Source organism: Draconibacterium sediminis (assembly GCF_000949475.1).
GTDB classification, from domain to species: domain Bacteria; phylum Bacteroidota; class Bacteroidia; order Bacteroidales; family Prolixibacteraceae; genus Draconibacterium; species Draconibacterium sediminis.
This window is the reverse complement of record NZ_JRHC01000007.1, coordinates 1-115,343: the sequence shown is the minus strand read 5'-3', so window position 1 is coordinate 115,343 and position 115,343 is coordinate 1. Positions and strand designations below refer to the sequence as shown.

At 41.0% G+C, this 115,343-nt stretch carries 93 protein-coding genes, 2 tRNA genes and 1 riboswitch (1 of these 96 running past the window's edge); of the genes, 35 read left to right on the top strand and 60 right to left on the bottom strand.

What is annotated here, in order from left to right:
* The 3 genes in view from LH29_RS21120 to LH29_RS21110 are tightly spaced (each overlapping or abutting the next) and all read right to left on the bottom strand, a layout consistent with a single transcriptional unit that may run on beyond the window.
* Nucleotides 1-310: the 5' end (the start) of a GTP 3',8-cyclase MoaA gene (locus LH29_RS21120; RefSeq protein ID WP_045033320.1), read on the bottom strand. 491 nt of this gene lie to the left of the window's left edge; only the first 310 of its 801 coding nucleotides appear in the window; its start codon is at nucleotides 308-310; its stop codon lies beyond the left edge, outside the window.
* A complete protein-coding gene (locus LH29_RS21115; protein ID WP_052671153.1) occupies nucleotides 294-1,469 on the bottom strand; it encodes a molybdopterin molybdotransferase MoeA in 1,176 nt (391 codons plus the stop codon). The genes LH29_RS21120 and LH29_RS21115 overlap by 17 nt, the downstream gene beginning before the upstream one ends.
* A complete protein-coding gene (locus LH29_RS21110; protein WP_045033319.1) occupies nucleotides 1,466-2,014 on the bottom strand; it encodes a P-loop NTPase family protein in 549 nt (182 codons plus the stop codon). The genes LH29_RS21115 and LH29_RS21110 overlap by 4 nt, the downstream gene beginning before the upstream one ends.
* 43 nt (nucleotides 2,015-2,057) lie before the next feature.
* Nucleotides 2,058-2,196: riboswitch (molybdenum cofactor riboswitch) on the bottom strand.
* Nucleotides 2,197-2,359: 163 nt separating this feature from the next.
* Between LH29_RS21110 and LH29_RS21105 the strand changes: the two genes are divergently transcribed.
* Nucleotides 2,360-3,853, top strand: coding sequence for a T9SS type A sorting domain-containing protein (locus tag LH29_RS21105; RefSeq protein WP_045033318.1), 1,494 nt, complete (start codon nucleotides 2,360-2,362; stop codon nucleotides 3,851-3,853).
* An 18-nt stretch (nucleotides 3,854-3,871) separates the two neighbouring features.
* Here the strand turns inward: LH29_RS21105 and ccsA are convergent, their stop codons facing one another.
* From ccsA to hisG, 20 genes are all read right to left on the bottom strand, one after another.
* Nucleotides 3,872-6,964, bottom strand: coding sequence for a cytochrome c biogenesis protein CcsA (ccsA, locus tag LH29_RS21100; protein WP_045033317.1), 3,093 nt, complete (start codon nucleotides 6,962-6,964; stop codon nucleotides 3,872-3,874).
* An 88-nt stretch (nucleotides 6,965-7,052) separates the two neighbouring features.
* Nucleotides 7,053-7,559: a multiheme c-type cytochrome gene (locus LH29_RS24130; protein ID WP_052671151.1), complete on the bottom strand. Its 507-nt coding sequence runs from the start codon at nucleotides 7,557-7,559 to the stop codon at nucleotides 7,053-7,055.
* Between the two features lie 74 nt (nucleotides 7,560-7,633).
* Complete coding sequence (locus LH29_RS21090) at nucleotides 7,634-9,136, bottom strand: NapC/NirT family cytochrome c (protein ID WP_045033316.1); 1,503 nt, start codon at nucleotides 9,134-9,136, stop codon at nucleotides 7,634-7,636.
* A gap of 251 nt (nucleotides 9,137-9,387) precedes the next feature.
* Nucleotides 9,388-12,219: a cytochrome c3 family protein gene (locus tag LH29_RS24125; RefSeq protein ID WP_052671150.1), complete on the bottom strand. Its 2,832-nt coding sequence runs from the start codon at nucleotides 12,217-12,219 to the stop codon at nucleotides 9,388-9,390.
* A 162-nt stretch (nucleotides 12,220-12,381) separates the two neighbouring features.
* Nucleotides 12,382-12,999: a cytochrome b/b6 domain-containing protein gene (locus LH29_RS21080; protein WP_045033315.1), complete on the bottom strand. Its 618-nt coding sequence runs from the start codon at nucleotides 12,997-12,999 to the stop codon at nucleotides 12,382-12,384.
* Nucleotides 13,000-13,001: 2 nt separating this feature from the next.
* Entirely contained in the window at nucleotides 13,002-13,940 is a 939-nt protein-coding gene (locus tag LH29_RS21075) for a cytochrome c3 family protein (RefSeq protein ID WP_045033314.1), read from the bottom strand.
* Nucleotides 13,941-14,053: 113 nt separating this feature from the next.
* Nucleotides 14,054-14,947 (bottom strand): DUF5777 family beta-barrel protein, encoded by an 894-nt coding sequence (locus tag LH29_RS21070; RefSeq protein WP_045033313.1) that lies wholly within the window; start codon nucleotides 14,945-14,947, stop codon nucleotides 14,054-14,056.
* An 18-nt stretch (nucleotides 14,948-14,965) separates the two neighbouring features.
* Complete coding sequence (locus tag LH29_RS21065; protein ID WP_045033312.1) at nucleotides 14,966-15,343, bottom strand: hypothetical protein; 378 nt, start codon at nucleotides 15,341-15,343, stop codon at nucleotides 14,966-14,968.
* A gap of 63 nt (nucleotides 15,344-15,406) precedes the next feature.
* Nucleotides 15,407-16,465, bottom strand: coding sequence for a cytochrome c3 family protein (locus LH29_RS21060; RefSeq protein WP_198152540.1), 1,059 nt, complete (start codon nucleotides 16,463-16,465; stop codon nucleotides 15,407-15,409).
* Nucleotides 16,466-16,641: 176 nt separating this feature from the next.
* Complete coding sequence (locus LH29_RS21055) at nucleotides 16,642-17,373, bottom strand: Crp/Fnr family transcriptional regulator (RefSeq protein WP_045033310.1); 732 nt, start codon at nucleotides 17,371-17,373, stop codon at nucleotides 16,642-16,644.
* Between the two features lie 265 nt (nucleotides 17,374-17,638).
* The gene (gene argB / locus LH29_RS21050) at nucleotides 17,639-18,406 is read right to left on the bottom strand and encodes an acetylglutamate kinase (protein WP_082063891.1); all 768 of its coding nucleotides are present in this window, start codon (nucleotides 18,404-18,406) and stop codon (nucleotides 17,639-17,641) included.
* A 93-nt stretch (nucleotides 18,407-18,499) separates the two neighbouring features.
* A complete protein-coding gene (hisH, locus tag LH29_RS21045; RefSeq protein WP_045033308.1) occupies nucleotides 18,500-19,099 on the bottom strand; it encodes an imidazole glycerol phosphate synthase subunit HisH in 600 nt (199 codons plus the stop codon).
* A gap of 12 nt (nucleotides 19,100-19,111) precedes the next feature.
* A complete protein-coding gene (locus tag LH29_RS21040; RefSeq protein ID WP_045033307.1) occupies nucleotides 19,112-19,660 on the bottom strand; it encodes a TlpA family protein disulfide reductase in 549 nt (182 codons plus the stop codon).
* 39 nt (nucleotides 19,661-19,699) lie between these two features.
* Entirely contained in the window at nucleotides 19,700-20,071 is a 372-nt protein-coding gene (locus tag LH29_RS21035; RefSeq protein ID WP_045033306.1) for a four helix bundle protein, read from the bottom strand.
* A gap of 67 nt (nucleotides 20,072-20,138) precedes the next feature.
* Nucleotides 20,139-21,023 (bottom strand): formyltetrahydrofolate deformylase, encoded by an 885-nt coding sequence (purU, locus tag LH29_RS21030; RefSeq protein WP_045033305.1) that lies wholly within the window; start codon nucleotides 21,021-21,023, stop codon nucleotides 20,139-20,141.
* Between the two features lie 44 nt (nucleotides 21,024-21,067).
* Complete coding sequence (gene hisB, locus LH29_RS21025; RefSeq protein ID WP_045033304.1) at nucleotides 21,068-22,189, bottom strand: bifunctional histidinol-phosphatase/imidazoleglycerol-phosphate dehydratase HisB; 1,122 nt, start codon at nucleotides 22,187-22,189, stop codon at nucleotides 21,068-21,070.
* 5 nt (nucleotides 22,190-22,194) lie between these two features.
* The gene (gene hisC, locus LH29_RS21020) at nucleotides 22,195-23,226 is read right to left on the bottom strand and encodes a histidinol-phosphate transaminase (protein ID WP_045033303.1); all 1,032 of its coding nucleotides are present in this window, start codon (nucleotides 23,224-23,226) and stop codon (nucleotides 22,195-22,197) included.
* On the bottom strand, nucleotides 23,213-24,511 hold the full coding sequence (gene hisD, locus LH29_RS21015) for a histidinol dehydrogenase (RefSeq protein ID WP_045033302.1): 1,299 nt from the start codon (nucleotides 24,509-24,511) through the stop codon (nucleotides 23,213-23,215). The genes hisC and hisD overlap by 14 nt, the downstream gene beginning before the upstream one ends.
* Nucleotides 24,508-25,401, bottom strand: a complete 894-nt coding sequence (locus tag LH29_RS21010) for a DMT family transporter (protein WP_045033301.1) — start codon at nucleotides 25,399-25,401, stop codon at nucleotides 24,508-24,510. The genes hisD and LH29_RS21010 overlap by 4 nt, the downstream gene beginning before the upstream one ends.
* 60 nt (nucleotides 25,402-25,461) lie before the next feature.
* Nucleotides 25,462-26,319: an ATP phosphoribosyltransferase gene (gene hisG, locus LH29_RS21005; RefSeq protein ID WP_045033428.1), complete on the bottom strand. Its 858-nt coding sequence runs from the start codon at nucleotides 26,317-26,319 to the stop codon at nucleotides 25,462-25,464.
* A gap of 338 nt (nucleotides 26,320-26,657) precedes the next feature.
* Between hisG and LH29_RS21000 the strand changes: the two genes are divergently transcribed.
* Nucleotides 26,658-27,761 (top strand): glycoside hydrolase family 88/105 protein, encoded by a 1,104-nt coding sequence (locus LH29_RS21000; protein ID WP_045033300.1) that lies wholly within the window; start codon nucleotides 26,658-26,660, stop codon nucleotides 27,759-27,761.
* 74 nt (nucleotides 27,762-27,835) lie between these two features.
* Here LH29_RS21000 and LH29_RS20995 read toward each other — a convergent pair whose 3' ends face one another.
* Together LH29_RS20995 and LH29_RS20990 are read right to left on the bottom strand one after the other, a co-directional pair.
* The gene (locus tag LH29_RS20995; RefSeq protein WP_045033299.1) at nucleotides 27,836-28,207 is read right to left on the bottom strand and encodes a hypothetical protein; all 372 of its coding nucleotides are present in this window, start codon (nucleotides 28,205-28,207) and stop codon (nucleotides 27,836-27,838) included.
* A gap of 123 nt (nucleotides 28,208-28,330) precedes the next feature.
* Nucleotides 28,331-29,158 (bottom strand): LytR/AlgR family response regulator transcription factor, encoded by an 828-nt coding sequence (locus LH29_RS20990; protein ID WP_157493786.1) that lies wholly within the window; start codon nucleotides 29,156-29,158, stop codon nucleotides 28,331-28,333.
* A 171-nt stretch (nucleotides 29,159-29,329) separates the two neighbouring features.
* Between LH29_RS20990 and LH29_RS20985 the strand changes: the two genes are divergently transcribed.
* Entirely contained in the window at nucleotides 29,330-30,442 is a 1,113-nt protein-coding gene (locus LH29_RS20985; RefSeq protein WP_198152539.1) for a 6-bladed beta-propeller, read from the top strand.
* Nucleotide 30,443: 1 nt separating this feature from the next.
* Here LH29_RS20985 and LH29_RS20980 read toward each other — a convergent pair whose 3' ends face one another.
* Both LH29_RS20980 and LH29_RS20975 read right to left on the bottom strand, forming a co-directional pair.
* A complete protein-coding gene (locus LH29_RS20980; protein ID WP_045033296.1) occupies nucleotides 30,444-31,064 on the bottom strand; it encodes an NUDIX hydrolase in 621 nt (206 codons plus the stop codon).
* 55 nt (nucleotides 31,065-31,119) lie between these two features.
* A complete protein-coding gene (locus LH29_RS20975) occupies nucleotides 31,120-31,473 on the bottom strand; it encodes a hypothetical protein (protein WP_045033295.1) in 354 nt (117 codons plus the stop codon).
* A 202-nt stretch (nucleotides 31,474-31,675) separates the two neighbouring features.
* Between LH29_RS20975 and LH29_RS20970 the strand changes: the two genes are divergently transcribed.
* Complete coding sequence (locus LH29_RS20970) at nucleotides 31,676-32,017, top strand: single-stranded DNA-binding protein (RefSeq protein ID WP_045033294.1); 342 nt, start codon at nucleotides 31,676-31,678, stop codon at nucleotides 32,015-32,017.
* An 83-nt stretch (nucleotides 32,018-32,100) separates the two neighbouring features.
* Here LH29_RS20970 and LH29_RS20965 read toward each other — a convergent pair whose 3' ends face one another.
* On the bottom strand, nucleotides 32,101-32,487 hold the full coding sequence (locus LH29_RS20965) for a group I truncated hemoglobin (protein ID WP_045033293.1): 387 nt from the start codon (nucleotides 32,485-32,487) through the stop codon (nucleotides 32,101-32,103).
* Nucleotides 32,488-32,660: 173 nt separating this feature from the next.
* Here LH29_RS20965 and LH29_RS20960 point away from each other — a divergent pair, with 173 nt between their 5' ends.
* Both LH29_RS20960 and LH29_RS20955 read left to right on the top strand, forming a co-directional pair.
* A complete protein-coding gene (locus LH29_RS20960) occupies nucleotides 32,661-33,464 on the top strand; it encodes a DUF5602 domain-containing protein (protein WP_052671148.1) in 804 nt (267 codons plus the stop codon).
* 403 nt (nucleotides 33,465-33,867) lie between these two features.
* Nucleotides 33,868-34,305 carry a hypothetical protein gene (locus LH29_RS20955; RefSeq protein WP_045033292.1) on the top strand — a complete coding sequence of 146 codons (438 nt, stop codon included), beginning with the start codon at nucleotides 33,868-33,870 and terminating at the stop codon, nucleotides 34,303-34,305.
* Nucleotides 34,306-34,343: 38 nt separating this feature from the next.
* Here LH29_RS20955 and LH29_RS20950 read toward each other — a convergent pair whose 3' ends face one another.
* The 9 genes from LH29_RS20950 to LH29_RS24120 form a co-directional block, all read right to left on the bottom strand.
* Nucleotides 34,344-34,679, bottom strand: coding sequence for a hypothetical protein (locus tag LH29_RS20950; protein ID WP_045033291.1), 336 nt, complete (start codon nucleotides 34,677-34,679; stop codon nucleotides 34,344-34,346).
* A 161-nt stretch (nucleotides 34,680-34,840) separates the two neighbouring features.
* On the bottom strand, nucleotides 34,841-36,013 hold the full coding sequence (locus tag LH29_RS20945; RefSeq protein ID WP_157493785.1) for a hypothetical protein: 1,173 nt from the start codon (nucleotides 36,011-36,013) through the stop codon (nucleotides 34,841-34,843).
* Nucleotides 36,014-36,169: 156 nt separating this feature from the next.
* On the bottom strand, nucleotides 36,170-36,832 hold the full coding sequence (locus LH29_RS20940) for a CAP domain-containing protein (RefSeq protein ID WP_157493784.1): 663 nt from the start codon (nucleotides 36,830-36,832) through the stop codon (nucleotides 36,170-36,172).
* Between the two features lie 41 nt (nucleotides 36,833-36,873).
* Nucleotides 36,874-37,557 (bottom strand): ABC transporter ATP-binding protein, encoded by a 684-nt coding sequence (locus LH29_RS20935; RefSeq protein ID WP_045033290.1) that lies wholly within the window; start codon nucleotides 37,555-37,557, stop codon nucleotides 36,874-36,876.
* Between the two features lie 125 nt (nucleotides 37,558-37,682).
* Nucleotides 37,683-38,903 carry an ABC transporter permease gene (locus LH29_RS20930; protein WP_045033289.1) on the bottom strand — a complete coding sequence of 407 codons (1,221 nt, stop codon included), beginning with the start codon at nucleotides 38,901-38,903 and terminating at the stop codon, nucleotides 37,683-37,685.
* Between the two features lie 130 nt (nucleotides 38,904-39,033).
* Entirely contained in the window at nucleotides 39,034-40,254 is a 1,221-nt protein-coding gene (locus LH29_RS20925) for an ABC transporter permease (protein ID WP_045033288.1), read from the bottom strand.
* 90 nt (nucleotides 40,255-40,344) lie between these two features.
* The gene (locus tag LH29_RS20920) at nucleotides 40,345-40,725 is read right to left on the bottom strand and encodes a four helix bundle protein (protein ID WP_045033287.1); all 381 of its coding nucleotides are present in this window, start codon (nucleotides 40,723-40,725) and stop codon (nucleotides 40,345-40,347) included.
* 62 nt (nucleotides 40,726-40,787) lie between these two features.
* Nucleotides 40,788-41,531 carry an outer membrane lipoprotein-sorting protein gene (locus LH29_RS20915; RefSeq protein ID WP_045033286.1) on the bottom strand — a complete coding sequence of 248 codons (744 nt, stop codon included), beginning with the start codon at nucleotides 41,529-41,531 and terminating at the stop codon, nucleotides 40,788-40,790.
* On the bottom strand, nucleotides 41,528-42,130 hold the full coding sequence (locus LH29_RS24120; protein ID WP_052671144.1) for a TetR/AcrR family transcriptional regulator: 603 nt from the start codon (nucleotides 42,128-42,130) through the stop codon (nucleotides 41,528-41,530). The genes LH29_RS20915 and LH29_RS24120 overlap by 4 nt, the downstream gene beginning before the upstream one ends.
* A gap of 284 nt (nucleotides 42,131-42,414) precedes the next feature.
* Between LH29_RS24120 and LH29_RS20905 the strand changes: the two genes are divergently transcribed.
* Entirely contained in the window at nucleotides 42,415-44,187 is a 1,773-nt protein-coding gene (locus LH29_RS20905) for a hypothetical protein (protein ID WP_045033285.1), read from the top strand.
* A gap of 95 nt (nucleotides 44,188-44,282) precedes the next feature.
* Here LH29_RS20905 and LH29_RS20900 read toward each other — a convergent pair whose 3' ends face one another.
* The 6 genes from LH29_RS20900 to LH29_RS20875 all read right to left on the bottom strand — a co-directional run bounded on the left by LH29_RS20900 (nucleotide 44,283) and on the right by LH29_RS20875 (nucleotide 51,062).
* Nucleotides 44,283-45,239, bottom strand: coding sequence for an L-threonylcarbamoyladenylate synthase (locus LH29_RS20900; protein WP_045033284.1), 957 nt, complete (start codon nucleotides 45,237-45,239; stop codon nucleotides 44,283-44,285).
* A 172-nt stretch (nucleotides 45,240-45,411) separates the two neighbouring features.
* Nucleotides 45,412-45,885: an AIR carboxylase family protein gene (locus LH29_RS20895; protein WP_045033283.1), complete on the bottom strand. Its 474-nt coding sequence runs from the start codon at nucleotides 45,883-45,885 to the stop codon at nucleotides 45,412-45,414.
* Nucleotides 45,854-47,815: a DUF4914 family protein gene (locus LH29_RS20890; protein WP_045033282.1), complete on the bottom strand. Its 1,962-nt coding sequence runs from the start codon at nucleotides 47,813-47,815 to the stop codon at nucleotides 45,854-45,856. The genes LH29_RS20895 and LH29_RS20890 overlap by 32 nt, the downstream gene beginning before the upstream one ends.
* 163 nt (nucleotides 47,816-47,978) lie before the next feature.
* Complete coding sequence (locus tag LH29_RS20885) at nucleotides 47,979-48,530, bottom strand: helix-turn-helix domain-containing protein (RefSeq protein ID WP_045033281.1); 552 nt, start codon at nucleotides 48,528-48,530, stop codon at nucleotides 47,979-47,981.
* 281 nt (nucleotides 48,531-48,811) lie between these two features.
* Nucleotides 48,812-49,384 carry a DUF2179 domain-containing protein gene (locus tag LH29_RS20880; protein WP_045033280.1) on the bottom strand — a complete coding sequence of 191 codons (573 nt, stop codon included), beginning with the start codon at nucleotides 49,382-49,384 and terminating at the stop codon, nucleotides 48,812-48,814.
* A gap of 103 nt (nucleotides 49,385-49,487) precedes the next feature.
* Nucleotides 49,488-51,062 carry a peptide chain release factor 3 gene (locus tag LH29_RS20875; RefSeq protein WP_045033279.1) on the bottom strand — a complete coding sequence of 525 codons (1,575 nt, stop codon included), beginning with the start codon at nucleotides 51,060-51,062 and terminating at the stop codon, nucleotides 49,488-49,490.
* A 114-nt stretch (nucleotides 51,063-51,176) separates the two neighbouring features.
* On the opposite strand from LH29_RS20875, the gene LH29_RS20870 reads away from it, so the two are divergent.
* Together LH29_RS20870 and ovoA are read left to right on the top strand one after the other, a co-directional pair.
* Nucleotides 51,177-51,713: a GNAT family N-acetyltransferase gene (locus LH29_RS20870; RefSeq protein WP_052671143.1), complete on the top strand. Its 537-nt coding sequence runs from the start codon at nucleotides 51,177-51,179 to the stop codon at nucleotides 51,711-51,713.
* 112 nt (nucleotides 51,714-51,825) lie between these two features.
* Nucleotides 51,826-53,925: a 5-histidylcysteine sulfoxide synthase gene (gene ovoA / locus LH29_RS20865; RefSeq protein WP_045033278.1), complete on the top strand. Its 2,100-nt coding sequence runs from the start codon at nucleotides 51,826-51,828 to the stop codon at nucleotides 53,923-53,925.
* A 98-nt stretch (nucleotides 53,926-54,023) separates the two neighbouring features.
* Here the strand turns inward: ovoA and LH29_RS20860 are convergent, their stop codons facing one another.
* Nucleotides 54,024-55,142, bottom strand: a complete 1,119-nt coding sequence (locus tag LH29_RS20860; RefSeq protein WP_045033277.1) for a gamma-glutamyl-gamma-aminobutyrate hydrolase family protein — start codon at nucleotides 55,140-55,142, stop codon at nucleotides 54,024-54,026.
* A gap of 170 nt (nucleotides 55,143-55,312) precedes the next feature.
* On the opposite strand from LH29_RS20860, the gene LH29_RS20855 reads away from it, so the two are divergent.
* A complete protein-coding gene (locus LH29_RS20855; RefSeq protein ID WP_045033276.1) occupies nucleotides 55,313-56,131 on the top strand; it encodes a prohibitin family protein in 819 nt (272 codons plus the stop codon).
* A 184-nt stretch (nucleotides 56,132-56,315) separates the two neighbouring features.
* Nucleotides 56,316-56,798, top strand: coding sequence for a PaaI family thioesterase (locus LH29_RS20850; RefSeq protein WP_045033275.1), 483 nt, complete (start codon nucleotides 56,316-56,318; stop codon nucleotides 56,796-56,798).
* Between the two features lie 51 nt (nucleotides 56,799-56,849).
* Here the strand turns inward: LH29_RS20850 and LH29_RS20845 are convergent, their stop codons facing one another.
* A complete protein-coding gene (locus tag LH29_RS20845; RefSeq protein ID WP_157493783.1) occupies nucleotides 56,850-57,023 on the bottom strand; it encodes a hypothetical protein in 174 nt (57 codons plus the stop codon).
* Nucleotides 57,024-57,187: 164 nt separating this feature from the next.
* On the opposite strand from LH29_RS20845, the gene LH29_RS20840 reads away from it, so the two are divergent.
* Together LH29_RS20840 and LH29_RS20835 are read left to right on the top strand one after the other, a co-directional pair.
* Complete coding sequence (locus LH29_RS20840; RefSeq protein ID WP_198152538.1) at nucleotides 57,188-59,095, top strand: OmpA family protein; 1,908 nt, start codon at nucleotides 57,188-57,190, stop codon at nucleotides 59,093-59,095.
* Between the two features lie 72 nt (nucleotides 59,096-59,167).
* Nucleotides 59,168-60,517: an outer membrane protein assembly factor BamB family protein gene (locus tag LH29_RS20835; RefSeq protein ID WP_045033272.1), complete on the top strand. Its 1,350-nt coding sequence runs from the start codon at nucleotides 59,168-59,170 to the stop codon at nucleotides 60,515-60,517.
* 23 nt (nucleotides 60,518-60,540) lie between these two features.
* Here the strand turns inward: LH29_RS20835 and LH29_RS20830 are convergent, their stop codons facing one another.
* The 5 genes from LH29_RS20830 to ilvD all read right to left on the bottom strand — a co-directional run bounded on the left by LH29_RS20830 (nucleotide 60,541) and on the right by ilvD (nucleotide 68,219).
* Nucleotides 60,541-62,625 (bottom strand): TonB-dependent receptor domain-containing protein, encoded by a 2,085-nt coding sequence (locus tag LH29_RS20830; RefSeq protein ID WP_045033271.1) that lies wholly within the window; start codon nucleotides 62,623-62,625, stop codon nucleotides 60,541-60,543.
* Nucleotides 62,626-62,742: 117 nt separating this feature from the next.
* Nucleotides 62,743-63,852 carry a mandelate racemase/muconate lactonizing enzyme family protein gene (locus LH29_RS20825; protein WP_045033270.1) on the bottom strand — a complete coding sequence of 370 codons (1,110 nt, stop codon included), beginning with the start codon at nucleotides 63,850-63,852 and terminating at the stop codon, nucleotides 62,743-62,745.
* A 190-nt stretch (nucleotides 63,853-64,042) separates the two neighbouring features.
* Nucleotides 64,043-64,585, bottom strand: a complete 543-nt coding sequence (gene ilvN / locus LH29_RS20820) for an acetolactate synthase small subunit (protein ID WP_045033422.1) — start codon at nucleotides 64,583-64,585, stop codon at nucleotides 64,043-64,045.
* 33 nt (nucleotides 64,586-64,618) lie between these two features.
* Nucleotides 64,619-66,316 carry a biosynthetic-type acetolactate synthase large subunit gene (gene ilvB / locus LH29_RS20815; protein WP_045033269.1) on the bottom strand — a complete coding sequence of 566 codons (1,698 nt, stop codon included), beginning with the start codon at nucleotides 66,314-66,316 and terminating at the stop codon, nucleotides 64,619-64,621.
* A 73-nt stretch (nucleotides 66,317-66,389) separates the two neighbouring features.
* Nucleotides 66,390-68,219: a dihydroxy-acid dehydratase gene (ilvD, locus tag LH29_RS20810; RefSeq protein WP_045033268.1), complete on the bottom strand. Its 1,830-nt coding sequence runs from the start codon at nucleotides 68,217-68,219 to the stop codon at nucleotides 66,390-66,392.
* Nucleotides 68,220-68,611: 392 nt separating this feature from the next.
* On the opposite strand from ilvD, the gene LH29_RS20805 reads away from it, so the two are divergent.
* Nucleotides 68,612-70,078 (top strand): TolB family protein, encoded by a 1,467-nt coding sequence (locus LH29_RS20805; RefSeq protein ID WP_045033267.1) that lies wholly within the window; start codon nucleotides 68,612-68,614, stop codon nucleotides 70,076-70,078.
* A 10-nt stretch (nucleotides 70,079-70,088) separates the two neighbouring features.
* Nucleotides 70,089-71,849 carry a DUF6057 family protein gene (locus LH29_RS20800; protein WP_045033266.1) on the top strand — a complete coding sequence of 587 codons (1,761 nt, stop codon included), beginning with the start codon at nucleotides 70,089-70,091 and terminating at the stop codon, nucleotides 71,847-71,849.
* Between the two features lie 40 nt (nucleotides 71,850-71,889).
* Here the strand turns inward: LH29_RS20800 and LH29_RS20795 are convergent, their stop codons facing one another.
* The 6 genes from LH29_RS20795 to LH29_RS20770 all read right to left on the bottom strand — a co-directional run bounded on the left by LH29_RS20795 (nucleotide 71,890) and on the right by LH29_RS20770 (nucleotide 82,332).
* Nucleotides 71,890-73,086, bottom strand: a complete 1,197-nt coding sequence (locus tag LH29_RS20795; protein ID WP_045033265.1) for an MFS transporter — start codon at nucleotides 73,084-73,086, stop codon at nucleotides 71,890-71,892.
* 242 nt (nucleotides 73,087-73,328) lie between these two features.
* Nucleotides 73,329-75,287 (bottom strand): RagB/SusD family nutrient uptake outer membrane protein, encoded by a 1,959-nt coding sequence (locus LH29_RS20790; protein ID WP_198152537.1) that lies wholly within the window; start codon nucleotides 75,285-75,287, stop codon nucleotides 73,329-73,331.
* A 30-nt stretch (nucleotides 75,288-75,317) separates the two neighbouring features.
* On the bottom strand, nucleotides 75,318-78,743 hold the full coding sequence (locus LH29_RS20785; RefSeq protein WP_082063887.1) for a TonB-dependent receptor: 3,426 nt from the start codon (nucleotides 78,741-78,743) through the stop codon (nucleotides 75,318-75,320).
* A gap of 85 nt (nucleotides 78,744-78,828) precedes the next feature.
* A complete protein-coding gene (locus LH29_RS20780) occupies nucleotides 78,829-79,842 on the bottom strand; it encodes a FecR family protein (protein WP_045033263.1) in 1,014 nt (337 codons plus the stop codon).
* Nucleotides 79,843-79,968: 126 nt separating this feature from the next.
* A complete protein-coding gene (locus tag LH29_RS20775; RefSeq protein WP_052671140.1) occupies nucleotides 79,969-80,568 on the bottom strand; it encodes an RNA polymerase sigma factor in 600 nt (199 codons plus the stop codon).
* A 114-nt stretch (nucleotides 80,569-80,682) separates the two neighbouring features.
* Nucleotides 80,683-82,332 (bottom strand): alpha-L-fucosidase, encoded by a 1,650-nt coding sequence (locus tag LH29_RS20770; protein WP_045033262.1) that lies wholly within the window; start codon nucleotides 82,330-82,332, stop codon nucleotides 80,683-80,685.
* A gap of 240 nt (nucleotides 82,333-82,572) precedes the next feature.
* Here LH29_RS20770 and LH29_RS20765 point away from each other — a divergent pair, with 240 nt between their 5' ends.
* The 4 genes from LH29_RS20765 (at nucleotide 82,573) to LH29_RS20750 (ending at nucleotide 87,066) form a co-directional block, all read left to right on the top strand.
* The gene (locus LH29_RS20765; RefSeq protein WP_045033261.1) at nucleotides 82,573-83,298 is read left to right on the top strand and encodes a FadR/GntR family transcriptional regulator; all 726 of its coding nucleotides are present in this window, start codon (nucleotides 82,573-82,575) and stop codon (nucleotides 83,296-83,298) included.
* Nucleotides 83,299-83,312: 14 nt separating this feature from the next.
* The gene (locus LH29_RS20760; protein ID WP_045033260.1) at nucleotides 83,313-84,746 is read left to right on the top strand and encodes a transglutaminase-like domain-containing protein; all 1,434 of its coding nucleotides are present in this window, start codon (nucleotides 83,313-83,315) and stop codon (nucleotides 84,744-84,746) included.
* Between the two features lie 100 nt (nucleotides 84,747-84,846).
* Entirely contained in the window at nucleotides 84,847-86,034 is a 1,188-nt protein-coding gene (locus LH29_RS20755) for a C40 family peptidase (protein WP_045033259.1), read from the top strand.
* An 18-nt stretch (nucleotides 86,035-86,052) separates the two neighbouring features.
* Nucleotides 86,053-87,066: a dipeptide epimerase gene (locus tag LH29_RS20750; RefSeq protein ID WP_045033258.1), complete on the top strand. Its 1,014-nt coding sequence runs from the start codon at nucleotides 86,053-86,055 to the stop codon at nucleotides 87,064-87,066.
* A 97-nt stretch (nucleotides 87,067-87,163) separates the two neighbouring features.
* Here the strand turns inward: LH29_RS20750 and murQ are convergent, their stop codons facing one another.
* Nucleotides 87,164-87,976 carry an N-acetylmuramic acid 6-phosphate etherase gene (gene murQ, locus LH29_RS20745; RefSeq protein ID WP_045033257.1) on the bottom strand — a complete coding sequence of 271 codons (813 nt, stop codon included), beginning with the start codon at nucleotides 87,974-87,976 and terminating at the stop codon, nucleotides 87,164-87,166.
* 8 nt (nucleotides 87,977-87,984) lie between these two features.
* Nucleotides 87,985-88,818, bottom strand: a complete 834-nt coding sequence (locus LH29_RS20740) for a hypothetical protein (RefSeq protein WP_045033256.1) — start codon at nucleotides 88,816-88,818, stop codon at nucleotides 87,985-87,987.
* Between the two features lie 122 nt (nucleotides 88,819-88,940).
* Here LH29_RS20740 and LH29_RS20735 point away from each other — a divergent pair, with 122 nt between their 5' ends.
* The 8 genes from LH29_RS20735 (at nucleotide 88,941) to LH29_RS20700 (ending at nucleotide 104,955) form a co-directional block, all read left to right on the top strand.
* Nucleotides 88,941-91,913 carry a golvesin C-terminal-like domain-containing protein gene (locus LH29_RS20735; RefSeq protein ID WP_052671139.1) on the top strand — a complete coding sequence of 991 codons (2,973 nt, stop codon included), beginning with the start codon at nucleotides 88,941-88,943 and terminating at the stop codon, nucleotides 91,911-91,913.
* A 15-nt stretch (nucleotides 91,914-91,928) separates the two neighbouring features.
* Nucleotides 91,929-93,389, top strand: a complete 1,461-nt coding sequence (locus LH29_RS20730; RefSeq protein ID WP_082063885.1) for a glycosyltransferase family 2 protein — start codon at nucleotides 91,929-91,931, stop codon at nucleotides 93,387-93,389.
* A gap of 107 nt (nucleotides 93,390-93,496) precedes the next feature.
* Nucleotides 93,497-94,435, top strand: a complete 939-nt coding sequence (locus LH29_RS20725) for a DUF4922 domain-containing protein (protein ID WP_045033254.1) — start codon at nucleotides 93,497-93,499, stop codon at nucleotides 94,433-94,435.
* Nucleotides 94,432-95,763 carry a SpoIID/LytB domain-containing protein gene (locus tag LH29_RS20720; protein WP_045033253.1) on the top strand — a complete coding sequence of 444 codons (1,332 nt, stop codon included), beginning with the start codon at nucleotides 94,432-94,434 and terminating at the stop codon, nucleotides 95,761-95,763. Before LH29_RS20725 ends, LH29_RS20720 begins: the two co-directional genes overlap by 4 nt.
* A 1-nt stretch (nucleotide 95,764) precedes the next feature.
* Nucleotides 95,765-98,218, top strand: a complete 2,454-nt coding sequence (locus tag LH29_RS20715; protein ID WP_052671138.1) for a glycoside hydrolase family 9 protein — start codon at nucleotides 95,765-95,767, stop codon at nucleotides 98,216-98,218.
* 29 nt (nucleotides 98,219-98,247) lie between these two features.
* Complete coding sequence (locus LH29_RS20710) at nucleotides 98,248-100,089, top strand: MFS transporter (protein ID WP_045033252.1); 1,842 nt, start codon at nucleotides 98,248-98,250, stop codon at nucleotides 100,087-100,089.
* Nucleotides 100,090-100,900: 811 nt separating this feature from the next.
* Complete coding sequence (locus tag LH29_RS20705; protein ID WP_045033251.1) at nucleotides 100,901-102,559, top strand: S41 family peptidase; 1,659 nt, start codon at nucleotides 100,901-100,903, stop codon at nucleotides 102,557-102,559.
* A gap of 173 nt (nucleotides 102,560-102,732) precedes the next feature.
* A complete protein-coding gene (locus tag LH29_RS20700) occupies nucleotides 102,733-104,955 on the top strand; it encodes a tetratricopeptide repeat protein (RefSeq protein ID WP_045033250.1) in 2,223 nt (740 codons plus the stop codon).
* A gap of 111 nt (nucleotides 104,956-105,066) precedes the next feature.
* Here LH29_RS20700 and LH29_RS20695 read toward each other — a convergent pair whose 3' ends face one another.
* Together LH29_RS20695 and LH29_RS20690 are read right to left on the bottom strand one after the other, a co-directional pair.
* Nucleotides 105,067-106,971 carry an AMP-dependent synthetase/ligase gene (locus tag LH29_RS20695; protein WP_045033249.1) on the bottom strand — a complete coding sequence of 635 codons (1,905 nt, stop codon included), beginning with the start codon at nucleotides 106,969-106,971 and terminating at the stop codon, nucleotides 105,067-105,069.
* A 143-nt stretch (nucleotides 106,972-107,114) separates the two neighbouring features.
* Nucleotides 107,115-108,152 carry an aldose epimerase family protein gene (locus LH29_RS20690; RefSeq protein WP_045033248.1) on the bottom strand — a complete coding sequence of 346 codons (1,038 nt, stop codon included), beginning with the start codon at nucleotides 108,150-108,152 and terminating at the stop codon, nucleotides 107,115-107,117.
* A 351-nt stretch (nucleotides 108,153-108,503) separates the two neighbouring features.
* Here LH29_RS20690 and LH29_RS20685 point away from each other — a divergent pair, with 351 nt between their 5' ends.
* From LH29_RS20685 to LH29_RS20650, 8 genes are all read left to right on the top strand, one after another.
* Nucleotides 108,504-109,511 carry a GntR family transcriptional regulator gene (locus LH29_RS20685; RefSeq protein ID WP_045033247.1) on the top strand — a complete coding sequence of 336 codons (1,008 nt, stop codon included), beginning with the start codon at nucleotides 108,504-108,506 and terminating at the stop codon, nucleotides 109,509-109,511.
* Nucleotides 109,512-109,636: 125 nt separating this feature from the next.
* Nucleotides 109,637-110,926 (top strand): galactokinase, encoded by a 1,290-nt coding sequence (locus LH29_RS20680; RefSeq protein WP_045033246.1) that lies wholly within the window; start codon nucleotides 109,637-109,639, stop codon nucleotides 110,924-110,926.
* 172 nt (nucleotides 110,927-111,098) lie between these two features.
* Nucleotides 111,099-112,142: a UDP-glucose--hexose-1-phosphate uridylyltransferase gene (locus LH29_RS20675; RefSeq protein WP_045033245.1), complete on the top strand. Its 1,044-nt coding sequence runs from the start codon at nucleotides 111,099-111,101 to the stop codon at nucleotides 112,140-112,142.
* A gap of 30 nt (nucleotides 112,143-112,172) precedes the next feature.
* Entirely contained in the window at nucleotides 112,173-113,474 is a 1,302-nt protein-coding gene (locus LH29_RS20670; RefSeq protein WP_045033244.1) for an MFS transporter, read from the top strand.
* Nucleotides 113,475-113,642: 168 nt separating this feature from the next.
* Nucleotides 113,643-114,557, top strand: coding sequence for a metallophosphoesterase (locus LH29_RS20665; RefSeq protein WP_045033243.1), 915 nt, complete (start codon nucleotides 113,643-113,645; stop codon nucleotides 114,555-114,557).
* 155 nt (nucleotides 114,558-114,712) lie between these two features.
* Nucleotides 114,713-114,786, top strand: a tRNA-Asp gene (locus LH29_RS20660).
* Nucleotides 114,787-114,827: 41 nt separating this feature from the next.
* A tRNA-Asp gene (locus LH29_RS20655) sits at nucleotides 114,828-114,901 on the top strand.
* Between the two features lie 31 nt (nucleotides 114,902-114,932).
* Nucleotides 114,933-115,181 carry a GIY-YIG nuclease family protein gene (locus LH29_RS20650; protein ID WP_045033242.1) on the top strand — a complete coding sequence of 83 codons (249 nt, stop codon included), beginning with the start codon at nucleotides 114,933-114,935 and terminating at the stop codon, nucleotides 115,179-115,181.
* Nucleotides 115,182-115,343: the final 162 nt, after the last annotated feature.

The window sequence follows — 115,343 nt, the reverse complement described above, 5'->3', positions numbered from 1 at the left end:
CATAACGTGGCAAAAGAACACCATTAGTTGTCATTCCAATATCCTCAATCTCCGGAATGGCTGAAAGCATACTGATTAGCTCCGGAAGATCTTTGCGTACCAATGGTTCGCCTCCGGTAATTCGAAGTTTGCGAATGCCAAGTTTTACACCTGCCTTAACGATGTCGGTAATTTCGTCAAACGAAAGAATATCCTCATGTTTTTTTAAGGGTAAACCTTCGGCAGGCATACAGTATTCGCACCGGAAATTACAGCGGTCGGTTACCGAAATGCGCAGGTAGTTGATATGTCTGTTAAAGCGGTCGTACATATGCAAATTCGTCAGTTTGAATGGTTGAAACACCCAGCGGCACCTCGAGCAAAGCATTCGCAAAAGCCAAAGCATTTATATGCGCCGATCCATGAAACGGAATTTCCGAAATTGCCCCATTTTCATTGATTACAACCGGAATTATTGCCAGTCGATTGGCTCTTTTTCGTTGATAAGTAAAGTTCATCGGGGCTTTGATACGCAATGGTGCGTAGTTGGCTCCGAGTAGTTTGCAGATCACCGGTTTGGCGATCAACTCAAACTGCACGAATGACGAAACCGGATTTCCGGAAAGTCCAAAAACGAACTTGCCATCCTTTTCTGAAAAAGTCATTGGGTTACCCGGCTTAATGCCCGTGTGATCCCAGTATATTTTGAATCCTTGTTCTTTCAATATCTCCGGAATAAAATCGAAATCTCCGACTGATGCTCCGCCTGTAAATACGACAAAATCGCTCGATTCCAGTGCTTTGTTAAAACTTTCCGTGAGCAATTTATAGTCGTCAACCAGCATGAGTTCGGACACAATTTCAAGATTCATTTTCCTGAGCTGGGTTATCACCTGGCTGGAATTACTGTTCCGAATCTGACCTGGTTTTGGCGTTTCAGATGGTGGAACCAACTCACTACCTGTAGCAATTACAGTTACTCTCGGGCGTTTTGAAACTAACATCTCAGCATAACCTGCTCCGGCAAGAACTGCCATTTGCGGCACATTAATCAGCGTTCCTTTTTTTAGCAGTACATCACCTTTTTTATAATCTTCACCCAGGTAACAAATATTCTTTTTTGTTTTCGGATTAGTGCAACGCACCTTGTTTTCAGAAAGTTCCTCAGCATCTTCAACCATAAAAACGCAATCGCATTCAGGCGGAACAGCAGCGCCGGTCATAATTTTTACACACTGGTTTGCACCAATTTTAGCCGATGCAATTTTTCCGGCATTAATTACTTCCAGTACTTCCAATTCATTGGCAATATCTTCAAGTCGGCAAGCGTAACCGTCCATCGCTGATTTATTAAACGGAGGCATATTTAAATCAGCCACTACATCCTCCTGTAATACCCGGTTATATGCATCTTCGAGCTGTACCTTTTCCGTTGGGAAAAACGGTGTAAAATTGCCGATTAGCTGTTGTATTTTTTCGAATTGGTTCATGAAACAAATGAAAATTTATTGTTGATGAGCTGAATTTTAGTGTAATCAAATTTAAGCTTTTCTCCGTCATTATTCACAATTATCGGATTGTGTATCAGGTGATGAGGTTTTCTTACCACAGTTCCGGTTGATTGAATAAAAAAGAACAAACCCGGATTAATAATTTCATGTAAGCCTCCCGACTCGCACACAATGGGTGTTTCGGGTAAAAATGTCGATAGTTTTTCAAAAGCTTCCGGAAGGTACTCCGGCTTGGCCATGACAAAGAAAACCTGTTTTGCGCCGGCTTGTAACATCAGCGAACTGTCTTTTCCGGTAATTTGCTTTTCCTGCAAAATAACGTAGTGTTTATCTTTTATAAGCACATCATTGCCGTTGTGCTCGTGAATATGCGAGGTGATTTTTAGTCCGGTAATGGGAGCTTGTTCGGATAATGCCTCGATTACGCGACAGGCAAAGTAGGTTTTTCCCACATTTCTTCCGTTACCTGCAATCAATAGCAAGTTCGGATAATCGATTTTGGTATCTCTTTGTAATTGTGTCATTTAATATGTTTCAGGGAAGGAGAGGAACTTCATTTCGCCCAATGCAAAATGTGCTCTTTCTCCTTTCCAATTTACCCCGACCTTGCCGGGATGCGGGAGGACAACCTGTTTCCGGGTAATCCCATCGGCCAAAATTCCCTGGTTCACACTTTAGGAAGATTGGCTCGGAGCCGGGACAAATATAGTAAAGAATCTAGATGTGTGGATGTGATTGTTTGAAAAGTGCTGAAAAGCATTTTGTTTTTCGATAAGTATGCGAGGCATTTATCCTGGATAGTTTTAAGTTTTGAAATCCATCAGGAGTAAACGCGATTTAGTATATTTAAACCGTTTAAGATTTATTTTATGGTTCAAAAAACAATAGTACTTCTGATACTAAATTTGGCGGTTTTTATTTTGTATGCACAAGAAATGCAGGATGACTTTGGTAAAGTTGATTCCGCGAGTGTTTATGAATACCGTTTGTCGAAGGATATAATTACCAGCCATATCAAAAATAAAGCAGTAGTTCTGCAAACCAAAGATCATCTTTCAAAAACGAATTTTCTGCATCAGTTCAAATTACCCATCAAAAGTGGAGTTGCGAATTCGGCAGACCTGTGGACTTTAGACAGTATAGTGGTACGTGAAATGAATGAAATATCCGGACAAACAGAGAATGTGAGCCGGCAAACTTTATCCACTTCAAATAACGGACAAACGCTGATCACAAAAGATTATAAATGGAAAAATGACGATGGACACTGGTTGATCAGTAGTGCAAACTATTATTTTTTCGGGAATGAAGGGCGTTTGGATTCTGTGGAATTTCAGGAATACGTAACCATTAACTATCGAATGTTCACCAAAAAGTACTACACATACGAAGGCGGTTTGCTTGAAACAGAATGGAGTAAAGAAAAATTTGATGAATATGATGATTGGGAGAAGGTTTCGCGCCTGCAGTATAGCTATGATTCGTTGAACAGTCTTAAACAGGTGAATACAATGAAATGGGATCAGTTTTATGATCGCTGGTCGACATTTGAAATATTAGAATACAATTATGATTCGCTGGGTAATATTTCTGAGGAGATAGCTTATGATTACGATAGCTACGAAATGGTAAAATCCAAAAAATATGAAATTGTATACGCTTATAATGAGCAAAACCTTTTGTCTGATATGACCGAATATGTTGAAGGGTGGGGAGAAGATAATTTTATTCCAGATCGTAAATTAAGCTATGATTATGATGGATTGATGAACCTAACTACCGAAACACTTTACAGTTGGGATTACGACCTTGATAATTGGTTGGAAGTTACCCGCAAACGGCATTTCCATCAAATTAGTGAAACTCTTGTTCATGAAGTACAGGTTCAAAACTGGGATAATGGGTGGATTGATGCAAACAATACGAAATACTTTTCTGAAAACGCTATTGCTCCTGGTGAGTTGGAAAATCGGGAATTCATTTTGTCGTTTTTACCAATGTTAGTTTACAACACCCAAGTGGTTGATAAACTGGAATCTACTTCTTTTTCAGGAGGAGAATGGCTGGAAAGCGGAGATGTTACCTATCATTTCAGTCAAAGTATTCAGGTAGGCATCAATAATGAAACTCTGGCAGAATTAAAATTATTTCCTAATCCGGCAACAGATTATATCCGGGTTCAAACTCCAGGATTACATCAATTTGAGTGTATCGTCTACGACATTTGGGGAAGAAGTTTGATTCATGAGAATATTAGTGCAGAGATGAAACTGAATGTATCGGATTTAAAACCAGGTTACTATTTGATTGAAATACTTGAATCAGGGAAAAAAATAAGCAAGGGCAAATTTATAAAATACTAATCTGCCCTTGCTTATTTTTTATTCTTCGGAATGTTCTACCTCTTCTACAATCGGATTTGTTTTTTCAGCGAAATAGGCTGAAACAATTACCAGTGCTACAACTGCCACTGCAATATAAACACCTGAAGGTATTGGAGCCGCTTCGCCTTGTGCATACGAATGCAACCCTGACAGGTAATAATTTACTCCAAAATAGGTCATTAACACCGAACTGATACCCAAAACAGCAGCCACACTCATGGCAAAACTACCGCGCATTCCGGGAATGCGGTGCATGTGCGTGATGAATGTATACACTAAAATTGTTACCAGTGCCCAGGTTTCTTTTGGGTCCCAGCCCCAGTAGCGCCCCCAGCTTTCGTTGGCCCAAACGCCACCTAAAAACGAACCGAGTGTAACCATTAACAAGCCAATAATCAATGCAATCTGTATGATGTTAACAAGTTCTTTTACGGTGTGGTTGATTCTGTCGGAATTGCGTTTGTTTCTGAAAATCATTAAAATGAGGTTTAGGAAACCAAGCAATGCACTAATTCCCAAAAACCCGTAACTGGCTGTAATAATTGCTACGTGAACAATTAACCAATACGATTTTAAAACCGGTACCAGGTTGGTAATTTCCGGGCTCATCCAGCTCATTCCGGCCACCATCAGTGTTAATCCGGCCAAAACCGAAGTTAGTGATAATGTAATTTCCGAACGTTTGGCAAAAATCAGACCTCCAAGTGCGGTTGCCCAACTGATAAATACCATCGATTCGTAACCGTTACTCCATGGCGCATGACCAGAGATGTACCAGCGAATTGCCAGTCCTGCAGTTTCGGCCAAAAACAGTACGAGAATAAAGTAAAAGGCAAAACTTTTCAGGAAGCGTAATTTAAAATTCGGATTAAACAGGGTGAGCAATTGTAACATCAGAAGAATGAGCCCTGTAAACATGAAAATTTTGGATAACTTCCCAAAAATGTTCAGGTTATTATACAGTACTTCCATTTTCACTTTTGTTGCCGATGGAATGATCTTCGCTCCAATGGTTTCCTGGTTTTGTTTCAGGTTATTCAGCAATTGGTTGGCTGTTGCCCAATCGCGTTTTTGTACCGATTGAAGATATGACGAAACCGTTTGCCTTGCGAAATCAGCATTTTGGGCAGGAAGTTCCTTTGCTTCGTTAATTGAAACCCATTTATGATTATCATCGTTTGGAACGGGAAATATAGTCAGAAAATCGCCGGTAAAAATGGACATAAGAATATTAACGCGCTCGTCGACATTCATAATTTCTTTGTCGAATTTATTACGGTGGTTACTCTCTTTTGCATAAGCGGCCTGAACATCTGAGCTAAGTATATAACCACCCATTTCGCGTGGTCGAACAATTGAATTAAATGAGGCATATTTCCCTGTAATTCCAATTGTTCGGCGTATTTCGGGATTGGCAACTTTTATAATGGCAATGTTTTTCCATAGCTCAGGGTTTGCCTGCATACCAAGAAAAACTTCGGTTGGCGACATACCTTCCCAGCTTGTTTTTTTAGCCACTTTTCGAAGTATTTCCGACGCCAGTGTAGAAACTGGCTCTACGCGGCCTTTTCTATCCTGAATAAGTAAACTTTCGAACGATTCGGCGTGGTCGCTGTTAAGTGATGCGGGTGTTGCAACTTGTGCCTGTGCGCTAATACTCAACAATACGCCCGTTACCAAAACAGCAAACAGTTTTTTTCGTTTTTCGCGTAGTCGTGCCGATGCTTTCAGCAGGGTTTTGAATCGACTGTTTCGGTTAAACAAAGTTAGCACCATCCCGATGGCCATAATCAGGTAACCAAAATAAGTTACCGATGTTCCTGTTGAGTCGTGGTTTACCGAAAGAATTGTGCCGCGCTCATCCGTATCGTACGACGATTGGAAGAAGCGATATCCTTTGTATTTCAGAATGTTATTCATGAAAATGCGGAATGGCATTTCGGTGCTACCGTCTTTTAAAACCACTTCGCTGGCATATGATGACGGGCTCATTGAACCCGGGTAACGTTCGAGCTGGAAATCGTTAAGCTGAATAGCAAACGGAAGCTTAATTATTCGCGATCCGTATGAAACCGACACAGTCATTCCATCGATGGATGTAGTGAAAAAATCGCCAACTTCTCTTGTTCTTCCATAAACAATCAACTCCTTACTTTCTTCACCAGTTGAAATCGCAGCTTTAAAAGCATCTGGCGGGCTCATTTCCTGTGATGGTTTTTGGTAAACCAATTGAACCGAAGCAGTTGGCAGAAACTGTTTAATGGCAAACGTGAGGTTTTTATACGTATAGGCCTTTTGCGTATCTACCAGTTTTTCAGAACCAGGAGCTATCAACTCACTGTTGTCGCTCATCATTCCTGATACCTGAATGGAATCGTTAGCAGAAACATAAAGGTTACCATCCTTTAAACTCAGTTTAATATCAGTAGTTAAATTGTTGCCGAACCCCAGCGTTAACCCATTTAATGTTTTAGTGTTATCGTTTCTTAGCGTAAAGTCTTTTCGCGATGCACCATTTTCAACCGTAATCAGCGAAACAATGGGTTCACCATTCGGATCGAGAACGACGTTTTCCACCGCCGATGGCATAAATTGCTGATTGCTGATGTGTATTGTTTTTCCTTTAAAATGTATTTTTTCTGAGAAACGGTTGGCGGTGTAGGGCGAGAATTTAACTTCGCTCGATTCTTCTATTGTTTCGGTACCATCAGTAATCTTAACCGTTACAAACGATGCTTCGGAAACGATATAATCCGACGAACTGTTTTCGCGAATATGCATGCTGCCTTCATAACCGTAATAACGGGTAATCATTGCACCTACACCAATAACGATAAAGGAGATATGAAAAAGCAGAATTGTCCATTTTTTCCGTGCAATGAGTTTGTATTTAAAAACACTGCCAACGATGTTAATGCAGAGTATAAACAACAAGATCTCGAACCACCTGGAATTATAAATGAGAATTTTTGCAGTGATGGTACCATAATCGTTTTCGATAAAGGTGGCGTAACCAATTGCTATTGCAAAAATTACCACAAGAATTCCGGTAAAAAACATGGAAAAAAGGAATGAACTTAGCTTCTTCATAATTAGTAGTTGTCTGAATAAAACACTAAAAAAATTCCTTTGTTTGAAAAAACAAAGGAATTTTTCACAAAATAAAAGTTTTTAAAAATTAGTTTGTTGTAGGATCGTCGTGAGCAATTACTTTCACAAATTCAGCATAATTCCATGCTTTTTTTGGAGCCACATGGCCTTCTGGTTTTTCACCAAGGTGACAAGCCTTACAGGTTTCTTCTGTTGGGTCAGTCATTCCTTTTGAAAGTGCCATTTTTTTGTTTTTCATAATTGCAGCCGATTTATAATGACTACCAGGTCCGTGACATGATTCGCACGAAACTCCTTCATCAACTTTAAGACCGGCAAGTAAACCGCTATCTACAGAGCCTGCAGTTGAGTGACATTTTAAACATGTTTCATTGGTTTTGTCGGCACCTTCCAAAGCATCCATTGCTTTTGCGTGTGGGCCTGCCTGCCAAATGTTAAACTGCTCGCCTTTATCGGGCTTGTTATGGCACATTTTACATTTTGCTGCACCAATGTACTTGTAAGTTTGAGCGGTGGCTGCAGTGCTAAATAAGACTGCAAGACCTAAAAGGAAAATTAATTTTTTGAGTTTCATAATCGTGTATTTAAAATTTATATTACTGTTTTCTAAAAAACCTATTATAAGAATAATAAATATTGTGCCAAAATTTAATACAATGCTGTATGACACATTGAGCACATTTCACTTCTCCATGCTTCGGCAACATCTACAGGGTGTTGGAAATCCAGTGCTTCGAAAGCAGTAGAATATTGCATACTATCCGGCGTTCCCTGTGCTATGATATTGTGACACAGCGAACAGTCTTTTGAAATCGTTTTGTTTTCAGTTGTTGCATGGCGGTCGTTGTGGCAACGGTAACATCCGTCCGATTCCATATGACCAATGTTATTTGGATAAGCTTTCCAGTTGGCCTTCATAAACGGAAAAATGTTATTGGAATAATCTTCCTGAATGGCAGCAATTGCCTGATCGATTTCCGCTTTTTTAGTTTCATAAACTTCCGGATAACCACTTTCAAACCAGTCAGTGATCTGGTTTTCAATGGCAATCATTGCCGTGTCTTTTGTAGGATAATCCTGGTAAAGAGCCATCATGGCTGCCAGTTTTATGGCAGGTAGATCGGTTGAAATTTTTCCTTCAGCCATGGATTGATCGATAAAGTTTTGCGGAGCATTGTAATTGTGCGATGGCCTGTTATGGCAATCCAAACAATCCATTACCCTTGTTTCCAACGAATCGAGCTCTGCTTCTGAAACCATACTCATTTCATCGGTGTAAATGTATTCTTCTCCGGTTTTTGTATTGGTGTATTTTACCCACGGAATAATCTGACGTTTTTCATCAAGGGCTTTGTATTCAATTTTCACCTCGGGGCTAATGTGCTGGTGTATACCCTTTATCACTCCCTGAGGAGTTACCTGTGTACTTGTTTTTACCTGCAAATGAACAATATGTTCGGTGTTTTCTTCATCGGTTAAAAATGAATGTTTTACCCTCATTTTATTATCGTAGAATTTCTCCGGCCAGTGGCATTCTTCGCAGGTTTCGCGTGCCGGACGCAGATTGGCAATTGGGGTAGGGATGGGTTGTGGATATTTGTTGGCCAAAACAGAGTATACCTGGTATAAACCCGAAAGTTTACTTTTTACATACCAGCTGGCTCCCGAACCAACGTGGCACTCCACACAGGCAACACGCTCGTGCGACGAACCGTGGTAGGTTACGTATTCCGGCTCCATAACCTCGTGACATAACTTTCCGCAAAATTCTACCGATTCGGTGTAATGAAAAGCTTCGTAACTTCCTACTGACGAAATAATAAGCAGAAAAATTGTTCCAACGATAAAAATTGTGCTGGCATTACGGGTAGCCAAATTATTAAAATCTAAGATTGGCCAGTTTAAACGTTTACCTTCTTTTTCAGCCAAGCGCGCTTTCTTTCGGTAGATTCGCATCCCCAGCGGGATCATGAGTAATCCAACGATCAAAAATACCGGAAGGATGATGAAAATGAATAAACCAATATATTGACCACCAAATCCGAAAGCTACATTCAAAAGAAATAAAGCGAGGATGCTGGCCAGGTTGAAAACAGCTAAAACTGCTCCTGTAATCGATACCCAGTTTCTTATGGAAGACGGTAATTTCATAATTTTTCGTTTATTGGTTTGATGTAAAATCTACTGATCCAAGATTATAATTTTCCTTTAATTATTCAAGGTCAGATACTTATTTATAAATTGTCTATATACGCAATGTTAATTTGAAACTATGTTCTGAACATGAAGTTTTAATATTTCTGTCAGTTTACATATTTCTCATATTTACTGTTTGTTATACTACTAATCCACTAGGGTTAAGTATTAAAAATTGTATTTCATTCTTTTCTTTTTTTTGCCTTTTAATGGAAAATTAAAGAGTAAATTATCAGTATTATCATCATTACACCGGCGAAAAGTGCAGTGAATCCAAAGATTTTTATCGTTCTCATCCTCTCTTTCGTAAACTCTTTTTCAACGCGAACTTCATTTATTTTCCCTGATTTTACCAGTTGCTCATATTCGTGTGGTCGATCTTTTTTGTATTCTTCCTCCAGTACATATCCCGTGAAAATTACAGTATCCATCGGGAAGGATTCGGGGCGCAGGTGTGTATTAAAAAAGTGAATGGTAAAAATAAATCCAACGGCAAGTAAAGCCTCGTCGCTGTGTATAATCTGTGCTACATTAATAAGCCAGCCGGGCAGGAATTTGGTGAAGAATTCGGGGAACCATAGCATTAATCCGGTTGAGCCAATTACAAGCACTCCCCAGAATACGGCGAAGTAGTCGAATTTTTCCCAATAAGTCCATCTTCCATAGTTTGGCCGGGGACCAATTCCTATAAACCATTTAATTGATGCCCAAAAGTCGCGAATGTCTTTCCGGTTAAACATCAGCGAGTTACTGCTGAAAATAAATTTGCTGACTTTTATTCCATGTTTAAACTTAACTTTTAATAGCGCTACCACATGGAATATAAAATATCCGAAAGTGACAAGGGCAGCTGTTCGATGAATAAAACCGGCAATATGGGCACCGCCAATGGCTTCGGCCAAAAACTGGGCCCAGGGCATGTAGGCAAATTTCAAAATCATTCCGGTTAGGGCAAGCAGTATGAAACTTACTATTACAAAAATGTGGGTTATCCTGTTTTTCTTCTGGAAACGCCTGATATACATTTGTTTGCCCAAAGGTTTTGGTTCCTTTCGTTTTTTTATCATGGCACCCAGCGACCGGGGTATCCACAATAAGGTGTGCAGGCCAAAAAAAGCAAACACGCTTAACAGTAATCCGGTCATTGCCCAGAATGTGTAATAGAGCCATGGGAAATTGCTTTTATCGTAGTGAGTGGCATGTGTCAGGTAACCGGTAAATTTCATATTGGCATCGGTATGACATTTCGAGCAGGTGGCAACAATATTTCGTGGACTGATCGTTGATTTTGGATTGTCCATCCGATAGATATTGTGAGCACCATGGCAGTCGGAACAACGTGCAGCCTCCAGGTAACCCAATTGATACACTTTCCCGTGATAGGTTTCCAGGTAAGTTTCGGCTAGTTCCAGGTGGCACTGTCCGCACTGAGAGCTGATTTCCGACATAAATTTGCTTTCATGCACTTCGGAAATATTATGGGCCGAGTGACAGGTTTCGCAGGTAGGGAATTTCAACTCTTCGGTGTTGGCACCAATACCGTGTTCACTTTCAATATACTGGTCGTAAATTCCTTTGTGACAATTTCCACATGTTTTTGCCAGGTTGGCCGGATTTACCGACGATCGTTCATCATCTTCTTTTAACATGAAGTGCGTGGTGTGGCAATCGGTACAAATAGCGGCCGACAACAGTCCTTTTTCCTCCAGACTTTTTCCGTGCACACTTGTTGAATAATCATAATAGGCATCGGTTTCCTTCAGGTTGGTGCCGGCAACTGCCTGACCATTTTCTTTATGGCATTCGCCACAAAGTTTTGGTACTGCAGAGCGGAAAGTAGGCGAATTTTCATTCTCGGAAGGAACAACAAGGTGCGACCCGTGGCAATCGGTACAATAAGGTGCATTCTCATGTTTGGCAAAATAAGCCTCTCCATGGCCGCTTTGGAAATAGATCTCGGATTCCTCTGCATGGCAACTCGAACAATCGACTTTATCCGCAGTTTCACACGGACGGGCAATATTTGCGGTAACATCCGAGTGACATTTTACACAGGTAATATTATTGTGAGCCGAATTAACAAATTCATTTACATCAACATGAAGAGAAACCTGCTTGTCGTCAATTACTTTATGAATATCGGGTTGTTCGTGGCATTTTAAACAGGTTTTATCTGAAATGTTTTCAATAATATTTTTCAACTCAACTTTGTGTGGAGGATGGCAATCGGTGCAAGCCGGAATTGCCCCCGGGCTTTTCTCCCAAAGTTCCTTGTTGATTATTTTTATGTGAACATCTTCAATTCGTGCATGGCATTGCATACAGGTTGCTGCAATATTTTTCTCCGAAATGCTGGAGTTCATGTTGGTGTGGGGGAGAATAAGGTGGTTGCCGTGGCAGTTGTTGCAGGTGGCAGTTACCACCAAACCACTGCTAAATAATCCTTTTCCGTGAATGCCCTGTGTGTAGTTCTCAACAATGTTGTGCTCACCAATATTGTAGGCCCTTGCAACCGGCGCACCTTCACGGTGGCAGGTTCCGCACAAAACCGGAATATTCATTTTATAGGTGCGCGATTGCGGATCGGCTGAGCTCAGTATCCTGTGTGTTCCGTGGCATTCGGCACAGTTGGGCGCATTTCGTGAGCCTTTTTCAAAAGCCATTCCATGAACACCATTCATGAACTTTGTCATGGCTTCGTCATGGCAATCGCCACAATTTACTGGTTGAAGTTTATCGGCATGTGGAAATTCTTCAACGTCAGCATCCGTGTGGCACGAAATACATTCGAGATAACTGTGTACTGAATTTTCGAGAATACCGGCAGGAATATACCTTGAAACTTCCCGACCGTTTACAATGGTAAATAGTTCAGGGTCGTCGTGGCACATGGCACAATCATCATTGGATTGTGCCATCAGTTTAAATCCGGGCATCATAAGCAAACCGACGATTAAAAAGATTTTAACCAGCCCTGAATTTGCTCCGGTGCATACATCGAACAGATTTTTAGTTAAAGTTTTGCTCAAGTACTTCATGCTAAGCCGTCTTTAATATAATTACTAAATCCCTTATCTCAGCCTACCTTGCGAGCCAACCATGCATTATTTGTGTGTCGCTATTTCTGTCCTGTTTTCTTTCTTCGCCCTCTTTCCTGTCGTTTTATTGTTTATTTATGACTTGCTTTTCTCTTGTTAAAATTATACGTGGTGCCAACCGTTTACAATACTTCTGAAATTATCAAGCGGCGACTTGCCAATTGATGCAATGTAAAGGTGAATAATCAGGAATATGGAAATAAAGAATCCCATAGCCGAATGTGTTACGGCAGTGATAAGAACACCGCTGATGTTGTATATTTTATTAAAAATCAGCTCGGGAAACATTAATCCAATACCCGAAACTATTACCAACGGAACAATAATGTACATTACGATTAGGTAAGTATATTTTTGCAACGGATTGAATTTACGTTTTTCCGATAGCGGGTATGGAGCTTTCATTCCATGAAACATTCCCCACGCGTAGTAGTACGCCTGTTTCATTGGGCGTTTCAAAAAATTCTTTGGTTTTACAATGTAAAACTTTTTATTTGAGGTTACCATGTTACCTATTAAAAACAAAAGGTAGTTTAAGGATACTATTACTCCGGCATAATTATGCACGGTAATAATAAGTTTAAAGCTGATAACGGATTCCTCAAAACCCGAGTTCATGCTTATTCCGGTAATGATAAGAAGAATAATACCCAGGGCGTTTATCCCATGCCAAATACGTAACCAAAGTGGGTAGAAGTATATTTTGTTTTCTGAGCTCATTGTTATTTCTTTTTGATGATAATTCTAAATATTACGTGGATGATAATTCCAGCCATAGCTGCGAAAAAGATGATTAAACTAATCGTTCTTAAAATTGGAATCTGGTGCGATCCAATCACGTAATTTTCATTCGAAAGTACACCAAGTGCAGATCCGTCTTCGGCTCTTTCCTGCAGGTTTTGGTATTTGTATAACGATGCTTTTAACAACGAGTTGGCCGAGTGGCATTCGGCACAACGACGCACAGCATCTTCTTTTGCAAGAATGTTGTGCGAAACCATTAAGTCGTCTTCAACCGCAGTATGGCACTCAATACAACGTACATGTTTAAAATGGAGCTCCTGATTTGGCAGCCAGTCGTGAATATCAACAACGGCAGATTTAAGATCGCCGGATACCAGGCTAAAACGTTTCATATCGTTATGACATGATAAACACATGTCGTTACTGTTTTCAACAATCTCAACAATACTGCTACTTGTGCGTGCAGTGGTAGAGTAGTAGTGTTGATCGTGGCATTTTGAACAGGTAAAGTTATCGCCAAAACCCTGACGGTGTATACTCTTGTTAACTTCTTCGTCAATTTTATCAAACTCGTATTTTGCAAACGACTCGTCGCCCCCATGACAATCCAGACATGTCATCATTGGCTCCAGCTTTAACGATGCTGCATGCGGATAGGTAGTGTAGTCGAATGAGTGGCAATCCGTGCAGTCGAAATTCTGATGAACACCTGTACGTAATCTTAAGGTATCGATTATCAGGTACGGATTCATCAGACGTTTCTCCTCCGTATCCATCATGTCGTTATGGAATGAATAGGTTTGCTGGGAGTGACACTTTAAACAATCGTGACTTGCGGGATCGTCGTAAAATTGCCCGAAACTTTTTAACGTGATTGTCAAAAGCATCAGGATTTGTAATGGAATGAAATATTTCATGGGTTAATTCGTGTAAATAGATCTGAAGTATTGCAATAACTTTATGGAATGAAAAATGGTAATATCGCTTTTATCGGATATTACCATCTTTATCATTTATACTTTTTAATCGATTAGAACATCCAGATACGGGTTATGGTAAAACCAAGGGCTAAACCTTTATTGGTCCAGTCATTTTGGTTAAACATCATCATATCCTGTGGTAGAATACCCTGTGCTGTTCCAACATAAATTTGGAATGCGTGGGTAAAGGTAAAGAATTCAACACCAAACGACAGGTTTTCTTTAGCATGAGTATCCCAGGTGTATTGCTCTGAAATATCTTTGATCTTTAGAGGCTTGTCGTAGTTGAAAATAAATGATCCTTGTGGAGAAAATTTAATTTTTCCACTAAAATGAAGCCCAACAACATCATGGTTGTAATCCCAATCTGACATATTATAGTGCGTAAAACTTGCGGCGGCTTGCAATGAAGCCCAATCGCCGAATTTACGCGTTACCATAGCTTGTGAGAAATACGATAATCTGTCGTTCAAATCGATATAATTAGGCATTGTCTGGCCTTTTGTATCTACAGTTTTACCAGTTCCAATCGATTCGGAATTTCTTCCATCAATAGCAACATTACCAAATAAGGTGAACGATATTGGCATACCGCTTGTTTTTTGCTGAAGTACTTTCCACTTCGCATTAAGATCGGTATACATGAATTTTTTGGTAATACCTGCTCCGATTTGAAAATTTTTGACAGGAACATAATTTAGTCCTAATCTTACATTAGAACCCGGAGCATAAATTCCCCACAGATCGGATCTCCCGTTTTCAAGTGTTCCAAATTTGTGTTGAATAACAAATTCCAGTGTTCGTGCATCAGGAATAAAAGATGTTTGTGCATCAATCAGAATACCACTGTTAAAAGCGTAAACCGGATCGGCTGCCTCTTCCTGAGCAAATGAACTGGAAAAAGTAACTCCTAAAATAATTAGAATCAATATGTATTTTTTCATCATTATCAGTTTAGGTTTTTAATTGTTTTTTGCTCCTTGCGTTATCCAGGTTAGCACCAATGCTGCCTCTGACTCCGAATATTTAACGTGGCTTCCTGTTGGGCTTGGTTTGGTATAAATCAAACTTGATGCAGGATCAGAAGTATTAATATAACGGCTGCTGTTGAGCGAACTATAAGCATTTGAAGGAGTGAGATCTGGCATTTGATTACCAGTGGTATGGCATGATGTACACTTTGCAGAGAAAATAGGAGTGATCTCAGCTGAAAACGATACCTCAGGAGCATCGGGATCGGTCGGATCGATTACTTCTTCTTCAACAATCCAATTGTACGCACAGCCACCAAAAATCAATCCTATAAGAAATATTGATAATATAATTTTTAGTGCTTTCATAATATTAAAGTTTGTGAAAAAAAAGACTTCCCGAGAGAAGTCTTTTCACTCTATTTCTTTTAATTAATTAGCTGCCAAAGCGTTTAGTTCAGCTTCCATAGCCTCTATTGAGTTTCTCAATAACGCTTTTACGTATTTAGGATTGTGAACTCCTAAACTGCGGTCTTCTTCTAATCCAACCCAGTTAAAGAAAGCTTGAACCTGAACTGTTGGGAATACTCCTCCATCAGGGTAATCACGTGAGTTGACAGGGTGATAGCCATGCTCATCATCTCCTTCAATAACACCTAAAGCAAGTAACTGGTCGCGAAGTTCAACTAACATTTCGTGTACCTCTGTTTGAACACCACCGTAGTTGTAGTCATCCAAATCTGCATCGTGACATTCGTTACAAGCGGCAACACTAGGAATAAATGAGTGACCACCTTCTTCGTCTGTGAATTCGGCCATATGACAACCTACACAAGAAGCCTGGGTTAAGTGTTTTGAAGAACCTTGTTCAGGATAAGCAACTGATCCGGGAATTTCGGCAAAACCCATACCTGCCACAACATTACCTTGTGCACCGTGGTGAGGACCATAGTGAGAACTTGTTATTTCAAATGAATCAGTTGGAGCAACTGTCATACCGTAACCTGGCTCAGCTCTTCTTGACTGGTGACAGTTGGCACACAGGTTGCTGTTACCACCCAGGTCCATAGTTAATGTATTGTCAAAAACAGGATTAACCGGGGCATACAAACGCAATGCGTAATCTTGTCCTTCAAATGTTTCGTGAAGTCCGTGGCAAGTATTACATTCCCAGGCTGAAGGATTGGAAATATCTCCAAGAACTTCGCCTAAAGTTGCAAACTGAACAAAACCCTCGTGAGAGTGGCATTGTGCACATGATTGACGTCCGCCGGCATAATCAACTGCAATAGCACCTACAGCGTGTGCCGACATCCAGAACTGTCCTTGTTTTGCTTCCATATTAGTTCCTGAGTGGCAAACTAAACAAGTAACTTGTCCGTCAACACCATCAGTACCATCTGTTCCGTCAGCACCGTCAGCACCGCCAGGTCCCATTGGGCCTTCCTTTGTACATGAAGAAAACATGAATGCCAGAATGAATCCTAGCATGAATAATTTTGAGATAGATTTGTAATTCATAACGTAGTATATTAGGTAATTTATATTTGTTATTATACTTTACGATATAAAAGTAGTAGGATAACTATTAAGAAATCTAGGGGGGAGAATGATATAACTGAATGGCTAAATTGATAATAAACAAGCCAATAGTTGATATATGTCAATTATCCGTTTTCACTAATAGAAACTAGTGAACTTTCGTCTAATATGCCTATTGTATTACCCTTGGTATTTATGTATTTGGAATCTTTAAATTGATGAAGTATTCTTACAAAGCTTTCTTTTGTCATGTTTGACATTTCGGCTAATTCCTGCCTCGTAAGCGGCACAGAAAACTCATTGGAATTGAAAATTTCGTTCTTTAAATACAGTAATGTGTCGGCTACCCGGCCCGGCATATATTTTTGTGTATGGTCGACCAGTTTTTTTAGCAGAAAATTATTTTGTTTGGTATGGTTGCGTAGTAATTTAATGGCAAACTCGTTGTTTTTTCCAAAAATGCTGGTCAGGTTCGCCGAGTCGATCATACAACACTTGACTTTAGTTATTGCCGAAACGCTAAAATGCTGAAAGTTTCCGTTAAAAAGACCTCCACCACTGATAAAGTCACCGGCTTTGGCAATACGGACTATTACATTTTTACCGTTCGCACTTTCAACATAAAATTTAGCCAGACCTTCATTAATACATATTACGGAAGTTGAAGCCGTATTTTGCTTGGTAATTGTTTCGCCAACATTATATACAATTTGCCTTTTTTTGTCAATTAGAAAGTCTATTTCTTCCTGGCTGAGGGGTGAAAAGATATTATTTCTATGCTCTTTGATACACGATTTGCAACCTTCTCCATGAAGCTTACCACTTTTGTTACAATTGTCGGTATTTATATGGGTCATTTTAAAGTTTTGGTATTTAGTTAATTATAGTTGTCAGGTTTGTCTTAATGTCATATTCAGCACTGTTCTGTTTTAGAACTTCAACATAGTAAAATATTTCAATATTTAAAAGCGTACATTAATTCTATCATAGATATGAACTAATGTGAAAATTAGTAATTAAAAACGGGAAAGTATGAAAATGTGACGGAAAAACAGGGTAGAATTTTTCTGTTATCCAACAGCTAGGAGTTACCGTAAAAATGGGGGAGAGATGTAAAAAAAATCAGGTGAGCCTCGTACCCCGCCCGGTTGCAATATTTTCGGGGTTGGTAATCAGAATTTCCTGTACGCCTTTTGCTTTTGCCCTGAAACCGTTATCCAGTTTTGGTATCATTCCTTCGCTGATAACACCTTCGGTTTTGTACTGATCGAATAATTTGTAATTGAGATCGTAAATTACAGATGACTCATCGTTTGGATCGGTTAAAACCCCACGTTTTTCGAAACAATAGAAAAGATAAACCTTAAAGTAATTTGATAATTCAATAGCTAATTCCGACGCAATGGTATCGGCATTGGTATTTAGCATCTGACCTTTTGCATCGTGGGTTAGTGGTGCGACAACAGGAATAACGTTTTCGTCAATAAGCATTCGTAGTTCGCGGGCATTTACGTCATCAACGTCGCCAACAAAACCGTAATCCACATCTTGCACAGCGCGTTTGTGGGCTTTTATTAATCCGAGGTCGGCTCCGGTAAGGCCAATTGCGTTCATGTCTCGTGCCTGTAATCCGGCCACAATTCTTTTATTTACCAAACCTCCGTACACCATGGTAACCACTTCAAGCATATCGGCATCGGTAATCCGGCGGCCATCAACCATTTTGGTTTCAATTCCCAATCGTTTTGCAATTTCAGTAGCAGTACGTCCTCCACCGTGAACCAGTAATTTGTTTCCCGAAATTTTACGAAACTGATCGAGCAGTGCTTCTAGTGATTCAGGTTCTTCAACTACTTTTCCTCCAACTTTAATGATTGTTAGCCTATCCATGATTTTGCTGATTACTTGTTGTTTTTTGCTTATTTCTTTTGATGAACGTCAGTTTCAGTCTTTAATTGTAAGTGCAAAGTTACGTTAGTGTGCTTAGAGTTTTAAAAAGTTCTCCAATATTTTTGCGCCGATGGTACCACTTTTTTCCGGGTGAAACTGTGTGGCATAAAAATTATCGCGGTGCAAAGCCGCACTAAACGGAAGAATATAATCGCAGGTGGCAATGGTATGCTCGCTTTTTTCGGCGTAATACGAGTGCACAAAATAAACATACTCATTTTCCAGCTCTGACGTAAAAAGATCGCTTTTCAGGTCTTTTATGGCATTCCAGCCCATGTGTGGAACTTTGGTAATATATTCTTCGCCGGGTTTTGGAATAAAACGTTTAACTCTCTCATCGAAAATACCCAGGCACTCGGTATCGTTTTCTTCCGAATGCGAGCACATCAACTGAAGTCCGAGACAAATACCCAAAACCGGTTGCTTCAACGATACGATCAGTTCATCGAGTTTGTTTTCGCGCAGGTAGGCCATTGTTGTGCTGGCCTCGCCAACTCCCGGAAAGATAACTTTGTCGGCATTTCTGATCTTTTCGTGATCGGCCGTTATCTCTGCATTTACACCCAATCGGTTAAGCGCATTGTTTACCGACTCGATGTTTCCGGCGTTGTATTTTATTATTACAATGTTCATCTTTATTCGGGTTTATTCTTTCAGTAAAAGATCAATCACCTCAACCATTTCATTGAATTCGTCTTCTTTAAAAAGGCGGGTTAAATAAACAATTTTTCCTGTTTTGTCGATAATTACATTTCGTGTAACACCGGCACCTTTTGCTGCAAAAGTGTAAAAGATTTCAGCGCCCGGATCAAGTGCCAGCGGATAGGTAATTTTCATTGTTTCCTTAAAATCCTTAACCTTATCAAGCGGTTCGTCCATGTCAACACCGATTAACACAAAATCATCATTATCCTTGTGTTTTTGCCAGATTTCTTTTTCAATATGTGGCATTTCTTTTCGGCATACCGAACACCAACTGGCGGTAAATTGCAACATTGTTATTTTTCCTTTTAAATCGGCGGTTGAGACTTTGGTGCCGTCGGTAAGTTCCATTGTAATTTCAGGCATTTGCTGGCCAATTTTTACAATGTAACCGTAATCGGCAGGAATTTCTTTTTCCGGAATTGTACTTAGTTGCGCAAATGCAGACATTGCTAAAAATGTTATGCTGAGGATGGATAATAATCTTTTCATATTCTTTTTTGTTACTGGTTGCTTGTTTCAGGTTACTGGTTAACTTTTTTCATTCCAGTGCCTTTCAACATATTCAATGAATTTATTGAGTTTTTTCCCTAAAAGTTCATAATCTGATATCAAATCGTTTAAGCCTTTTGAATCAAAGTGAAGTTCATTGATCATCGTTAACTGTGAGTTGGCTTCATCACACGAAGCCTGAGCATAAACCAGAAACCGGATAAAATCTTGTTTGTATCGGTTTCTTCCATAGCCCTCAACAATATTGTCTTTTATGCTTTTTGTTGAGCGTCTGACCTGACTTCCTTGTTCATAGAGTTCGTAAGCAGGTAAAGTTAAGGTCATTTTATGAACTTTTATAGCTAGTTGATAGGCTGACTGATAAATTTCCAAATCTCTATAACTTTTCATAATCTTTTATCTTAGCTAATTTTTGTGATTGACTAAAACCTGTAACTTGTAACCTGCAACTCGGTTTTTAATTAAACACAACCGTTCTGTTTCTGTAAACCAGTACTTTACGCTGTAGGTGTTTGTATACGGCCTGCGAAAGAACGATTTTCTCCAAATCGCGACCTTTGCGAATCAATTTTTGTATCGTATCAACGTGGCTGCAACGGGTAACATCCTGTTCGATAATCGGCCCTGCATCCAGCTCGGAAGTAACATAGTGACTTGTTGCACCAATAATTTTTACTCCGCGCTCGTGGGCTGCATGATAAGGTTTTGCACCCGCAAATGCCGGTAAGAACGAATGGTGGATGTTGATAACCTTATTCGGATAATTTTTTACAAAATCTTCCGACAGGATTTGCATGTAGCGCGCCAGCACCACAAAATCGATGTTGTTTTCCTTTAACAGTTTTAGCTCAGCTGCTTCCTGCTCGGCTTTGTTTTCTTTATTAATAGGGAAATAATGAAAATCAATATCGAAACGTTCGGCAACCGGACGCAGCGTTTCGTGGTTACTAATAATCATTGGTATTTCCACGTCCCATTCGCCGGCTGTGTAACGTGCCAGGATATCGAACAAACAATGTGGCATTTTAGAAACAAACAGGGCCATTCGCGGAACTTCATTTGAAAAATAGATCTTCCAGTTCATTTGCAACGGGCTGCCAATCAGGGTGTCAAAATATTCACCGATCTTATCGGCAGGAATGGCGAAATTCTCCAGTTCCCATTCAACCCGCATGTAAAAAATCTTTTCCTGACGATCAACATGCTGATCGAGGTAAATAATGTTGCCCTTATTTTTATTCAGAAATTCAGTTACAGTTGCAAGGATTCCTTGTTTGTCCGGACAGTGAATCAGTAAGATCGCAGTGTCCTTTTTTTCGTTTAGTATTTTTATTGTCTTCATATCTTTTAACCGCAGAGAGCACAGAGTTTTGCGGAGTCTTAATTTTATAACATTCCTTTTGTTGATGGCAAATCGAAGTTAAATACATCGCGGCGAATTGCCATTTTTATTGATTTCGCCAATGCTTTAAAAATCGCTTCTATTTTATGGTGTTCGTTGGCACCTTCAGCCTTAATATTCAGATTACACAATGCTGCATCGGAGAAGGATTTGAAGAAGTGCATAAACATTTCGGTAGGCATGTCGCCCACCATTTCGCGTTTAAAATCGGCCTCCCAAACCAACCACGGGCGTCCTCCAAAATCAATAGCAGCCATAACCAGACACTCATCCATAGGCAGGCAAAAACCATAACGTTCCATGCCCAGTTTATTGCCAACAGCCTTTCTAAAAGCCTCGCCTAAAGCCAGCGCCGTATCTTCAATGGTATGATGTTCGTCAACCTCCAAATCGCCTTTTACCTTAATGTTGAGGTCAACGCCACTGTGGCGGCCAATTTGTTCCAGCATGTGATCGAAAAAGCCCAGGCCGGTTGAAATATTGCATACTCCTGATCCATCAAGATTTAATGAAACAGAAATGGCAGTTTCTTTCGTGGTTCGTTCAACCTTTGCTGTGCGTTGCGGTGAAGCCACACAAGCGTATATATCGTCCCAGTCGTCGGAAATCAGAGCACAAATAGCTGCCAATCCTTCTTTTTCCAGTTCTTCAACCTGGTCGCCGTTATTAATAAATATACCTTTTGCACCGAGGTTTTTCGCCAGCATGATATCGGTTTTACGGTCGCCGATAACAAAACTGTTTGCCAAATCGTAATCGCCTTCAATGTATTTTGTAAGCATTCCGGTTGCCGGTTTGCGGGTAGTAGAGTTATCTTCCGGAAAGTGGCGGTCGATACAAATATCGTCGAAAACAACACCTTCGTTTTCAAAAGCTTTCAGTATAAAGTTATGTACCGGCCAAAACGTATCTTCCGGAAACGAATCGGTGCCCAAACCATCCTGGTTGGTAACCATTACCAACTCGTAATCAAGGTTTTTGCGGATGTAGTGCATATTGCGGAAAACCTTCGGCAGAAACTCCAGCTTCTCAAATGCATCAATTTGTTCGTCTGCAGTTTCGTGGTTTAAGGTTCCGTCGCGGTCTATAAATAGTACTTTCTTCATCGTTTTTAAATTAGTTTTTTTAGCGCACTTAAAAGGCTTTCGTTTTCTTCCGAATTACCAATTGTTATTCGCAAACTTTCGTTGCACAAATGTACTTTCGAGCGATCGCGAACAATTATTCCTTCCTCTACCAGATAGTTGTAAATACCTCGGGCATCGTGCATTTTTACCAACAGGAAATTCGCTTCTGACGGATGAACTTTAACCACAAACGGAAATTCAGCCAACAGTTTTTCCATTTTATCGCGCTCGGCAATAAGCAGTTTTACCCATTTCTGAACGGTTACTTTTTTGTCGAGCAGTAACATGGCTTTCTCCTGGGTAAGAATATTAAGGTTGTACGGGTACTTTATTTTGTTCAGAATGCCAATCAATTCTGTGCTTCCGAATGCCATTCCCAAACGTATTCCGGCCATTCCCCAGGCTTTCGAAAAAGTTTGCAGAATTACCAGGTTGGGGTAGTGTTCCAGTTCCGGCATCAGCGTTTTCCCCGGCGCAAAGTCGATGTATGCTTCATCAATAATTACCAGCCCGTGAAACTGGTTGGCCAGCTCCAACATCGCATCTTTATTCAAGCTGTTGCCGGTTGGATTGTTGGGCGAACATAAAAATATCAGTTTGGTATTTTTGTCGGTTTCGCCAAGAATATCATTAATGTTTAACTGAAAATCTTCGGTTAACGAAACTTTACGCAGTTCAACGCCTGAGATATCGGCCGCAACCTGGTACATGCCGTAGGTTGGATCGATGGTAACCACATTGTCTTTTCCCGGCTCACAAAATGCACGAATCAGCAAGTCAATTGGTTCATCGCTTCCGTTTCCCAGGAAAATATTTTCAGCATTTACCTTTTTTAATACCGCTATCTTTTCTTTTACCAAACGTTGCAGCGGATCGGGGTAGCGGTTGTAAGGTTCGTTAAAGGGGTTTTCGTTGGCATCGAGAAAAACCATCGCATCGCCACTATACTCGTCTCTTGCCGACGAGTATGGCTTCAGGTTTTTTATGTTTTCGCGGAGTAGATTATTTAGTTCCATTTTTTTCGATCTGTTTAAGGCGTAAAGTTACTGCATTTTTGTGCGCTTCAAGTTGTTCGGTAGCGGCCATTTTTTCAATAGCGGGGCCAATAGTTAAAAGTCCTTCCTCACTAATCTCCTGAAAGGTGATCTTTTTCAAAAAACTATCCAGGTTTACTCCGCTGTACGATCGTGCCCAGCCGTTGGTAGGCAATGTATGGTTGGTTCCCGAAGCGTAATCTCCTGCACTTTCAGGTGTAAATTCTCCCAAAAATACCGAACCTGCGTTAGTGATCTTCTCTGCCAGTTCCATATATTTTTTTGTGCTGATGATCAGGTGTTCCGGTGCATATTCATTGATCAGATCAACACGTTCGGCATCATCTGAAACCACAATTAAAACACTGTGAGATAGCGCTTTTTCGGCGAGTTCTTTTCTTGGCAGCTGATCAACCTGTGTCCGAACTTCAGCAAGTACCTCTTTTAATGTATTTTCGTTATCGGTAACCAGCACAACCTGGCTGTCGGCACCGTGTTCGGCCTGCGACAATAAATCGGAAGCCACAAAAGCCGGATTCGATGTTTCGTCGGCAACAACCAGTACTTCGGAAGGACCGGCCGGCATATCGATCGAAACTTCGTTCATGCTAACCAGTTGTTTGGCAGCTGTTACGTATTGATTTCCCGGACCAAAAATTTTGTAGGTTTTCGGAACAGTCTCGGTACCGTAAGCCATTGCTCCGATGGCTTGAACACCGCCCAGTTTGTAGATTTGTGTTACGCCTGCAACCTTAGCAGCGTACAAAATTGCCGGATGAATGTTGCCATTTTTATCTGGTGGCGAACAAAGAACAATTTGTTTACAACCAGCAATTTTTGCCGGAAGAGCCAGCATCAATACGGTAGAAAAAAGTGGTGCTGTTCCGCCCGGAATATACAATCCAACTTTTTCAATGGCCACCGGTTTTTGCCAGCAGATTACGCCGGGAGCGGTTTCCATCTTTCTGATTTCGGGCATTTGGGTACTGTGAAAAGCCTTTATGTTTTCAGCAGCTAAAGCAATCGCATCTTTTAAATTCTGGTCGATTGAGGCTTCTGCCCTGGTAATTTCTTCGGGCGAAACCTCAAAATTATCCAGTTTAACACCGTCAAAACGTTCGGTGTATTCGCGCAATTTTTCATCGCCCTGCTCACGAATTTCAGTCAGTATATTTTGTACACGTCCGTACAATTCCGAAACATCGAAAAGCGGGCGTTTTAAAATATCGGTCCAGGTATTTCTCCCCGGATTTATATAAGTCTTCATGTAACTGTTTTTTTTGTTTTAAACCGTAAAGCCAGAATGTTGCCCGAAAATAACAAAAGTATTCCCAACGCTGCGAATACATCCCATCGGTAACCTTCAAAAAAAGTAGAAATTAACAAAGCGATAGCAGGAGTAATCAGTGCTACGTAAATCGAACGGTCGGGGCCAATTTCACCAAGCAGTTTTAAATAGGTTGAAAAAGCTACTATCGATCCGAATATTGAAAGGTACAATAACGAAACCGAATAGTTCAGCGAAGCATCAAAACGAAGCGGTTTGCCAAGCAGCAATACCATAGCAAACATGGCCAATCCTCCATACAACATTCCGTAGGCATTGGCCTGCAAAACAGGTACGTTTTTCTTTTGCTTATATGCTGAAATAATGTTTCCTAAGGAAGCGAAAGTCAGGCCTCCGAAACAAAGCAAAAAAATGATCCAGTTGCCGTTTCCTCCCTGAAACTTTACCAACTCGTTCTTAAACAACAAAGCTGTTCCTCCAACCCCCAAAACTGCGGCCACTATAACATCGGGCTTTATTTTCCCTTTTAAGAGAACAGCATTGAAAAATATATTGAAGAAAATAATCAACGAAAATATCACTGCCACAATACCGCTTGTCAGGGTCGTTTCCACCTCGTATACAAACCAGTAGTTCATTCCGAAAAGACAAAGCCCCAGCAGAAGCATCATCAGGTGTTCGCGCAGCGTAAATTTCATTTTCCGTCCTGTTACCAGGCAAAATAAAATGAGCAGAATACCGGCTGCCAAAAAGCGATAGGCAACCGATAACAGCGGATCAACTGTTCCCAGTTGAAACTTAATGGCATACCATGTCGATCCCCAGATCAATGATGGAATGGCAAACAATATGTATTGTCTTGTAGTCATTTATTCATGAAACTGTTAACCCGATAGCTGCTTTTAAGAACGGCTTCATGGATCTAATTTCTAGAAAATCATTTTCTCGATAGGAACAACTAAAATACCTTCGGCACCGGCTTTTTTCAACTTGCCAATTACTTCCCAAAAATCATCTTCTTCAATTACCGAGTGCATCGAGCTCCAGCCTTCTTTTGCCAGCGGAACCAGTGTTGGCGATTTCATTCCCGGCAGCAGCGAAGTTATCTCTTCTATTTTTTCGTTTGGAACATTCAGAAGAATGTATTTTTTGCCTTCAGCACGTTGTACCGATTCGATTCTGAAAATCAGTTCATCAAGAATTTCCTGCTTTTTTGCCGAAAGGTTAGGATTAGCAATCAATACAGCTTCCGATTTCATTACCACTTCAACTTCTTTCAAACGGTTGCTCACCAGTGTAGATCCTGAACTTACGATATCGAAAATAGCATCGGCCAAACCAATTCCCGGTGCAATTTCTACCGATCCGCTAATCACATGAATCTCTGCGTTGATATTATTCTCATCCAGAAACTTTTTCAGAATAACAGGGTAGGAGGTGGCAATTTTTTTGCCGTTGAAGAATTCAACACCCGGATAATCAAGTGACTTTGGAATAGCCAGCGACAGACGGCATTTCGAGAAACCAAGACGTTTGGCAATTACCACATTTTCGTCTTTCTCGGCCATTTCGTTTTCGCCAACAACACCAATATCGGCAACACCGTCGGCAACGGTTTGCGGAATATCATCGTCGCGTAAAAACAAGGCATCCATTGGGAAATTTTTCGCTTCCGATACCAATTTACGTCTGCCAACACTCAATCCGATGCCGGCCTCGTTTATCAGGCCCATTGAGTCTTCGTTTAACCTTCCTTTTGTTTGAATAGCAATCTTAAGTTTTTCCATGTCTGTTTTATATAAAAAAAGGCCTGCCTTTAATGGCAAGCCTTTATGAATTAATATCGTTGAGTTTAAACAAAACAATTACAGCCTACCCGATGGTTGGTTCTTCCAATGATGGCCGTGATGTAATGTTGTTACTGTCATATCAGTTATTTTGATGCAAGTATAGTTATAAAATTGTATTGAACAATACGTATTGGTGTTAATTTAAAATTAAAGTTAAGCAGGCAATAAACATAAGCGCAATTTATGGTCTTTTATGAATTTTCCTGATAAGAAATTGATAATGTATTTTGTAGATTGCAATCGATTGCATAGATTTGCATCAAACTTAGATCAACATGAAGAAAACAATCATTCTTTTACTTGCCGCGATAGTTCTGGGAGGAACGGTGCAGGCACAAAAAGCGGGTAACGAAAAGCTTTTTAAAGACAGTTACATAAAAAAAACGATGAAAATGGCGTTGGACTGGCAGTTGGAGCATCCCAAACACGAATTGTACGACTGGACCAACGGTGCATTTTACGCCGGAGTTTTTGCGGCTTACGAAACAACGGGCTCGAAAAAGATTTGGAAGGCCATGTACGAAATGGGAGAGGCCAACGAATGGAAACCGGGGCCGCGTTTGCATCATGCCGACGATCATGTGATTTGCCAAACTTACATTGATATGTACAGGGTTTCGGGCGAAGAGAAAATGATTGAACCGTTTATTGCAACCATGGACGAGTTTATGAAAACACCTTACAAAGGCGATGGTATTCGTGAAAAGACATGGTGGTGGTGCGATGCTTTGTTTATGGCACCTCCGGCATTTGTAAAGCTGGGAATGACTTTAGACGATGACAAATACCTGAAACTTTCGGATGAACTGTGGGAAGAAACCTATGATTTACTTTGGGATAAAGAACATCATTTGTATGCACGAGATATGGGCTACAAATGGAACGAACCCGGAATTGAAGAAAAGAAAGAAGCCAATGGCAAGAAAATATTCTGGTCGAGAGGAAACGGCTGGGTTATGGGTGGTTTGGTTCGTGTGTTAAGCGAACTTCCAAAAGATTATCCAAACCGTGATTTTTATATTCAGAATTACAAAGAAATGGCGGCAAAAATTCTTTCGCTTCAACAGGAAGACGGTTTGTGGCGTTCAAGCCTGCTCGATCCTGAATCGTATCCGGGAGGAGAAGCCAGTGGATCAGGTTTTTACTGCTATGCTTTGGCCTGGGGAATCAATAACGGCATTTTAGATAAGGCCACTTATCTGCCTGCGGTTGAAAAAGCCTGGGTAGGATTAAATGGTTTGATTCAGCCCGACGGTCATGTGGGCTGGTGTCAGCCTATTGGTGCCGACCCACGGAAAAACTTCGAAGCAGAGAGCTGGGAAGTATACGGAACGGGAGCCTTTTTGCTAGCCGGTAGCGAGGTGATTAAATTAGATTAATCGATAAAATATCTTAACAATAAAAGGCCGCTGCAATTCATTTTGCAGCGGCCTTTTTACATATCGTTTAGTAGCTATTTCACCTTTTTGGCAGTAATCGGCATCTCTCCATCAGGGCTATTTACACTTCCTTTCATATTTTCTCCTTCAACGGTTACTTTAAGGGTAACGTAATTGTAGTCTACATAAAGACCAAATTTTAATACGCCTTCGCTGTAAGTAACATCTTTCAGATCGATCTTGTACCCATCTTCCAGTTTAACATGACCGGTCAGGTTGCCTTCCTTTTCTTCAAATACAAGATTTCCGGCATTATAACCATAAGGCGCACTCGGAACTTCGTATTTCCATTCTCCAATTACTTCTTTATTGTTCGAAGAGTTGCTTGCATTAACTGTAATCGTAGCAGCAAAAAGGATAAAAACAAAAAACATTAATTTTTTCATTGTATAAAATTTAGATGTGATTATAAATTGCACTTGTTTAGTGTGTTACAAAGATTGGCAGCAACATTCGTTTTTGCAAATTAAAGGGACGAAATTCGCTATTTAGGGATAAAAATTCGACAGTCAGGATAAAACGGTTAAAAGCAGTGGCGAATATTTTTCGGATACCGGAATAATTACTTCTGAAGAATTCAGGTGAAGACTCAGCTTTTTATTTTCTTTCTGAACGAAGTCAACATTTTGGGTATTCACCATAAATGAACGATGACAACGCAGTATCGATTCAGATCCCAACTGGCTTTCTATATTTTTCATGGTATTCCGCAATAGTTTTCGTTGTAATTTTCCTTCCAGTATAAAGTTTACGGTTACATAATTGTCGGTTGACTCAATGTAAAGAAAATCCTTGCTTCTAATCGAAAAACGGGGTTTCCCTTTTTCATCAGTAAAAGTTAAAAGCTGGTTTTTGTCGGTTCCGGAAAGTTTGTTTTGTAGTTGTTCAATTTCTTCGATGTGTTTTTTGTAATAAATCAGAAGAAGCGCAAACGAGTATGGAATCATAATCCCAAGCACGGTGTATTTTAACGAAAAAAGGAAATCGTTGATAAAGTTGCCAATCGGATTCCCGTACAGAAAAATATAAACGAGGCTGATCAATACAATCTCAACAAGAATCCACAACAAGTAGCTTTTAAGTTTGAATGTTTGTTGATGGAAAATTTTACGAAGTGGAAATTGCGTGAACAATAATACCAGCGACGAAATAAAACCATAGCTCGAAAGTCGGAGAAACTGAATTAACGGTGAATCGGAATACCAACGACCAATATTCCAGGGTTTAAAAACATTGATAAAGAAAATGCTGAAAACCAGAACGGTAAGAACAAGAAAGTACCTGTCTTTTTTGCGGTCGAGCAAACTAAAGTTGTTATTAAAAAATGATAGGTTCAACGGATAGCTGTTTATTTGTCAATATTAAATGTTTGCTTCTTAATTTCAAAAAAACAATTTAATTATTCTTCCATAGTTGAATACTAAATAATATTTATTGCTTTGTGCGCTCAAAGGCATGGTATTTGTCAGAATAGAACACCATAAAACAATTAGAGAAAGATTAAAGTCGTGAAACATTCTATTATAATTTTATTGTTCGTAACGCTGTTTGTTACCTCATGTACTGAAAAACCGGTTCAGAATAGCGGTTTGCCGGAAATAGTACTGAAAAAATCGCAGGATATTTTACCAATTTCAAGTTTTGTTGAAAATCTTGATTACCTGGAATTAAAAGTAAACGAAGCCAAAATTGAGTTTGGTGATATTTTAAACGTCAAAGAACTGGATGGCGATTTAGTTATTCTTCAGCGCAGAGCACGCGAAATTAGTTTTATCCGCTTTACACAAAAAGGCGATTTTATAAATACCATTGTGAGTAATAATGAGGGGAGTGGCAGAATTAAAAATCCATTGGATATTATTACTTGTCAGAAAGATTATGCGGTATTGGCCGGGGATGGAATCTACATTGTTGGGAAAGACGGAAAATACAAAAGCAAACTGGTTGCCGCGAAAATGCCCGGAACAAAATTCTTTGAGTCGAAAAACCAGTTTTATGTGGTGAACGATGTGCCCGGTTATGGTTTGTATACTGTGTATTCGCAAAAAAGTAAAGGAAAAAGAATCAACTTTCCTGAAGATCGTTTGAGAGATTTGGGACGTTCGAATCTGGCTGCTGTGGGGGCTGCAAACATTTCGTTGGTATCGTCGTACAGCGATACGGTTTTTGCCTATAACAATTCGGCTTTTCAACCAGAATATTTAATTGAAAGTGATGGTTATCCTTCGTTTGCAGAAATTTGGCGAAACACCGGCGACAAAGATGATGTTGAGACACTGAAATACATTCATAACACCCACCATTCGAAAATTAAAAGCTACTTTGAAAACAAGAATTATATTTTTCTAACCTACTGGTTGGGCTCTCACCAAACTACTGCACTGATTAAAAAGAAGGATTGGGAAGCCACGTATTTTACCGAAGCGGTGAATAATATAGACGGAGGTATTTGGGACAATCCCGAGTTTCTATCGGAGTCCGACGAGCTTTACATACCCATTACAGCCTACAAGGTTGGCGGACATAAAATTTCGGATAAGCGCCACAACGAATTTGAAAAAGTTCAGTTGCATATTGCGGCTACCGGAAATCCGGTATTAATGCGTTGCCAGCTGAAATAGGTTAATCAAAATAGGGATCGGTCCGTACTCCCCGTTTGTATTCAAACATCATTTTTATTTGTGCTTCGTTGTTTCGCGGAAGTGAAAGTGGCGGAAGTTCGTTTTCGTTAAACCAGCCCACATCGCAGGTTTCGGATCCGATAGAAATGGTGTCATTTTCTTTTTTACAAAGCAGAAAGATCTTATAAACATACTCGAATGCCGGTGGCATACCTTGTTTTTGTTTGTCCATAATGGACAAAAGACGGGTGGCCTTTACCTTTATGCCGGCTTCTTCCATACATTCCTTCTCGGCAACTTCGCCGGGGCTGTAGGCAATATCGGTCCATCCGCCTGGCAATGCCCAAAGTTTATCGGCTTTTTCCTGTACCAGTAAAATCTCGTCGTTTTCATTAAAAACAACGGCTCTTACATCTACTTTGGGCGTTCGGTAACCGTTACGTTCTTCAATAACCGGAATAATATCGGCAACCGGTGTGCGGGTGATTTTCTCCAGCATTTCCAGGCAAATGTCTCTTATTTCCTGGTAACGTTCAATGTCGTAAGGAATAGTGTTGTATTCCAGCCCGATTTCGGCCAGGGCATGCAGGCGTTTTATTTTCTCGAAATAGTATTTGCTCATATTTTTTCTGAAATGTTTTTGTGACAGAGGTGGTTTTCATTTCTGTACCATAAACCTACTGTTCTTTTTTTACCAGCATTAATTTGTTGCCTTCCAGCTCGGAGTAGCCCTGATCATAAACAAAGTAATAAATGCGGCCTGTTTTGGTGGTGTAGGTATTGGTAAAATAGCCAAAGTTAAAGCCTCGTTTTTTGAGGGAACTTTTATAGGTAGTGGTTTTTTCTTCCGGGTTTAGCTCTTCCAAAATCGAATGGTTGTTTTTCAGAATGCGGTTGATCTTTCGCATATAATTGGTCGATCCGCTGGCCTTTTTATTGTTGTAGGCATTCCGGCAACTGTCGTTGCAAAACTTCTGGTCGGCACGTCCTTTTAACGGTTCTCCACATTCGAGGCAGGTTCTTTTTTCCATTTTATTGCTTTTTGTTTGAGTTGCTAAAGTGCTAATATATAAAAATATATCCGTTTGTAAGCGTTTGCAAACGCTTATTGTCGACTACAAACGTTTAAAAACCGAATAAGCTTTACCTGCCAATCTACCTTTGTTTCAACAATTGCGTTACAGGACTCGCATAAGATACAGTCCTAAATTATTAACTAAAAAAAGAAATATCATGAATGCATTACGAAACAGCGTACGATTGTTAGGCCACCTTGGAGAAGATCCAAAAGTTAGAAGATTAGAGAGTGGAAAAGTAGTTGCCAATTTTAACATTGCCACCAACGAAATTTACCGCGACAGTAACGGAAACAAACAAACCGAAACCACCTGGCACCGTTTGGTGGCCTGGGGTAAAAATGCCGAAGTGGCTGAAAAGTACCTAAAAAAAGGAAAAGAGATTGCCATTGAAGGGAAATTGACAAACCGCCAGTGGGAAGATAAAAACGGCGAGAAACAGTATATGACTGAGATTGTAATTAACTCGCTGTTGATGTTAGACAAGGCATCGAATTAACAGCCGCTAAGGTTAATCCACAAAAAAAACAGTAGTATTGATGTAATGATGCTACTGTTTTTTTATTGGCTTAGTTCTGAAGTTCAAACTCCGGCAATTTCGCCCTTTAGTGAATAGGCAATTGTCAGCACGTCTTTTTGTGTTTGCTCGTCGATGTTATTCTTTGTCAGTGCTTTCATAATATCGTCGATAACATGCATGTATTCGCCTTGGCTGATGTTCATGCCTTTATGCGATGAAAGCATGTCTTTTCCTGTGTATTCTTCCGGGCCGCCACTTCCGGCTGCCAGAAAGTTAATAAGGTGTTGCCTTACTTCCGCAAAATGTTGAGGATCGTCTTTTAACGGTAAAAAGCGTTTGTTGACTGCCGGATTGCTCATGTGATTTTCCACAATATCGTCAACAATCGACGTAATTCCTTCGATGCCTCCAAGTCGTTCGTAGAGGCTTTGTTCTACTGGTGTTTTCATGTTGTTTTGATTAAATGTTCCTATACAAGTTAGTGATTTGCAGATAAAAAGACAAACAGGTATTTTAAATTGCTGGCTATCAATGATTCATTTTGTGCATAAAATAAAATACTAATAAGTATTTTAAATTGATTTGTATTGTCGTAACTTGTTTCCACTCAAAATTATAAATCATGAAAAAAATTGAACAAAAACTTTGGATTTTACTGTTGGCGGTTGCGATTATTGGGTTGCAATCGTGCCAGAAAGCAGATGACTTTGACTCTGTTAATGAAAACATTTTAGAGCTGAAGAAGGCTACAGTTAATAACTTTTACAGTTCAACTTTACCCGTTGGTAACGGGGTAGTACGGGCTTATGTTACTGAAAACAGGGACGGCGACCCGGTTGAAGTAGGAATTAATCTCTCGGCTAAAGTTTTGGATAATCTTCCCGATGAACCAAAACAATATGTATTGGAATTACCTAAAAATAAAGGAAATCATTTTTATACCCATGTGTTGTTCGATTGGAATCCAATGGGACACGAACCTCCGGGAATTTATGATTTGCCGCATTTCGATATTCACTTTTACATTATTCCAAATGAAGAACGTTTAGCGATTCCGGGACTGTCGCCTCCTGATAAAGATGATGCGCCTGGAGACGATTACATTCCTGAGTTTTACATGCAACTGGAAGGGCTTGTTCCCCAAATGGGGGCGCACTGGATAGATGTAAGATCACCCGAGTTAGGAGGAGAAACATTTACAAAAACATTTATCTGGGGATCGTTCGATACAGAATTTATCTTTTGGGAACCAATGATTACGAGAGATTATTTAATGACCATGCCCGACGAAATTATACCAATCCCGCAACCTATAGCCTATCAGGAATCCGGTTGGTATCCAACAGATTATAAAATTTCGTATTCGCCTACCAAAAAGCAATATACGGTTGCTTTGGTAAATCTTATGTATCATGATGCGGAATAGAGTGCAGAGTAAGCATATTCTCGCCAAGTAAATATCTGTTACTATTTTATTTTACTTTCTGATTTTTTGGTAATTGAAAAGATTACTGAATAATCAGAAAGTGTTAGTATTGGAGAGATTCCTCAAATAGAACTGATTTTACCATATAATTATCATTTATTTATCAAGTAATACCGGAACAGAATAATATAAATTCATTGTATCCTTTCAAACATATAAAAACGAAGATTTAGTTGAATCAAATTACAATCCCGGAAACTTGTTTGAAAACATACGCATGGATTACCATATTCGAAAATTGTGATTTATTTTAGCATTGGTTTGGTAAGGACATTTGGCCGAACCGGGCTACAGACTTTTTATAAAAGTGACAGACTATTTTTAATTCATTAAACCAGAGGATATGGCTAATCAACAAAATGATAGAATCTACCTTGACGGGGAGTTGTATGAGCTGTTATCAACACCTTTAAAGGTGTTTTTCGAAGCGCGTCCTGATATTCCTGCATTCAGAGGAAAAATACCGGAATGTAGAAGAGGTTATATGGCATCATGGCGGATAAGGAATAATGTACTTTACCTAACTGGTTTTCAGCAGGTGAGTCCCACTGTTGTTATTAATCCCCGAGACGTGCTTACCGGCCCCAAGATGGTAGCCGATTGGTACGACGGAACACTTCGGATTCCCATTGATTCTGACAAGTCAGGTGTGGATGGAGGCGATAATTCTCATGAAACCGAACTTCATATAACGGTGCAAGGTGGTGTTGTTTACAACCACGAAATTGTTCAGAAGAAACATGTTCCTTCTAATAACTCTAAAAAGAATAACGTTTTATAAATGGGCATTAATTGGTTTAAGGAGTTGGGGGCATAATTTTAGTCTGACGAAATCATTTTTACAGGTGCTGGTCCTGGTGGTGGAGCTGATATATCCATATCATGAAATTCCAGTACTTTTTCTTTAAAACTGTTTTCAAAAGGCCCATCGGCAGCTGCCACACTTTGCATAAAATTGTCGGCTCCCGGTCCTTCATGTAACACAACTACAACCGGACCGTCGGGTGTTTCAGCCAACCATGCATCATGACGGGTTAGTCCGTGTTTTTTGTTGAATTCATTAAACGCCTGACTTTGTTCTCCACTAAACGATTTTGCCCAATCTTTCCAGGCATCTACTTTTTCCTTCTTTAAAGGAGCAAGAATTAGTCCCATAACTTAAATGTTTAATAATGAATAATTTGAATAACTATTAAAATTAAGACAAATAAGTCTTTAATCAAAAGTCGTGAGGCGCTAATATTGCTGTGCTGTGTTAATAATTCTTAATCAACGGCGTACGGAGCTATTTATGGATAGGAGGTGGATTCGCAATATCAAAACGCCCATTTTACACGCACATAAACTGCCTGTCCGTAATCGCCGTATTCAGTACCTTCTCGTCCGAAGAATAACTGTCCATTCAGCATTAATTCCCAGTTATCGCCCAACGAGTAGGTTAGGGCCGGACCAAGATATGAGGAACCATCGGTGGGATTTAACATGGTTGACAGGTTGGCAGAGAGCAGGGGAGTAAAAGGATAACTAATTTGACCGAACAATTGGTATTTTCCCAATGAAAGCATTTTGGCCGAAATATCGGGAGCAAAAAAACTACGGCCACCTGCATCGCCTGTTGTTCCGTAGCTGTTGAATAAGGTGCCAAAATGCAGGTAAAAACTGTTGGGGAATGTATAATCTGCCGAAACTGATGCTACAAATGTTTCGAAGTTCTCTGGCTCTTCCTTATCGCGCGGACGAAACCAGGTTGCTTCACCCCTAAATCCGGCGCCTTTTATGTCGCCTGCCCAACCACCGCCTAAAACGTAGTCTTTGCCAACCCAGCCACCTAGAAACTGGATGTCGTAATTAAATTTCGAAAAGCGGTACATACCGGCAATGGCGGTTTCATCATTGTTGTGCCCGATTTTGTATATCAATTCAGCCGACGAAGTTACACCGGTATAGTATTGCAACCGAATTCCGTCGGTGCCGGGGCGTTCTTCGTAATCAAAATCAAAGTAGGAAAAGGTGTTGAACACATCGTTAGGATTCCAAACCAGGTTCGTGCCCCAGTTAATACGTTGGCGTCCGAGTCTTACCTGTAATTTCCCGCTTGTGTAATCAATCCATGCCCGGTCTAGCATCGTATGTAAAAACCAGCTGTCGGCAGAAAGCAACACGGTTCCCAATTCTAAATAACCCTTATCGTCATCAACAAAATCTTCGTAATCGGGAAACTCACGGATCATTTGCCCCATGTAAATGCGGTTGCGGGCTTCCAAGGCAAATGTCAGTTTTTCCGATGCATACCACCTGAAATTTAAACGGTTGTGTATCTCATTCAGAAATAGGTAATCCAACGATTTATCTGTGGAAATGGGAATAGGCTCAACCGGATGATAATACATCCCCAAATCTTTTATATAGCCGTTAAACGACAGCTTGGATTGCGCGTAAATAGCAGTGCTAAAAAATATAAGTGTTAGTATGAGTAAGTTTTTTTTCATTTTTGAATCCTGTTTGATCAGGTGTTTTCTATTTTCTAAATCATATAAAATGTCGAATTTCGACAAACCACTTGGGATCCAAGATTGGAATAAACACAAACAAGCTATGTTAGCCTGTACTTCTTCAATCGTAATTCGTTAATCATTATTCATCATTCATTGGTTTTCCATTCCTCCCGCAAAATCCATCACACACATGGTAGAGTAGCGCGGATGAGTTCCGCAGGCCACGCCAATTTTTTTAAAATCAGCCTGAAGAAGGTTGGCACGGTGACCACGGTTTTTAACGCCATCATCGATTAATAGAAAAATTACGATTTGCCGTGCAGAGGTATTTCCATAAGCAATGTTCTCCGCAATCCGAACCTGCCATTTGCCGTAACGTTCAATACGTGCTTTCGAGTCTGAACGATCCTTTCCAATATGTCCTGTTCTTCCCGTTTTTGACTGATCTTTTTGATGATCGTTAGCCGCTTTGGTCAACAATTTGTCGGGATATACAATCGGAGCAGGAGATGCATTTTTCAGAAAACGGACACATTCACGCAATGCGCTTACGCCTTCCTGCGTCATTATCGATTTATCGCCGGGGTAATGCAATATTTTTTTGTCGTAGTATTGGGCGAGGGGAGCAATATATTTCTCAGCGTACGCCGACGGATCAGAACGGAACAAGTTGACTTCGTAGATCACTTCTTTCTCCAGTTCCGACAAGTAATTGACATCGGCAGCAGTGTTTAGCGTACGGTCTTTTGTTTCTCCTGTGGCTGAAACTATAAGGGCCAATGCGATTAAAAATAGGACTATCCGGTTTTTCACTTTTATACTTGTTATAATGGCATCTTCTTAAACAAAAGCTGTTATTTTCTGATGTCGCTGATTATCTTTCCATCTTCTATGGTAATTACACGCCGCGCTTTGTTTACCACCCGCTGGTCGTGCGTTGAAAATATAAACGTTATTTTTTCTTCTTTATTAAGTTGCTCCATAATATCGAGCAGATTTTCGGTGGAGTGCGAATCGAGATTGGCAGTAGGCTCATCCGCCAGAACGAATTTGGGTTTCGATGCCAGTGCTCGTGCAACAGCCACCCTTTGTTGTTGCCCGCCCGACAATTTCGATGGTCGTCGATCCATCATCTCGCCCAGTCCAACGGCTTTTAACAGTTCGCTGGTACGTGCATCGCGGTCGGCTTTTTTGCTTCCCTGCAAATGCATAATAAATTCCACATTTTCTTTGGCAGTAAGAACAGGAATCAGGTTATAAGCCTGGAAGACAAAACCAATATTTTTCATTCTGAAATCAGTTAGTTTTCGTGATGAAAGTTCATTGATCTTAACGCCTTCAATTTCAACCGAGCCTTCAGTGGCGTCATCCAAACCGCCAATAATATTCAGCAAGGTTGTTTTTCCCGATCCCGACGGACCAACGATGGCTGTAAATTCGCCCTCTTCAATCGACATATCTATTCCGTTAACCGCATGTACCGAAACGGAGCTGCCGTTATAAATTTTGTGCAGGTTTTTGATTTCTATTATTTTCATAACAATGCTTTAATGATTCAATGCGAAAATGCTTTAATGCCAGAATTCTTAAATAACTTAAGTAGCATAGTAATTTTTAATGTCTTTTTCATTCTAATATTCGAATCCTCAGATATTCTCATATTTTATTCAGTTCTCGTGGCTTCAGCCGGATTCAATTTCAGTGCTTTTCGTGCCGGGTAAATCGCAGAGATCAGTCCGGTTAAAACTACCAGCGTAATTAATATTCCCAATGAGTGAGATGGAAATACCGTTGCAATTTCGGTTGACATACCGTATTGTTCCAATCCCTGGGCAAAAGCGGAAAGATTGATTGGATGTTGTTCGAAAATTCGGGAAACACCTATTCCGAGAAGGATTCCGACTAAGCCCCCCGTTAGAGTAAGCATAACAGATTCAAGGATAATCATGTTAAAGATTTTCCGTTTATTCATTCCAATAGCCATCAACATTCCAATTTCTTTTACACGCTCCAGAACTGCCATCAACATGGTGTTGATAATGCCGAAACACAATGCGATGAGGATGATCAGTATAAATATGTACATGTACTGATCCATGGAATCGGTAATGATCGACATTTCAGGACTTAATTCTTTCCAGGATTGTACGTCCATGCCGGCAGCGGTTTTTTGTACAGCCGGTTTTACAAGCGGCGCATAACTGTTGTCTTTTAACAGAATGGCAATTTCGTGTACCGCATCTGGTTGAATGCCAATTTGCGATCGCAGATCGTTGATGTTGACGAATAAATGCATTTCATCGAAACCGGTGTTTACTGTTTTATAAATACCTGCCACGCGGTAGCCTTTTGATGATAAGTCGCCATTAAAATCGACCAGTTGTACGTTTATTTTTGTGCCCACTTTTAAACGTAGTTTGTCGGCCAGTTTTTTGCCTACAAGTACAGGGGGCATCCGGCTGGTTTTTTCAAGGTAAGTACCTTCAATCAGGTGTTGCCAAATATCGGTAACCTGTTTTTCTTTCTCCGGATCGATTCCTAACATTTTACCGCCGCCCGTTCCGTGAGCAGCCATAATAAAAGGCTCAGCAATCAGTCGGGGAGACGCAGCCTCTACCGAATCGAGCGCTGCAATTTGTTCGGCCAGTGCAAAACCATTTGGTACAAATAATTCCGATTCGGTGTTGTCCAAAAAATGGGGCGCGTGCACCTGTATGTGCGACAACTCCGATCGGGTGGCCGATTCAATCCGCGAGTTGTACATGCCATTCATAAAAGCCATCATGAATATGCCTGCAAACAGACCCAGTGCAATGGCCGCAATCATTACTAGACTCCGGGTTTTGCTTCGCCAAACGTTTCGCCATGCTATTGAAAGTATCATTTTGTTTTATTTAAGTCGGAAGCACGAAGTTGGAAGTATAAAGCGTTGACCTTCAGATCCAACTATTGTATTCCATTTTGTTATTCATTTTAATTCTAATGAGAACTGATTACTGTTACTGTGAACTTCCTTAGGCTCGCATTGCTTTCGTGATTTTTAACCGGCTAACGTTGGTTATCGGGAAAATCGCTATAAAAATACTGATGAGGAAAACCACAATAATCTGGTTGTAAAAGAGCGAGGCTTTCATGGAAACGAACATGTACGGCTCCATACCATAGATTTCGGTGGCTTTTGCCATATCGCCGGTTAGCGGAATCGGATTGTAAAAAAAGTACAGACAGAAAAAGTAACTAAATATCAGCCCAACTGCGCAGCCGATCAGTCCGATAAAAAGTGTTTCGATAAAAACCAGCGATGCTAATTTTCTTTTTTGCATACCTACGGCGTGTGTCACTCCAAACTCGCGCTGGCGTTCTTTTACCATCATAATAACTACGCTAAACATACCGAAGGCAATAACAAGGTAGAGAATCCCGAGCATGATAATGCCACCGCCGCGGTCGCTTTGAATTATTTGCACCAATTCAGGTGTCATCTCAGTCCAGGTCATTACCGTGTTCTTTTCCGGCAGAATTTGCTCAATTTCTTTTTTTATGTGATTAACGCTGTAGTGATCATCGGTCATTACAACCAGCGAGGTTGATAATCCATAAGCTGAATAAAACTCACGGGCTGTTTCAATGTCCATGTATACCAGGCGTTTGTTAAACTCGGCATTGGGGTGTTTTATAATTCCTTTAATCGGAAATAAGCCACTGGCACTTATTCCGTGATATCCCTGCGAGATCATTACAAGCGTATCGCCCACCTCCAGTTCAAGATATTTGGCCAGCCCTCCGCTGATTACCACTTCTTTATCGCCAGATTTAATAAATTCTCCCGACTGCATTTTTTTCGAAAGGTTGGTGATCTGGTCCTCGGCTTCGGGCTCAATACCCATCACCATGGCCGGTTTACTTTTCATGTGATCGGCAGCCAGTGAAAACGATTCAAGCCGGTTGGAAACCAGCGAAACGTCTTTTATATTTTTAATCTGGTTTTGTAATTCTGCATCTACTTTGAAACTATTGTCAAGCGTACGTTCGTCCCAATAGGCAGTATCCTGCACCTGTAAATAACCGGTGTAGAACTTAACCGAATTATCGATCATGCTGTCGTACGAACCTTCCTGCATCGACCGCATCCACGAGGCCAGCAGCACGCTGAACACGATAGAAGATATGGCAATGATAGTTCGGCGTTTGTTGCGCCAAAGGTTCCGCCAGGCGAGTTTTATGTTTGTTTTCATTGGTTAATGCTTTAGAGTACTAATGCGTAAATGCTAAAATGCGCGAATGCTTTAATGTCGATTTTTTGTGACATTTGATTTGTATTGTTGCTATTTACCATTGATGTTTTTGTAAGTGGTATCTTTTGCTTTTGTCATGATTTTTGAAAGCTCAATAGCCTCATTCGTAAGGCGAGCCAACTCATTTGGATCATTAGATAAGTTTGCTTCTTCAATCACCTCAAGCCAGTATATTGATTCGTCTGATTCTTCTGCTACGATACAAATTTTACTGAAGAATTCAGATTTGGAACGTCCCCGGCATGCTGCCCGGTAGTTGGCTCCTGTTGATGTAGCGGATTTGATCAACTGATAGGTTATCACAGAAGTCGCTTTACAATTCTTTAAAGTTTCGCAGAAAAGAATTATATCCACCGCAAACTTCTTTGTTCGTTGTTTTAGCTCTTCAATAAATTTATCTTTTGTGTTCATGGTATTGTTTTATTGGTTGACTAATAATTGAAGCATTAAATCATTTCCGCATTTAAGCATTGTCATCTGATCCTTTTCATATTCTGTTGCGAAAAAAAGCTCTCCTTCAAATCAACATCAAACTCAATTTTATCAAAGATCATAACCGTTTTGTTGCCTTCTTCATCGGCCGGAATCATTTCCAAACGTGTTGGCATTTCGCGGTCGTCCATCATTTTTACATCGGTCAGAATTTCGGTATTAACCAGGTAGCCGTCTTCGTCGTAAAACTCAGCTTTTAGCCAGTGCAGTTCTTCTTTCGATATCCACATAATCACTTTTCCCCAAACAACGGGTGCATCTTCGTGGGGTATCAGTTCAATTTTATAGCATGAATAACCATCAACCTCTTCTTCGCCAAGCAGTTTGTTTGAATAGTCTTTTGCCATTTGCGATTCCTTAACCAAATCGTCGTTGGTGAAATCAGAGCCCATCCACGACTGCATCATCATCGACGGCGGAATTTTTATCATCCTTTCGATGTTGGGCACCCAGTTCCACATTTCTTTGTCACGTTTCAGAAAAACCTGGCCTTTTTCTTTAGCCGGTGCGGTAATATAAATGAGCGAATAGTCATTGCCCAATGTCCAGTTTTTCATCGAAACAGTGCGGCTCCATCCCGGACGTTCAATAATCATAGTCATTTCTCCACGGCTGGATTCGCCTCTGAATTTTTCGTCGGCTTGTTTTATAATGGCGGTCATATCCTGGGCCAGCACAAAAAGGCCCACAAGCATAAAAGTTAGTGTAAGTTGTATGCGTTTCATTTTGGTAATTGTTGATTGTTAACGATTTTAAATGCTGCGGTAATTACGGCCTCTTCCAGTTTATCTATGGGGAAAACATCGGGGGCAGCCACACAGTATAAAAAGGCGCCTTCTATTAATGAGGAAATGGCCATTAGGTCGCTTTCAGGATCTGTGCTGCCCTGGTCTTTTATAAAACCATAAAATAGATTGAAAATGGGGGCCGCTTTTTCGGCGTAAGTATCGGCAAAAGTTTGTGAGATTTGTGGTTGCAATAAGAGCGAAAAAAACAACTTCCAGTGTTGCATGTTATCGCGAAGGTGTTTGAAATTTTGCCGAATGAAATAGATAAATTCTTCTCGGGAGAGTATTCCGTCATGGTTAATATCCAGGTTGTCGTAAATTTCGTTAAAACCATGTTCCATCAGTTCGTCAAGTATTTCTCTCTTGCTGCTGAAGTAGTTGTAGGTTAGTCCCTTGGAGATTTTTGCTTTAGCTGCAATCTGGCTAATCGAAGTGGCGTGATAACCATTTTCTGCAAATAGTTCAAGAGCAGTTTCCATGATTAAATGTTTCTTCTGCTTTCTGATATCGTCGAATTGTTCCGGACTTCTTGGCATCTTTTTTATTTATTGATTGAACGGTCGGTCAAAGTTATGAGTTGTATTTTTAAATTCCAAGAAAAAAATCAATTAATTGACCAATCGGTCATTCTAAATATGGAAGATTAGACGAAAAAGTTCAAATTAGAAATGAGTGCATGGAAATAAACAGGAAAATAATGGACAATTTTGTCAATGCACCAATAGTTGCAAGCAAATGTAAAATAACTTGCTTTCTTTGCGCCCAATTGATTTTAATTGAAACGGGGCGTAATTAACCCCGTCGTACATAATTTACGTAAATGAAGATATTTGAAGGACATTCTTTCCATATACCCGTTCTGGGTGTAGGATATTCAATGGACACTCCTGTAAATGTTGCACCTTTCGGAATTTCATCAGTAATCTCGCTGGTTGATGATTCTTTGATGGAAACGATTCGCGAATTCTACTGTAAAAAGTTTGATTTGCCGTTTACTGCCATCCCGAAAAAGGAAGACGACCACAGGGCAAAACGCATAACATCGTACCTGAATACGATGGAAGAAGTGGTAAACAAAAAGGTTGAGAGCCTGAAAGCATCCTTGTCGACTGTAGGAGGCGAATTGGAAAAATATTACGATATGCTTCCCGAGGCATCGGAACTGAAGGCGAAATTCAGCAACCTGGGTTTTAAAAAATCGGTTTCGGAAGAACTGAAAAAGTGGGTAAACGAGAAGTTGCCGGTGGGGTCGATTGATGTAAACATCATGACAAAACTCGACCAGGTAAACAAAAAAAATGGAGAGGAACTTCCCATCGAGTATAACGATGCACATGCGGCATTACGTGGTTTTGCCAACAGTAACCTCAGTTCTTCGCTGGTACTTTCGGCCGGAATGAGCCCGCGTTTGTACAGCTACATCGAAAATTTCAAGGACTTCTTTCCTGATATTACCGGTAAGATTAAAAAGAATATTATTCTGAAAGTTAGTGATTTTCGATCGGCGCTTGTGCAGGGTAAAATGTTGGCTGCCAAAGGGCTGTGGGTATCAGAATACCGCATCGAGTCGGGTGTAAACTGTGGTGGACACGCTTTCCCTACAAATGGCGTTTTGTTTGGGCCAATTTTGGATGAGTTCCGGCTGAACCGCCAGAAATTATTCGATACCTGCGCTGAGGTTTATAGAACCGCTTTACAGAAAAAAGAGCTTTCGCAACCCGCCGGAGAACCGGAAATGAAAATTACCGCGCAAGGTGGTGTTGGTAATGTTGAGGAACACAACCTGTTGCTTGAGCATTACAACATGGACAGCGTTGGCTGGGGATCGCCGTTTATGCTGGTTCCCGAGGTAATCAGTATTGATACGGAAACCATGAACCTGTTGGCTGATGGCAAGGAAAAGGATTATTACTACAGTGGTTTGTCGCCGCTGGGTGTTCCGTTTAACAGTATTAAAGGAGCATCGATGAGCAAGTTGCGTTTGGCAATGGCTGCCGATGGAAAAGCCGGAATGCCTTGTACCAAAGGATTTCTAAGGTACAATACCGAATACACAGAAAAGCCGATTTGTACATCGTCGCGCCAGTACCAAAGTAAAAAGTTGCAGGAGCTGGAGGCCCAGAATTTACCGGAAGCAGAATACAAAAAAGCCTACGATAAAATTACTGAGCCGGAGTGTTTGTGCATCGGGCTTGGCATTTCTATGCTGGAATCGAAAGGGATTGCGGTGAAGGAAAACGAAAAAGTAACTGTTTGTCCGGGACCAAATCTTGCCTATTTCTCAAAAATCTCTTCGTTGAAAGAGATGGTTGATCATATTTACGGCCGTATTAGTTTACTGGACAAAGGTTATCGTCCGCATATGTTTTTGAAGGAGCTGAGTATGTATCTTGATATTTTTAAAGAGCGTATGGAAGCATTTCAGAAAGATACTGAAGACGTGAAAGAAAAGCGCAACCTGGCAAAATTCAAAAATAACCTGATGGACGGCATCGAGTACTACAAAAACCTTTTTGGTGAAAAGAAAAAGGATGTGGTTATTGAGCTGGAAAAACTCATTCAGAATTATTCAGTTCTGAACGTGGAATTGTAATTGTTTTCAAAATAAACATATAAAAGCGGGATCCATTTACTTGGGTTCCGCTTTTTATTTTCAGGAGTTAAACTTTAGGTCGTAATATTACCTTCTTATTTATCGCTGTATTGATAAACAGCCTTTTTCAGGCGGTCCATAATGGCAATGCCGATACCTGTTTCAGGCACCGGTTCTGCAATGATCAGGTCAACATCCGAATCTTCGAGACGATGCAAGGCTTCAAAGAAATTTGCTGCTGCCTCGCTTAAATCGCCGTTTGATGATAAACGCTCTATCAGATGGTACTTTTCCGGTTCCTGTACTTCAGAAAAAGCCAGGAAACCCGTTTTCTTGTCTGTCGAATATTCGGGCGCTTTGCCTAAAAGGTACATGGGTTTGCGCGGACTGTAATGCGATTTTAAAAGCCCCGGCGATTTGATCGGTGAATTGGCCTCCGTTGTTTTACTTTGCGGGAGTACTTTAAGTAAATCCTGCTCGGTAATAAAACCGGGTCGCAGTATTTTAAATTCTCCCTGGCACAGTTCGATAACTGTTGACTCGATACCAACTTTAGGAAGCTCACCGTTGAGTATACATTTGAGCCCAGGAAGTTGTTTTTGAACGTGCTCGGGCGTAGTTGGGCTTAACATTCCAAACCGGTTGGCACTGGGTGCTGCAATGCACTTTCCGGAGAGTTTTAACAGTTCGCGGGCTGTTTGGTTGGCGGGCATACGAACGGCCACTGTATCCAGTCCGGCCGAAACAATATCAGGTACCGATTTTTGTTTTTTGGCAACAATGGTTAAAGGTCCCGGCCAAAAATGTTCTGCCAGTTTAAGTAGCGCATCATCAATTTCAACAAAAAGTTTTTCCAGCTCCGAAACCTCGCGAATATGTACAATAAGCGGATTAAATGTTGGTCGTTCTTTGGTTGCAAAAATTTGTGCAACCGCCTCGGCATTAAATGCATCTGCACCTAAACCATATACCGTTTCGGTTGGGAAGGCTACCAACTCGCCATTTTCGATTAGTTTGGCTGCCAATTTTGTATCGTTGATAATCGAACTCATTCTTTGCTTCAATTTTGTGGGCACAAATATCTAAAAAATAAGGGAGAGTTGTCAATGCAAATCTCCCTTTATGATTAAAGTTTTCCTGAAATGCTGATAAGTTATCAAGTTAATTATTAAGTAGATTGCGAAAAAAAAACTACCCGCCTCCAGGAAAAAGACCTATATTTAACTAATTACTTCTTATTGAACCGTTGTCTTCAATTAATTTTTGTCGTTGCGCATCCTGAAATTTTGATACCTCGGTACGCACTTCATCGTTGTTTAATCCAATAATTTTAGCTGCTGCCAGTGCTGCGTTTTTTGGATTTAGAATTACCATAGGAGCAACTCCCGATGGCATTCGCAGGCTCGAATAAATATCGGCACCGGCAAACGAGTCGCCAACCGGAGGACATGCAATAACCGGACAACTGGTTTGTGCATCGGAGAATCCGCTTAAGGCATTACTCATTCCTGCAATGGTAATAAATACCGGGTTGTGCTTTTCCTGCTCTTTAATAATGTTATAACACTCAAGCGGTACCTTGTGCGCCGAAGCGATAAAACATTCTGAATCGATTTTAAATCCGTTTAGTGCATCAACAATTTTGTTGGCCCAGTCCAGATCGGCTTTAGAGCCCATTATTATAACTACTTTGCTCATAATCTTCGATATTATTAAATGAATATTCGTAATCCATCGGAATTATCTGGTTGTATTCTTCAATCGACGCGTTTGACAAACAAGCGTCAATAATTTTTCTTCCGGTGTGGAACAGGTCTTCGTGTAAGAACTTCTTAAGCTCGCGGTTAAAGAATTCCTGTAAAACTTGTGCTCCGGCATCGTAACCTTCGGTACCCACTTCAACCTGGTTGTAAACTTTCAGGAATCGTGACGGGATTTTTGAGCTTTCTATGGTCAGGTAATTCAGCTCGTAACCCAAAAGCGGACAACGTGCAGCCTGTATCTGATCGTCTTTTAATTTGGCGCCACCTCTTCGGGTTAAATATTCGCGCATTAAAAGCTGTGGTTTAAATCCAACTTCCCAAACGCCAATGTTTTGGTTGGGTACCAGCGAAAAAATAGTACGTGGAGTTTCAATTATTTGCTTCAGCAGCAGGTTGGCGTGAATAATACGGTCGCCGGTGGCAAAAGGCCAGTAAGAACCAACTCCTTCGCTTTCCATAGCTCCGGTACCAACAATACTTGGATTTTTGTGTCCTCGTGGTGCTACCAAACGCCACAACCAGGCCAAAGCTGGTGGCAATACGTGGAATAGCCCAACAATTCCGTAGCTTGGATCTTCTTTCGAACATTTTGGAGTACGAATACCAAAACTGCGCACATCAACCGAAACCGATCCGTTAATGGTATTGTCAACACTTTCGCGCGGAAGAACAACCCGTGGATTTGGGCAGCGTTTGCCCGGTTCATCTTCAATATGATTCCAGATCAGAGCTGTTGATTCAGGCTTTGTGTCGATATTTAAAAACAGTAAGGGTTTTTTCGGATTTATCGTTGTTTTTTCAAGAACCGGATCATCACCGTACTGGTTAACACTGTCAACCCGAACAAACCATGCGTTTTCCGCATCCATAATACCAAGTTTTCCGTTCTTTTGCTGGAACGATGGATGACAAAAAGCCATATCGTCGGCAATGGGCAGGAAGTTACAGGTTCGGGGGATAGTGATATAACGGGTTTCGCCGGTAACCGAATTCTTTCCAAGCAGAACTCTTCCGTCGGTTTCTCTTACAATGTGCTGGTGTAGCTCCGATTTTCCACCGCCACTGGCACCTTCGTGCATAAATGTGGTTACAATGTCGTACGGACTTATCGATTGAACGGCAGAACAGTGAGCCGTTACCCATTCTTCTTTTTCGCCCTGGGTAAGCAACACGCCATACAAGCCTTTTTTTGCACTTGGCCCCGGATAAAGGTTGTACGAATACAATTCGTGAATATCATCCAGGCGGTTGTGAACAACCACTTGTTTTCCTTCAAAATGAGTGTGCCTGAATACCGGCGCAACATAAATTACCGATTTTAACTCGCTGTTTTCAGCCAGCTCATCGATTGCCACAATTTCCTGTAGCATAGATAATCCCATGGCGAAAAATCCGGCATTGGCAGGAGCAATTGCAATTCCTAAAGAACCGATTCCCTGTCGTCCGGCAAAATAGAAAAACACAGCAAGATCATTTTCTTTTAACCAGTCAAAGGTTTCCTTCTGAATATCAGAGAACGGATAATTATACTTTTCAGAAAAACGTTGTTTTCCGGTAGGTTTATCATCACCGATAACCATCGTTCCCGGATCACGCCGGCGCATGTAGGCTTCGGTGTAATTTACCGAAATACCGTTTTGTACGCGGTGTACTATCGCTTCGGTGAACGTCCCTTTACCTTCAATATCGTACGATACGGCAAACTCATTATTTTCTTTTCCGTTGGTTGCGGCATCGGCAAGCTCTTCGGTTGTGTTATAGCATGTAAAAGACTTGCATGCACTTAATACGTTTTGAATGTTCTCAGGCAGTTTAACGCCCTTTTTATCAAGTTTAGTTTTAAAATCTGAAAAAGCTATCTTCATCCTTCTTATTTTTTGTGGTTTAATAACCAAATCGGTATAAAATCGAATTCGGGCACAAATGTATAAAAAGGTTTAGTAGAATTTAATTAATAAAGCACAGCTTAATAAGAATTAGAAAATATTTAATAAATGAAGGAGGATTTAATAAATGGATTTGTTTTAACTAGATATTTGGCGGTGTTACTACCCACACAACACGTGTAGTTCCTTCAATTATATTTTGTGCGTTGTGTGTAATGTTTGAATTAAAATAAAAACTGTCGCCGGTTTCAAGTACATACGGTTTCCCATCAAGCAAAATTGCCAGTTTACCTTCTGTAACGTGACAAAATTCCTGGCCCGGATGGGCAGTCATAATTCCTTTGCTATCCGATCCCGAAACAAATTCGAGCTCATAAGTTTCCATTTGTTTATGCGGATCGTGATGAGAAAGCAGGTATAATTTTGTACCTGATTCATTCTTTTTTACAAACTTTTTTTGATCGGTTTTAATTAACGGCTGATTAAGCAAGGTTTCATTTTCGCCAATTAATTCGCCCACCGTTGTATTTAAACTGTCGGCTATATTTTTCAGGGTCAGGATGGAGGGAAATGCTTTGGCTTTTTCAATCTGTGAAAGTGCACTTGAACTTATGCCAACTTTTTTTGATAAGTCGTTGAGTTTTAAATGTAAGGCTTCCCGCTTTCTTCTTATTCTTTCGCCAAGTCGTTTCATTAGTAGAGTCTGGTTTTTGCCGGGTATTAGCTTTCCGGCATTGCTGTGTTGCAGTAAATTTTGTTTGAGGCATAAAAGTAAAAGAAAAATGTAGAATGTTAAAATGTATTTAAATAATTAAGTATGGATTAAACGGTTTCTGTTGGCCATTTTTCTCGCTGGAGACAACAACAAAATGCTCTGGAGGTTAAAGATTTTCAATAAATGTTTTATTGATTGATCAAAACCAATATGATGTAATTCGCTTTGTTCCGGAGATGATATATTTGCAGTGAACAGAATTATTTCCCTTTTCGCAAACGGAAACGGGCCGGATGAATGGGGAAGACACCTTCGTTTACAAACTTTACATCTTCAACCGAATAAAACGCTTTTGGGTTGGTAGTTTTCACTATCGTTTCCACTTTCTTAATTTCCGAACGCTGGATAATGCTGTGGATGATGCTAACCTTTTCGTTGGCACCCTGAGCGTGGTGGTGCGTAATGCCGTAACCGGCAGCTGTCAGGTTTTCAATAAGTTTGCTCGCTTCTTTACGGGTAATTATCTGCAGCTTCACAATACCAACAGCCAGTTTCTCTTCAATAAGCAGACCCACATAATTTCCGCAGGCAAAACCGGCCGCATAAGCGATGTAACAAAACCAGTTGTCGAGATTCTGAAAGATCTTTGAAATGGCAATCAGCCAGATCAAAATCTCGAAAAATCCTAGTAACGGAGCCCATAATTTGTGCCCTTTTGAAACCATTACAATTCGGATGGTTCCAATAGTTACATCCAAAACACGCGAAAAAAAGATCAGTGCCGGAAGCAGCCCATAGGTGAAAAATGCACTATCGTAAAAACTTGTTTCCATTACGGTAAAAGTATCAAATCTTTGTCATTTCGTATTCGGAACAATTCCTAACTCTTCTTTTCAAAGTTAGTGGTTTCTCTCTTTGTTCGAAATGACAAACGCCTTAAAATTCGGAAGTAAAATGGAACTTAATATCCTTGAATTCGTCTTGCGCCATTTGTAAAATAAATGATGAGTCGGCCATAAACACGTCGCGCCCCAGTTTATCTTTTGCCATTTTCTGGTGCTTGCGTTTCTTGAATTCAGTCAGTACCTTTTCATCGTCGCACTGAATCCAGCAGGCTTTGTGCATCGATAGCGGCTCGAAACGACATTTTGCTCCGTATTCATGTTCCAAACGATACTGAATAACTTCGAACTGAAGTTGTCCGACAGTACCAATAATTTTGCGTCCGTTAAAAACACTGGTGAAAAGCTGTGCAACACCTTCGTCCATCAACTGGTCAACTCCTTTTGCCAGCTGTTTTGATTTCATTGGGTCGGCATTTTCAACAAAACGGAACATCTCGGGCGAGAAGCTCGGCAGTCCTTTGAAATGGATATCTTCTCCATCGGTAACAGTGTCGCCAATAATGTAGTTTCCGGTATCGGGTACACCGATAATATCGCCGGGGAAAGCCTCTTCAACAATTTCTTTTTGCGAAGCCATAAAAGCGGTCGGGCTCGAAATACGGAACGATTTTCCCAGCCGAACATTCTTATACATTTTATTTCGTTCGAATTTACCCGAGCAGATTTTTACAAAGGCAATCCTGCTGCGGTGGTTCGGATCGATGTTGGCGTGTATTTTAAATACAAAACCTGTAAATCCTTCTTCTTCTGGCTTTACAACGCGTTCTTCCGTTTCGCTTGGTTGCGGTGTTGGCGCAATTTTTACAAACGAATCAAGTAATTCCTGCACCCCAAAATTATACAGCGCACTACCAAAAAATACCGGTGCCAGTTCGCCCGAAAGGTAGTCTTCGTTGTTGAATTCAGGATAAATTCCTTCCACCAGTTCCAGTTCTTCGCGCAGTACATCGGCATCTTCGCCAATGTGGTCCTCCAAAGTCGGATCCGAAATATCTTCAAACTTAATACGCTCTTCAATTTCCTGAATATCGGGCGTAAAAAGCTTCAGGCTGCGGTTAAATATGTTGTAAACACCTTTAAAGTCGGGACCATTGTTAATTGGCCAACTCAGCGGGCGCACTTTAATTTTTAGCTGGTCTTCGATTTCGTCCATCAAAGTAAACGGATCTCCTGCAGGACGGTCCATTTTATTTACAAAAACGATAACCGGCGTTTTGCGCATCCGGCAAACGTTCATCAGCTTTTCGGTTTGTGGCTCAACCCCTTTTGCTGCATCAATAACGATTATTACGCTGTCGACCGCGGTAAGTGTACGGAAAGTATCTTCCTGGAAATCCTGGTGACCCGGGGTGTCCAGAATGTTTACTTTGTAGCCGTTATACTCGAAACCCATTACCGAGGTAGCCACCGAAATACCACGCTGGCGCTCGATTTCCATAAAATCGGAAGTGGCACCTTTTTTAATTTTGTTGCTTTTAACAGCACCTGCCACACGAATTGCTCCACCAAAAAGAAGTAGTTTCTCTGTTAAAGTGGTTTTCCCGGCATCCGGGTGACTCACAATTCCAAAAGTGCGACGACGTTGTATTTCTTTTAAAAAACTCATTTGCTATCGTATATGTAATGCGGGCGCAAAAATAGAAAAGATATTTTAATTCAATTCAAGAAAACAGAAAGAGCTGTTTGGTGTTAATCCTAAAACAGATAAAGTAACAACTGTATGAGATATATTACCGTTGATGCATTAAATTTTAAAACCTACAAAAACGACCTGGTGAAATTGTACATCGATACTTTTTCGAAGGGGAAAAGTTTTCAATACCATTCTGAAAGTGAAACTGCAGCCTATCTTCAGTCGATTATCGACGTTGGGTATGGAATCTTCGCTATGGAAGAAAATAAACTTTCAGGTGCAATTCTGCTAACGCCTTTTCGATTCGATGAGTTAATACCGGAAGAAATATCCAACAATTTTGAGGTTGAAAGTTCGGTTTATGTGGCCGAAATGATGGTTGAACAATCAAAACAAGGGCAGGGGATAGGTAAAAAGTTGCTGACTTTTTTTCTCGAAAAGGCAGATCGAAACCGATTTGATGATGCTTTTATACGGGTTTGGGTAGAAAATGAAGCTGCTGTTGGTTTGTACAAAAGAATGGGATTCGAAGTTTGTGCATCGATTGTTCAACCCAGGTTGCTGGCTGATAAAAGCGGAACTTTTGATTTTGAGAAGATCTATCTGCATCAGCAACTCAGCTGATTTTCCGACTCAATATTTATCAATAACTTAAACAATTATAATCGTTGATTTGCTATATGCTGATTATATTCGTTACTATTTTGAAACCCGATTCTCAAGGATAGAGTAAATTATGAACAATTTGATAACCCATACAACCGATTTAATTAACGGAGATGCCAAACAAAAAAAGGCAGAAATCCGCGACTATTTTCTAAAAACATATGCTCTGGATGAAAAACTTTATGAGCATCTGAAAAGCGACAATGCCTTTTATCGCAGGGCCGATCCGTTGAGACATCCGCTCATATTTTATTACGGACATACCGCTGTGTTTTTTATCAATAAACTGGTGCTGGCTAAAATTCTGGATCATCGAATTGACCCTCATTTCGAATCCATTTTTGCCATTGGAGTCGACGAAATGAGTTGGGACGATTTAAACGAATCGAATTATGACTGGCCTACCGTAAAAGAGGTGTTTGAATACCGCCGGAAAGTTAAAGAAGTGGTGCTGGATGTAATCGACTCAACACCGCTGACTTTGCCCATAAACTGGGAGAATCCGTTTTGGATTATTATGATGGGAATCGAGCACGAGCGCATTCATATTGAAACTTCATCTGTGCTGATAAGGCAATTGCCGCTTGAGCTGTTAAAGCCGAACGTTTTCGACGTTCCATGCAAAAAATCGGGTGCTGCACCTGAGAACCGCATGTTAAACGTTGAAGGAGGAGAAGTGCTTATCGGAAAACCTTACGATCACCGATTTTATGGTTGGGATGTGGAATATGGGGAGCATCAGGTTGAGGTTGATGCCTTTAAAGCGTCGGAGTATCTGGTCTCAAATGGTGAGTTTCTTGAGTTCGTTAATGGTGGTGGGTATAAAACAAAAGAATACTGGACTGAGGAAGGCTGGAACTGGTGCCAATACAAAAAAGCTGAATTTCCATTGTTTTGGCGAAAAGATACTGATAAATATTTTTTGAGGCTTTTTGATCAGGAAATTGAAATGCCATGGAACTGGCCGGTTGAACTGAATTACCTGGAAGCAAAAGCTTTTGCCAACTGGAAAACCAAACAAACCGGAAAAACATATCGTTTGCCAAGCGAAGCGGAGTGGTATCGACTGGCGGAACAAAACGGTATAAACGATGCAAATTTTGCAACTGTTGCGGCAAATATTGGTTTGGAACAGTTTGTATCGCCATGCCCGGTAAATCAATTTAAACAAGGTGATTTTTATGATATCATCGGAAATGTTTGGCAATGGACCGAAACGCCGGTTACGGGTTATCCAGGGTTTAAAGTGCACCCCTTGTACGACGATTTTTCAACACCAACTTTCGACGGTAAACACAACATGATTAAAGGTGGTTCGTGGATTTCAACCGGAAACGAAGCTACCTGGCATGCCCGTTATGCCTTTCGCCGCCATTTTTATCAGCATGCCGGATTTCGTTTGGTGGAGTCTGAAAATCCATTGATTATCCGAAATGATTCGTACGAAACGGATTCGGAAGTGGCGCAGTCGTGTGAGTTTAATTATGGAAAGCCGGTTTTGGGCTTCGATAATTTTCCAAAACGTATTGCCGAAATCTGCAAACAATATTCCGGTGATCAAAAGTCGCTGAAAATGATCGATTTGAATTGCGATACCGGACGAACAGCTTTTGAATTGTCCGATTCTTTTAAACAGATAACAGCTATTGATTTTTCGGCACGTTTTATACGAATGGCAATTCATTTGCAGGAGCAGGGTTTTGTTCGCTATATCACAAAAGATGAAGGTGAGTTGGTGCATTATAACGATGTGCAATTATCAGAACTTGGACTGAATCCGAAAGATAACCTGCAATTTATGCAGGCTGATGCCAACAATCTAAAACCAATTTACAGTGGCTACGATGTAATTTTAGCCATAAACTTATTGGAAGAATTATATAATCCGAAACATTTTTTGACAAGTATTCACGAACGATTAAATGCCGGAGGAATTCTTATTCTGGGTTCAGGCTACGACTGGGAAAAGAACAATATAAAACGCGAAAACTGGCTGGGAGCGTTTAAGCAGGATGGAGAGCCAGTAACATCCTTTGAAGGCATAAAAGCTCTGCTGCAAGATAATTTTGAATTGGTGAACGAGCCAGTTAACCTGACAGCGGCAAAAGCAATATCATCCCGTAATATTGAGATTTCGGTGGTTGAAATCTCAGTTTGGAAAAAGCTATAATGAGTCGGGGAAAAGACAAGCCCGGAGTTTGAGTATTTCATCGAACTTCGGGCTTCTCTTTTTAAGCCAATCGGCATATCAGTATTTTGTTGAAACCCTTAACGCATTTTCGGCTTTTTTACTTCTTTAAACGATTTTGAAATATAGTCCCAGTAATCTACATGGAACTTGATGCTCGATTTTCCGAGGATATCGTGGTAGCTTGCCGGCTTATCTTCAGGATGGAAAATCTTCAGCCCCATATCTTCGTACAATGCCGAAACTTCAGGGTGAAACTGTACGGCAAAAACATGTGGGTATGTGCTGTGCGCAACTCCTTCAATAATTTTTCCGTCGGGCGACAAACAGGTTACTTCCAAACCTTTCCCCAGCTTTTCGATGGCCTGGTGGTGACTGCTGTAAATGCGCGGTGTAGCCTTTTTCGACACTTTTATGGTTTCTCCAAAAAACGGGTTGTCGGTAAATTGTATAGTGTGCAGGTTAATGCCCATAAACAATGAATCTTCTTCAATTAACTGCCAGTAGTTGCGGTGCATATTGGCACGGCCAATGGAAACGGTTTCTTCGGGCGTTTCGGCATTATAAACCTCAGCAGGAATGTCCTGGATCAAAGTTCCGCCTGTGCCCACATTCATGGTTTGCATGCCCAGGCAAAACCCTGTTACCACATAATCGGGCCGCTCGGCAAGGAAGGGTTTAAAGGACTCGTTTTGATAGCCTCCCAGCAAATGAAACATAAAAGTGGCTTCGTAATAATGCCGGGCCGGAGTGTATACTCCCGACTTTGTATTTTCTTCGCCATAAATGGCCGGAGGAATATCGGCACCACCAAAAAAGATAATCCCGATTGAGTTATCGAAAACCTTTTTCAGCTGGGCTGTAACATCGTTTTCCTCGTACAAATTTGTCTCGTTAAGCTCGCCCGTAATTTCGTGCAGATAAAAATTATTGAGCCCGTTTTCGTTGATGTAATCTTGCGTTTTTGTGTAATCGCTTTTCTGTTTTTCGTAATAAACACCAACAAATTTTACCTTGTTCTTTTTTACTTTCAGAATACTGTTCTCAGTAAAGTATTGAATGGTTTTTATGCGATTAACAGTGGGATCACAAAGAATAATGTACTTTTTGCGGGTATTAAAGTCGGTATCGAAAAATTGTTGTGCAAATGAATTGCATACCAGCAGAAATGCAAACAGAAGTAAAAGCAGCTTTTTCATGAAATAATATTAATTTATTTTTTTTTGACCAGAGTTTTTCAACACCAAAATTAAAAGATTAACACTTCCAACAATGCTTTGAACAAGGTATTTAAATAAAACATAATTTAGGCACTACTCCTCCTATAAACTTTGTACATTTGTCTAATCATATAAAAAGAAAAAAGGTTATGAAGTTCAATTTTAAATCATCTTACCTGGTATTGGGTGCTGTTGTGTTAATTGTTTTGCTGCTTTTTGGCGGCCGCATGTTTAAAATATTAAAGCCGGGTGAAAAGGCTGTAATTTTTAAGCCTTACACCACTGGTTTGGATAAGGATAATATTTTTGGTGAGGGATTCCATATTATAGCTCCATGGAACGAACTGGAGGTATATAATGTGCGCGAACAACAGCGCGATGAAACAATGGATGTGCTCGACAAAAACGGACTTTCTGTTAATGTGGATGTTACCGTACGTTTTAATCCATCGTACAGTAAAATTGGATTTTTGCACGAGCAGTTTGGAGTTAACTTTATCAATGTGTTGGTTATTCCCGAAGTTCGGTCATCTGTACGTCAGGTTGCCGGTCGTTATACTGCCGAAGAAATTTATTCTACAAAAAGGGCAGAAGTGGAGCAGACAATCATTACAGAAACAAAAAAAGCATTAAGTGCAAACTTTATTGATATGCGTGCTTTGTTAATCCGGTCGATTAATCTACCCGCTCAGATAAAAGGTGCAATTGAAAATAAATTGCAGCAGGAACAGGAAGCGTTAGCCTACGAATTCCGTTTGAAGCGAGAAGAGTCAGAAGCAGAGAGACGCAGAATTGAGGCTGAAGGTATTGCCAATTATAACCGCATTATTGATGCGAGTTTAACCGATGCTATCTTAACTCAGCGTGGTATTGAGGCAACAACATCGCTGGCCGAGTCGCCCAATTCGAAAGTTATCGTGATTGGTAGCGGAAAAGACGGACTGCCTATTATTTTAGGAAATAATTAGAAGCTTTAAATAAGTTAAAAAGCGAGCTGGTATTTACCGGCTCGTTTTGGTTAAAGAAATTTTATCAAAGCTAACTTGTTAACCCCTATCGTAACTTCGTTCCGATTGTCTCCGTCAGCTGACGGAGGACAGGAGCGCCGAAGAAGCGACAGGGGGTGAGATTGAAAATGTTAATTTATTAAGCATGAAAAAAATCAAAAATCCCTGGAAAGATCCTAAGAACATTGGCGAATACAATTGTTTTGCCTGTTCGCCATACAACAGTGCGGGCCTCCAGCTCGAGTTCTGGGAAGATGGTGAAGAGATTATTACAAAATGGAAGCCGGAGCGTAGTTACGAAGGCTGGATTGGTGTTTTACACGGTGGAATTCAGGCTACTCTACTCGACGAAATCGGTGGGTGGGTGGTTATGTTGAAACTAAAAACTGCAGGCGTTACCACTGATATGCAAGTGAACTATTTAAAGGCTGTGAAAGTTTCGAAAGGCGAAGTAACCATAAAAGGAAAACTGGTATCGCATGAAGGACGCACAGCAAAAATAAGCGCATCGTTATACGACGGTAGCGGTGAGGAGTGTGCAAATGCAGAGCTCTCGTACTTTGTTTTTCCTGAGAAAATAGCCAAAGCACGTTACCAGTACCCCGGTATTGAGGCCTTTTACGATTAATGGTTCTGCAGCCTCTGTCGTGCAGAAAAGTTGAACTAATATGAAAGGAGACTATTCTTCTTCGTCGTCGAATTCAGAAGTATAGTCTAACATATCGTCATCGTCATATTCATCGAACTCGTCGTAAATAGAATATTTATGTTTTGAACTTTTTTCACGGGAACCTCCGTGTTTCTTTTGTTTTCGGTCGAATTTGTCCAATTCGGGGTGTCGGGTTTTGTTCACTTTCTTTTTCATCACGTCAGCAAACCAATGTCATTAATTGTAAAACTGTTAGAATAATTAAATTTACGAAAGCAAAATAGAAAAAAAATAAATAAAACAATTCATTCGTTTATTATTTTTCGCAAATTGTATTTTTATACGAAAGTATTTGTAATATGTTATCAATGAGTAGATTAAAAAATATTCTATTTTTAGTAATCTGTGGAATGTGCTGGATTGGCACATTGGCACAAGATAATAAGCGTTCAGATAAGCTGTTTGAAGAGGCCAGAAAGTACTATGTGGAAGATAGTTACCCGGCAGCAATTGAGGCTGCTGACAAGATTTTACAGAAAGATCCGGAGTACGCACCGGCGCATCTTCTTTTGGCTGAAATTTATAAAGATATCGACTCATCGCGGCTGGAAATAAAGCACTTGACAAAAGCCGTGGAGCTGGATGATAATCCGCTTATCGATTTCAGACTAGGGGAAGCTTTTTACAAACTGGGAATGTATTCTGAAGCACTCAGTTTCTACGAAAAATATACAGAAAATAAAAATATCCCGGAGAAACGACAGTTTCTTTTGGCCTGTAAAATAGCCAGTTGTCGTTTTGCCATAAACAGCATCGAGAATCCCGTGGCGTTTGAACCCACTAATTTGGGCGATGAAATAAACACCGCCAACGATGAATACTGGCCAACACCTTCGTTAGATGGAAAACATCTGGTGTTTACCCGATTGATGAAAGACGGTGGCCGGCCACAGGAAGACTTTTTTATGGCCGAAATCGATTCATTCAATTGGGACAACGCCGTGCCAATGAGCGGTGTAAATACATCAGATAACGAAGGGGCGCAAACATTGTCGGCCGATTCAAAAATACTGTTCTTTACCGCCTGTAACCGTGAAGACGGATTGGGAAGTTGCGATATTTATTTCTCGCGGTTGCTTGAAGGAAAGTGGACTGAGCCGAAAAATGCAGGCACGCCGTTAAACACTTCGTCCTGGGAGGGACAACCTTCGTTGTCGTCGGATAACCGTTTCCTGTATTTCTCAAGTAACCGAACAGGGGGAAAAGGACAAAAAGACATTTGGCGAATTGCTTTTAACGGTTTTTCTGCCGAAGGCGCACCGCAATGGGGAAAGCCTGAAAACTTGGAGGCGCTGAATACTTCAGGCGATGAGATTTCACCGTTTATTCATGCCAATAACCATAACTTTTACTTTGCTTCCGATACACATGTTGGTATGGGAGGACTTGATTTGTTTACCGCCGAAATAAACGAAAACGGAAAGGTGGAGAACCTGAAAAATATGGGCTACCCGATAAACACCTACAAAGATGATATGGGCCTGACTATTAGCTCGATTGGTGATATTGCTTATTTCTCGTCGGCAAGAGAATCGGATAACGGGCTTGATATTTTTTCGTTTAACCTCGATCGTGGTTTGCAACCGCGACCTGTTACTTACATCAAGGCAAAAGTTACAAACAAGACAAGCAAACAGCCGGTTATGGCCGATATCGAACTGCTTAACCTGAATTCAGCTGTAAGTGAGCCGCGCATCGAAAAGGCCGATGAAAATGGCCAGATTATGCTGGCATTGCCTGTTGGACGCAATTATGCATTTAATGTTTCGGAAGATGGGTTTATGTTTTACTCACAATCCATGCGTTTGGCGGATGAGAATTCCTTAACTGATCCTTTTATTCTTAATATTGAATTGGAGCCGATAGAAGTTGGAGCCGAAATGGATTTGCACAACATTTATTACGAAACCGATTCGTTTGCTATTCTTTCCGAGTCGGAGCCGGAACTTCAGAAACTCGTTGACTTTTTGAAAAACAACGGTGGCTTAAAAGTCGAAATTCAGGGACATACCGATAGTTCGGGTAATCCGGAAAGTAACCTTGAACTTTCGAAATTAAGGGCAAAATCGGTGGTTGACTACCTCGTTGAAAATGGTATTCCAGGCGGTCGTTTGCAATCGGAAGGTTATGGCGATACAAAAGCTGTAGCTACCAACGAAACAGTTGAAGGACGCAGGTTAAACCGTAGAACAACGATTAAAATTATTGCAAAATAAAGTTTTTTGGGTACCACCTTTGTTAGTTGTTTCATTTGTCTAATTTTATGGTGTATACCAAAAAACTGATAAATGAAACAACTACTTTGTACCGCATTCTTATTGGTGTGTATTGTTTTCACCGCTTCTTCGCAAGAAAATTATCTCAATCAATGGCCATCGTTTCGCGGACCTTTTGCCAAAGGTTTTGTTGAAAATGTAAAAACAGTTAGTAGCTGGAATGTTGAAACCGGAGATAACGTTCTCTGGAAAACTCCGATACCCGGCTTAGGTCATTCCAGCCCGGCAATTTGGGACGATAAAATTTTCATTTCAACAGCTGTAAGCTCTTCGGGTGATAATGAGGTAAAAATAGGTTTGTACGGCGATGGCGATGCCGTGGAAGATGAATCTGTTCATGAATTTAAATTGTATTGTCTTGATAAAAATTCAGGCAAAATCGTTTGGGAAAAGCTGGCCACTAAACGCGTTCCCAAGGTAAAACGTCATACAAAAGCATCGCACGCCGATGGTACACCGGCAACCGATGGTAAACACGTTGTTGTGTTCTTTGGCTCAAACGGCTTGTTCTGCTACAACATGAATGGTGATTTGGTCTGGCAAAAAGACTTCGATAAAATGAATGCAGGACCTTACAATGCTCCCGAACTGGAATGGGGATTTTCAAGTTCTCCAATAATTCATAACGATAAAGTCATCGTTCAATGTGATTATTTAGGCGATTGTTTTCTGGCTGCCTACGAAGTAAATACCGGGGAAGAAATATGGAAGACAGCCCGTGAGGAAGTTTCAACCTGGAGCTCTCCAACGGTGTTTGAGAAAGATGGAAAAACACAGGTTGTGGTAAACGGCTGGAAACATATGGGAGGTTATGATTTTGAAACCGGAGAAGAAATTTGGAAAATGAGCGGTGGGGGCGATGTTCCTACACCAACACCGGTGATTGCCAACGATTTGATATTTATTAATAACGCACATGGCCGCTATTCGCCAATTTATGCCGTTAAAACCGATGCAACCGGCGACATAACACTCGGGGAAAATGAAACAGAGAACGAAAGCATAGTCTGGAGTATAAAACGTGGTGGCGCGTATATGCAAACGCCACTTATTTATGATGGCTATTTATACAATCTACAGGGAAATGGTTCGCTAAGTGTGTTTCAAGCGAGCACCGGCGAGTTGATGTATAAAGAGAGCCTTGGATCGGTTGGTGGTTTTACGGCTTCGGGTGTGGCCGCTAACGGGCAGGTGTATTTGTGTTCCGAACAGGGGGATGTATTTGTTGTTAGGGCAGGGCCGGATTTTGAGATTCTGCAACACAATAAAATGAATGACGTGGTTATGGCTTCTCCCGCAATTAGTGGCGATGTTCTGTATTTCAGAACCCAAAAATCAGTGTTCGCTATAGGAAATAAATAACAGGAGGTTTTTTCCGATTATGGTCAAGGTGTATTATTTCCGGTAAGGCCAATTAATATGCTTATATAAAAATTTCGTGGATTTCCCGGATAATAATAGCGCGGCGCATTGCCACCAAACGATGGGGCATTAACAGCCAGCATTGAGGCATAATGAATATCAAATATATTTTGAACGCCTCCGCGTATATCAAATTTAAAGTTATCCTTTTTTCCCTCGTACCTGATTTCGGCATTGGTTAAACCAAAGGCATCGGAGAAAGTAGAATTGGCATCGTCAACAGGCATTTCTCCGTTGTAACGATACCAGCCGTTTATTGATATATTTCTGATGGGTATCAGCGTTGCGCCAATACTAAAAGTTTCTTTTGTAGTTCCGGGTAAAAGATTGCCTGAATAATCGTTCCCTAAATTTACAAAATCGTTAAAATGATAGTTGGCCAAAGTGGCGCTTCCATATAAGGTTAGCAGGGGATTTCTATTGTGTGTAATGGTTACCCAGGTAAATTCGGTTTCAAAACCCGGATGTACCGATTGGCCGGCATTAACGCCTACGTAGGCATCTTCGCCGGTGCGGTGCGCCACAAGCAGATTGTCGATATAAATACGGTAGTAACTGGCCGATAGTTTAAACCGGTTGGTAATCTGGGTTCTGAATCCGGTTTCAAAACTCCATCCCGATTCCGGTTTTATCTCAGGATTAATGCTGCCTTCGGGCATCAGCGTTTCTTCGAAGCTTGGCGTTGAAAATCCGTGACTGACATTTGCAAAAACGGAATTCTCGTGATTTAGAAGAACATTAACACCCAAACGAGGCGACAAAACCGGTTTGTAATTTCGGTTGCCGGACTGGTCGCCATTTTCGGTAAAATGATCGGTGTATTTAAAACGTGTGAGGTTACCATTCAGCCCGGCAGAAACAAAAACACGCTCTTTAATATTTGATTCCAGCTGAACAAAGAGATTCTCGTATTGCCGTTTTTCCCTGTTATCCGAAAGCAGCTGGTCGTTATCGTTGTTAAAAGTCTGCCAGTCGTAAGTTTCGCGGAACATTTCAGCTCCGGTTGTCATTACCAGTCGAAACTCTTCGGTGGCAATAACTTTTTGAATGTAAGCGCGCCAGCCGATATAATCTGATGACTCTTTCAGTCTATTAAACGGACGCAATTCATCCAACTCGCGGATGCTTCCGAAAACGCCAACTGATATTTTGCCATCATTAAGCGTAAAACGATTAAACGAAGCGCCAAACTGCGAGTTCGTATATTCTTCAAATCCTTTTATTGAAGCCCAGTTTTGTGCCGCACTTTCCGGATTGTTTTCATAGGTATCCAAATCGAGCGAACTCGGTATATAACCTTTCATTTTTGTGGCTTTTACCAAAAACTGAAGGTTCGATTTATCTGAGAAATTGTAAATCGAATTAATGAGCAGGTTGCCCCGGTTTGTCGAATTGTTTTCGCGGTAGCCATCGCTCGACAGCAAAGCTCCAAGTGTGTAAATTTGTAACTTATTTGCACTAACTCCGGCCGACAGCGTGTTTTTAAACGTTACGAACGAAGCCACTGTAGTTTTGTTCTGAACAAAATCCTTCACAACCGATTTTGGATGAAAGAGCAACACGCCGGCAAGCCCGGCACCGTATAAGCTCGATGAAGGGCCTTTGATTACTTCAACGCGTTGAATAGCAGAGTTCTCAAGGTCTTCCAGCACAGTTTCACCATCGCCGGTAGTTAATGGTATTTCGCCAAAGTAAGCCTTTATTTTGTTGGTGCCATATGGTGTGCGCGAGCCAATTCCGCGAATTGTTAAGCGGTTGGTATTAAATGTGCCATGGTGCATCAAAATGCCGGGAATGCGGTTCAGTGCATCGATGGGCGTAAGTGCATCGCCCGACTCCAGTTGTTCGGGTTGCAGTAAATTAACCGGCGCCGGTGTGTTAAAAATATTGTACGGCGAACGAAATGCGGTAATGGTAATTTCCTCAATCTGGTCACTAAGTGGTGTTGTATCCTGCCGGGTGGATGGTAATTGCGCATACAGCACCGCTGAAGGAATAAATCCGGAAATGATCAAAAAGATCAGAAATGTACACCATCTCGTTTTCATCACACGCTTTTTTTGTTCTCAAACCAAAGTTAACAAAAAGTAAGCAATATTTTAGGCCGTAAAAATGTGTGAAAACGAAATGGTGATATTTGCGTCTTTTCTGGTTATTCGCTTCGTTTAAACGCTTATCTTTTTTAAACCCAACAGAAAATCTTCTTTAATGCTGGCGCCCAGTCCCGGTGTTTCGGTAATGGTAATTTTGCCTTTCTCGCCATAAAGAATACCTCCTTCAACCGGATCTTCTTCCATCATTAGCGGCGTATCAAAATCGTAGTAAACAATATTCTTTGACGAAAGAGCAAAATGGGCTGCTGCCGTAAATCCCAACCGTGTTTCGAGGAATCCGCCAACCTGAATTTCCATTTTTGCAGCCTTGGCAAATTCAACAATTTTCAGTGCTTTAAATATACCGCCCGATTTGCTAAGTTTAATATTAATAAGGTCGCAGGCATACAGATCGATCAGTCGTTTTGCATCGATATGGTCGCAGCAGGTTTCGTCGGCCATTATCGGAATAGGGCTGAACCGCCTTATTTCAGGCAGGGCCATGTAATCCCAACGAGGAATGGGCTCCTCGCAATGTTGTATTTTGTAAGGAGTTAACGCCTTTAAAATGTCCAGTGCTTCTTCGGTTTTCCATCCCTGGTTGGCATCTATACGGATCGGGATTTTCGGGCCAATTGCTTCACGTATTTTTTTTATGCTTTCCACATCCTGTTCTTTCGAGTGGCCCAGCTTTACTTTTATAATCTCAAAGCCATTGTCGATTATGCGTTTGGCATCGGCAGCCATTTTTTCAGGATTGGTAAGACTTACCGTATAGTCAATTTGTATTTCCTTGTTATTTTGTCCACCAAGGAATTGATAAAGTGGCACACCGGCCTTTTGTGCTGAGATGTCATACAACGCCATATCAAAAGCACTTTTTATGCTTGAATTGCCATAAATAGTTTTGTCCATTGCATGTGTGCATGCCTCAATGTCTTCCGGGTTTTCCCCTTTTAAAACCTGGGCCAGATACTGACCGACAATAAAACAGGTTTCCATGCTTTCGCCGTTAATAGTCATAAACGGACTGCATTCGCCAAAGCCTGTAATACCATGGTTTGTGTGAATAACGACGATCACATTCTGGGCGTGATACATGGGGCCTAATGAAATAACAAAAGGTTCTTTTAATTTGATGGGAGATTGGTAGATATCAATCTTGTCGATTAGATGTTTCATTGTAAAAGTGCAGTTTTTTACAAAGTTGATAAATCTTTTTAAGGAATTTGTATGACAAATAATATATTTTAATCGATTAACAAAATAATTAAGATTGAATGATGCTGATCAGCGAATAAAAAGGGGAGACTACAGAAAAAAAAGCCCGTCAGAAAAGCTGACGGGCAGGTAGTTTTGGACTATAGATTTTTTAATCTAAACTTGTTAAAAACGCATCGCGCTCCTTCAGGAATTCGGATAAACGCTCAATAGGGTCGCGTGTTATCGCTACTCTTCCCGAACGGATAAACTGCATCACCTTAAACTGGTTTAGCTCTTCGAAAAGCGCTTGTGTATCTTCCTTATGACCGGTCTTTTCAATTACCACGTAGTCTTTAGTAATTTCCAGAATACGGGCACCTGCTTTACGCACGATTTTTTCAATGGTATCACTCTCGTAAATCGGCTCGATGGGAACTTTATACAAAGCAATTTCCTGGAAGATCATTTCATCGTTGGTGTGATAAAAAGCTTTTAATACATCAATTTGCTTTTCAATCTGGCTAACCAGTTTTATGGCCATAGCTTCGGTACAGTGCACCACTATTGTAAATTTAAAAATGCCATGCAATGCCGACTCTGATACGGTAAGACTGTCGATATTTGTTTTTCTGCGTGTGAAAACGTTTGTGATCCTTGTCAAAAGACCAATGTGGTTTTCAGAATAAACTGTAAGGATATATTCTTTTTTCATTTTTTTACTTTTTTCGTTATTCAAGTTACGAATTTAAGGCTCTAAAATTACATCGGAAACTGATGCACCCGTTGGAACCATCGGGAACACATTGTCTTCTTTCTCAATTTTCACCTCCAGCAAATAAGGCCCGTCATGGTCGAGCATTTTTTGGATACTTGCATCCAAATCCTCGCGTTTGTCAACGGTGTGGCCGTTAATACCAAATCCTTTACCGATGGTAATAAAATCAGGATTATGCAATTCTGTAAATGAATAGCGTTTGTCGAAGAATAGTTGTTGCCATTGCCTTACCATTCCTAAGAAATTGTTATTCAGCAACATGATTTTTACCGGCAACTTGTTCTGTGCAATTGTGCCCAGTTCCTGAATTGTCATTTGGAAACCACCATCGCCAACCACTCCAACAACAGTACGTTCCGGTGCTCCAAGTTGCGCTCCCATGGCAGCCGGCAAACAAAATCCCATTGTTCCCAAACCTCCGGAGGTTACGTTGCTTCGTGATTTTTTGAATCCGAAATAACGCTGAGCGATCATTTGGTGCTGACCAACATCGGTAACAAGAATAGCCTCGTTATTCGTTTTTTCAGAAACTATTCTGATGGCTTCTCCCATCGTTAAACCTTGTTTTGTTGGGTAAAGGTCTTTCTGAATAACCTTTTCGTTTTCAATGGCATCGCATTTTTTAAATTCGTTATGCCAGCTTTCGTGTGTATTGGGATTTACATTGTCGATAAGCATTTTTAATGCTTTTTTTGCATCGCCCAATACGGCCACGTCTGTTTTAACGATCTTATCAATTTCAGCCGGATCTATCTCAATGTGAATGATCTTGGCCTTTTTGGCGTATTCGCTAACCTTGCCGGTAACACGGTCGTCAAAACGCATTCCTACAGCAATAATCAGGTCGGCTTCGTTAGTGAGTTTATTCGGGCCATAGTTTCCGTGCATACCCAACATTCCAACATTTAGTCGATGGTCGGTTGGCAGCGCAGAAAGACCCAATAAAGTCCAGGCTGCCGGAATTCCTGTTTTTTCGATAAAAGCTTTTACTTCTTCTTCGGCATTGCTGAGAATAATTCCCTGGCCAACCAACAGCATTGGTTTTTTAGCTTCGTTTATTAACTCGGCAGCAGCTTTTATCTGGTGCGGATCAATATTGGTTTCCGGCACATAACTGCGAATTTTTTTACATTTCTCGTATTTGTATTCCAGTTCGCCAAATTGTGCATCTTTAGTCACATCAATTAAAACCGGACCAGGACGACCTGTTGTGGCAATATAAAATGCCTGTGCCATTACTTCAGGAATTTCTTCCGGAGTAGTTATCTGGTAATTCCATTTGGTAACCGGTATTGACATACCCACAATGTCCGATTCCTGGAAAGCATCGGTTCCAAGCAGTGGCGCGGCTACTTGTCCGGTAATACATACAAGCGGAGTTGAATCGATCATTGCATCGGCGATCCCTGTCATCAGGTTAGTGGCACCAGGGCCTGAGGTCGCAAAAACAATTCCTGGTTTGCCGGTGACGCGGGCATAGCCCTGGGCTCCATGAATGGCTCCCTGTTCGTGGCGGGTTAAAATATGTTTTACCTCTTTGTCAAAATCATACAACGCATCGTAAACGGGCATAATTGCACCGCCTGGATACCCAAAAATGGTATCCACCCCTTCTTCCATAAGCGACAGGATCAATGCTTGTGAACCGGTAACTTTTTTTGCTGTCATATTGTCTATTTTTTTAGGCCGGCGCTGTTAACCGGCTATCTGTTTGTTCTTTGTTTTATTCTTTCTATCTCAATTAGTCTATTAATCTTACTGCGCCCATATCGGCCGATGAAACAAGGCTTGCATAAGCTTTTAGCGCTTTCGATACATTACGGACCCGATTTGCAGGTTTCCATGCTTTTGCTCCTTTGGCCTCTTCTTCGTCGCGGCGTTTTTGCAATTCTTCATCAGAAATTACCAGGTTAATAGAACGCTCGGTAATATCGATCGCAATTTTATCGTTGTTGCGAATTAGTGCAATTGCACCGCCACCTGCGGCTTCTGGTGAAACGTGCCCGATTGACAATCCCGAAGTTCCACCCGAGAAACGTCCGTCGGTAATCAGTGCACAGTGTTTATCCAGTTGCATCGATTTCAGGTACGAAGTAGGGTAGAGCATTTCCTGCATGCCCGGGCCTCCTTTTGGTCCTTCGAAACGAATTATAATCACATCTCCTTTTTGAACTTCATCGCCAAGAATGCCGTTAACTGCATCATCCTGAGAATCGAAAACTTTTGCTGTTCCGGTGAACTTGAAGATCGATGGATCAACACCTGCAGTTTTTACAATACATCCTTTTTCGGCGATGTTACCAAACAGAACAGCTAATCCGCCGTCTTTGTTGTAAGCATTTTCAAAATCGCGTATACAGCCGTTGGCACGGTCATCGTCCAGTTCTTTGTAAAAGCTTTGTTGCGATCCCATAACCAGGTTTCTACCTCCGCCCGGTGCCGATTTGAATCGGTTAATAGCATCTTCGGTAACGGTATCGCGTTTGATATCGTATTCGGCAATAGCTTCACCCAAAGTCCTTCCATCGATGCGCGAAACGTTGGTTTCCATCAAACCACCGCGTTCCAGTTCTCCTAAAATAGATAGGATTCCGCCGGCACGGTTTACATCCTGAATATGATAATGACCGTTAGGCGCAACTTTACACAAGTTAGGTGTAATGCGCGAAAGCTCGTTAATATCGTTCATGGTAAAGCTTACTTCGGCTTCGTGCGCTATGGCCAGCAGGTGAAGCACCGTGTTGGTTGATCCACCCATGGCAATATCGAGTTTCATGGCATTTAAAAAGGCATCGCGCGAACCGATACTTCTTGGAAGTACCGAATCGTCGCCTTCGAAATAATAGGCTTTTGTTGCTGCTATAATCTTTTGTGCAGCTTCTTCAAAAAGTTTTTTTCTGTTGGCGTGTGTGGCTACAATTGTTCCGTTTCCGGGAAGCGCCAAACCAATCGCTTCGGCCAGACAGTTCATCGAGTTTGCAGTGAACATTCCCGAGCACGATCCGCAGGTGGGACAAGCGTTTTCTTCCACCTTTTGAACATACGAATCTTCAATTGTTGTATCGGCAGCCATAACCATGGCATCAACAAGGTCGAGGAATTTATCGTCAACTTCGCCGGCTTCCATTGGTCCGCCCGAAACAAATACTGCCGGAATATTCAGTCGCATAGCGGCCATCATCATTCCCGGAGTAATTTTATCGCAGTTCGAGATACATACCATTGCATCCACTTTGTGTGCATTACACATATATTCTACACTGTCGGCAATCACATCGCGCGAGGGAAGCGAATATAACATCCCATCGTGGCCCATTGCTATACCATCGTCGATGGCAATGGTGTTAAATTCAGCAGCAAAATAGCCTTCTTTTTCGATTAAACTTTTTACATACTGGCCAATTTCGTGTAAATGAACATGCCCCGGAACAAATTGTGTGAACGAGTTAACAATTGCAATCAAAGGTTTCCCGAAGTGTTCTTCTTTCATTCCGTTAGCTCTCCAAAGGCTGCGTGCCCCGGCCATTCTTCGGCCCTGCGTGGTTGTGTTGCTTCGTAATGTGTTATGCATACTTTTTTGTCTTTTTCTGTCTGTAATAACATTAAAAAAGCCTTTCTCTGTTTTGAGAAAGGCTTATAAATATCTTTAGTATCTATACAAATTAATGGCCTTTCTCAGTGTTTCCAAGAATGACAACGAGTAGGACAATAATATTGATAGATAAAATTCTCATTTGCTTTTGTAATGTAGAAGCAAATGTAAAAATTATAATTTATTATCAAAACGAATTGAAATCAAAATCTCGAAATTTGAACGAATTTTAAAGATATTTGAAGATTTACTTCTGAATTGTAATTGTTTTCGCTGTAAATCTATCAATTTTTCCCGCAAATTTAAGAAGTGTATTTTGAATGATTTTATTAATTTCAGGCTTTGCAATAAACGCGATCATAAAACTAACAATGAGCCTACGGTACCATTTAATATACTTTGTCGGTTTGCTATTTCTATTCTCCTGTGTGTCAAAACCCAATGGGGAATTTTCAAAGAATAATAATCCGGTAAAAATATATCCCGATTACACTGAAGTTATAATTCCGGTAAATATTGCTCCTCTGAATTTTTTAGTAGAAGAAGCGGGAGATGCTTATTATCTGTCTATTTCGGGAGAAAAGGCAGGGAGTATAGCCGTTTCATCGCGGGATGGTCAATTTCGATTTTCAGAAAAGAAATGGAAAAAACTTCTTGGAGAAAACCTGGGAGCAAAAATCAGCTATCAAATTTCAGTAAAAAAGGAGGGCAAGTGGATTCAGTATCCTGCTTTCAGCAATACTGTTTCTTCCGAAAAAGTTGATCCGTTTTTGTACTACCGTTTGTTATATCCGGGGTATGAAAGCTGGACAGAACTGAGCATTGTTCAACGGAGTCTTGAGAGTTTTAAGGAAAAGACGGTGATTCAAAATAATGTTGTGGGGCAAAACTGTGTTAACTGCCATGCTTTTAATAACCGGAATGCGGATGATTTTATGTTCCACATGCGTGGTAATTTGGGTGGTACTTATTTTGTCGAAGATGGAGATTTGAAAAAAGTGAACCTGAAAACCAAAGAAATGCAAAATGGCGCAGTGTATCCGCGTTGGCATCCGTCGGGGAAATATGTTGCTTTTTCATCCAATAAAGTGGTTCAGCAGTTTCATGCCATGGAAAACAAAAAAATCGAAGTTTCAGATTTGAACTCTTCACTGGTGCTGTACGATGTTGATAAAAATGAAATAATGAAGGTACCTGTTGATCCGGAAAAACAATTTATGGATACTTATCCGGAGTGGTCGGCTGATGGCCGGTTTTTATATTTCTGTCGGGCGGCTCAAATTGCCGAGAATTACGATTACCGGGATATAAAGTATGATTTGTATCGGGTGGCGTTTGATCCTGAACAGCGAAAATTTTCGGCCCCTGAGTTGGTTTTCGACGCCGCAACATTGGGGAAGAGCGTTTCTTTTCCACGAATAGCACCGGCCGGAAACGTGTTGATCTTTACCTTACACGACTATGGTTGTTTTTCGATCTGGCACAAAGAGGCTGATCTGTATTCAATTGACCTGGGGAATTTGCAGGTGGAAAAATGTGGAAACAACAGCGATTTTACCGAGAGTTACCACAGCTGGTCGTCGAATAGTAAATGGTTGGTATTTAGCAGTAAACGTGGCGACGGATTAACTGCCCGCCCGTATATTTCGTTTGTTGATGAAAACGGTGTGACAAGCAAACCTTTTGTGTTGCCGCAGAAAGATCCCGGATTTTACAGGGAATTTGTAAAAACATTTAATATCCCTGAGTTTGCCAAAACGGATGTTGAACTTACTCCGGGTGAAATTCGTGAAACTGCCGGAAAAGAAGCCATACAAGCGCAATGGGCAACTAACTAAACCAATTGAAATGAATTCAGTTCCAAATAAAACCAAAACAATTACCCGCTTTGTCCCAGCAGGGTTACTGTTTCTGTTCGCCACAGTTTTTCTGTATAGTTTTACGGACTATATTTTCTTTTACCAGGAGAAATCATCCTTATTTCAAACCGGTTTTTCTTTTCTGCAACAGCATTTAGACAGGCCGGGCGGTATTCTGGAGTACCTGGGGCAGTTGCAAATTGCCTTCTATTATTATCCTTTGGTTGGAGCATTGATTGTGAGTGCTCAATTAGTACTAATTATTTGGTTAATCTCCGGAATAGGGAAAAAATTAGGTGCAGAAAATTTCCTGTTTCTGCCATTTTTAACGGGAGCCCTATTATTTTATCTGCAAACCAATTACCAGTATCAGGCAATAAATAACCTGGGAATTTTAGTTCAGCTACTTTTATTTGTTGGATTAATTCAGAGCAATCCCAAATATGAGTGGTGGGTGGTAATTCTGCTTCCCGCTATATACTTTTTATTTGGTAGTTTCTCTGTTCTGCTCCTGGGTATTACAACTGTATACTTTCTGTTACAAAAAAGTTGGGTGAAGCCGGCATTGAGTTGGATCAGCCTTGCGATTTTCTTTTGGATCGGAAAAGAATTCTTGTTTTTCTATACCACTGACTCGCTTTTGGTATTTCCGTTTTCGGCTACCACTATTGGGGGACAGGTTGTTCTATTCGGTTTGGCAGTTTTATTATTGCTGTTCGTACCTGTATTTGCCAAAATCAGAATTAATCTAATCGAGCGGATAAAAATCAGACAATTAAAATTGGCCATGTTTTCTCCGTATTTGATTTTGGCTTTGCTCGCTGTGGTTGCTTTTCAGAATATTGATGAGAAGAGTAAACACTACTTTTATGCCGAGAAGCTATTTTACGAGCAGAAATATGATGAGCTGATTCGTTATAATTATGACCAGCCTACCAACAACAAACTAACGCTGTTTTTAAATAATGTGGCTTTGGCCGAAACCGGACGTTTGGCTGATTCTTTTTTTAAATTCAGGCAAAGTGACGATGGAAGTACGCTGTTTTTGAAATGGCAAAATATTAATCAGTTTATACGATTAGGTGGATATTACTATTATGCCATTGGTGTGATAAACGAGGCGCAGCGTTGGGCATACGAATACACGGTAATATATGGCTACACGCCCGAAACACTAAAAATGCTGATTAAAACCGAACTTATAAAAGGCAATTATAAAACAGCTGAAAAATACATCTCGATTCTTGACCGATCGTTGTTTTATAAGAATGAGGCACACCATTTCAGAAAATTTCTGAACGATGATGCTGCCGTTTGGAGCGACAAGGAATTGGGAAAAAAGAAGCAACAGGATAGTAATCCCGATTTTTTTGTAAAAAGCGATATGCCCTGGTTAAACCTGCTGCCTGTATTAGATGCTGATTCGAATAATCCGATAGCCTTGCAATACGAACTGTCGTGGTTGATGTTGCAGAAAGATATGAAAGGAATTGTTGAATTGTTGCCGGCCCTGGAAAATGCGGGCTTGAAAAAGATTCCTAAAAATGTTGAAGAAGCTGTTGTAACTTACAAATTATTGCGGGTGGGAGAGATGCCTGAGCTACAACAGTTGCAAATTGATCCTGAAACCGAACAACGTTTTCAAAGGTATTACCAAATATATCAGCAAACCCGGTCGAACAAAGGAAAAGCTCAGATTGCCCTTCGTGAGTTTGCTGATACGTACTGGTATTATGTTTTTTTCAATTAACGGTTTGCGTTACTTGAATTTTATTGAATCTTGCTTGATATTATTGCGATTTTAAAAGCTCATCGTTGTTTTTAAATAACAACATAAAGGCAACTACCAAAACCACAGAACTTAGTGTGGATATTCCCCAGATTGCATTCCAGTTATAGCCTGCCTCGCTTTTAAAATTGGCTATTAATTCGCTGCAAATAAAGTTTCCAACCAAAAGGCCGGCACCAAATGTTACCAGGAAAATAAAACCTTGTGCTTGTGATTTTAATTCGGCAGGTGCTTTTTTATCGATGTAAATCTGGCCGCCAACATAAAAGAATCCAAATATCAGTCCGTGAATCAATATTCCGATATAATACATCCAGCTTTGGTTGATAATACCACCGGCATAAAACGAAAAGTAGCGCACTGTTAAGGCAATCAGGCCAAAAATCATCACTTTACGTAAGCCAAACTTTTTAATGGCCGGCGGAACCAATAGTAAAAATCCCATTTCGGCCAGCACGCCCCAGTTCATTGTAACTGAAATGTATTTTGTATTAATATTCAGCAGAAACTCGGAAAAGAACGAGTAGTACATTGAAAAGGGAATTAATGACAGGAAGGAAAAGATGATAAAAAGGGCGAAATTTTTATCGCGCATTAACTCAACTGTTCGCAATCCAAAAGCATCAATTATCGAACCTTTTTTGCCTTTGGCCGGAGGTGGAGTATTAGGCAATGTAAGATTAATAAATACGGCTATTATACTTACACCGGCGCCGCAATAAAACGGTATGTTTGTTCCGTCGAAATCGAGGCCCAAAAAGCGAATAAAAATTACACTAAAAATACCGGATGCCACCCAGCCGATAGAGCCAAACACCCTTATTTTGGGGAACTGTTCAGACGGAAGGTGCGCCATTGCAATAGAACTGGTTAAACTCCAACTGGGCATGTATCCCAACATGGCAATAAGCAGGAAAATAAATAGTAAATCCGGTTGATTGGTGGTTCCGGCAAGTAATAACATTACGGCATTCAGCAAGTTTAACGTTGCCAGTACTTTTTGTCCGGGGAAAAATCGATCAGCCAGCATACCAACAACTGGTGAAACGAGGCAGCCAATAGCCATTGAACTTAAAATCATCGATTTTTCGAAACTGCTAACATCGAGGTTGGTTAAATAAGCAGCAAGAGGAACCCACCATACAGCATACATCATGTATTGGAGGAGCATCATAAGGGACAGTTTTATTCTAATCATGACAATTGGATTTTAGGCAATGGGCAAATGCCAATGCATAGGTTTTAGCAATACTATTAATTTGAGAACCGTTAACCTCTGTAGGTTCAAATAAGCTTAAGTGAATGTTGGGCAAAATTCAGTTCGTATTATTCTAAAGTCCAGTTAATGAATTCTGTCTTTCTTATTGTGAAAAATACGAAATGAATAGGTACATATAAAAAGACCGGCTCGAGTTGCCGGTCTTTTAACTAATCAAACTATTAATTGTACCCAGGATTGTTGGTTAATTGTGGCGCCTTATTCATTTCACTACGTGAAATTGGTTGCCAGTATGCTTCTTCCGAAAATAGCCTTTCATCAGCAGTAACTGATTTGTCGTAATTCCAGATAGTTCCATCGTTAAAATGATAAATTCTCATAGGATTCGCATCAACAATTACGTCTTCAACAATCATCCATTTCCGCATCATATAGTAACGGTCTCCTTCACCAAAGAACTCAATCTGTCTTTCGTGACGGTACCATTCGCGGGCCTGGGCCTGATCTGTTGTTACGCGGTCAGGTAATCCTGCACGATTACGTACCATGTTTAGTGCGTTTATTCCTTCTTCAACTTCACCAAGTTCAATACACGCTTCCGCATAGTCCATCACCACTTCGGCATACCTGAATTCAATCCAGGTGTTTCTGTTTTGATAAAACTGACCGGCAATATCTTCTTCGCAATATTTTTTAACGTAGTATCCAACTTTAGTTCCATTCCACGATTCGATTAATCCCTGACGTGTATCTAATCCGGGAGTATAACCGTCAGTAGTACTATTAATAAATGCTTCGATATTGGTTCTAAAAGTGGTTTGATCCAATCCAACATAGGCTGACATACTTGTTCCAAGTTTATAACCTGTTTGAATCAAACCTGTTGGATCAATTCCCGCGGCATCACTTGGTCTGGGCTGCCATTTCGCTCCATCAAATAATACTGTAGCATAAAAGCGTGGTTCTCTGCCAATATATGGATTCATCTCAGGATCGGTAGCTAATTCGTCAGTGGTTGCTACCCTGAAAATTTCATCTCCAGGATTGTATTTATCCCAGTCGAATGGTGTTCCATCAGCCATTTCAAACTTACGAACTACAGGTTCCAGCGGATTGTTGTTTCCCCAGTTGTGGTATCCGTTTGGTCCCCACCATTGGTTTTGTCTGATACGGTTACCGTCTGCCTGGTTATGCTGAACTCCCCACATTACCTCATCATTCCATTCGCCTGTTTGAGTGAAGATATTAAAGAAATTATCCGAATAGGCTTTTGAATCTTCTTCAGACAAAGGCATTGGAGGATCGTCGGTTGAGCCTGTAAGTGCATATGTACCGTACTGCCCGTCCATTATTGCTTTTGCAATGGTTTTTGCATCGTTTAATAACGACTGGCGTGAAGTACTTTGGAAAGAAACCAAAGGATCCGAAGAGTAATCTCCATGCATTAATACGCCTGTTGACCAACTTAAAAGGCGTGATTTAAGTGCAGCGGCTGCTCCTTTTGTTGCACGTCCTTGTTCAATGTCATCTTTCATTGGTAATCCGGCAATAGCTTTATCTACATCAGCAAGGATAAAAGCCAGCGTTTCATCCAAACTTGCACGTGTAACTGTGCTAAAATCTTCATCGAGCTCAAAAGGAGAATCAATTAATATTAAGCCTCCATACGAACGCATTAAATTGGTGTAATCAAAAGCCCTGATAAAATATGCTTCAGCTTTAATTCTTGCTTTAAGATCTGCATCTGTCGAAACATTTTCAGGTACATTGTCAATATTAGCCAATAGAATATTAACGTTCTTGATATTTGAGTACAAAGGTTCCCATCGAATCCAGGCAAATCTGTTATTTCCGAAGTGCCCCAGCTCGTCAGGGCTCATGGTACCCTTAATATTTTTATACTCATTTGGCCGGTGTATACATAACATCTCATCTGTGGCGCCGGCCAACAGGTCTTCCCTTAATCCTAATGTGCCTGAGTTGTCCCAGTTGCTCCAACCTCCTCGGCCTCCAATAGCGTCGTAACATTTACCCAGATAGGCTTCTGTTAGGTTGATGTCGACAAAAACGGATTCCTCTGTAAATGAATCTACGGATTTTTGATCGAGAACATCGTCACATGATGTTGATACGAATATCAGCACCAGCATCAACAATGAATATTCTACTATTTTTTTCATATTCTTCATTTTTCAATATTCGTTAAATCATTAAAATGTAACTCTCACTCCAAGTGCAAATGTTTTTACAGCCGGATAAGTTAACGGCGCACCAATTTCAGGATCGAAGTTCTTTTGTGCAGCATAAATCAGGAACAAGTTGTTTCCTGCAAAATATACACTTGCACGTGATAAACCCACGCGCTGAACATAGCTAGAAGGAATAGTATAGGTTATTACGGCATTCTTCAAACGGCAGTAAGCCATGTTGTCGTAAAGGTAAGTACTGCGGTTACCACCATCTAGAGTCCAATAAAGGTCGCCTCGGTTATAAGCTCTTGCTACTGAAGCATCGGTATTTTCAGGAGTCCATCGGTCATCAAATTCCCACTGCATATAGTTACCTGCCTCACCGCGGCGTCCGTCGGCAATATTTAAACGGTAATACTCTCCCTGGCCCTGAGCCAATAACGAAAGGTTCCAGTTTTTATAAGTTAAATCCAGGTTTATACCGTAAAAAATTTGAGGAGCATCTGTTTTGTCCAGTAAGATTCTATCGTCACTGGTAATTTTACCGTCACCACTAACGTCTTCATAAATAACATCACCGGGTTGGGCACCTGTCCAGTGCGGATATGCGTCTACTTCTGCCTGGTCGCTGAAAATGCCTATAGCATTATAAAGCAAGGTGGCACCATAAGGATGGCCAGTACGTCTTTGCCATGGTACGGCTCTTTCCGGCTCGTCCATAAATACCACTTCGTTGTGATTGTATGCAATATTTCCCACCACATCAAGGCGGAAATCATTGTTAATGGTTTTGTGGTAACCGGCTTCAATTTCAAAACCCCGGTTATCAACTTCAGCTATGTTTTCATCAGGAAGTGCCAAACCTGTAAATCCAGGAACAGAGGCATCTCTTGGTGCTAAAATATCAGTACGTGTGCTGGAGAAAAATTCTCCGTTTAACGTAAACATATTGTCAAGTAATTGAGAGTCGAAACCAATATTGTAGGTGGTTTGTTTCTCCCAGGTAATGTTTGGATTTGCTACTCCTGCCTGCTGAACAACAGTTTCTACAACTTTACCGGTTCCTAAAGTCATACCAGTTGAAAGTTGGTACTTATTCATAAACTGGAATGCAGCACCAGGGTCCATACCCATTTTACCGTACGAGGCTCTTAATTTAAAATAGTTGATAAAAGCTAAATTCTCCATCCAGAAATTTTCTTCTGAAGCTCTCCAACCTACCAGAAATCCCGGGAAGTTACCCCAACGACTGTCAGGTGGGAATTTTAACGAACCATCGCGTCTGAATACAACTTCGGCGAGGTATTTACCTTTGTAACTATAATTTGCACGGCCGATAATTGATTTACGAGCATAGATTTCCATACTACCCCAGTTGTTTTTCTCGGCATCGGCACCAGCATCTAATGTTTGCACTACATCTGAAATATAATATTTACGGAATGCTCCAAACCAGTTACCATCGTCGGTTAATTGTTCGTAAGCACCAAATATTGAAAATGAGTGATCTCCAAATGTACGGTCGTAGTTTGCACTAACAATGCCTAACTTCCTAATGTTTCGGTCATAGTCTTCTACTAATTCAGGAGATGAATAACCACGGGGAGTAGGTGTTAATTCCATGCTTGTGATGAAACCTTCCGAATCGCGTACTGCGGTGTCCCATTTTGGAAAGTAAAGTGTCCATGGTTTACGGAACCGTTTCCGGTACCAGTTATCCACGTCATATGTATATTTACCACTGATGGACAATCCTTCAATCATAGGTGGTGCAATGGTGGCTTCAAAAGTAAGCTGGTTTCTGTACATGGTTTGGTCATCATAACCACCTTCGAATGTAGAAGTTACTACAGGGTTGTCACCATATTCGATATCCGGTCCTGGTTCTCCTGATGGCCAGAAAGACCATTGTGTTGGCACCAGCCTGGTAGCTTGTCCATATATACTTCCTGCACTTTTTGTTGGATACTTCTTCTTGTTCAGGAAGCCTGCATAATCAACACTTGTAGTTAACCAGTCATTGATTGGCAATTTCAATTTTGCACGAATATTATACTGCTTGTAATTCGTTGATTCCTGTTTGTAAATAGCTTCTTCGTTTTTGTAACCCATTGAAACGAAATAGTTCATTCCATTGGCTGTACCTCCCGATATGGAGAAATTATGTTTCGCTGTGGACGACCAGTCTTTTACAAGGTCACCCATCCAGTCACTGTTAGGGTGTTCCCATGGGTCGCGTCCGCTATAATATAAATCGATATCCTCATCGGAGTATGTTCTGGCTTTGCCTTCTGCATCCTGGTATTCACTCAACATGGTAGCATAATCACCTGCATTTAGAGCTTTAGGAAGAACCGTTGGAGCCATAAAACCCTGGTAAAATTGATAATTCATGGTTGGTTTTCCTAATTTACCTGATTTTGTAGTTACAAGGATAACACCGTTTGCTGCTTGTGCACCATAAATTGCAGCTGAGGCATCTTTAAGAACAGAGATGCTTTCAATGTCAATAGGATCGATTTCTCCCAGGTTTCTTCCCGGAATTCCGTCAACGACAACAAGTGGAGCAACATTTCCTTCATCTCCTAAAGTTGTACGACCACGAACTCTAATATTTGCTTGATTTTGTCCGGGCTCACCGGTAGGTTGAATTACCACGGCACCAGGTAGACGACCCGAAATTGCGTTTGAGACATCGGCAGCCGGAATGGATTCAATTTTATCTCCACTAACTGAAGTTACCGAACCAACAATGTTGGCTTTCTTTTGGGTAGCATAACCCACTGCAATAACTTCTTCAAGACCTATTGCTTCAGCTTCCAGGGTAACATCGATTGTGGCTCTGTTGCCAATGTTAACCTCCTGAGTTCTCATTCCAACAAATGAAAAAACCAGAACGTTGGCGTCAGCCGGAATGCCGGTTAAATTGTATTTACCGTCCATATCAGTTACAATACCAACGGTTGTTCCTTTTACGATTACCGATACACCAGGAAGAGGCAAACCTTCTTCGTCGATAACAGTACCCGAAATTGATTTTTCCTGAGGACTGGCGGAATTGGAATCAGTTTTTGCCTTGCTGGCTTCAGGATAAACAATAACTTGTCGGTCAATTACCTGGTAAGCAAGTTGGTGTTGTGGTAAAATCTCATCTAAAATTTCTTCAACACGTGCATCCTCAGTCGTTACCGAAACTTTTTGATTGTCGTTTACAACATCGTTGTTGTAAACAAACTTGAACTCGCTTTGATCAGCGATGGTTTGAAAGACCTCTTTCAGGCTGGCCTTTTTCATTTTTAAATCGAACTTAACCGATTCGGAATACGTGCTAGCCTGTACACTAACAACAATCGCCAGTAACAATGCCATAGTGACACCTGCTACGCGACGAAATTTTGTCAGCCATCCTGATGAACAGGAAAGCTTAGCATTAATGCATTTTTCCATACAATAATAGTTTAGTTTGTTAAACAATAAAATTTAGTTCACTTATCTCCGTAATTAATAATTGATCAGATTCTTACGGAGATTTTTAGTTTTGTTTTAATAGTTTATTTCTGTTCTGGATTTGTTTTTTTGATTCTATAATTATTCCGTTATTATTTATTTTGTATTCAAATGTTTTGGCCACACTCAGCAATTCGAGTATCCGTTCCAGCGATTCTTCTTCAAACTCTCCTGAATACTTCAGATTGCCTGTAACTGAGTCGGAAACAAAAATCCGTGTTTGAAAATGGCGCTCCAGTTTTTTCGAAATGCTAAACAAATCTTCATCGTAAAACCGCAATATTCCGTCGCGCCATTGTGCCGGTTTTCCCAAATCAGTGTGCAATAATTTCATTTTTCCGGTGCTGGTGTTGTAATAAGCACGATCGCCCGGATTTAAAATGGCAGTATTGTTATTTGTATTCGGATTTAGCTGAACTTTTCCTTCGTATAACGAAATCTCATGAATATCGTCGGTAGGGTAGGCTACCACATTAAAATGGGTTCCCAAAACCTTTGTTTTAAGGTTCGAGGTTTCAATAATAAAAGGTTTTTCGGCATCCGGTGCTACTTCAAAATAAGCTTCACCAAACAGGGTTACTTCTCTTTTGTCGCCAATAAATGGTTCGCTGGCAATTAACAACGACGAGGAGTTTAACCATACCTTGGTTCCATCGCTTAAGGTTACGGTCTTAATTTCTTTGGCTCTGCAGCTATACTGGTTTAATGTTGGGGCCTGCTTCTTTTCTATCAAATAGTTTATCGAAAAGGCCATCGATACGATTAATAATACAGAAGCTGCAATTCCGATCCATTTCCAGTTATTAGTTTTCGGACTTTGGTGATATGTGAATCCAAGCTTTTTTTCAGTTTGCTGTATTATGGAATGTTTTTTTGCTTTTGGGAAATATTTCCTCCAGAAGGTATTGGTGATGGAATAGCTTCGCGCAAGAGATTTATGTTTGTCCAACTCATTGTTAAGAAGTCCATCTTCTTCTTCGCTGATGGCTTCTGTTAGCTTTTTAACAATGAGCTCGTAGGTATTGTCTTTGTTCGTCATCTTTTGTCTTTCTACCTAAAAAGACGTTTGTAATTTATACTATACCTAATTCAACAATAAAAAAATTAATAAATACTACTCTTTATTTAAAATGGAAGGGAAAAACGTAATTACGCTGAACGCATATTACCAGATGAAGGAGAATAAACTGGCTTGTTTTAACGGTGAATTTTTTGCTTTCTTTTTCTTGTCGATGCCCAATGCCTCGGTTATTTTTTTTAGTGCGGTAACCAGGTGGTTATTTACCGTTTTTTCCGAAATGTCCATTATTGTGGCAATTTCGCGGTGTTTAAAACCATTAATTTTTGCAAGAGAAAAAGCTTCTTTGCATTTAGGAGGCAGTTCGCTAATGGCTTTGTGAATTTTATTCAACATTTCTTTTTCAATCGTCTCATCATCATTGCTTTCTACTATGGGGAATAAAAAATCGTTGTATTCATCGATGAACACAATTTTTTCATTTTTCATTTTTCTGAGATGCGACAGGCAGCTATTTTTTACTGCTATAAAAAGGTAGGATCTGATGTTTTGGATATTGGGCAGTTCTGACCGTTTATGCCATATTTTAACATAAACATCGCTTATCAGTTCTTCAGCAATTTCCTGATTGCGTACAAAACTTAAAGCATACTGAAGTAACTCATCAGAAGTGACTTCCATTAACAGTTGAAAGCTTCTGGTATTTCCTTCGGCAATTAACAGTTTCGTTTTTTGATCGTTTAGCATCTAGTTCAAGCAAGTTGTGCTGCTCCTTTTTTAGAGCTACACTATAGTTTAGTTTAATGAAAATAAAAGTAATCAACCTGATCGTAAAAAAAAAGTATTTTATATAAAATGATTTTACTGGTTTGTTGAAATTGTTCTGTAGTTACCATAAATAGTAGCTTTTGGGTGTTTTGCAACCGTTCGGTACTGGTAGGTAATTTTTTGGTTCTTTACCGGAAGCCTGAACATAAAGAAGTTGTCGTCTATTTCCAGATTTTTTGTTTCGGTCCATTCGTTAGAATTAAGTTCATCAATAAATTCAGGACGCGGGCGATATTGAAAACAAACTTTAAGATTTTCCTGATCGCCCTGTTCAATAATTTTACCGTTGAACTGTATATAGCTCGTTCCGCCTGATTGTATTATCTCGGCCTCTTCGGTAACCACTACAGACGGAGTAAAGGCAGGCCGGGCATTGGTGATTTTTAATACAAGAGGGTAGTTCCATTTATGATTATTGTATAAACGCTGTGCTCGCACACATGAAATATGCAAGCCGTCTTCTTCCTGCTTAAAAAAAGTAGTGCCATTAATATCCGGCATGTATTCAACACGTTTTCCCGATTGCCCTAATACTTCAACATTGGTATTTTCGGTGGTGTTAACCGATTTCAAAACAAATTCGCGACGTTCGCCACGTGGCCATTCCGTTTGTTTGGTCAGTATGGCATAAAGTGTTTTTTCTTCCGGTTTCCAGGTAAACCATATGTTTTCTTCGTTCGGAATAATCCATGGTTTTGTAGCTTCAATTGCTTCGCCGTTTACAAAGTTCCAGGCAGCAATTTCGCGCAGCAGGTTTTCCTGTTCTTCGGGAACTTCACCACTTGGTTTTGGCCCGATATTGAGCAGTTGATTGCCTCCTTTCGCACGAGTTTCAACCAATATGTCAATTAGCCGGGCACCGGTTTTATAGGCCTCGTTAGCCGGTTTGTAAGCCCACTGGGTTCCCATGGTTAAACAAGCTTCCCACGGATCGCGAAGTGTAGCACCGGGCAATGTTTGTTCCGGTGTTTCCATGGCGCCGCGGGTTATCACAACATCGGGGTGAAGCTCCCAGGCTACTTGTTTGCATTTTTCAACCAGGGGGCCTTCGCCACCATCGTAAAAAAGAATATCGATATCACCGTACTTGGCCATCAATTCAATGGTCTGAAGTTCGTTCAGTTCCACATATTTGTCCATAATATGTTGTGGAATGTCGTTTATATTTGTGCGGCGAATTTCAAGTCCGTTTTCGTGCAAAAAATGAAAATCCTCAGGCGAAAAATAAAATCCAACTGCCAACCCTGCTTCGCGTGTAGCTTCAACATACTCTTCTAACAGGTCCTTTTTATAAGGTGTATTGGTAATGTTAAAGTCGGTGGTTTCGGTGTCCCACATGCAAAAACCAGAGTGGTGTTTTGTGGTGAATACAATATATTTCATTCCGGCAAGCTTAGCCAAGGTTGCAATTTCGTTCGCATCAAAATCTTTCGGATTAAACGTTTTTGGAAGCTCGTTAATGTAGCGGTCAAGGTAATCGTCAGATGCACCAACCATCGAGTGGCTGATTACAATTCCCAATTGGCTGTCGAAACTAAAATGCACGAATAGACCAAAACCAAGATCACGAAACCATTCAACACGCTCGGGTTTGTTTAGGTTTAGTACTTCGTTGTTTGTTGTTTGCGCCCATAAAGCTATTGAGAATGAGAGTAAAAGAAATGTAATGCCTGACTTTATCATTGCAAGATAGATTGATGTTTTAAGGACTGTTAATGTACTAAAAAATAACAGGCGTACAAGCTTAAACCCGAAGCATGTTTTTATTCAAAATTGCAATGTTTTACTAATCAGAGTCATACGATTTTTCCGCGATAAAATAAAACCATATTGATTACATAAATATATAATTTCTATTAAAATGCTACATTTGTAATATGTAGTACATTAAACGCATTTACTACTTGACCAAAATTTACGATAATGGATGAAATCTTTAGAAAAATCGGAAGTAAGTTAACGCTGAGCCAAAAAATTGAACGAAGAATTGAAGCTGCAATTCGCGAAAAAAAATTGCCCGTAGGATCAAGGTTGCCAACCGAAAGAGAATTGTGTGAATCGTTTGGTGTTAGCCGAACAGCATTACGCGAAGCATTACGTCGTTTAAGTGCGCGTGGGCTTATAGAAATTACAAAAGGTAGTGGAATGACTGTTACCGGGTTAAAGATTGATGACGCCATTGAAAACCTGAACTTGTATTACGACATGCAGTTCGATCATAACCTGATTGCACAAATTATTGAAGTGCGCAGGTTATTTGAGCCCGAGATTGCCGGACTGGCAGCCAAACAACGCACGCAAAACGACTTAAGCGATATTCAGGATAATATTGAAGCTTTTAAAGCCTGTAATCCCGATAATATTCAGATGGAAGCCGACCTGGATAATAAATTCCATTTGCTGATTGCCAAAGCAACGCATAACCCGATTGTACAGATCTCGATGGAGCCTATTTATTCGCTTCTGCCACGCATGCGAAACCTGATTTATGCCAATGTGGAGGGTGAAAAAGATATTACACTCGAATATCACCTGAAAATATTTGACGTAATTAATAAACAGAAAAGTGATGAAGCCGCGGAGCTAATGAAAGTACATTTGCGCCGTACAATGGAAATTTACCAGAAATACCTGCACAACTCGTACTAGTATACAACCGTTTTATGAAATTTTTGCAAGGAGTATTTTTTATAGGTCTGGCATTACTGGTTTTTGCCTGTCAAAATAAGAAAGAGGAAGTGTTCGATTATCACAATTATTTATCTCAGGGAAAATTCAAAGAAGCTGAAATCATGTTGAGTGAACAACTTTCTGATGATCCGCAGAATGACCAGTTGATTATTCAGATGGAAACCATCCGGCGTTTACGAAAGGAGTTTCCTTACACACGGGCTGATGTAAAAGAACAGTTACGTGAATACTTTCCTGATTTAACAGACGAAGATCTGACCCAATGGGAAAACGCCAGACAGTTGGAGATGCGCATTATCGATGGTGAAAAGCGCTATTTTTCAAGAGCAGTTAGCAATTTTTTTCGTTTAAACGAAACCGCCGGAAAGATTAGGGAAGAAAAGAAGGGGAAAGCTTACGATGGCGTGGAAGATTTTCAACAAACTGTTATTCCGCAATGGTTTGAAAAAGCTGTTGAGCCGCGAAAGCCCTTTAGTCCGCGACGCATAAAAGTAAATTATACGATTACGCTCGACGCCAACGCAGTGCCGGCAGGCGAATTGGTAAGATGTTGGTTGCCTTATCCGCGAACCGGATCGCAGCGTTTGCCAAAGGTCGAATTTTTGGAGGCTAGTCAGGAGGATTATACAATTGCTCCGAACGAAACCATGCAGCGAACAGTTTATATGGAGAAAAAAGCGGTGGAAGGTGAGAAGACGGTTTTTCAAATCTCCTTTATCTTTGAAACTGCAGCTCAGTGGTTCAATATTAAACCGGGAGATGTAAAGGCTTACGATAAAAACTCAAAGCTTTATAAAAAATACACCGCAGAACGTTTGCCGCACATCGTGTTTAACGAGCAGATAAAATCGTTAGCTAAAAATATTGTTGGCAACGAAAAAAATCCGGTAAAGCAGGTAGAAATGCTGTATTATTGGATGAACGATAACATTCCATGGGCCGGTGCACTTGAATATTCGGTTATGCCTTGTATTCCGTGTTATGTGCTCGAAAATATGCATGGTGATTGCGGTATGCAAACTTTTTTGTTTTTGAGTATGGCTCGTAGTCTCGGAATTCCGTGTAAATGGCAAAGCGGCTGGTATTTATTGCCGCAAACCAAAAACCTGCACGACTGGGCCGAGGTGTATTACGAAGGAGTGGGCTGGGTGCCGGTTGATCCCTCGTTTAAGTTGATCGATTCGGACGACCAGCGAATAAAAGAGTTTTATCTGAACGGACTGGATTGTTACCGACTGGTGGTAAACGATGATTTTGCCTGCGAACTGGTTCCGCCTAAAAAGTTTTATCGAAGCGAACCTTTTGATTTTCAGCGAGGAGAGCTGGAATGGGAGGGTGGTAATTTGTATTTTGATACATGGGATTATCATCTCGAATTAGAATATTTGCCGGCTACCGAAAACTAATTGTATCTTGATGTTAAGTATGAATTTTTCGAGTGATAATTCTTCGGAAAAATCACTTTAAAATTTATATTTGTAATATGTAATACAAATATGACAAGGCATGAAATTTATTCACATTATTTTTCTATTCTTTTTGGTTATGGCATCTTGTACGCAACAACAACAATCATCTGACATTGAACAGCAAATTGATCAGTTGATCGATCAGCAAATTAAAGATAAACGTGTAGATTATTGTAAGGTTAGTGTTTCGGTTAACGAAGGACAGCCGGCAGTAACCGGAGCCACAGTTTCGAAAACTACTTTTGATGCCTTAAGAACGTTTGCATCTGAAAATGGATGTGATTTTTCTGTTGACCTGTTGCCCGAAGACACTTTCAGCGAAAATCCATGGGGCATTGTTACAATTTCGGTGTGTAATATTCGGAGTAACTCAAGGCATTCGGCCGAGATGGTGACGCAGGCCATTATGGGAACTCCGGTTAAAGTTTACCGGAAAGCGGGTGGCTGGTATTTAATTCAAACGCCCGATCGTTATTTTGGCTGGGTTGATGGTGCCGGAATTGCTACGAAAAGTAATAGCGAAATGGCCGAATGGAAAACATTGAAGAAAGTACTTTACAAAAATCAATATGGTTTTGCCTATGCCGAAGCCGACGCTAAATCAAACATTGCAACCGACCTGGTGCTTGATAACCTGCTGAGTGTGGTGGATGAAACAGCTGGTTTTTATAAAACAGTTTTGGCCGACGGGCGTGAGGCTTTTGTGAAAAAGGATGAATGTATGGGCCTTGATAATTGGTACAATAAAAATGTTGTTGCAAAAGATGTGCTGGCAACCGCCGAAAAATTTATGGGCGTTCCGTACTTGTGGGGTGGTACCTCGGCGAAAATGGTTGATTGCAGCGGTTTTGTAAAATCGGCTTATTACAATTATGGAGTGATTCTGCAACGCGATGCATCGCAGCAAACATTATACGGAGAGTTGGTTGATACACAAAATGGCTACGAAACTTTAGAAGCCGGTGATCTGGTGTTTTTCGGACGAAAAGCTACCGAAGACCAACGCGAAAGAGTAACTCACGTTGGGTTGTGCTTGGGCGATCAGGAGTTTATCCATGCATCGGGGAAAGTGCGTATAAACAGCTTGAACCGCGACAGTGAGAAATATACCGAACATTACGAAAAAGGTTTTGTACGTGCCCGCCGAATTATCGGTAACGTTGATGGCGACGGAATTGAGTGGGTAGTCGACAATACGTTTTTCAAACAGGTTTTACCGGAATAACATCAAGAATCAGAGCACATGCAATTACGTTTTAAACCTTTTGAACTTCAGTTAAAACATACTTTTACGCTGGCTACAAGTTCGCGTACAACCACCCCTGTGATGTTGGTTGAATTGGAACACGACGGACTGATTGGATATGGTGAAGCTTCCATGCCGCCTTATTTGGGCGAATCGCATGAAACCGTTGCCCGCTTTTTGAAAAAAGTGGATTTGTCGGGATTTAACGATCCGTTCCGTATGGATGAGATTCTGGAATATGTGGATCAGCTGGAGACGGGAAACCGCGCGGCAAAAGCCTGTATTGATATCGCTTTGCACGATTTGGTGGGTAAAATATTGGGGCAACCCTGGTATAAAATCTGGGGATTAAAACCTGAAAATACGCCGTACACAACCTACACTATTGGTATCGACACGCGTGAAGTGGTAATCGAAAAAACCAAAGAGGCCGCCGAGTTTAAAATGCTAAAGGTTAAAATGGGGCGCGATAACGACAAAGAACTGATTGAAACCATTCGTTCGGTTACCGATGTGCCTTTGTGTGTGGATGTAAATCAGGGTTGGAAGGATAAACACGAAGCACTCGACATGATTCACTGGATGGATGAAAAAGGGATTGTTTTTGTCGAGCAACCAATGCCAAAAGAGCAGCCGGAGGATATGGCCTGGCTAACGGCGCACAGCCCGCTGCCAACTATTGCCGACGAAGCTTTTCAACGCATTCACGATATTCCGAAATTTAAAGGTGTTTACTCCGGAATAAACATCAAACTGATGAAAAGTACCGGAATGCGCGAAGCAAAAAAGATGATCGATGTAGCGCGGGCACTTGATATGAAGGTTATGATCGGCTGTATGACCGAAACCTCCTGCGCCATTTCTGCGGCCTCGCAATTATCTCCACTTTGCGACTGGGCCGATCTCGACGGTGCCTTGCTAATTACCAACGATGTTTTTGAGGGGATGAAAGTTATTGATGGGAAAGTTACCCTCTTCGATCTTCCGGGAATCGGTGTAGTTAAGCGCTAAGTACATTTGACATCACAAAAAAAGGAATCGAATATTGCTGATAACTCAGTATAATTCGATTCCTTTTTTGTAAAGATTATAATCTGTATTACACAGCCTACTGTCCTTTTTTCTTGTAATTATCGAGTACGGCCCGAACTGATCCGTGTAAAAGCAAAAGACGTTTGGCTTCTTCAAACTCAATGCCCAGTTCATCAACGATCATTTTCGATCCGCGTTCAACCAGCTTCTTGTTGGTTAGCTGCATGTCAACCATTTTGTTGCCTTTTACTCGGCCCAGTTTTATCATCAGCGAGGTGGTGATCATATTCAGCACCATTTTCTGAGCTGTTCCGGCTTTCATTCTGGTACTGCCGGTTACAAACTCGGGGCCTACAATCGGTTCGATGGCAATTTTTGCCACCTTGGCAATTTCCGAGTTAGGGTTACAGGTGATACAGGCGGTAAGCAATCCGTTGTTATTGCCATCTTGCAAAGCACCAATAACGTATGGTGTGCCTCCTGAGGCTGCAATCCCAACAATGGTGTCGCGCTCGTTTACCTGAAACTTCTGCAGGTCTTCCCAACCTCCATGAATATTGTCTTCTGCGGCTTCAACAGCCTTGCGAATGGCACGGTCGCCACCGGCAATAAGACCGATTACAACGCCATCGGGCATGCCATACGTTGGCGGTATTTCCGATGCATCAAGAATTCCCAGTCGTCCGCTGGTTCCTGCGCCCAAATAAAACAAGCGACCGCCTGATTTAATGCGCTCAACAAGTTGAGTGACTAATTTTTCTATCTGTGGAATTTCTTTTTGTACGGCAACATGAATTTTTGCATCCTCGTTGTTAATTCCGGTTAACAGTTCTTCAACTGTCATCTGGTCGAGGTTGTCGTATAAAGATGATGATTCTGTGACCCTCATTTTTCTTCTTAATTGGTATGGAACTTTTTAAGTCCGCTTATAGGTTTATCAATAATATTTCCGATCTCTATTTTTCGGTTGAACGCGACTTCCTTAAGTAAATCTGAATAGTGGTACGCAATCGAACCCACAAAGTTTACCGTGTGGTTTTGATAGTCGTTATAGCGCTCAATATTCCGAAAAAAGAAATCGGTAAAACTTCTTTTTATCAAATTCTGAACGTATATATGATTTCTGTTTTTACTCAAAAATTCTGAAAATTTCGCGAGATAGCGACTCGGGTATTCCTGACGATAAACTGCGTTTAAAACATCTGCCATCTCCAGGTGCAGTTCGTTTTCCATTTTTTGTTTCAGGTCTTCGGGAACGGCGCGTTTAAAATAGTCGTTCAATAGAAGTTTACCCAGGTAAGCACCGCTTCCTTCGTCGCCCAGAATAAAACCCAGCGTTGGCACTTTGTCAATAATTTCCGATCCGTTGTAAAGGCACGAATTGGTTCCGGTGCCCAAAATGCAGGCAATTCCCGATGATTTTCCCAACAGCGCGCGTGCCGCTCCTGTAATATCGTCTTCAACAGTTATCGATGCTTTTGGAAATACTCTTTTCAGTGCATCCGAAACAACATGGTCGGTTTTGCCTTTTATGCATCCCGCACCATAATAATGTACTTCGCTAACCTCTTCTTTTTGATCGTTTGTAAATGTGCTTGAAAGAGTGGCAAAAATTTCGTCGGTTTGCTGGAAAAAAGGATTAATTCCAGGTGTGTTAATTATAAATTCTTTTTCAGGACTAATAAATAACCAATCGGTTTTTGATGAGCCGCTGTCTGCTATTACAATCATTCTGATACTATTGGTTTATTTTCAGAAATTTTCTGTCGCAAATGTACAAAATCTTTTTTGAATTGGTAATATGTAATACAAATTTTACCTACATTTGTTGCCATAATCTTAGTCGGAAAACTATGAAAAATTTAAACCTGACTAAATATGAAATCCTTAAAGTAAGCAAGAAAATGACAAAATTCCTGTTAATCTTGTTCACAATTCTCATTTATTCTTCTGCAAATGCTCAGCAAAAGGAATCTCAGAAAGAGCAGCTAAATAGATTGTTTTCGAAAAAAAACAGTGCTGCATTCTATGTTGGTAACGAAAATTACCTGAACGGAAAACGGGTAGCGCTCGACACTGCATACTTTTCGCAGGGCAACGATACATTGTATCTCTATTTTAATAAAGCACTGGCAGAAATGCCTTTTCGGGAAAATAGTTTGTCGGTTGTTCGTGACTCCATTCAGAATGTTTTGCCCGATTCGTTAAAAGAGATCCCTTTTAAAATTTGGGCCAATCAATTGACTTTGGAAGAACTGGTGCCGAATTATTACAGAAACGAAATTTCGGTTGATAAAAACAGGTTGACTCCTGTGAGTAGAAACCGCAAAAATGTAGTTCAGAAGGTACGTCCGTATTCCATTTCGGAAGGTTTGGATGGAGCAAATATTGCTTTGTGGAACAGTCATGGCTGGTATTACGAACCTGCCCGCGATCGTTGGGAGTGGCAACGCGCACGATTGTTTACCAACCTTGAAGATATTTCGCCCAGTTCGTTTGTAATCCCGTTTATTATTCCGATGCTGGAGAATGCGGGAGCCAATGTATTTAATGCACGTGAGCGTGACTGGCAAATTCGCGAAGTGGTTGTTGACAATGATAAATCAACCGGGAAAAGCAAATTCAAAAAACCACGAAAACGGAATGCTGACGAAAACGGTTTTGCTTATACTGAATTGATTCAGGGAACCACAAATCCTTTTCAGGAAGGAACGGCGGTACGTTTTGAAAGCCGGAATAAATCAAATGTTGCCACCTATATTCCTGATTTCCCCGAAGCGGGAGAATATGGTGTGTATGTTTCGTATGCAAAAGGCGACGGGCCGGTGACCTATCGCGTAACGCATTCAGGAGGAGTAAGCGATTTTTTGGTTGACCAACAAATGGGCAACGGAACCTGGATTTATCTCGATAAGTTCTATTTCAATGCCGGAAAAGATAAAAAGGCCGCCAAAGTAGAATTGATTGTGCCCGAAGGCGAGGGAAAACATTTCTCGGCTGATGCTGTGCGTTTTGGCGGAGGTATGGGAAACATAGTCCGCAATGGGAGACCTGGCGGGTTAGCCCGTTTTTATGAAGGTGCGCGTTACAACCTGCAATATTCCGGAGCGCCCGACACGCTGGTGTGGAACCTGTTCAACGGTGAAGACGACTACAAAGATGATTATATGAGTCGTGGGGAATGGGTAGACTGGTTAATGGGAGCGCCTTTTGGACCGACGAAAAACCGCATGGCTCCGGGCTTGGAAATTCCAATCGACCTGGCTTTTGCCTTTCATACCGATGCCGGAATTCTGCCCGATAACCAGATTGTAGGAACGCTTGGGATTTATTCAACCGACAGAGATACTTCCGTTTTTCCAGACGGACAATCGAAATATGCCTCGCGCGATTTAACTGATTTAATACAGACGCAGATTGTAAGCGATATCAATGCCGTGTATAAAAGCAACTGGACACGCCGCGGAATGTGGAACTCGCAATACAGCGAAGCTTATCGTCCGCAGGTGCCAACCATGCTGTTGGAGTTATTGTCGCACCAAAACCTGGAGGATGTAAAATATGTGCTGAACCCAAAATTTCGTTTTGATGTTTCGCGTGCCATTTATAAAGGAATGTTACGTTTTATAACCTCGCAAAACGGGCAGGACTATGTGGTACAACCATTGCCGGTTGATCATTTAAATGCTCGGTTTACCAATGGAAATACAGTAAAATTATCATGGAAACCGGTGATTGACGAATTGGAACCAAGCGCAGTACCTGATCAATATTTGGTTTATAAACGGGTTGGCGATAACGGTTTTGATAACGGCACCCTGGTAACTGAACCAGAAATTATATTGACCGATTTGGAGCCTGGAAAAGTCTATGGATTTCGGGTTACAGCTGTAAACGCCGGTGGTGAAAGTTTTCCTTCGGAAACGCTGGCAGTTGGAATGGCCGAAAACAGCAAAGGCGAAGTTCTGATCGTAAATGGTTTCGATCGTATTGACGGACCTGCTATTTTTGAAACTGATTCGCTGGCGGGCGTTTGGCGTTTCCTCGATCATGGTGTGGCCTATGAATATGAAATGTCGACTACCGGCGATCAATATGATTTCGAACGCAAATCTACCTGGTTGGATGACGATAGTCCGGGATTTGGAGCCAGTTATGCCGATCTGGAAACAACCATTTTCAGAGGTAATACTTTCGATTTTTCGCTGGTTCATGGAAAAAGTCTGTTGGCCAATGGTTATAGTTTTGTAACGTCGAGCGATGAAGCCGTGGAAGAAGGTTTGGCTGATCTTGAAACCTACAAACTGATTGATCTGCTTTACGGTGAAGAGAAACAAACTTTTCTGCCGGGTAAGGATTCTGTTCCTTATTTCGAAATCTACACCGACAAAATGATAAATGCGCTTTCTGAATATGCAGAAAATGGCGGAAACATTTTTATGTCGGGAGCGTATGTTGGTACGGAAATTCCGAAAGATAAAACGCAAAAAGAACGGATTGGTAAGCTGTTTGGATTTAAATGGCGAACCGATCATGCGGTAAAAAATGGCTTGTTTTATTCCGCGAATACAAATAGTACCTTTACAGGAGCGTTCAATACCGATTACACCTTGGAGCAATACCCGGTTGAAGCGCCCGATGGAATAGAAGCGTATAATGAAAATGCGAAAACGATTTTTAGATATGCTGAAAATGGAATTAGTGCAGGCGTTTATTACGAAAACAAACACAAATCGCTGGTGCTGGGATTTCCTTTTGAAAGTGTAAAAAAACAGAATCAGCGCGATGCCTTAATGCGTGAGATATTAAGAATGTTAAATGAGTAAGAAAAACAATAGATAATGACTAAAATTAACTGTTTCGTACCCGCTGCGGCATGGTTGCAAGTAGCGGAAATGATTGGAGAGTTACAGGCCAATCCATCAGTAAATAAAATATTTTTACCCGAAAATGTGGCCAAAGAAGCCGGAGAAAAGGCAGAATCTTTTTCGTTTGAAACGATAACTTCTACCGCAACGGTAAAAGCTATGGCTGATTTAGCAGAAGACGTGGATTATGTTTTAATATTGACAAAAGTAACTGCCGTAAAACTGGGGCAATTTGCCATCGAGCGTTTGGTGGACACAGCAGAATTAACCGGCGCGGTTAAAGTGTATTCCGATTATTACGAGGTGAAAGAAGGAAAGCTGGCAACACATCCGGTGATTGATTACCAGGAGGGCAGCTTACGCGACGACTTTAATTTTGGTCCGCTGGTATTGTACAAAGCCAATGCATTTCAAACGGCCGTTAAAAACATGACGCAGGATTTCGAACACGCCGGAATGTATTACCTGCGTTTAAAAGTTGCGCAGCAGGGCGAGTTATTCCGCATTCCTGAGTTCTTATATACCATTGACGAAACAGACAACCGCAAAAGCGGACAGAAAATATTTGACTACGTTGATCCGAAAAACCGCCAGGTGCAGGTTGAGATGGAACAGGCAGCAACTGAACATTTAAAAGATGTTGGTGCCTGGTTAAGTCCTGATTTTACTCCTGTGGTATTGGACGAGAAATCTTTTGCAAAAAAAGCTTCGGTGATTATTCCGGTGCGAAACCGCGAACTTACCATTGCAGATGCTATGGAATCGGTGCTGATGCAAAAGACGGATTTCGATTTTAACCTGATTGTTATCGATAATCACTCATCAGATAAAACCACTTCCATTATCAAATCTTTTGCTGAAAAAGATAATCGTGTGGTACATATTATCCCGGTTCGCGAAGATCTTGGAATTGGCGGATGCTGGAACCTTGGCGTTCACGATTCGCGCTGCGGAATGATTGCCATGCAGCTTGATAGTGACGATATATACAAAGATGAAAATACCCTGCAAAAAGTGGTTGATGTTTTTGAGGCGGAAAAATGTGCTATGGTGGTGGGAACTTACCAGTTAGTGAACTTTGATTTGGAAGAAATTCCACCGGGTATTATCGATCACAAAGAGTGGACACCCGACAATGGAAAGAACAATGCTTTACGAATTAACGGTTTGGGAGCACCGCGTGCTTTCTATACACCGGTGTTGCGCGATGTGAAAATCCCGAATACCAGCTACGGCGAAGATTACGCTGTTGGTTTGGCTATCTCAAGAGATTACCAGATTGGCCGTATTTACGATAATCTGTACCTCTGCCGCCGTTGGGACGATAACTCGGATGCCGCGCTGGATATTGTAAAAATGAATGGACACAATACGTACAAAGACCGCATTCGTACCATTGAATTAAAGGCCCGTCAAAAGAAAAACAGAGGATAAAATTTAAGTTTCACGCAAAGGAAAAAAGAAGCGCAAAGTGCGCTAAGTTTTACTCCGAATCTTCATTCTTTGTGATAATCTTAGCGAACTCTGCGTGAACAAAAAAAATGAATTCAATTTCAAAAGAAATAAAACAACTCCTTTCAGATCAGAAAACAGAATGGGAACTGGCCGGAAAAAACTTTGCCGGACTGGAAAACGTGCAGGTGCGCGAATTTCAGTTTGAGGGATTTACGGTAAAAGTTCAGTTTAATCCCGGACGAATTGTTTCGTCGGCAGCCAAAGTGGATAAAAAGTCGATTGAAGCGCGCCCGTGCTTTTTGTGTGCGGCAAACCGTCCGGCAGAGCAACGTGGAGTAACTTTTGGCGATTACGAGGTGTTAGTAAATCCATTCCCGATATTTCCTGAGCATTTTACCATTCCGGCGTTTGCACATACACCGCAGCAGATAAAAGGAAACTTTGGAAGTATGCTCGATCTGGCACAGGGCATGGAAGGTTTTACCTTGTTTTACAACGGTCCAAAATGTGGTGCTTCGGCACCTGATCATTTTCATTTTCAGGCCGGAAATGCAGGTTTTATGCCCCTTGATGATGAAACAAGCGCATTAAAAGAAAAATACGGTGATTGCTGGGAAAAAGATGAAGTGAATTACTGCGCCATAAAAGATGGACTTCGAAACTTTTTGGTGTTGGAAGCGGCTGATAAAATGGCCTTGATTAATGCGTTTGCTCACATCTATGAGGAACTTGAAGATCCACAAAGTGATGAGGAGCCGATGCTAAACATTCTTGCCCGTTATGATGATGGAGGCTGGCGAATTCTGATTTTTCCACGTGACTTGCACCGTCCGTCGCAGTATTTTGCCGAAGGAGAGGAGAACATTCTGATCAGTCCGGCCTCGGTTGATATGGGCGGCGTGTTGATCACCCCTCAGGAAAAGGATTTTTTAAAGATCGGGAAACACGATATTGAAAGTATAATGAAACAGGTTTTATGGCCTGACAAGCAATTTGATAAGCTAATTAGAAAACTAAAACAATGAGCAGTCCTAATATTCATGTTGGCATAATGAGTGCCGATAAAATCGATTTTAAACTTCACGGCGAATACCAGCTCTTGGGAACAAAACATACTTTTTCGGGCAATGAATCAGTGAGTTACGAAAATGGAACCCTACAGCTTGCTAACGCAAAGATCTGTGACGATAAATTGTATTTTGTACCTCTTGATAAGGGGAACTCTGAGTTTGAATTAAAAGATGTTACCATCGGTGTAAATTTTCACTGGGAGCAAAAAGAAGATCAGAAATTTCAGGGGGCTTTGAAATTTATCATCGAAGAGGGACAAATTACTGCTGTAAATATTCTGTCGATTGAAGACTACCTGATCAGCGTAATTTCTTCGGAAATGAGTGCCAAAAGTTCGCTTGATTTATTGAAGGCACACGCCATTATTTCGCGCAGCTGGTTGATTGCTCAAATTGAGAAACAGGATAAACTGACCGATGCGGGGGAAAGCTATGAAAGTACTTTTAAAACCGACGAGGAGTACATAAAGTGGTACGACCGTGAAGATCATACGAATTTCCATGTTTGTGCCGACGATCATTGCCAGCGCTACCAGGGAACAACGCGTTCGCACAACCCGAATGTGGTGAAGGCGGTAAATGAAACGGCCGGAGTGGTACTTGCTTACAACGGCGTGATTTGTGATGCGCGTTTCTCGAAATGTTGTGGTGGTATTGCCGAGCTATTCGAAAATTGCTGGGAGCCGGTAAATCATCCGTACTTAACGGCGGTGATTGACAATCCTGTCCCTCCAAAAGGATTCGAAACCGATCTGACAATGGAAGAAAATGCAGTTCCATGGTTAAAAAATGCACCGGAAGCGTTTTGTAATACCGATGATGAAGAAGTGCTGAAACAGGTGCTGAACGAGTACGACTGGACGGCCAAAGATTTTTACCGCTGGACAGCGGAATACAAACAAGATGAACTTTCTGCTTTGATCCTGAAACGTTCGGGGTATGATTTCGGGAAAATTCTGGATATGATCCCAATCGAACGCGGTGCTTCAGGGCGTCTGATTAAACTAAAAATTGTAGGATCGAAAAAGACTTTAACAGTTGGTAAAGAGCTGGAAATTCGCAGGTGGCTGAGCGAGTCGCATTTATACAGCTCTGCATTTCTGGTTGAAAAAGAGGATGTTGTTGACGGAGTTCCCGGCAAAATTATTCTGCACGGAGGAGGCTGGGGACATGGTGTTGGCCTTTGCCAGATCGGTGCGGCTGTAATGGGGCACAATGGCTATAAATACGATGAAATTCTAAATCATTATTTTAAAAATATAGATCTCGAAAAACGATACTAACATGACCAAGCGGGCGTTTCTCTCATTTGTTCTGGTGTTTGTTGCTGCATGTGTTTTTGCACAGCAGAAAGTTATTCTTATCAATCAATTGGGCTATTTGCCACAGTCGGTTAAGGTTGCAGTTTTTCTTTCAACAGGAGAGGGAAATACACAACAGTTTCAGGTGTTTGATGCCTTAAACGATAATCTGGTTTATGAGGCAGAAGTTAAGCAAGTTGAGGGTACCGATTGGGGAATGAAGACCGCATTTCGCCTTGATTTTTCCGCGTTGACAAATCCGGGTGGTTATTACATTAAGTTGGGCGAAACCCGTTCTCCGGCTTTTCAAATCGCTTCGGATGTGTATGAAGGAACAGCAGATTTCCTCTTGAACTACATGCGCCAGCAGCGGTGTGGATACAATCCGTATTTGCAGGATTCCTGTCACCTTCACGATGGAATTATTGTGGATCATCCAACCAAAACAGGACAGAAAATTGATGTGACCGGCGGTTGGCACGATGCCTCGGATTACCTGCAATACCTTACAACTTCGGCTAATGCTACTTATCAGTTGTTGTATGCCTACGAGCAAAATCCGGCGGTATTTAAAGATGAATACCGGAAGAATGGTGAGTCGGGAGCAAACGGAATTCCCGATATTCTGGATGAAGCAAAATGGGGCCTCGACTGGATGGTAAAAATGAATCCCTCGGCAGGGGAAATGTACAACCAGATTGCCGACGACAGAGATCACCGCGGTTACCGTTTGCCCAATAAGGACACGGTTCGTTACGGTTTGGAAGGAACATACCGACCGGTGTATTTTATTACGGGAAAACCGCAGGGGCTGGCAGAGCATAAAAACCGCACCACCGGCGTTTCGTCGAGTGCAGCAAAATACGCATCATCATTTGCTTTGGGAGCGATGATGATGAAAGATCATTACCCCGAGTTTGCTAAACAAATAGCAGCAAAAGCTACCGAAGCTTACACTTTTGCCTTGAGTGATCTGGGTGCTTGTCAAACAGCGTGTAACGTGTCACCATATTTTTACGAGGAAGCCAATTATGTAGACGACCTGGAACTGGCAGCCACAACTTTGTATCAGCTTACCGGTGATGCTTATTATTTGACTGAAGCCAAAAAATGGGGAAGTGTTGAAAACGTTACGCCCTGGATGTCGGCAGGTTTTGCACGCCATTACCAATTCTACCCATTTGTGAATCTCGGGCATGTAAAGCTGGCCGAAAAGGATGAAAACTTTGCAACTTATCTGAAACAGGGATTAACGCATCTTTACGAACGGGGAAAGGATGATCCTTTTTTGAATGATATTCCCTTTATCTGGTGCTCGAATAATTTGGTGGCGGCAGCGATTACGCAGGCCCGCGCCTACGAAGAAATTACCGGCGACCGCTCGTTTGCCGAAATGGAAGCCGCTTTGCGCGACTGGCTATTTGGCTGTAATCCGTGGGGATCAAGTATGATCTGTGGATTACCTGCCGGAGGCGATAATCCGCAAATGCCACATTCATCCATCACAAAAATTCTGGGCGAAACAACTTATGGAGGTTTGGTTGACGGACCGGTTTATAATTCAATTTTTTCCGGGCTTATTGGCATTGAAATTCAGCAACCCGATCCGTTTGACGCTTTTAACAGAGGCAAAGCGGTTTATCACGATGATCTGGGTGATTACTCATCAAACGAACCCACCATGGACGGCACGGCAAGTTTGAGTTACTATTTGTCGTCGATGGAAAAAATGGGGGCGACACAGCAAAACGCGTATGAAAAAGATACACAGGGAGCTATCCGGCGCATTCAGCCTTCTGAAAAAACTATTTACCTGGTGTTTTCTGCGCACGATAAAGCCGAAGGTGCAACGCATATTTTAAAAGTGCTTGATAAAAAGGATGGTAAAGCATCGTTCTTTTTCACCGGCGACTTTTTGCGTGACAATCAATTTCAACCGATCATAAAAAAAGTAATAAAAGACGGGCATTATTTGGGTGCTCATTCCGATAAACACCTCTTGTATTGCGACTGGACAAAACGGGATTCGCTTTTGGTTGACCGAACTACTTTTGAGCAGGATTTGAAAGAGAACTGCAAGGCTTTACAGCAATACGATATCAACAGCAAAAATGCAAACTGGTTTCTGCCACCTTACGAATGGTACAATTCAGCAACGGTAAACTGGGCTTCGGCAATGGGATTACGCACCATCAATTTTTCGCCCGGGATACGGAGTAACGCCGATTATACAACGCCCGATATGGCGAATTATATGTCTTCCGATAAAATCTTTAAAAGCATTTTACAGGTAGAGGAGGAACAAAGTTTAAACGGGGCAATTATGCTGATTCATCCCGGAACGGAAGAAAAAAGAACAGATAAATTTTATCTTCGTTTGGAAGAACTGATAGAAACATTACAGGCAAAAGGATATCGTTTTGAACGATTGCCGTAGAACTCAATAAATAAAACCGATCAACTAAAATGGCTAAAACAAAAACTCAACGCAATCCCTGGTTTTGGATTCCCACACTTTATTTTGCAGAAGGATTACCCTACGTAATTGTAATGACCCTCTCGGTGATCATGTACAAACGACTGGGTATCTCAAACACCGACATTGCTTTATACACCAGCTGGCTGTATTTGCCATGGGTGATAAAACCGTTGTGGAGTCCGATTGTGGATTTGCTGAAAACCAAACGGTTTTGGATTGTGATCATGCAATTGGTGGTTGGCGTTGGGCTGGCCGGTGTGGCTTTTACCATTCCTGTCAGTAATTTCTTTCAGTATACGCTGGCGTTTTTCTGGTTGCTGGCTTTTAGTTCGGCAACCCACGATATTGCCGCCGATGGTTTTTATATGCTGGGATTGTCGCAGGGCGATCAGTCGTTTTTTGTGGGCATCAGGAGCACCTTCTACCGCTTTGCCATGCTTACAGGGCAGGGGCTTTTGGTAATTGTTGCCGGAGCTCTGGAAACTGCAACAGGTTTGGAACCGCTGGAGGTAAATGTTACCGCCCAGAATATTGCAGTTCAGGAAATTTCGTTTAACCCTGAAAGTTATCAGCAACTGCACGAAGCTGGCGATATTTATTTTGTGTCGGAGAACGAGGTGAAAGTGCCCATTGGTCTGGTAACCAAAGAACAAGCGGCTGACATTAAAAGCAGGGTGGATGAATGGAACATCAATAATAACTTTTATGCCAGCGAAACTCCCGTAGCGACAAAAGATGCCGGTTGGTGGACACGAAAAGTGTCAACTCCATTAAAAGAGACCTTAAAAGAGAAATTCAATAAAGAAACGGTTGATCGGAGTTCTGAGGTGGGTAATCTGGCTATTATTCCCATTCAGCTTTCTACAAAACCCGAACCCGGCGAAGAGGTGGTGCTGAATTTTGGTTACGAAAAAGGTGACGCCAGTATAAAACTGGTGCAGACTTACCGTTATGTGTTTAACGACACGAACTGGGATAAACCTGCTTTTGCCGTTGTTCAACTCGATCCGAAACTGAAAAAAGCCACGCAGGCTACTTTTGTTGGCCGTTCGGGGAATATCCGCTTTTCCTGGCTGGTGGTTATGGTTTGTATTGCCGTTTTGTTTGTGGCATTCTCGCTGTATCACCGTTTTGCTTTGCCATATCCGGCAAGCGATGTGGCCATTAAAACCGAAGGCAAAAGTGTAATGGGCGAGTTTTTCGAAACCTTCGCAGCCTTTTTCCGCAAAAAAGAAATTGTGTCGATAATGCTGTTCCTGCTGTTGTACCGTTTGGCCGAATCGCAATTGGTAAAAATGGCCTCGCCGTTTTTGCTCGATGCCCGCGAAGCCGGTGGACTGGGACTTACAACCGGCGATTTGGGATTGGTGTACGGAACGGCCGGAATGATCGCACTCACCATTGGTGGCATTTTAGGCGGTATTGTAGCCTCTCGAAAAGGGCTAAAACACTGGTTGTGGTGGATGGCGCTGGCCATAAACCTGCCCAACCTTTGTTATTTGCTGCTGTCGTTTTTAAATCCCACATCGTTGTGGTGGATTTCAGCAGCAGTGGTGATTGAGCAGTTTGGTTACGGTTTTGGTTTTACGGCTTATATGCTCTTCTCCATCTACGTTTCGGAAGGAAAACACAAAACCGCACATTACGCGATTACAACAGGTTTTATGGCACTGGGAATGATGATTCCAGGAATGCTAAGTGGCTGGCTGCAGGAAATAATCGGCTACCAGAGTTTCTTTGTTTGGGTAATGATCTGCACCATCCCGATCTTTTTGGTGTTACCGTTTATTAAAGTTGATCCGAAGTTTGGAATTAAAGAGAAGGATTAATTTCCCCGTTTTTTATAGGCGCTAAACGGTTCAAAACCGCTAAGCGCATGGTTTGCAGAACAGAAGTTTCGTAAGGGATGTCATCTCTCTGAGTTTTATTTAGAAAGATGACATCCTTGTTTGCGCCAGAAATGGTGAGTTTTCGTCCTGAAAGGACAGCTCATTTGAGCCCAGGGCATCGCCTTGGGTATATTAACAGCGGTGATATCGGGCTGGAAGCCCAGCTTATTAATTTGCCCTTTCAGGGCGATGGGATAACAGGCTGTTTGTTTCCCAAGGCGTCGCATTCGCTTTGCCGTTGGGTTAGAGTAAATTGGGCTTTCAGCCCGCTGTGTTTCTGTACGAGTTTTTTAAGAGAGATGGCATCCTTTCTTTCCTTCCTGTAAGGATTTTGCTAATCCTGCAGACTTTCTACCCATCCTGTAGGTTATTTACCCTCCCTGTAAAGTTCGGAGTCGTCCAGCAAGAGTTTTACCCTTTCCTGTAGCGCAGGATGGCGAAAATGTGCCGCAGGACGATAAAAAAGTTAGCAGCACAGGAATTACTGTTCTCCTGGTGATTTGAGAACAAATATCAAAGCTTTTATTGAGTTCAGGTATCACGAATCTTTACAACAAAACGTCTACCTATGCCTATTTGTAATGAGCAAAAGAACTCATGAATTACAGAAAGAAATAGAAACTCTAAATAAAAGGAGGAGGACCAATAAAAGAACAGTTCAAACTTCTGTTGAAATCTTATTGTTAGCTTTAATATTAAAAGAGTATTTCTTATGTTTATAAAAAATATATAGGCATTTTAAAAGTTAATCATGAAACACAACTTTATCCTTTTTATTTGCATTTTTTGTTGGTTATTTAGTTCTAATGCACAGAATACAGCAAAAAAGTATTTTTATCGGCCCGTTCAATTTGTTTGTGAACATCCGTTCGATGATACTACGAAATGGGCCATTACATGCCGTGTCTGGGGCCTCCTCAAGTATTATCATCCAAACGTTACAGCAGGCAAGCTCGATTGGGATGATTTGCTATTAGATGCGATGCCTGCTATTTCCTCTTCTACTTCTGAAGCACAAGTGAACTCGGAACTCAAAAAGATGCTTGAAATTGCGGGGAGTTACAATAGTACAACCAGAAATACTTGCAGCGATTCTCTACGTGTCAACGTCAATTTGTGTTGGTTAGAACATTCATTTCTCGATAACCAAATCAAGGAAGAGCTTAAGGCAATAGCATCATTAAATGTTGATTATCCATCTTATTACGGAATCGATTTTAACAAGGCAAATGGTCAGCTTTCTCCGCAAAATGAAAAAGACTACTATAGAAATGTTTACAGTTCTCTTGAATTTCGCTTACTGGCACTTTTTAGATATTGGAATGTAATTTACTATTACTCTCCGCACAAATATTTGATGGATAAATCATGGGACGAGACATTATTAGAATCAATACCTCTATTCATCGATGTCACTGATAAACAATCTTACCAAATAGCTTTCTTAAAACTTGCCGCAGCTCTAAATGACGGGCATGGTTATATAAGTGGTACTAATTTATATGATGGGGCATGTGTAGACCTTCTTGAGTATATTGACGGGAAAACTGTTGTAAGAAATGAAACGGGTGGAACGAGAAAGGGAGATATTATTAAGCGTATAGGAAATCGTGATATTAATAGTATTCGAGACAGTTTATCATTGCTAATTTCAACATCAACGAAAGGCAATAAAGAATATAGAATTAACAGTTATGTTGCGCAACTAGCTTTTTTTCAGGAAAACGATTTAACAATTTTCAGAGATAGTAAGGAGATAATTATTCATATTCTACCGGAATCAAGCCGGAAACAGAATTTACCAATGTGTAAACGAATTTCCACTGATATTGGCTATGTTGACTTATCAAAGTTAACAACTGATAAAATGGATTCAATTCTGATTGCTTATTCAGATGCATCAGGAATTATCTTCGACTTGAGGAATACTGGTTCATATGCATACAATGTACCTCAATTAGAATGTTATTTAAGTGAATCAAAGGTTTTATATATGCCGGAAATGGTTGTCTGGGATTTGGAACATCCGGGATCTTTTTTGTGGAAAAGAGATAACTCCTCAATTGTAAACAGCACCAAATGTTCACACCACCTTACGAATGTGGTATTTCTAATAAATGAAAGTACCCAAAGCTTCACGGAAACTCAAGCTTGGATTGCACAGAACAATTTCCACGCGACTTTGATAGGTCGCAGAACATCAGGTGCTTGGGGGCAGGTCGTTTGGATTCCACTCCCGGGAAAACAAAGAGCAGCCTTTTCTGGTTTTGGATTATTTTCACCAAATGGTAATGCTTTACAACGAGAAGGGATCATCCCGGATGTGGAGGTTCATCCCACGTTAGAATCTATAAAAGCTGGCAAAGATGAAATACTGGAGGCTGCAATAAATTATTTAAGAAATAATTAGTAGACAACATATCTGCACATCTCCAATCCAGTGCCGGAAGCGCTAAGGCATAAAGCCTCAATGCTATTTTTTGAAACTTTGTCAGCCCTAAAGCCCGTTTTACGACAAATTCGCCGATAACAATTCTTGGAAAGCTTTTTGATAAACTTTTGTCTTTGTAACTTTGATAAGCTATGAACGACAAAGACCTTAAAATAAAATACGATACCATCTGTCAGCATTTGGCAGAGCGGAAATTAAAACCTGCTTTCGATTTGCTGGAGAATCTGATCCGTGAAAGCGGCTTACTTATTCACCTTGACGAATGGCGCAACCTGGAGCAGAACTACAGCTACATGTTAAAATATACGGTGGAAGGAATTCAGGATCCGGAGCGCCAAAAAGTATATCGGAAGCTGATTATTTCGGTTTTTGAGCTGTGCGACAAAATTTATGATGAACTGAGGTTGAAAATGTCGTCGTCGGTTACATACGAGAAAAAGCGCGGGTTTAAACCAACGCTTCAATTTGATACCTTATTAGATGAGCTGGAAGATTTTTACCTGCAGGAGCAACTGGTTTCGCTGGTTGACGATGCCGAGGTAAAACAATCATCGAAGCGTATTAGTGCGCGCGACCATCAGCAAAAAATGGTGACTTTGTTTTATTTCGTATGGTTTCAGAATGAATTAAATGATGAGCACCGTACATTTTTAAAGTCCTTTTTAAACAGCGAGCTGATTGAAAAATCATACAAGTCGTTTATCGTTTCAGCGCTGCTGATGAGTTTGTTGCGATATTTCGATGAGGCCAAATTTTCGGTGCTTTTTGATGCCTACGAACACGAAATGCCTGAAATCAATCAGCGGGCAATTGTAGGATTGCTCATCGGCTTTTACGGTTACGACAGTCGTTTGGGGTATTACCCGTCGATTACCGGCCGGCTGACATTGCTGAACGAAAATCCCGAATTCAAACAAAATCTGGAGCAGGTGATTATTCAGCTCATCAGAAGTAAGGAGACGGAAAAAATTCAGAAGAAGATCACCGACGAGATTATGCCGGAGATGATAAAGATAAGTCCTAACCTGAAGGACAAAATCAACCTCGACAGTTTAATGGACGATTCGCTTGGCGAAGACGAAAACCCTGAGTGGGAAAAGATTTTTGAAGATTCGCCGGGACTGATGAATAAAATGCAGGAGTTTTCAGAGCTTCAGATGGAAGGGGCTGATGTGTTTATGAGCTCGTTTGCCATGCTAAAAATGTTCCCGTTTTTCAGTGAATTTGCCAACTGGTTTATGCCTTTCTTTACCAAAAACCCGGAGATTGATTTTGTTGTCAATCGCGCCGATTCGTCTACCGATCAGTTTCTGAAAGCCATTGCAGCGGCTCCGGTCTTGTGCAATTCCGATAAATATTCGTTCTGCTTTAGCTTGCAAAATATTCCGGCTGAAAACCGCGAGTTTATGGCTGAAGGGCTAAAAGCTGAAATGCAGCAGTTTGATGAACTGCAAAACGATGAGGTGTTGACTGATCCGGGTAAAAAGGCGGCTTATATTTCAAATCTGTACATTCAGGATTTGTATCGCTTTTTTAAATTACATCCGCGTAAAACCGATTTTGAAGATATTTTCAACTGGCGTTTCGATTTTCATAACAAACAAGTGCTTGGCGAAACATTAAAAGAGGATGCAAACATCGTTCGGAATATTGCCGAATACTATTTTTTGAAAAACTATTATAATGAAGCCGCCGAAGTTTTTAATTACCTGCTTAACGAGGAGAAAAGCGGGGAGTTGTACCAAAAGCTGGGTTACTGTTACCAAAAGCTTGGCGATTTTGAACTGGCGCTGAAAGCCTATAAAAGTGCGGAGTTGTTTGAGCTAAACAAAAAGTGGAACCTGAATAAAATTGCATTGTGTTACCGCAATTTAAAACAGCCGAAAAAAGCGCTGGAATACTACCGCGAGGTGGAAACGCTGGATGAAGATAATTTAAATGTTCAGTTGAATATTGGCCATTGTTTGCTGGAGCTCGATCGTTTTGAGGAGGCTTTAAAAACCTATTTTAAAGTGGAATACCTGATGCCTGAAAATAAAAAGGTATGGAAGCCCATTGGCTGGTGTTCGTTGGTGGCCGGTAAATTTGAGCAGGCAGAGAAATACTTCAAAAAATTGCTGGACGATAGTCCTAACAAGCACGACCTGATGAACATGGGCCATGTGCAGTGGTGCTTGGGCAAACGCAAGGAGGCGCTGGATTATTACAAACAGTCGATTGTAAAAACAGAATTTACGGAGCGTGAGTTCTTCGAGGTTTTCCACGAAGACCTGCATTATTTAACCGGGCTGGGAATTGATAAGGATGATGTACCAATCATGCTCGATCAGCTGCGGTATTTTGTGGAAGAATAGCGGGGAAAATTTAATGATGATCAACGAATGCTGATTTTAGCTTTGAGAAAAAGACCGTTCGTATTTTTCAATCGCCAATCAGCATTCGTTAATCGAAATTCATCATTCAATTTATTTCATCCAGTTTTTAACGGCTTCAATATTCATTTCGTTAATGCTATTTTTTGCCCCGGATGTGTACAGAAATTCCAACTCTTTGGCGAAGTGTGCAGTTACTTTATCGCGAACCATTTTCATGGTGGCGTTCAGCATTTTATTTTCGGTAGTAAATGCTTCGGGTAAAATGGCAACCGTTGCCGGAAGCCAACGCTCGGGGAACTCTCCCTGGAACTTGCCGCCTTTTTTGTATTCGTTAATTTCTTTCTGAATAATTTCTATTGCCGCAGTTGCTGCTTCATCGCTGCCTTTTTCAATGCCACGGCGATTAAGTTCGCGGTTTATAGCTTCCATCTCGGGCACAATCATTCCAACAGTGTATGGATTTTGGTTGTTGTAAAGCATTACCTGTTGAATGTATGGCGACTGGTCAACCAGTGCTTCTTCTATACCTTCGGGACTGTATTTTTCACCATCGTTACCAATCAGCAAACTTTTAAAACGCCCCAGAACGTAAAGAAAGTCGTCTTTGCCCATGTAACCCATATCTCCGGTGTGCAGCCAGCCGTCTTTCAGACTTTCGGCAGTGGCGGTAGGGTTATTCCAGTAGCCTTTCATAACGTTGTCGCCTTTTACCACAATTTCACCTTTTTCTCCCGTTGGAACTTCGTTACCGTTATCGTCAAGAATTTTTACTTCGAGATTTTTCACCAGTTTACCCGATGAACCAAAAACTACGTCGTGCGGAACATTCGACGAAATAACCGGAGCTGCTTCTGTAAGGCCATAACCCTGACAAATGGGAAGTCCCACAGCGTAAAAGAAACGTTGCAGTTCAACATCAAGTAAAGCTCCACCGCCGATAAAGAATTTCAGGTTTCCACCAAAACCTTCACGTACTTTGGCAAACAGAATCTCGTCGAATAACCAATATAGTGGTTTCAGGAAAAATCGCCAGCCCTTGCCACGGTTGTTGCCATAGCCGTTGTGTGCATACGCAACTTTTAGGGCAAACTGAAAAACTTTATACAGGAATTCTCCTTTTTTGCGAATACCCGCTTCAATGTTTTTCCGGAACGTTTTTGAATAAGCCGGTACGCTCATCATAAGTGTAGGCTTAATTTCCTGAATGTTTTTAGGAATATTTCGGAGAGTTTCCATTGGCGAGTTGCCAATTTCAACTGATGCAATACTCGCTCCTTTGTACATAAACACATACAAGCAGGTGGTGTGTGCAAATGCGTGATCCCATGGCAAAATAGCCAGTGTTATCCATTCTGATTGTAAATCGAGAAGTGAATTCGACTGTACCACATTGGCCGCATAATTCAGGTGGGTAAGCATAATCCCTTTCGGATCGGCCGTGGTTCCCGAGGTGTACGAAATATTTGCCACATCATCCGGTTCAATGCCTTTCCAAACCTGTTCAGTAAGTTCGGTATTTTCTTTCCTGAATATGGCTCCGGCAGCCAATAATTCTTTATAATCAATATCATTTTCACCCGGATTGTCTTTGCCGTCGATATAAACCACTTTCTCCAGTTCCGGCAATTCATCGCGAATCTCCTCAACCTTTGCAGCATGTAGTTTTGATACAAATATGTACTTACTTCCGCTGTGTTTTATGCGAAAAGCCAGCTCGTTGTTTTGCAAACGAATTGATAGCGGCACGTTAATACCACCGGCGTAAAGCATTCCCAGTTCGCTGATGATCCAATCATTGCGACCATCGGCAATTAGTGCGGCCCGGTCGCCTTTTTTAAATCCCAGTTGAATTAGTCCTGCTGCCAGGTCTAACACTTTTTCGCGGGTTTCTTTGTAGGTGGTGGGACTGTATTCTCCTTTTGATTTTTCCCAGAGATAGGGATTGTCAGGGTAGTTAGCAACGGCGGTTTCAAATAGCGCAACAATGGTTTTCATAAGTTGATAAATGTTTAAAAAGATCCCGGTAAGATCTTCTATTCATATTCACACAAAATGTTCTTATTCAAAAATAGAAAAAATACCGTTAGTTGGTTTTATTGGGTACATATCAAAAAAAAATGCCCTTCCGGGCATTTCCTTTATTCGGTTATAAATTTGTATATCGTTTTCTGATCGTAAAGCTCTCCGGGCTTTAAAATTGTTGTTGGAAATTTTGGGTGATGAACCGAGTCGGGGTAGTGTTGCGTTTCCAGTGCAATACCCGAGAAACTTCCGAATTTCTTTTTACCATCGATGGTAAGTTCCGGAATCCAATAGCCGGTATAAACCTGCATTCCAGGCTGGGTGGTGTAAACTTCCACTTTACGGCCACTTTTTGCTTCGCTAAGCGTTCCGGCCATAATCAGGTCGCCGTCTTCGTTGTCAAAAACAAAGTTATCGTCGTAGCCCATTTCCAATCCGTCGGTGTTAATCTTTTTCGGCGAGGTAAAATCAAAAGCAGTTCCAACCACCGGAAGAATTTTTCCGTTTGGAATTTGATCCACCATGTCAGTTATTTTTGTTGCATTTAATTCCAACTCGTGGTTTAAAATGTTCTCTTTTCCACCGGTTAAGTTGAAATAAGTATGGTTTGTAAGGTTAACCACGGTTGTTTTATCTGTTTCGGCGTAATACTGAATGGCCAGGTCGTTTTCTTCGTTCAGTGTATAAATGCAGGTAACTTTTAAATTGCCCGGGTAGTTTTCTTCGCCATCAGGGCTTAAGTAGCTTAATTTTACACCAACTTCGTTTTCTGATTCGATAAGTTCGGCATCAAACAATTTTTTGTCGAATCCTTCCAATCCTCCATGCAAATGGTTGGGGCCGTTGTTGATGGCCATTTCGTAGGTTTTGCCTTCGATTTCAAGGTGCCCTTTGGCAATGCGGTTTCCGAATCGGCCAATAATGGCTCCGAAATACGGATAACCAGCCAGGTACTCGTCGCTTTGGTAGGTTTCCAGTTTGTCGAAACCACACACAACATTATCTATCGAACCATTTTTGTTTGGCATATCAATGGCAGTAATAATAGCTCCGTAGTTGGTTATTTTAATTTTAATTGAATCGTTACTAAGCGTAAAAAGCTGGGCTTCGCGTCCGTCTTTTAATGTTCCGAATGGTATTGCAGTTATTTTCATTTTAATGTGTTGTTATTTCTTTTTATTTGAGCGCCGGTTATTCTCCGGTTATCAATTTTTGATTTAATCTTATTCTATTAACAAGTGCTATTTTACTCTTTTTTCCTGAATTTTCAACCAAAGTTAGTAAAGCAAAGTATTATATTTTAGTTTTGGTTAAAATAGCTGTTTTAAAGTCTTTCATCAATTGCAGCGTGTTTTATGCGTGTTCAGTATTCATTACAACTGTTAACTGAAATTTTTGAAAAAACAAAAATGCAAAAATCAATAATCTAACTGGTAGGTACTGGTGGTGTTTTAAAACATCATTTTGTAATAAAAAACTACTATTTTTGTGTAAAGCTTAACTAAATGCCAAGAAGAAGACTAATTTCGATCAACTCCAAATCAGCGGTGCCGAAGTATCGTCAGATAATCGATTCGGTACTAAATTCAATTGAGAAACGCCATTTGAAAAAGGGAGATAAAGTCCCGTCGATAAATCAGATATGTTCAGAATTTAATCTTAGCCGCGATACGGTAATGTTTGCCTTTAACGAACTTAAGTCGAAAGGCATTTTAAAAAGTCAGCCCGGAAAAGGCTATTACATTGCCAGCACCGAAATAAAGGTTGAAGAGCGTGTTTTTGTATTGTTCGACGAGATGAATGCTTTTAAAGAAGATCTTTATAATTCGCTTATAAATTCATTAAAAGGCAAGGCTGTTGTTGAGGTATATTTTCATCATTTTAACTACAAGGTATTTAAAAATCTGATCACGGAAAGTATCGGAAATTATACATCGTATTTAATTATGCCGGCCACTTTTGATAATACCGGGCATTTACTGTCGAAATTGCCACAAGACCGTGTATATATTATTGATCGGCTGAAGCCTGATTTATCAAAATACCCCGTGGTTTACCAGGATTTTGAGCAGGATTTTTATGATGCTTTGGTAGAAGGGAAGGAGATGATTGAGAAATACCGGAAATTGGTGTTTGTAAACCCGGGGGGGAAAGAACCTGCAGAACGTTCGGAAGGATTTAGGCGTTTTTGCGAGGAAAATAATTTTAGGTACGAAATTGTAAAAACACTTACCGGCGTAAAACCTTCGTTGTGGGAAGCCTACTTCCTGATATCGGACCGCGACCTGGTGGAAATGGTAAAAATTGCCAAATACTGTAAGTTTAAACTGGGAAAAAAATTCGGTATAGTTTCCTTTAACGATACCATGTTGAAAGAAGTGGTTTCGGGAGGGATTACAACCATCTCCACCGATTTTACTGAAATGGGAAAGATGCTCGCCAATATGGTTGTAACGCGCGATAAGTCGCAGATTCGAAACAAAGCGCGAATGATTGTCAGAAATAGTTTATAAATGTTAAATCTGTTGTGCAACATCTTTTTGAGGTGTTTGTAGCTGGCTTTAAAAACTATATTTGTACCCACCAGTACCTACCAGTTGAAAGATAGAATATAAAGTATATAAATCAATAACAGATTATGACTAAGATTAGCACATTAAATGAGAAAATTAACGGAGGAGATAATCCGTTATTCAAGGAGTTGTATGGCAGCGATGTTGCCGAATTAAAAGTTCAGGCAGATCGTTATGCCGAGCTGATGGGCGAGTTTGAAAAAACTTTTGGAACTGATGATGTTTCATTATATAGTTCTCCGGGGCGTACAGAAATTGGCGGAAATCACACCGACCATAACTACGGACGTGTTTTGGCAGGTGCCGTAAACCTCGACAATATTGCAGTAGCAGCTAAAAACGGAACCAATACCGTACGAATTAAATCGGCCGGTTATCCTCAGTTCGAAGTGGAGCTGAGCGATTTTCAACCCAACGAAGATGAATTCTATACATCAACTTCGCTGGTGAAAGGTATTGCTGCAAAAATGAAAGATAACGGTTACGAGATTGGTGGTTTCGATGCATGTATTGAAGGCCGTGTACCAAAAGGATCGGGTTTGAGTTCATCTGCATCATTTGAAGTGTTGATTGGTGCTATTTTTAACGAACTTTTCAACAACGGGAAAATGGATGCTGTTGAAAATGCAATCATCGGTCAATGGAGCGAAAACAATTATTTCGGAAAACCATGTGGTTTAATGGATCAAACAGCATGTTCTGTTGGAGGATTGATTACGATCGATTTTAAAGATCCGGCCAATCCAATTGTAAAAGAAGTTGATTTTGATTTTGTATCAACCGGCTTTTCACTAGTAATTACTGATGTTGGTGGTGGCCACGACGATCCTGCTTCTCAGGCTGAATATGCATCACTTCCTACTGAAATGAAATCGGTTGCTGCTGAGCTGGGTGCCAACGTTCTTCGTGAAGTTACTTTGGAGCAAATTGTAGAAAAAATTCCTGAAATCAGGGAAAAAACAGGTGATCGTGCAATTCTTCGTGCTTACCACTTCCAGGGCGACAATGCCCGTGTTGTTAAACAGGTTGAGGCACTGGAAAACAATGATTTTGAAGCTTTCCTTCAAATGGTAGTTGAGTCGGGTTACAGCTCGTACATGTACAACCAGAATATTTTTGATGTAGTTCATAAAGACGAACAGGTGGTTTCGCTTGGTTTGGCATTAAGCGAAATGGTGCTGAAAGGCAGCGGAGCATGGCGTGTTCACGGTGGTGGATTTGGTGGAACTATCCAGGCATTTGTGCCACAGGAAAAACTGGATGAATACGTAGGAGTTTTAGAACATGTTTACGGAAAAGGTTCTTGTCATAAATTGTTTATCCGCTCTAAAGGTTCGATTAAGCTTGACTTGTAGACCAACCTGCCATATTGATAAAGACAAAAAGGTAGTGCGAAAAAAAACAGCTTAATTGTGCACTATTTCAATTGATATTTTAACTTTGAGGCCGAATATTTGACTTATCCCGATTTTTTAGTCGGGATAAGTTAGTTTTTCGACCTAAATTATAACTGACATAATAAATCAGATGAGTTTTAACATAGAAGACCATCCGCATAAAAGATATAACCCATTAAATGGCGATTGGATTCTTGTGTCGCCACACAGGGCAAAACGCCCCTGGCAGGGACAGGTCGAAAAACCGGTTTTAGAAGAACGACCAAAATATGATCCAGGTTGTTACCTCTGCGCAGGTAACGAAAGAGCCGGAGGAAAAGTTAATCCCGATTATAAAGGAACCTTTGTATTTACCAACGATTTTAGTGCACTGCTTACCGATACTCCTGAAGGGGGTATTGATGATGGCGAATTGTTTCAGGCGCAAAGCGAAAGCGGTATCTGTAAGGTAATTTGTTTTAGCGAAGATCACAGCCTTACCATTCCTGAAATGGAAGTTACCGATATTCGTAAAGTTGTTGATCTGTGGTGTGAACAATATACCGAACTGGGTGAAAATCCGGATATCAATTACGTACAGATATTTGAGAACAAAGGAGCCATTATGGGATGTTCAAATCCACATCCACACGGGCAGATCTGGTCGTCGAAAGGAATTCCTACCGAACCGGCAAAAGAAAGCAAAACACAAAAAGCATATTTCGAAAAGCATGGAAAAACCATGTTGTTTGATTACGTAAATGCCGAACTGGAAAAGAAAGAGCGTTTGCTCGATCAGAACGATTCGTTTGTAGCATTAATTCCGTTTTGGGCGGTTTGGCCGTTTGAGGCAATGATTATCAGTAAACGTCCGGTTCAGAATATTTTGGAACTGACGGAAGCTGAACGCACCGATTTGGCAGATATCTACAAAAAGCTAACCGTAATGTACGATAACCTTTTTGAAACATCGTTTGCTTATTCGGCCGGTTTGCATCAGGCTCCAACCGATGGCGAAGACCATCCGGAATGGCATTTACACATGCATTTTTACCCACCTTTATTGCGCTCGGCGAGCGTTAAAAAGTTTATGGTTGGTTACGAAATGCTTGGAACTCCGCAACGCGATATCACTGCGGAAGGAGCAGCCAAAAGATTGCGTGATTTGCCAAAAACTCACTTTAAAAAGAATTAATTATTAATTACTTAAATCAATAAAATTATTATGGAAGCTAAAAAACAAAATTACACAGTGCCTATTATCATGATGATCCTGCTGTTTGGTATGATTGCGTTCGTTACCAACCTTGCAGCTCCAATGGGTGTTGTGCTTAAGTCTCAATTCGGTGCAAGTAACTTTCAGGGAATGTTGGGTAATGCCGCAAACTTTATTGCTTATGCAGTAATGGGAATTCCCGGTGGTCTTTTGCTTCAGCGAATTGGATATAAAAAGACTGCTTTAATTGCCATTGCAGTTGGATTTGTTGGTGTTGGAATTCAATACTTATCGGGTCATTCAAGTGAATCAATGGCATTTACAGTTTACCTGATTGGTGCATTTGTATCAGGTTTCTCAATGACTTTGTTAAACACTGTTGTAAACCCAATGCTTAATACTCTTGGTGGAGAAGGTAATAAAGGAAACCAGTTAATTCAGGTTGGAGGTTCATTCAACTCTGTAATGGCTACTTTTACTCCTGCCTTTGTAGGTATTTTAATTGGATCGCAGGTAGCTAGTGCCCGTATTACCGACATTTTCCCGGTAATGTACATCGCATTGGGAATTTTTGCCCTGGCTTTCTTTGTTTTAATGGCAGTTAACATTCCTGAGCCTCACGTTAGTGCTGCATCAGATTCAATTAAAAGTTTGATGGCAGGCGCTATGCAATTCCGCCACTTCATTTTCGGAGCTATCGGAATTTTTGTTTACGTAGGTGTTGAAGTTGGTGTACCGGGAACACTGATTTTCTGGTTAACCGATCCAAGTGCAGCTTTTGGTATGGATGCAGGTACCGCAGGTTCTGTGGCTGGTACTTACTGGTTGCTTATGCTTGCAGGCCGATTAGTCGGTGCTTCAATTGGTAGCAAAGTGTCGAGTAAAACGATGTTAACGTTTGCTTCATTCGTTGGTATGGTTTTAGTGCTGTTGGCTATCCTTCTGCCTACATCAACCGTGGTAAGCATGCCGGTATTCCAGGTACAGGGTAGTTCATTGTCGTTTGTGTTCGCACAAGTTCCAATTAACGCTATGTTGCTTGTTCTGGTAGGTTTGTGTACATCAATTATGTGGGGTGGTATCTTTAACCTTGCTGTTGAAGGTTTGGGTAAATATGTTGCTGCTGCTTCAGGTATTTTTATGACACTTGTAGTAGGTGGTGGATTACTTCCTTTGGTACAGAATGCTGTTGCCGACGGAATCGGATTCCAGCCTTCGTTCTGGGTACCATTCTTAGGTCTGGCTTACCTGTTCTTCTATGCCGTAATTGGTAGTAAAGTAACTAAACGTGCTGAAAGCGTTAAACTTTAAAGACAATTAAAACCTCACTCGTTGGGGAATTAAATATCGAATTCGGGATAATCCCGGCAAGCCATCCGTCTGCTAACGGATGGCTTTTTTTATGCGGCAAAAAAAGAGTGGTCTGAAAATATGAGTTGCATACATTATTTTTTATTTTAGCAACACTTAATCACTACTATGTACGATATTATTGGAGATGTTCATGGATATGCAGCCAAGCTAAAAAAGCTTTTAACGGAAATGGGCTACCGGAAAACGAATGGTAGTTATTCGCATCCTAACCGAAAAGCAATTTTTGTGGGCGATTTTGTTAATCGCGGACCCGAGATCAGAAAGACAATCCTTACGATCAAAGCAATGGTTGAAAACGGCCATGCTTATGCGGTGCTTGGTAATCACGAACTCAATGCTATTATTTACCACCTGAAAGACAAACAAGGAAGATCAATTATATCAAAGCCGAGTAAATACTTTTTGTCGCTTTTTAAAACCATCAACGAGTATTCGCTGGGATCGAAGGAACTGAACGAACAGTTGCGGTGGATGCGCACATTACCGCTTTATCTCGATTTAGGCGAAATAAGGGTGGTGCATGCCTGCTGGTGCGAAGATGCCATTAAAGTTGCCGACTCATTGTATGAAGATGGCAGAATTAGAAAGCGTGTATTTCGTACGGTATATAAGAAAGCCAGTTCGAAGGAAGCGCAAAGTGTGTGGAGACTAACCAAAGGTGTAAACCTGAAATTACCGCCCGATATCAGGGTGATGAATAATAAAGGTGTTTCGCCCCGTTCGTTCCGAATTCGCTGGTGGGATAATCTGGACGGAAAAACATTTAAAGACGCTTCGTTTGAAAGTAAGTTCACGATGCCGTCGTATACTATTCCTCCTGAAATTGTTCCGGAGACCTTTCCTTACCCCGATGATGCGCCAATTGTTTTCTTCGGACACTACTGCCGGGGGGCCGGACCGCACATAATAAAACACAATGTTTGTTGCGTTGATTCGTGTGTTGCGGGTACAAAAACACTTTTGGCCTACAGGTGGAGTGGTGAAAAGGAGCTAGATATGAATCATTTAGTGAAAGTTTAGAATTTAAAAGTCGTGTATAGTATTGATATTCAGTGCTGTATGAAAAATGTCAAAAAAATATTTTTTTGTATTGCAGGTAAAAAAAGAAAGTATATATTTGCATCACCTTTGCAAAGGGTACCAAGCCCGAAAAAAGGTAAAAGTTCTAAAAAAACGGTGGCGTAGTTCAGTTGGTTAGAATGCCGGCCTGTCACGCCGGAGGTCGCGAGTTCGAGTCTCGTCGTCACCGCTTATTTTTTTTGACAAAAAAGTTTAGAACATCAATTTATTGGTGGCGTAGTTCAGTTGGTTAGAATGCCGGCCTGTCACGCCGGAGGTCGCGAGTTCGAGTCTCGTCGTCACCGCAAAAGCAGCTCACAAGGCTGCTTTTTTGTTATGAAGTATTACGTCTACATTATCTATTCTCCGGGAATTGATTCCTATTACAAAGGTCAGACATCGTGTTTGGAGGATCGTTTGAATCGTCATAATCGCGGCTACGAGAAAGCAACGCAGCATGGTGCTCCCTGGGAATTAGTTTGGAGCACTACCAAACCTACAAGAGGAGAGGCTTTGCAGCTTGAAAAGAAGCTAAAAAATTTGTCAAGAGAGAAAACCATTGAATTTATAAAGAAGTATAGCTAAAGGAGGTCGCGAGCCCTGACGTCCAAAGGAGTCAGGATGCTGATCGTAGCGTCAGCATTCGAGTCTCGTCGTCACCGCAAAAGCAGCTCAAAAGGCTGCTTTTTTGTTATGAAGTATTACGTCTACATTATCTATTCTCCGGGAATTGATTCCTATTACAAA

Bases quoted from the DNA above. Each gene is read 5' to 3' on its own strand.
- hisH (WP_045033308.1), bottom strand. From the start codon at position 19,099: ATGAACATTGTAATAATAAAATACAACGCCGGAAACATCGAGTCGGTA.
- LH29_RS20935 (WP_045033290.1), bottom strand. From the start codon at position 37,557: ATGAAAATAATAGAAATCAAAAACCTGCACAAAATTTATAACGGCAGC.
- LH29_RS21060 (WP_198152540.1), bottom strand. From the start codon at position 16,465: ATGCTAGGATTCATTCTGGCATTCATGTTTTCTTCATGTACAAAGGAA.
- LH29_RS24125 (WP_052671150.1), bottom strand. From the start codon at position 12,219: ATGAAGTACTTGAGCAAAACTTTAACTAAAAATCTGTTCGATGTATGC.
- LH29_RS21065 (WP_045033312.1), bottom strand. From the start codon at position 15,343: ATGAAAGCACTAAAAATTATATTATCAATATTTCTTATAGGATTGATT.
- LH29_RS20925 (WP_045033288.1), bottom strand. From the start codon at position 40,254: ATGAAAACAAACATAAAACTCGCCTGGCGGAACCTTTGGCGCAACAAA.
- LH29_RS20770 (WP_045033262.1), bottom strand. From the start codon at position 82,332: ATGATAAAGTCAGGCATTACATTTCTTTTACTCTCATTCTCAATAGCT.
- LH29_RS20735 (WP_052671139.1), top strand. From the start codon at position 88,941: ATGAAAAATTTAAACCTGACTAAATATGAAATCCTTAAAGTAAGCAAG.
- LH29_RS20680 (WP_045033246.1), top strand. From the start codon at position 109,637: ATGACTAAGATTAGCACATTAAATGAGAAAATTAACGGAGGAGATAAT.
- LH29_RS21080 (WP_045033315.1), bottom strand. From the start codon at position 12,999: ATGAGCTCAGAAAACAAAATATACTTCTACCCACTTTGGTTACGTATT.
- LH29_RS20855 (WP_045033276.1), top strand. From the start codon at position 55,313: ATGAAGTTCAATTTTAAATCATCTTACCTGGTATTGGGTGCTGTTGTG.
- LH29_RS20965 (WP_045033293.1), bottom strand. From the start codon at position 32,487: ATGAAAACACCAGTAGAACAAAGCCTCTACGAACGACTTGGAGGCATC.
- LH29_RS21090 (WP_045033316.1), bottom strand. From the start codon at position 9,136: ATGAAATTACCGTCTTCCATAAGAAACTGGGTATCGATTACAGGAGCA.
- LH29_RS21040 (WP_045033307.1), bottom strand. From the start codon at position 19,660: ATGAAAAGATTATTATCCATCCTCAGCATAACATTTTTAGCAATGTCT.
- LH29_RS20960 (WP_052671148.1), top strand. From the start codon at position 32,661: ATGAAAAAAATTGAACAAAAACTTTGGATTTTACTGTTGGCGGTTGCG.
- LH29_RS21075 (WP_045033314.1), bottom strand. From the start codon at position 13,940: ATGAAATATTTCATTCCATTACAAATCCTGATGCTTTTGACAATCACG.
- LH29_RS20650 (WP_045033242.1), top strand. From the start codon at position 114,933: ATGAAGTATTACGTCTACATTATCTATTCTCCGGGAATTGATTCCTAT.
- ilvB (WP_045033269.1), bottom strand. From the start codon at position 66,316: ATGACAGCAAAAAAAGTTACCGGTTCACAAGCATTGATCCTGTCGCTT.
- LH29_RS24130 (WP_052671151.1), bottom strand. From the start codon at position 7,559: ATGAAACTCAAAAAATTAATTTTCCTTTTAGGTCTTGCAGTCTTATTT.
- hisG (WP_045033428.1), bottom strand. From the start codon at position 26,319: ATGGAAAAACTTAAGATTGCTATTCAAACAAAAGGAAGGTTAAACGAA.
- LH29_RS20915 (WP_045033286.1), bottom strand. From the start codon at position 41,531: ATGAAACGCATACAACTTACACTAACTTTTATGCTTGTGGGCCTTTTT.
- LH29_RS20775 (WP_052671140.1), bottom strand. From the start codon at position 80,568: ATGCTAAACGATCAAAAAACGAAACTGTTAATTGCCGAAGGAAATACC.
- LH29_RS21000 (WP_045033300.1), top strand. From the start codon at position 26,658: ATGAAGAAAACAATCATTCTTTTACTTGCCGCGATAGTTCTGGGAGGA.
- LH29_RS20955 (WP_045033292.1), top strand. From the start codon at position 33,868: ATGGCTAATCAACAAAATGATAGAATCTACCTTGACGGGGAGTTGTAT.
- LH29_RS20850 (WP_045033275.1), top strand. From the start codon at position 56,316: ATGAAAAAAATCAAAAATCCCTGGAAAGATCCTAAGAACATTGGCGAA.
- LH29_RS20760 (WP_045033260.1), top strand. From the start codon at position 83,313: ATGAAATTTTTGCAAGGAGTATTTTTTATAGGTCTGGCATTACTGGTT.
- LH29_RS21070 (WP_045033313.1), bottom strand. From the start codon at position 14,947: ATGAAAAAATACATATTGATTCTAATTATTTTAGGAGTTACTTTTTCC.
- LH29_RS20695 (WP_045033249.1), bottom strand. From the start codon at position 106,971: ATGAAAACCATTGTTGCGCTATTTGAAACCGCCGTTGCTAACTACCCT.
- LH29_RS20995 (WP_045033299.1), bottom strand. From the start codon at position 28,207: ATGAAAAAATTAATGTTTTTTGTTTTTATCCTTTTTGCTGCTACGATT.
- LH29_RS20700 (WP_045033250.1), top strand. From the start codon at position 102,733: ATGAACGACAAAGACCTTAAAATAAAATACGATACCATCTGTCAGCAT.
- LH29_RS20795 (WP_045033265.1), bottom strand. From the start codon at position 73,086: ATGATTAGAATAAAACTGTCCCTTATGATGCTCCTCCAATACATGATG.
- LH29_RS20945 (WP_157493785.1), bottom strand. From the start codon at position 36,013: ATGAAAAAAAACTTACTCATACTAACACTTATATTTTTTAGCACTGCT.
- ovoA (WP_045033278.1), top strand. From the start codon at position 51,826: ATGAACAATTTGATAACCCATACAACCGATTTAATTAACGGAGATGCC.
- LH29_RS20920 (WP_045033287.1), bottom strand. From the start codon at position 40,725: ATGAACACAAAAGATAAATTTATTGAAGAGCTAAAACAACGAACAAAG.
- LH29_RS20750 (WP_045033258.1), top strand. From the start codon at position 86,053: ATGCAATTACGTTTTAAACCTTTTGAACTTCAGTTAAAACATACTTTT.
- LH29_RS20840 (WP_198152538.1), top strand. From the start codon at position 57,188: ATGAGTAGATTAAAAAATATTCTATTTTTAGTAATCTGTGGAATGTGC.
- LH29_RS20860 (WP_045033277.1), bottom strand. From the start codon at position 55,142: ATGAAAAAGCTGCTTTTACTTCTGTTTGCATTTCTGCTGGTATGCAAT.
- LH29_RS20710 (WP_045033252.1), top strand. From the start codon at position 98,248: ATGGCTAAAACAAAAACTCAACGCAATCCCTGGTTTTGGATTCCCACA.
- ccsA (WP_045033317.1), bottom strand. From the start codon at position 6,964: ATGAAGAAGCTAAGTTCATTCCTTTTTTCCATGTTTTTTACCGGAATT.
- LH29_RS21110 (WP_045033319.1), bottom strand. From the start codon at position 2,014: ATGACACAATTACAAAGAGATACCAAAATCGATTATCCGAACTTGCTA.
- LH29_RS20805 (WP_045033267.1), top strand. From the start codon at position 68,612: ATGAGCCTACGGTACCATTTAATATACTTTGTCGGTTTGCTATTTCTA.
- LH29_RS20875 (WP_045033279.1), bottom strand. From the start codon at position 51,062: ATGAGTTTTTTAAAAGAAATACAACGTCGTCGCACTTTTGGAATTGTG.
- purU (WP_045033305.1), bottom strand. From the start codon at position 21,023: ATGAAGACAATAAAAATACTAAACGAAAAAAAGGACACTGCGATCTTA.
- LH29_RS20975 (WP_045033295.1), bottom strand. From the start codon at position 31,473: ATGGAAAAAAGAACCTGCCTCGAATGTGGAGAACCGTTAAAAGGACGT.
- LH29_RS21105 (WP_045033318.1), top strand. From the start codon at position 2,360: ATGGTTCAAAAAACAATAGTACTTCTGATACTAAATTTGGCGGTTTTT.
- LH29_RS20730 (WP_082063885.1), top strand. From the start codon at position 91,929: ATGACTAAAATTAACTGTTTCGTACCCGCTGCGGCATGGTTGCAAGTA.
- LH29_RS20690 (WP_045033248.1), bottom strand. From the start codon at position 108,152: ATGAAAATAACTGCAATACCATTCGGAACATTAAAAGACGGACGCGAA.
- LH29_RS20970 (WP_045033294.1), top strand. From the start codon at position 31,676: ATGAATGCATTACGAAACAGCGTACGATTGTTAGGCCACCTTGGAGAA.
- LH29_RS20900 (WP_045033284.1), bottom strand. From the start codon at position 45,239: ATGAGTTCGATTATCAACGATACAAAATTGGCAGCCAAACTAATCGAA.
- hisC (WP_045033303.1), bottom strand. From the start codon at position 23,226: ATGGAACTAAATAATCTACTCCGCGAAAACATAAAAAACCTGAAGCCA.
- LH29_RS20890 (WP_045033282.1), bottom strand. From the start codon at position 47,815: ATGAAGATAGCTTTTTCAGATTTTAAAACTAAACTTGATAAAAAGGGC.
- LH29_RS24120 (WP_052671144.1), bottom strand. From the start codon at position 42,130: ATGCCAAGAAGTCCGGAACAATTCGACGATATCAGAAAGCAGAAGAAA.
- LH29_RS20720 (WP_045033253.1), top strand. From the start codon at position 94,432: ATGAGCAGTCCTAATATTCATGTTGGCATAATGAGTGCCGATAAAATC.
- LH29_RS20880 (WP_045033280.1), bottom strand. From the start codon at position 49,384: ATGGAAACAAGTTTTTACGATAGTGCATTTTTCACCTATGGGCTGCTT.
- hisD (WP_045033302.1), bottom strand. From the start codon at position 24,511: ATGAAGACTTATATAAATCCGGGGAGAAATACCTGGACCGATATTTTA.
- LH29_RS20685 (WP_045033247.1), top strand. From the start codon at position 108,504: ATGCCAAGAAGAAGACTAATTTCGATCAACTCCAAATCAGCGGTGCCG.
- LH29_RS21010 (WP_045033301.1), bottom strand. From the start codon at position 25,401: ATGACTACAAGACAATACATATTGTTTGCCATTCCATCATTGATCTGG.
- LH29_RS20835 (WP_045033272.1), top strand. From the start codon at position 59,168: ATGAAACAACTACTTTGTACCGCATTCTTATTGGTGTGTATTGTTTTC.
- ilvD (WP_045033268.1), bottom strand. From the start codon at position 68,219: ATGCATAACACATTACGAAGCAACACAACCACGCAGGGCCGAAGAATG.
- LH29_RS20765 (WP_045033261.1), top strand. From the start codon at position 82,573: ATGGATGAAATCTTTAGAAAAATCGGAAGTAAGTTAACGCTGAGCCAA.
- murQ (WP_045033257.1), bottom strand. From the start codon at position 87,976: ATGAGGGTCACAGAATCATCATCTTTATACGACAACCTCGACCAGATG.
- argB (WP_082063891.1), bottom strand. From the start codon at position 18,406: ATGGATAGGCTAACAATCATTAAAGTTGGAGGAAAAGTAGTTGAAGAA.
- LH29_RS20885 (WP_045033281.1), bottom strand. From the start codon at position 48,530: ATGAAACGACTTGGCGAAAGAATAAGAAGAAAGCGGGAAGCCTTACAT.
- hisB (WP_045033304.1), bottom strand. From the start codon at position 22,189: ATGAAGAAAGTACTATTTATAGACCGCGACGGAACCTTAAACCACGAA.
- LH29_RS20800 (WP_045033266.1), top strand. From the start codon at position 70,089: ATGAATTCAGTTCCAAATAAAACCAAAACAATTACCCGCTTTGTCCCA.
- LH29_RS20825 (WP_045033270.1), bottom strand. From the start codon at position 63,852: ATGAAACATCTAATCGACAAGATTGATATCTACCAATCTCCCATCAAA.
- LH29_RS20950 (WP_045033291.1), bottom strand. From the start codon at position 34,679: ATGGGACTAATTCTTGCTCCTTTAAAGAAGGAAAAAGTAGATGCCTGG.
- LH29_RS20705 (WP_045033251.1), top strand. From the start codon at position 100,901: ATGAAACACAACTTTATCCTTTTTATTTGCATTTTTTGTTGGTTATTT.
- LH29_RS20930 (WP_045033289.1), bottom strand. From the start codon at position 38,903: ATGATACTTTCAATAGCATGGCGAAACGTTTGGCGAAGCAAAACCCGG.
- LH29_RS20725 (WP_045033254.1), top strand. From the start codon at position 93,497: ATGAATTCAATTTCAAAAGAAATAAAACAACTCCTTTCAGATCAGAAA.
- LH29_RS20790 (WP_198152537.1), bottom strand. From the start codon at position 75,287: ATGAAAAAAATAGTAGAATATTCATTGTTGATGCTGGTGCTGATATTC.
- LH29_RS20740 (WP_045033256.1), bottom strand. From the start codon at position 88,818: ATGATTGTAATAGCAGACAGCGGCTCATCAAAAACCGATTGGTTATTT.
- LH29_RS21115 (WP_052671153.1), bottom strand. From the start codon at position 1,469: ATGAACCAATTCGAAAAAATACAACAGCTAATCGGCAATTTTACACCG.
- LH29_RS20665 (WP_045033243.1), top strand. From the start codon at position 113,643: ATGTACGATATTATTGGAGATGTTCATGGATATGCAGCCAAGCTAAAA.
- LH29_RS20785 (WP_082063887.1), bottom strand. From the start codon at position 78,743: ATGGAAAAATGCATTAATGCTAAGCTTTCCTGTTCATCAGGATGGCTG.
- LH29_RS20670 (WP_045033244.1), top strand. From the start codon at position 112,173: ATGGAAGCTAAAAAACAAAATTACACAGTGCCTATTATCATGATGATC.
- LH29_RS20780 (WP_045033263.1), bottom strand. From the start codon at position 79,842: ATGACGAACAAAGACAATACCTACGAGCTCATTGTTAAAAAGCTAACA.
- LH29_RS21035 (WP_045033306.1), bottom strand. From the start codon at position 20,071: ATGAAAAGTTATAGAGATTTGGAAATTTATCAGTCAGCCTATCAACTA.
- LH29_RS20980 (WP_045033296.1), bottom strand. From the start codon at position 31,064: ATGAGCAAATACTATTTCGAGAAAATAAAACGCCTGCATGCCCTGGCC.
- LH29_RS20905 (WP_045033285.1), top strand. From the start codon at position 42,415: ATGAAGATATTTGAAGGACATTCTTTCCATATACCCGTTCTGGGTGTA.
- LH29_RS20715 (WP_052671138.1), top strand. From the start codon at position 95,765: ATGACCAAGCGGGCGTTTCTCTCATTTGTTCTGGTGTTTGTTGCTGCA.
- LH29_RS20830 (WP_045033271.1), bottom strand. From the start codon at position 62,625: ATGAAAACGAGATGGTGTACATTTCTGATCTTTTTGATCATTTCCGGA.
- LH29_RS20895 (WP_045033283.1), bottom strand. From the start codon at position 45,885: ATGAGCAAAGTAGTTATAATAATGGGCTCTAAAGCCGATCTGGACTGG.
- LH29_RS20870 (WP_052671143.1), top strand. From the start codon at position 51,177: ATGAGATATATTACCGTTGATGCATTAAATTTTAAAACCTACAAAAAC.
- LH29_RS21055 (WP_045033310.1), bottom strand. From the start codon at position 17,373: ATGACCCATATAAATACCGACAATTGTAACAAAAGTGGTAAGCTTCAT.
- ilvN (WP_045033422.1), bottom strand. From the start codon at position 64,585: ATGAAAAAAGAATATATCCTTACAGTTTATTCTGAAAACCACATTGGT.
- LH29_RS20675 (WP_045033245.1), top strand. From the start codon at position 111,099: ATGAGTTTTAACATAGAAGACCATCCGCATAAAAGATATAACCCATTA.
- LH29_RS20755 (WP_045033259.1), top strand. From the start codon at position 84,847: ATGAAATTTATTCACATTATTTTTCTATTCTTTTTGGTTATGGCATCT.